Here is a 114,265-nt window from a genome sequence, read left to right as displayed (position 1 = left end):
TTTCAGCCGGTCACCGATGCGGGGATCGTTGTTCACCACCTCCGCCACCCGGTTAATCGCGTAGATAATGTTTTTCGCCAGGTAGTAACCCGGTGCGGCTTTTGCCCCGAACAGGAAGACCCGCGGCGTGAAGGTGACATCCTCCGGGTTATTACAGAGCTGCTGATAGCAGTAGAGGATATGCAGCAGGCTGAGGTGCTGGCGCTTGTACTCATGCAGTCGCTTGATCTGCACATCGAACAGGGCCGCCGGGTTGACGATAATCCCGGTGTGCCGGGCGATATAGTCGGTCAGCTGCACTTTGTTCTGCTGCTTGATGCTGCGATAGCGCTGACGAAACGCCGGGTCATCGGCGTAAGGTTCCAGGCCGATCAGCGCGTCGAGATTGCTGGCCCATTCGGTTTTCAGGGTCTCATCAATCAGCCCGGCCAGCGCCGGATTGCACTGCTTCAGCCAGCGGCGCGGGGTAATGCCGTTGGTGACGTTATGGAATTTTTGCGGCCACAGCTGGTGATATTCCGGGAAGAGATCGCTGACCACCAGCCGGGAGTGCAGCGCCGCGACGCCATTGACCGCAAACCCACTGACAACGCAGAGATTCGCCATCCGCACCTGACCGTCCGCAATCACCGCCAGCTTATGCCACAGCGCTTTGTCATCCGGCCAGCGCTGCTTCACCACCTTTTTCAGCCGCTGATTGATCGTTTTGATGATCAGCAGATGACGCGGCAGCAGCGAGCGCATCAGCTTCTCATCCCAGCGCTCCAGCGCCTCCGGCATCAGGGTGTGGTTGGTGTAAGCAAACAACCGGCTGGTGATCTGCCACGCCTCATCCCAGCCGAGCTGGTGCTCATCCAGCAGCACGCGCAGCATCTCCGGGATGGCGATGGTGGGATGGGTATCGTTGAGCTGAATCACTTCGAAATCGGGCAGGCTGTGAATGCTGCGTCCCGCCTGATGGTGGCGGCGCAGAATATCGGCCACCGCACAGGCGCACTGAAAATATTGCTGCATCAGGCGCAGCCGCTTGCCCGCCTGATGATTGTCGTTGGGATAGAGCACTTTGGTCAGCTTTGCCGCCTCGATGCCGGGCTGCTCCGCCTGCAGGAAGTGACCGTCATTAAACGCCGTCAGGTCAAAAGGGTGCGCACTCACCGCCTGCCACAGACGCAGCGGCAGCGTGACACCATTGCGGTAGCCGGTGACCGGCAAATCCCAGGCTTCACCGCGCAGCGTAAACCCGGGCTGCCAGCGCACCTCGCCGTTCTCCTGCTTTTCGACCCGACCGCCCATCGCCACCTCCACATCAAGCGCCGCGTTGTGGCGGAACCAGGGATAGTGCTCGCGCTGCCAGTCGTCGGGCGCCTCCTTCTGCTGGCCCGCCTGAAAAGACTGGCGGAACAGGCCGTACTGGTAGTTAAGTCCGTGACCGGTTGCAGACTGACCGACCGTGGCCATCGAATCCATGTAGCAGGCAGCCAGTCGCCCCAGCCCGCCGTTGCCGAGTGCCGGATCGACCTCCTGCTCCAGCAGCGCCGTTAAATCGAACTGCTGCTCTGCCAGCGCCGCCTGCACCTCGTCATACCAGCCGAGATTAAGCAGATTGTTGCCGGTCAGCCGGCCAATCAGAAACTCCATCGAGAGATAGTTAACGTGACGCTGCTGCTGCGCCGGACGCGGGGCCGGTTGCGCAGCCAGCAGTTCCGCCAGGGCCGCACTGACCGCCTGCCACGCCTGGTGCGGGGTCATCTGCTGAGCGGAAGAGAGGCCGAGGTGTTGCCACTGGCGGGTAAAGGCGGCGTTAAAACGGGCTTTATTGAATTTCTGCTGCGGCATATCACTCCCTTCTGTTACGCAATGAGGTGAAGCAAAAATGGCAAGCGCACGGGCTGGCAGGCGGAGCCAGCAATCGTTAAGTAAAGACGGGAGTGGGGAAAAAAGCGACAGCAATCAAATAAAAACGCCAGCCCGGAGGCTGGCGTGGCAGGAATCAGCAGAGTTCGAGGTGCACCTCATGCTGTTCAATCACCTTCATGACGCTGGCGGGCGGCATCTTGTCGGTGTAGATGTAATCCAGCAGACTCATATTGCCGAGGTTAACCATGGCGTTGCGGCCAAACTTCGAGTGGTCCACGACCAGCAGCGCACAGCGGGAGTTTTCGATAATCGCGCGCTTGGTCCGCACTTCGTGATAGTCAAACTCCAGCAGCGAGCCATCCATATCGATGCCGCTGATGCCGAGAATGCCGTAATCCAGCCGGAACTGCGAAATGAAGTCGAGCGTCGCTTCTCCCATTACCGCCCCATCGCGGGTGCGCACTTCGCCCCCAGCAATAATCACCCGAAAATCGGGCTTGCCCATCAGCAGCATCGCCACGTTGAGGTTGTTCGTCACCACACGCAGATCGCTGTGGTTGAGCAGCGCATGCGCCACCGCTTCCGGCGTGGTGCCGATGTCGATAAACAGCGTGGCCCCATCCGGGATCTGGCTGGCGACCCGCTGAGCAATGCGCGCTTTCTCCGCCGACCACATCATTTTACGATCGTGCCAGGCGGTGTTCTCAGAGCTGGAGGGGAGCGCCGCGCCGCCGTGGTGGCGCTGAATTTTATTCTGATCGGCCAGATCGTTGAGATCGCGACGGATGGTCTGCGGGCTGACCTCAAAATGATCCACCAGCTCCTCAGTACTGACATATCCCTGACGACGGACCAAATCGATAATCGCGTCATGACGTTGCGTCTGCTTCACATTCCTCTCCTGTTAACCCGCAAAATCTCTTTACCGACGCGTAACGTTACGCGTATCCACCAGCGCCATCGCCAGCCCGACCAGCAGACCGGCGACGTGCGCTGCGTTGGCAATGGCCAGGCCAAAGACGCCGAACCAGCCAATCACCAGCCAGACCAGCGCAAAACCGATCAGGCCACGTTCAAGATAGACGCCGCTGTCGGGATCGCGCTCGCCGCGCAGCCAGCAGTAGCCCATCAGGGCATACACCACGCCCGACAGGCCGCCAAACCAGATGCCGCTGAATTTCGCCTGCAGCCAGCCGCTGAGCAGCGCGGAAATCAGCATAATGACAAAGAGTTTGCCGCTGCCGAGCCGCTTCTCAACCGCCCCGCCCAGATACCACCACCACATCAGGTTAAACAGAATGTGCAGCAGCGAGAAGTGCAGCAGCGCATGGCTGAACCAGCGCCAGACCTGAAAATGCTGGTCATCGTCCGGCCAGGCGAGCCAGGCCATCACGGTCTGATCGCCCATCACCTGCATCAGGATAAAGACGGCGATACAGAGCACCATCACTGTCATCGTCAGCGGCCCGGCACGCTCACGAATGTTTGCCCAGATGTTACTACGCTCATAGCGCAGCCCGCTGTCGGTTTTGCCGCTGTGCCAGCTGGCCGCCTGATAGCGTGGGTGATTAGGGTCATGCAGAAACTGCTGAAGTTCGTTTTCGACCACAGAAAACTGGCTCTCATCATCCAGCATGATGACATAGTGCTGGTCATGCTCAATACGCAGCGTCACGCCGCGCGTTGCCATGTAGTCCACAAACGCCTGCGCCATGCGCGGCTGATTAAATTGGGTAATGCGCATCAGTAACTCTCCGTGTGACAGGCGGCCACTTACTCACTGCCCAGGGCAACCTGCTGCGGAAAGGCCGCGCGCCAGGCATCGAAACCGCCATCAATACTGTAGGCCGCACTGAAGCCCTGCCCCAGCAGATATTGTGCTGCACTTTTACTGCTGTTGCCGTGATAACACATCACCAGCACCGGCAGGCTGTGGTCTGCACGACTGATAAAGTCGCTGAGGTTGGTGTTGGTCAGATGCAGCGCACCCGCCGCATGCCCCATCGCAAAGCTTTGCGGATCGCGGATGTCGACCAGCAGTGCCCCCTGCGCCAGACGCGCCTGCGCCTGCTGCACATCAATACATTCGAACGTTTCCATGGGATCTCTCAAAGTCGTCACAATAGCGCGTAGTGTAACCCGAGAAGCCACGCTGATAACCTGACAATCGTTACGGGTATCTGTTTTTTTGGTGGACATAATGTTAGCTATATCACGCAAAAATGTTTTTAGCGGGTTAAAAGCTGGCGCTAATGTTGGTTTGCGACTATGATAATGCTCGAAAACGAACATTAGTGAACTATTCCGAACATCGGAGGAGATGACGTGGAAACCAAAGACCTGATCGTGATCGGCGGCGGCATCAACGGTGCCGGCATTGCAGCAGACGCTGCAGGACGCGGACTGTCGGTGTTAATGCTGGAGGCGCGGGATCTGGCTTGCGCGACCTCCTCTGCCAGCTCGAAACTGATTCACGGCGGCCTGCGCTACCTTGAACATTATGAATTCCGCCTGGTCAGCGAAGCGCTGGCTGAGCGTGAAGTCCTGCTGAAGATGGCGCCGCACCTGGCCTTCCCGATGCGCTTCCGTCTGCCGCACCGTCCGCACCTGCGTCCGGCGTGGATGATCCGCACCGGCCTGTTTATGTATGACCATCTGGGCAAACGCACCAGCCTGCCAGGCAGTAAAAGTCTGCGCTTTGGCGCGGATTCGGCCCTGAAGCCGGAGATCACGCGCGGATTCGAATATTCTGACTGCTGGGTCGATGACGCCCGTATGGTCGTGCTCAACGCGCAGGAAGTGGTGAAGCGCGGCGGCGAAGTGCGGACCCGCACCCGCGTGACCCGCGCCTGGCGTGAAGGCGGTCTGTGGAAGGTGGAAGCGGAAGATGTCGACAGCGGCAAAACCTACACCTGGCAGGCGAAAGGCCTGGTCAACGCTGCAGGCCCGTGGGTTAAGCAGCTGTTTGACGACAGCCTGAAGCTCAAATCCCCTTACGGTATCCGCCTGATCAAAGGCAGCCACATCGTGGTGCCGCGCGTCCACACCGAAAAGCAGGCTTACATCCTGCAGAACGAAGATAACCGCATCGTGTTTGTGATTCCGTGGATGGATGAGTTCTCCATCATCGGCACCACCGACGTGGAGTACAAAGGCGATCCGAAAAACGTCAACATTGATGACAGCGAAACCGACTACCTGCTGAAAGTGTTCAACGCCCACTTCAAAAAGCAGCTGACCGCTGACGACATCGTCTGGTCTTACTCCGGTGTCCGTCCTCTGTGTGATGATGAATCGGACTCACCGCAGGCGATTACCCGCGATTACACGCTGGATGTCCGTGATGACAACGGCCAGGCGCCACTGCTGTCGGTATTTGGCGGCAAGCTGACCACCTATCGCAAGCTGGCCGAGCACGCGCTGGAAAAACTGGCGAAGTACTATCCAAACGCCGGTCCGGCCTGGACGAAGAACTGCGTGTTGCCGGGCGGGAACATCTCCGGCACCCGTGAGGATTATGCGGCCAGCCTGCGTCGTCGCTATCCGTTCATCAGTGAAAACATGGCGCGTCACTTCTCACGCACCTACGGCAGCAGCACCGAAACCCTGTTAGCCGGGGCAAAAAGCCTGAACGATCTGGGTGAGAACTTCGGTCACGAGTTTTACGAGGCGGAACTGCGCTACCTGGTGCAGCATGAGTGGGTTCGCGAGCTGGATGATGCTATCTGGCGTCGTACCAAACAGGGTATGTGGCTGACGAAAGAGCAGCAGGCCCGCGTGGCAGAGTGGCTGGCCGCGAAAGCAAAACCGGCACTCTCGCTGGCCTCTTAAGCAGGCCGCAGTAAGCAGAAAGCAGGCTCCGGCCTGCTTTTTTATGGGTGGCTGACCGCGAACTGAACCGGTTAAACCGTGCCGCAGCCCTTCCCCTCGCACGCTCTCCCCCAGTCACCCTGCCGTTTCTCCCTCCCCGCCTGCCTGCAGCGCCTCGGGTTTCGCCTGCCGCCGGGCCGCTCACCATCGTTACCTTAAATCTAACGTTTCGCTTTTTTGCTTAATTGAACGCCGTATGCAGAACGCGCAGACTTTCTTCAGCAAAAACGTCAGTACCGCGATTCTAATCAGGAGGTTGAAATGAACACAGGCCAAACGCCTGCCCGGGAGTGGAACACACGCCGCAGTGAAAAAGCGCGTCGTATGGCCGCCTTCCCCCTTGATGGCAAAGTCATTCCTGTTGAACGAGCCACAGAAGCCCTCGAACACTTAATTGCCCCAGGCGATCGCGTGGTGCTGGAGGGGAATAACCAGAAACAGGCTGACTTCTTATCCCGCACCCTGGCGCAGGTGAATCCGGCAAAGATTCACGACCTGCACATGATTATGCCCAGCGTCGGCCGCAGTGAGCATCTCGATATTTTTGAAAAAGGCATTGCCCGCAAACTCGACTTCTCTTTTTCCGGCCCGCAGAGTCTGCGCATGTCGCAGCTGCTGCAGGATGGCCAGCTGGAAATCGGCGCTATCCACACCTATATCGAACTCTACTCCCGCCTTTATGTTGACCTCTGCCCGAATGTGGCGCTGATTGCCGGTTACAAAGCTGACCGCAAAGGCAACCTCTACACCGGTCCGGGCACCGAAGATACCCCGGCGCTGGTGGAAGCCGCCGCATTCCGTGACGGTATCGTGATAGCCCAGGTCAATGAACTGGTCGATGACGAAACCGACCTGCCGCGCGTCGATATTCCCGGCTCCTGGATCGACTACATCGTGGTGGCTGACAAACCGTTCTTTATCGAACCGCTGTTTACCCGTGATCCGCGCCTGATTAAGCAGGAACATATCCTGATGGCGATGATGGCGATTAAAGGCATCTACGCCGAACACCAGGTGCAGTCACTCAACCACGGCATCGGATTTAACACCGCCGCGATTGAGCTGCTGCTGCCCACCTACGGCGAACAGCTCGGCCTGAAAGGCAAAATCTGTAAACACTGGGCGCTGAACCCGCATCCGACGCTGATCCCGGCAATTGAGAGTGGCTGGGTGGAGAGCGTGCACTGCTTCGGCGGCGAGCTGGGGATGGAAGAGTATATCCGCGCCCGTCCCGACATCTTCTTTACCGGCAGCGACGGCTCAATGCGCTCTAACCGCGCCTTCTGTCAGCTGGCCGGCCAGTACGCAGTCGACATGTTTATCGGGGCCACCCTGCAGGTTGACGGGCTGGCCAACTCCTCGACCGTGACCCGTGGCCGCCTCTCCGGCTTTGGTGGCGCGCCGAATATGGGCCACGATCCGCACGGCCGCCGTCACGCGACCCCCGCCTGGCTGAACATGATCACCGAGCCAGACCCGATGCAGCGCGGGAAAAAACTGGTGGTACAGATGGTCGAGACCTTCCAGGCCGGCGCAAAACCCACCTTCGTTGAAACCCTTGATGCGGTTGACGTCGCGAAATCAGCCGGGATGCCGCTGGCTCCGGTGATGATCTACGGCGATGACGTCACCCACGTGCTGACCGAGGAGGGCATCGCCTATCTCTATCGCGCAGAGACCCTGGAAGAGCGCCGCGCTATGGTCGCCGCCGTGGCGGGCATTACCGACATCGGTCTGGGTGTGGATGCGGCGCGCGTCGCGGCCCTGCGTAAAAGCGGCAAAGTGGTCTACCCGGAAGATATGGGCATCCGCCGTTCCGACGCCACCCGTTCACTATTGGCCGCGGGCAGCGTGGCTGACCTGGTCGAATGGTCAGGTGGTCTGTACAACCCGCCTGCTAAATTCCGGAGCTGGTAAATGAAACTCCTGTCCCAGACTCAAGCCGAGGCGCAGTCCAGCCAGCTGGCGACGATGGCGCGCGATTGCCTGATCGATGAAGCACGTCTGAGCCCCAAACCGGGTCTGGTCGACAGTCGGGGAAACGGCGCGCATCACGATTTAACCCTGGCACTGATGGAGCGCTCCGCTCACAGCCTGGCACCGACCTTTCTGGCGCTGGCCCGTCACAGCTGGCAGCGTCCCGCCGATATCGCCCTGCGCGAAACGGTCGGGCGTCTGGGCCGCGACGGCGAGCAGCAGATGATGGCGGCCACCGGTGGCGTGAATACCCATCGGGGAGCGATCTGGGCGCTGGGCTTACTGGTGAGTGCTGCGGCCATGCATGGCGGCGCTGCCAGTGCCGACCCGCTGACCCGCACCGCCGCCGCCCTGGCCAGCCTGCCCGACCGGGCAGCGCCAAAACTGTTCAGCAAAGGGTTAAAAGCGACGCACCGCTATCGGGTGCCCGGCGCACGCGAAGAGGCGCAACAGGCGTTTCCTCACGTGATGAAGCTGGCGCTGCCGCAGCTGCTGATCAGCCGGGCGGTGGGGGCCAGCGAAAGCGAAGCCCGCCTGGATGCGCTGATGGCGATCATGACCTCACTCAGCGATACCTGCGTGCTGTCACGGGCAGGGATGGCGGGGCTGAAAGCGATGCAGCACGGGGCACAGGCCGTACTGCTGGCGGGCGGCTGCCGCACCGCAGGCGGAAAGCTGGCGCTGGCGCAGCTTGATCGCCGGATGCTGGCGCTCAACGCCTCGCCGGGCGGGGCCGCCGATTTGCTCGCGGCGACGCTGTTTATCGATCGGGTCTGTTCGCCTGAACACACATATTTTTAGAGGCCATTATGGAACACATCACATTATCTTTACCCGCTAACCGCCTGCTCAGTGGCAGAGCGCTGGCCGGGGTCGTGGGTTCCGGTGATATGGAAGTACTGTACACCGCAACCCAGGGCGACACGCTGAACGTTGATATCACCACCTCACTCGATAACAGCGACGCCCGCTGGAAGGCGCTGTTTGACCGCCTGAATTTGATCAACGGCCTGCCGGCCGGCGAACTGATTATTCACGATTTCGGTGCCACACCCGGTGTGGCTCGTATCCGTCTTGAACAGGTTTTTGAAGAGGTGAGCCATGCGTAACGACGCCAGCTTTATTGAATTACGGGCGCGTGAACGCGCCCGTACGCTGCTGGATGCCGGCAGCTATCGCGAACTGCTGGATCCCTTTGAGGGCATCATGTCGCCATGGCTGGCCCCGCAGGGCGTGGTGCCGCAGTCCGATGACGGCATGGTCGTGGCACGTGGCACGCTGAACGGTCAGCCTGCGGTGGTTATCGCCATCGAAGGCACCTTCCAGGGCGGCAGCATGGGCGAAGTCTCCGGGGCGAAAATGGCGGCGGCGCTGGAGCTGGCGGCGGAAGACAACCGCAACGGCATTCCGACGCAGGCGGTGCTCTGCCTGGAAACCGGTGGCGTGCGCTTACAGGAAGCGAATCTTGGCCTGGCAGCGATTGCCGATATTCACGCAGCGATTGTCGATCTGCGTCGCTACACCCCGGTGATCGGCATCATCAGCGGCACCGTTGGCTGCTTCGGCGGAATGTCGATTGCCGCCGCGCTCTGCAGCTACCTGATCGTGACACGGGAAGCGCGCCTGGGCCTGAACGGCCCGCAGGTCATTGAGCAGGAGGCGGGCATTGAAGAGTATGACTCGCGCGATCGGCCCTTTATCTGGAGCATGACCGGCGGCGAAATCCGCTACGCCAGCGGACTGGTGGATGCGCTGGTGAATGACGGCATCAACGCGGTAAAAACCGCCATGAATGACTTCATTGCCAGAGGTGTACCAGCGCAGCACCGCAGCGACAATTATGCCGACTTCCTGTCACGTCTGACGCAGTTCGACACCCGCCAGCAGGCGGACACCGCGCAGATCAAACAGCTTTTCGCCCGGGAGGAGAAATAATGACCCAGACAAGCAGCCGCGGTGCAACCTGGCTGGAAAAACTCGCACCTCATGCACAGCGTCTCAGTGGCCTGTGTGCCTCTGTTCAGGTGGCTGATGGCCAGCTGAATGGCGAAAACGTCCGCTTCATCGCCGTGGTGCCCGATGCTCAGAACCACTATCCGCGCGCCGCGCAGGGGGAAGTGGGTCTGCTGGAGGGCTGGACGCTGGCGAAAGTGGTGAATGAAACGCGGGAAGAGGATAAAAACAGCGCCGTGAAACGCCCGATTGTGGCGGTCATCGATGTGCCGAGTCAGGCCTATGGTCGCCGTGAAGAGGCATTTGGTATTCATCAGGCGCTGGCGGGCGCAGCGGGAGCCTATGCTAATGCGCGCCTGGCCGGCCATCCGGTCATCGGGCTGATTGTCGGCAAGGCGATGTCCGGTGCGTTCCTGGCACACGGCTATCAGGCTAACCGCCTGATTGCGCTTAACGATCAGGGCGTGCTGGTTCACGCCATGGGCAAAGCATCGGCGGCGCGTATCACGCTGCGTTCGGTGGAGTCGCTGGAGAAACTGGCCGCCACCATCCCCCCCATGGCCTATGACGTGAGCAACTTCGCCACGCTGGGTCTGCTCTCCGATCTGCTGAACGTGGGCAATCCCGATGCGCCGTCTGACGCCGACGTGGCGATGGTGGAAATCGCGCTGCACAAGGCGATCGGCGATGCCCGTCAGGACCCGAGCCTGAAAAACCGTCTGGGTGCCTCCAACCGTCACAGCTCTTCCCTGGTGCGCGAGCGTATGCGCGCGACCTGGTAAACCGATAAAAAAAATAAACCTGCCGAATCCGGTCTGACGGGGCGTGTCACAGCGCCCCGGTGCAGTGGCCGTGTTCAGAATTATAAACATCGCTGTTTTTTGGAAAATTCTTTCTTAATAACAGGTGATTTATGATTTATATAATTGTGCATGCCCTTGCGCCTATCTTTGTCATTATGCTGCTGGGTTTCTGGGCCGGTAAGTGCGGAATGGTCAATAACAAAGACGTTTCGCTGCTGAATATTTTCGTGATGGATTTTGCGCTGCCCGCCGCGCTGTTCAGCGCCACGGTGCAGACACCCTGGTCGGGGATTGTGGCGCAGTCGCCGCTGATTGTGGTCCTGACCGGAGCGATGTGGATTACCTATGCAGCGATCTATTTCCTGGCCACCGGCGTATTTAAAAAGTCGCCACAGGATGCGGCGGTGCTGACGCTGACCGTCGCCTTACCCAATTACGCGGCGCTGGGCCTGCCGATTCTGGGCAGCGTGCTGGGCGAAGGCTCATCCACCTCGCTCTCGGTCGCTGTCTCTATCGCCTGCGGTTCGGTGCTGATGACGCCCTTCTGCCTGCTGATTCTGGAGCGGGAAAAAGCGCGCAGTGCGGGTGAGAATGTGGGGTCGACGCTGACCATGCTGCCGGTGCTCATGTGGCGCTCCGTTAAAAAACCGATCGTCTGGGGTCCGCTGCTGGGCGTGGTGCTCTCTGCGCTGGGCGTCAGAATGCCGGAGCTGGTACTTTCGGCTATTAAGCCGCTGGGCCTGGCCGCCACCGCGGCGGCGCTGTTCCTGACCGGTGTGATCCTTTCTGCCCGTCAGCTGAAACTCAACGCCGTCGTGGGCGTCGGCACGGTGGCGAAACTGCTGATTCAGCCCGTGATTGCCTGGGGTCTGGTGCTGGCGCTGGGGCTGAACGGCCCGGTGGCGATCACCGCGATCCTGATGATTGCGCTGTCGGCCGGTTTCTTTGGTGTGGTGTTCGGCAACCGCTTTGGCGTTCAGTCGCCGGATGCTGAAGCCGTGCTGCTGTTAAGTTCGGTGCTCTCTGTTCTGTCGTTGCCCCTGTTCATTACGCTGACATCAGGAATGTAATATGACCGCGCCCTGCCCCCACGATCTGCTCTGGCTGCGTGACCGCAGCGCATTAGCCACGATCTCAGCGTGCTGGGTCGGGACGTTCTGGCATCCCGGCCTGCCGGTGGTGGTGCGGCGCGATCATCACGAATCCGGCCTGATCCCGATTGGGGTGCGCGGTGAACGGCGGGAGCAGCGTGCCGCCGGATGGGTTCATCCGGACGATATTGTCCGGGTGATAACGCCGGAGAGGCTGGCCGATCGCCCCCTGCTGCAGGCTTCCCCTTTCAGCGCCTTTGCCCCGGTTCGCGCGGCGATCGTGCTGAGTGAGGCGGAGTGGCCGTGGCGCTGGGGGATCACCGGCAGCACCGGTTATGCGCTGGCGACGCAGCAGCCCACGCTGCACGCCGCCAGCGATCTCGATCTGGTGATCCGCGCCCCGCACCCTCTGGACCGGGCTGCGCTGCAACGGTGGCAGAATCAGACCGACGCGCTGGCGTGCCGGGTGGATACCCAGGTGGAAACGCCTGCCGGTGCGTTTGCCCTTAACGAGTGGCTGCGCGAGGAACAGGTGCTGCTGAAAACCGACACCGGCCCCCTGCTGACCGCTTCACCCTGGAGCAGAGAAACCTCATGAAAATACTCTTTACCTTTCCCGGCCAGGGCACCCAGCGAGCCGGCATGCTGCAGCATCTGCCTGACGGCGAGGCGCTGTTAGCCCGCGTGCGGGCGGTACTGGGCGACGAAACTGACAGGCTCGACAGCGACGAGGCGCTGCAGCACACCCGCGCTGTCCAGCTCAGCCTGCTGATCAGTGGGGTCGCGTGGGCGCGCGAACTGATACGTCGCGGGGTGAAGCCGGATATCGTCAGCGGTCTGTCGATTGGCGCATTTCCGGCGGCAGTGGTGTCAGGTGCGCTCGATTTCAGCGACGCCCTGCGGCTGGTGGCATTGCGCGGCGACCTGATGGAGCAGGCTTATCCGCAGGGATATGGCCTGACGGCGATCACCGGCCTGACGCTGACGCATCTGGAAACGCTGCTGCCCGGCAGCCACACTTACATTGCCAATCTGAATGCCGAAACGCAGATAGTGATTGCCGGTCGTGATGAGGATATGGCACGGGTGGCGCAGAAGGCGCTGGAGGCAGGCGCCAGTAAGGCGATCAGGCTGGCGGTGAGCGTGCCGTCGCACTGCGCGCTGCTGGACAAACCGGCGGCAGAACTGGCGCATGCGTTTGAATCCGTGCGCCTCTCCCGTCCCGATTGTGCTTACCTCAGCGGCTCAACCGCACGGGTGATCCACGACCCGGAGAAGATCGCCGAGGATCTGGCGTTCAATATGGCGCGGACCGTGCAGTGGTATGACACCATGGTCTCGGCTAACCAGCGCGATGCCCGTCTGGCGATTGAGATGCCGCCAGGCAATGTGCTGACCGGCCTGACCCTGCAGGCGGGCTGGCAGGGCGATGCAATCAGCCTGGAACGCAACGGCGTCGATGTGGCAGGTCATCTGGCTAAACGGCTGGAACGGTAAGGTTACGGGCGTACATGCGCCCTTCTGCCGCCAGGGCCAGCAGGTCATTGTCGCGTTCGCGGCGATGCGAATAGACAATCGCAACCTGCTGCCGCATCTGGTAAGGCGCTGCGAGCGTCAGCAGCTGGATATTGTTTTCATAGACTTTCCGCATCCTTCCCGGGATCAGCGCCAGGCCGACGCCCGCCTGCACCAGACTGATCATGGAGAAGATGTCATTCACCTTCGTCACCATGCGTGGTTCAAATCCCGCGATCTGAAACGCCTCCTGCGAACCGGCATAGGTGGCAAACCCCTCGGCCAGTGAGACAAAATCGCGGTCGGCATAGTCACGCAGATCGACCGGCGCGTCGCCGCTGCCCGTTTCGCCAGCCGGCGCCGCCAGACAGATCGTGTCCTCGAACAGCGGGATCACATCAAACCGGGCCTCACTGAGTTCGCCCTCATGGGTGGCAATCAGGATCGCGTCCAGCGCATCATCTTCCAGCATATTCAGCAGCATCTGGTTAGAGCCCATGGTCAGATCCAGCTCCAGCGTCGGCCGGCGCAGTTTCATGCCCATAATCAGCCGGGGAATGGTCTCCAGGGTCAGCGAGTAGAGTGTGCCAAGCCGCAGCCGTCCTCCACCGATACCCGCCACTTTGCGGGCCTCCTCAATGCCTTTGCCCATCAGGGCCGTGACGTCGCGACAATAGTCCAGCAGCGTCCAGGCGGCGGGCAGCGGCACCAGATTGCGCCCTTTGTGGATAAACAGCGGGCAGTCGATGCCCTCTTCCAGCGTGTGCAGCGCGCGGTGCACGCTGACGCTGCTCAGCTCCAGCGCTTCCGCCGTGCGGGCGATATTGCCTTTCGTCATAAACATCATGAAGACGCTGAGCTTCCGGAAGGTAATTTCCTGATTGATATTGTCACTCATGGGCTGCTGTTGCCTGTAAGGTCATTTTGCTTTTCCGCATAGTAGCGATTCTCCGCCAGCCTGTAATGATCTGGCTCGCAGCCGGATGATTTACTGCGGCTGAAGGCGGAATCTGCGGATGTCAGGGAGGAGCGGAACGGGCAGAAAAAAGTGCGGCCGGTTTCCCGGCCGCAGAGCAGATGAATTGACGGCGCGCGCCTTACAGCCTTATCGGTGAAATGTTCCAGATCTCATCGGCATACTCCTGAATCGTCCGGTCAGACGAGAAGTAACCCATGCCGGCGATATTTTTCGCCGCACGGCGCTGCCACTCTTCCGGCTTACGGTAGAGCGCATCCACCTTGTCCTGGGTATCCACATAGCTGCGATAATCGGCCAGTAACTGGTAGTGGTCGCCGAAGTTCACCAGCGAATCGAACAGATTGCGGTAGCGACCCGGATCCTGCGGGCTGAAGACGCCCGACGCGATCTGCGTCAGGACCTGATGCAGCTCTTCATCGCCTTCATAATAGTCACGCGGGTTGTAGCCACCCTGTCGCAGGGCTTCTACCTGCGGCGTGGTATTGCCGAAGATGAAGATGTTCTCTTCACCGACGTGATCCAGCATCTCCACGTTGGCACCATCCAGCGTACCGATCGTCAACGCGCCATTCAGGGCAAACTTCATGTTACTGGTGCCGGACGCTTCCGTTCCGGCGGTCGAGATCTGCTCAGAGAGATCGGCGGCCGGAATGATGATCTGCGCCAGACTCACGCTGTAGTTCGGGATGAAGACCACTTTCAGTTTGTTCTTCACCTGCGGATCGTTGTTGATGATGTTGGCGACATCGTTGATCAGATGGATAATGTGTTTGGCAACGTAGTAGGCGGAGGCCGCTTTACCGGCAAAGATATTGACGCGCGGCACCCAGTCCGCCTGCGGATCGGCCTTGATACGGTTGTATCGGGTGATCACATGCAGCACGTTGAGCAGCTGACGCTTGTACTCGTGAATACGCTTGATCTGCACATCAAACAGCGCGTTCGGGTCGAGCACCACGTCCAGGTTTTTTGCCACCCACTCGGCCAGCCGGCGCTTGTTCTGATGCTTGGCAATCGCCACTTTCTCGATAAACGCCGGGTAGTCGATCTGCGCTTTCAGCTCATCCAGCTGGCTGAGGTCGGTGCGCCAGTTGCGGCCAATCTCCTCATCCAGCACCTCTGACAGCGCCGGGTTAGCCAGCGCCAGCCAGCGACGCGGAGTGACGCCGTTGGTTTTGTTGCAGAAGCGGCCCGGGAACAGGCGGGAGAAGTCTGCAAACAGCGACTGCACCATCAGGTTGGAGTGCAGCTCTGAAACGCCATTCACTTTATGGCTGACCACCACCGCCAGCCAGGCCATGCGTACCCGGCGGCCGTCGTTCTCGTCGATGATCGAAATACGCGACAGCAGATCCAGATCGTCAGGATAGTGATCCTGAATCGTCTTGAGGAAGAAGTCGTTAATTTCAAAAATAATGCTGAGATGACGCGGCAGGATCTTGCCGATCATATCCACCGGCCAGGTCTCCAGCGCTTCGGTCATCAGCGTATGATTGGTATAGGAGAAGACCTGACAGCAGACGTCAAAGGCGCTGTCCCAGCTGAATTTATGCTCGTCGATCAGCAGGCGCATCAGTTCGGGGATCGCCAGCACCGGGTGCGTGTCATTCAGGTGGATGGCGATCTTATCCGCCAGGTTGTCCCAGGTCTGATGCATGCGCCAGTGACGATTCAGAATGTCCTGCACCGTGGCAGATACCAGGAAATACTCCTGACGCAGACGCAACTCGCGCCCGGAATAGGTGGAGTCATCGGGATAAAGGACGCGTGAGACGTTTTCGGAGTGGTTTTTATCTTCCACCGCCGCAAAGTAGTCGCCCTGGTTGAACTTACCGAGGTTGATTTCGTTACTGGCCTGCGCGCCCCAGAGGCGCAGCGTATTGGTGGCGTCGGTGTCGAAGCCCGGGATGATCTGGTCATAGGCCATCGCCAGGATCTCTTCGGTCTCCAGCCAGCGCACTTTCGCCCCTTCGTGCTGGACGCGGCCGCCGAAACGCACCTTGTAGCGGGTGTTGAATCGCTGAAATTCCCACGGATTGCCATACTCAAGCCAGTAATCGGGCGACTCTTTCTGCTCACCTTCCACAATGTTCTGTTTGAACATGCCGTAATCGTAACGGATGCCATAGCCGCGGCCCGGCATACCCAGCGTCGCCAGCGAATCGAGGAAACAGGCCGCCAGACGGCCCAGACCGCCGTTGCCCAGGCCCGGATCGTTCTCCTCCTCCATCAGCTCGGCCAGATCCAGCCCCATTTCGTCGAGGGCCTGGTTGAGATCGTCATAGATCCCCATCGCCAGCAGCGCATTCCCCAGAGTGCGCCCCATCAGGAACTCCATCGACAGGTAGTAAACCTGCCGCACATCCTGCGACAGCTGAGCGCGGCTGGAGCGCAGCCAGCGCTCCACCATCCGATCGCGAACCGCCAGCAGCGCGGCGTTCAGCCACTCATGCTTGTTGGCAATAGAGGGATCTTTGCCGATGGTAAACATCAGTTTGTACGCAATCGAATGCTTTAAAGCATCCACCGTCAGCGTGGGTGAAGCGTAAGTGAAAGGTGCATTCATATCCGGTTTTCCCCATCCGTTACATCAGACGCTGGTAGAGATCGCGGTAGGCTTGTGCGGCCACCTGCCAGCTGAAATCCATGCCCATCGCCTGTCGCTGAACATAACGCCACAGTGAAGGGCGAGACCACAACACAAACGCGCGGCGAATCGCCCGCAACAGCGACCAGGCGTTAGCATCTTCAAAGCTGAAGCCACTGGCAATCCCATCCGCCAGGTTTTCCAGTGAGCTGTCGTTAACCGTATCCGCCAGTCCGCCGGTGCGGCGCACCAGCGGCAGCGTGCCATATTTCAGGCCATACAGCTGCGTCAGGCCGCAGGGCTCAAAGCGGCTCGGCACCACGATCACATCGGCACCACCGACGATGCGGTGTGAAAACGCCTCGTGATAGCCAATCTGCACACCCACGCTGCCCGGATGCTCTGCTGCCGCGGCCAGGAAGCCCTGCTGCAGTTCGGCATCGCCCTGTCCCAGCAGCACCAGCTGACCGCCCTGCGCCAGCAGGCCAGGGAGCGCCTCCAGCACCAGGTCCAGGCCTTTCTGTTTGGTCAGGCGGCTGATCACGCAGAACACCGGCGCTTTGTCATCAACCTTCAGCCCCATCGCCACCTGCAGCTGCCGTTTGTTTTCCGCTTTGGCTTCCAGCGTGTCGCGGTTGTAGCGCGCGCTGAGCAGCAGGTCGTGGGCCGGGTCCCAGATGGTCGGGTCGACACCGTTGAGGATCCCGCTCAGCCGCCCTTCCCGCATCCGCTGCGCCAGCAGCGTTTCCATGCCGTAACCAAATTCAGCAGAGGTAATCTCATGGGCGTAGGTCGGGCTGACCGCCGTCACGTGATCGGCGTAGAAGAGTCCCGCCTTCAGGAAGGAGATCTGCCCGTAAAACTCCAGCCCATGCATGTTAAAGAACGACCACGGCAGGCCAATCTGATCCATGTGGTGCGCCGAGAACAGTCCCTGATAGGCCAGGTTGTGCACGGTAAACACCGATTTGGCTGGACGGCCGCGCGCTTCCAGATAGGCGCAGGTAAGGCCTGCGTGCCAGTCATGGGCATGGACGATATCGGGACGCCACATCGAATCCATACCGCACGCCAGTTCGCAGCCGACCCAGCCCAGCAGCGCGAAGCGCAGGTAGTTATCGACATAGGCAAACTGCGACTCGTCATGATAAGGGCTACCGGGACGGTCGTAGAGGTCAGGGGCATCGATCAGATAGATGCCCACACCGTTAAATTCACCATATAACAGACGTATATGACCGGCAAATGTCTCTCGCTCTGTCACCATCTGGAGATCAGGTATGCCTTTGCGCAATGCAGGAAACGCTGGCAGCAGCACCCGCGTGTCTGTGCCGCCCGCAATCTGCGCCTGAGGTAATGCCCCGACTACATCAGCCAGTCCGCCCGTTTTAAGCAGCGGGAAAAGTTCTGAACAGACATGTAAAACCTGCATCCTCGACCTCATTAAGTTATCCGGCACGCTCCGCGTGCCGATTGCGTAAGTTCCGCTTATCGCTTACAGCCCCGCTTTGGCCAGCCTGGCCAGCATGGCGCGGGTGACCAGTACGATCCCTTCATCCGAACGGTGAAACCGGCGACTGTCTTCATCCGGATTTTCACCAATCACCATGCCTTCCGGTAACTCACAGGCGCGATCAATCACGCAGCGGCGCAGACGACACGAGCGACCCACCACCACATCCGGCAGCAGAACGGTTGAATCAATATTGCAAAACGAGTTAACCCGAACCCGGGGGAACAGCACCGAGTTGACCACAACCGAACCGGAGATAATGCAGCCGCCCGACACCAGCGAGTTCATCGTCATCCCGTGACTGCCGGAACGATCCTGAACAAATTTCGCGGGTGGCAGCGGCTCCATGTGGGTACGGATAGGCCAGGTGACGTCATACATATCCAGTTCAGGCATCACCGAGGCCAGATCGAGATTGGCGCGCCAGTAAGCTTCCAGCGTTCCGACGTCGCGCCAGTAAGGCGGCGCGTTGTCATCGTTCTGGACGCAGGAGAGCGCAAAGGAGTGCGCATATCCTTCGCCGCTTGCCACCACTTTCGGCAGGATATCTTTGCCAAAGTCGTGGTTAGAGCCTGGCGTCTGCAGATCCGCTTCCAGCAGTTCATAGAGATAATCCGCGTTGAAGACGTAGATCCCCATGCTGGCGAGCGACTGCGTGTCATCACCTGGCATGGTGGGCGGCTTCGCGGGTTTCTCCACGAAGTCGATCACCATGTTCTCTTCATTCACCGCCATCACGCCAAACGCCGTGGCTTCATGCACCGGTACCGGTAAACAGGCGATGGTACATTTCGCCTCGTTCACCACGTGGTCCAGCAGCATGCGTGAATAATCCATCTTATAAATGTGGTCCCCGGCAAGGATCACGATGTACTGCGCCTGATAGCGGCGAATCACATCAAGGTTCTGCGTCACGGCATCGGCCGTGCCGCGATACCACTGTTCGGTCGAAAAGCGCTGCTGCGCTGGCAGCAAATCGACAAACTCATTCATCTCTTCATTGAAGATCGACCAGCCACGCTGGATATGCTGAGTCAGGGTATGGGACTGATACTGCGTAATGACGCCAATCCGCCGGATACCGGAGTTGACGCAGTTGGAGAGGGCAAAGTCGATAATGCGGAACTTGCCGCCGAAATGCACCGCCGGTTTGGCACGTTTGGCCGTTAAATCGACCAGCCGCGTGCCGCGTCCGCCGGCGAGGATCAGAGCAACCGTCTGTGTAGGGAGCTGGCGGGCCAGCATCAGGTGTTCTGTTCTATCTAACTTAACCATGTCTGACTCCTTATGATTGCTTTTGGAACACGCACACCCCGTGTGCGGGACCATGCCAGACAGTTAGCAGGATGGGGTTGTCGTCCCCGGCGAAAGGAGGAAGGGCACGCCATTCTCCGTCTGGTAACACGATGTCATTCACCGTATCCGTGGCGTTTATTGTTATTAACCAGCGGCCAGACAGCAGGATCTGCAATCTGTGCAGCCCCTGTGCCCATTCATCGTGCTGCAGTGGCTGGCCACCGGCATTGAGCCACTGCACATTGCCATCACCCTCCTGCCACCAGCGATCCGCGGTCAGCGCCGGTATGCGCTGGCGCAGACGAATCAGTGCGGCGGTGAATCCGACCAATCCCTTCTCATCCGCCTGCCAGTCAAGCCAGCTGAGGGCGTTGTCCTGACAGTAAGCATTATTATTGCCGCGCTGCGTGTGGCCACGCTCATCGCCCGCCAGCAGCATCGGCGTGCCCTGTGACAGCAGCAGCGTGGTGAGCAGTGCCCGCACGCTACGGCGGCGACGTTCCGTGACGTCAAAACTGACGTTCAGCCCCTCTTTGCCGTGATTGTGGCTGTAGTTATCGCCGTGACCGTCGCGGTTATCTTCCCCGTTGGCTTCGTTGTGTTTGCGTTCGAAGCTCACCACATCCCACAGCGTAAAGCCGTCATGCACGGTGATCAGGTTAACCGTGGCGTGGGGCGGCCGGTCGTCGTGCTGGTAGAGATCGCTGGAGGCGGCAAAGCGACGGACAAACTCGCCGTTGCTGAGTGCGCCATGCAGCCAGTAGCGACGCGCGGTGTCGCGAAACTGATCGTTCCATTCGGCAAAGGGTGGCGGAAAACGGCCAACCTGATAGCCGTCAGGGCCGATATCCCAGGGTTCCGCAATCAGCTTGACCTGAGAGAGCAGCGGACAGGCGCGTATTGCATCGAAAAAAGGGGCATCACGCCGGTAATCGGGCGTGCGGCCCAGCACCGGCGCAAGGTCAAAGCGGAAGCCATCAACGTGACAGACCCGCACCCAGTAGCGCAGCGCCTCTAAGGTCCACGCCATCACCTGCGGATGGTGGATATTCAGCGTGTTGCCGCAGCCGGTCCAGTTCTGATAGCCGTCCTGCTCATTCAGCCAGTAGTAGCTGGCGTTGTCGATGCCGCGCATCGAAATCGTCGGGCCGATCTCATCCAGTTCGGCAGTGTGGTTGAACACCACATCCAGCAGCACTTCGATACCGGCAGCGTGCAAGTTTTTTACCGCCTGCTGAAACTCCTGCAGCGGCGTGACGCCTGGCTGACCAGAGGCGTAACGCGGATCGACCGCCCAGAGCGCAAAGGGGTTGTAGCCCCAGTAGTTACTCAGGCCGAGCTGGAGCAGGCGCGGCTCGCTGGCAAAATGGGCCACCGGCAGCAGTTCCAGCGCCGTAATGCCGAGATCGCGCAGGTAGTTCACCATAACAGGATGACCCAGCGCCGCGTAAGTCCCGCGCAGCGTTTCCGGAATTTCCGGATGCTGCTTCGTCAGCCCGCGTACATGCGCTTCGTAAATCACCGTGTTACCCCACGGCGTGCGCGGGGCGGCATCGTCCTGCCAGTCGAAATCTTCCGCCACCACCCGTGACTTCGGCGCGATGGCCGCGTTGTCATGCGGATCGGGCTGCGCCTCGCCGCCCTGAAACAGCGGGTCATCCGGGACGTCGCCCTCAACCGCGCGGGCGCAGGGATCGACCAGCAGCTTCGCCGGATTAAAGCGGTGTCCCTGCTGCGGCGCCCAGGGGCCATGCACCCGGTAGCCGTAACGCTGCCCCGGCTTCAGCGCCGGAACATAACCATGCCAGATATCCCCGCTGCGGCCTGGCAGATCAAGACGCTGTTCACGCCCCTCGTCATCAAACAGGCAGAGCTCGACGCGCCCGGCATGCTGAGAAAACAGGGTGAAATTGACGCCTTTACCATCGTAACTGGCACCCAGCGGTTCGGGATCCCCGGCAGTAATGGTCATTCCCCCTCCCGCACCAGCCATACCGTTGCCAGCGGTGGCAGATTGAGGCTCAGCGACTGTGGTCGTCCGTGACTCTCCTGCTCATCGGTATGCACCCGGTGATTGCGCACATCACTGCCGTGATACTCATGCTGGTCGGTGTTCAGCACTTCGCGCCAGGTGCCAGGCTGATTGACCCCAAAGCGGTAGCCCGGACGCGGCACCGGCGTAAAGTTACTGACGACGATGATTTCGTTACCTTCGCGATCGCGACGTACAAAGGCGAAGACCGAATGTTCCGCATCGTTGACCACCAGCCACTCAAAACCTGCCGGATCAAAGTCGAGCTGATGCAGCGGCGTGTAGTACTGATAGGTGTGGTTGAGATCGCGCACCAGACGCTGCACGCCGTGATGCCAGTTATCGCCGCCTTCCAGCAGATGCCAGTCCAGGCTGACATCGTGGTTCCACTCGCGGCCCTGAGCAAACTCGTTGCCCATAAACAGCAGTTTCTTGCCGGGGAAGCCCCACATCCAGCCGTAATAGGCGCGCAGATTGGCGAACTTCTGCCAGGCATCGCCCGGCATGCGGTCGAGGATGGAGCGCTTGCCGTGCACCACTTCGTCGTGCGACAGCGGCAGCACAAAGTTTTCGGTGTAGTTGTACATCATGCCGAAGCTCATCAGGTTGTGATGATGCTTGCGGTAGATAGGATCGACCTGCATGTAGTCGAGCGTGTCGTGCATCCAGCCCAGGTTCCATTTGAACCAGAAGCCCAGCCCGCCGCCCTCTGTCGGACGCGTTACGCCAGGGTAGTCCGTCGACTCTTCCGCCATCGTGACCGCGCCGGACGCCACGGTACCGAGCGTGCGGTTGGTGTGTTGCAGGAACTCAATCGCCTCAAGGTTCTCGCGGCCACCATACTGATTCGGCACCCACTGCCCTTCAACGCGGCTGTAGTCGCGGTAGATCATGGAGGCGACGGCATCCACGCGCAGGCCATCGATGCCAAAGCGTTCTGTCCAGTAGAGCGCATTGCCCGACAGGTAGTTACTCACTTCCCGGCGGCCAAAGTTGTAGATCAGGGTGTTCCAGTCCTGATGGTAGCCTTCTCGCGGATCGCTGTGCTCATAGAGCTCGGTGCCGTCAAAGCGCGCCAGCCCGAAGTCATCGTTGGGGAAGTGACCCGGTACCCAGTCGAGCAGGACGTTGAGGCCGGCAGCATGGGCGCTGTCGATAAAGGCGCGGAAGTCGTCACGGGTTCCGAAACGGCGAGTCGGTGCATACATGCCTAGCGGCTGATAGCCCCAGCTGCCGTCAAACGGATGTTCGTTAATCGGCAGCAGTTCGATATGGGTAAAGCCCATCTCTTTGACGTAGGGCACCAGCTGTTCAGCCAGCTCTTTGTAGCTCAGCCAGAAATTGTTGTCGGTATGACGACGCCAGGAGCCCAGATGTACTTCATAGATGGAGATCGGCGCATCGAAACCGTTGGCGGCCTTGCGCTCCGCTTTCATCTCAACGGGCGCAGGCAGGCCGCAGATCATCGAGGCGCTTTCCGGGCGCATCTGCGCTTCGAAGGCGTAAGGGTCCGCTTTGATACGCAGATCGCCATTGGCGTCGATGATTTCATATTTGTAGAGCTGACCGTTGACCGCACCCGGCACAAACAGCTCCCAGATGCCCAGCTCCTGGCGCAGACGCATCGGGTGACGGCGGCCATCCCAGAAATTGAAATCGCCAACGACGGAAACACGACGGGCGTTGGGCGCCCAGACGCAGAAGCGGGTGCCGGTCACGCCATCAATCACGTCACCATGCGCGCCCAGGGTTTCGTATGGACGCAGGTGGGTGCCTTCCGCCAGCAGCCACAGATCCATCTCCTGCAGCAGCGGGCCAAAGCGATAGGCATCGTCGACCAGGTTTTGCTGGCCGTGCCAGTTCACCGCCAGCTGATAGCGGAACGGATTTTTGCGGCGGGGGATCACGCCGCTGAAGAAGCCGCGTGCGTCTTCACACGCCAGTTGAGCCAGCTTGCGCCCGGTAGAGGTCTCAATGACCCACACCTCAAGCGCTTCGGGGAGCAACGCCCTGACTTCAAGGCCTTGTGGCGTTCGGTGCATCCCTAGTAACGAAAAAGGATCGGCATAATTACCCGCAAACAGGGCATTGATCGCCTCGCGATCGGGAAGCTCTGACATGACTTTCTTCCTGTGATAACTGGCAGCCGAGATGCTCGCGACACGGCCTGTCGCGCGTCATCTGCGCTGCTCTTCATTGAGCCATACGTACGACGGCAAAAAAGTGTCAGGCCATTCCATGGAAAAAGTGTTTTGCCGTGTACCACAACCATTTAATCCGGAAAGCAAAAGCGAAACCTGTGGCACATCATGGTTAAATCATAGCTTGGTCGCAGCAGTTGCCATGGCTGAAAGCAAAATATTCTTTGCCGACCGCTAAAAAGGGGAAGCTGATCACTGAGTAAGCGAACCGGCAGGTTGTTTCACGTACTGCAAAGCAAAAAAAAGGCCGGATAAATCCGGCCTTTGGCGATATTTTTCTTAGTCGATTAACAACCGCAGCATGCGACGCAGCGGTTCGGCTGCGCCCCATAACAGCTGGTCGCCTACCGTGAAGGCGGAGAGATACTCCGGCCCCATATTCAGTTTGCGCAGACGGCCAACCGGCGTGGTCAGCGTACCGGTCACGGCCGCGGGGGTCAGTTCACGCATCGTCAGCTCGCGGTCATTCGGCACCACTTTGACCCACTCGTTATGAGAGGCCAGCAGCTGTTCAATTTCAGACAGCGGCAGATCGCGCTTCAGCTTCAGGGTAAACGCCTGGCTGTGGCAGCGCAGTGCACCCACACGCACGCACAAGCCATCAACCGGAATGACGTTGCGGGTCGCGAGGATCTTGTTGGTCTCCGCCTGGCCTTTCCACTCTTCGCGGCTCTGGCCATTCTCCAGCTGTTTGTCGATCCACGGAATCAGACTGCCCGCCAGCGGCACGCCGAAGTTATCGGTCGGCAGGGTGCCGGAACGGGTGAAGTCGGTCACGCTGCGCTCGATGTCGAGAATTGCTGAGGCCGGATTCTGTAGCGCAGGCGCAACGTGGTCGTGCAGCATGCCCATCTGGGTCAGCAGTTCACGCATGTGGCGCGCGCCGCCACCTGACGCCGCCTGATAGGTGGCGACAGAAGCCCACTCCACCAGGTCCTGCGCGAACAGACCGCCCAGCGACATCAGCATCAGGCTGACGGTGCAGTTACCGCCAACGAAGGTTTTGATGCCCTGGTCGATGCCCTGACGGATCACCGCGTGGTTGACCGGATCGAGGATGATGATGGCATCGTCCTGCATGCGCAGCGTCGAGGCCGCATCGATCCAGTAGCCCTGCCAGCCGCTGGCGCGCAGCTTAGGATAGACATCGCTGGTGTAGTCGCCGCCCTGACAGGTGATAATGATGTCCAGCGCACGCAGCGCCTCAAGATCAAAGGCATCCTGCAGTGCGCCCTGCTGCTTGCCCGCAAACGACGGAGCCGCCTGACCATGCTGCGACGTCGAGAAGAAGACCGGATTGATTGCATCAAAATCGCGCTCTTCGCTCATGCGGGACATCAGCACGGAGCCGACCATACCGCGCCAACCAACAAAACCTACATTCTTCATGTCGTGTCCGTCTCAGGCAGATTTCACCTGCTTTCATTTCAGTGGAGAGAGCGGCGTGCTATGTTCACGCCGCTCTGCGTAATAATAGGATTTACCTCTGTCTGCTCACTCTACAAAATGCAGGCCTGGTGGCAAGTGAATTAATTCGATTACGCTAACTTTTTCAGCAGCGTAACTAATAACTCCGCTTTCTGGCGGACGGGATGGCGTTAAACCAATGACTGAAATGATTTCGGCGACAATATTATTGTTGTTAATTATGGATCCGCTGGGCAATCTGCCGATTTTTATGTCGGTTTTAAAGCATCTGGAGCCGAAACGGCGGCGGGTGGTGCTGATCCGCGAAATGCTGATCGCCCTGATTATCATGCTGCTGTTTCTGTTTACCGGCGAGCGCATTCTGGCCTTTTTAAATCTGCGCACCGAGACGGTGTCGATTTCCGGCGGCGTCATCCTGTTTCTTATCGCCATAAAGATGATTTTCCCGTCGGCCGAGAGCAGCAGCTCTGGTTTACCGGCAGGGGAAGAGCCGTTCCTGGTGCCGCTGGCGATTCCGCTGGTCGCCGGGCCGTCGTTGCTGGCGACGCTGATGCTGCTGTCGCATCAGTATCCACATCAGATGTCCCACCTGGTGGGCGCGCTGTTGATTGCCTGGGGCGTGACGGTCGGCATTCTGCTGATGTCAGGTCTGTTCCTGCGTCTGCTGGGTGATAAAGGGGTCAACGCGCTGGAGCGTCTGATGGGGTTGATACTGATTATGCTGGCGACCCAGATGTTCCTGGACGGCATCCGCGCGTATCTGAAGTTGTAAGCGCACCGTTATCCTTTTACCCCGACAGGCCGACCATGCAGCCTGTTCAGGCAGCGATTCCGGTCGGTCGTTTTGGCCATTCAGATGCCCGCCTGGTGGTGTCTGAGGGCGATAAAGGTGACGCGATTGCCACCAGAAAGTACGATGCAAAAAGTAAACAGGGGTGAGGGTGCCCGGAAAAAGCTGCCGCAGCGGATGCAGCATCTGAAAACCCGGAGGGAGATACCATGAGGTTGTTATTACAGTTTTTTTTCGGCGCGCTCTATCTGATAACGGGTTACGTCTCTTTTCAGGCACTCCTGCACTATGCCAGCAGCGGCCATTCAGGGGTGATCACAGAGATGCGCAGTTATCTGGTTGCCCCGCTACTCTGCGCGCTGCTCTGGCTGCTGTTTTATCTGGTCGCCTGGTGGAGCTTCAGGAAAATTGCCTTGCTGTCCGTGGCTAAAGAAACCGCCTTTCAGTCGCTATTCTTTCTGGCAAATAGCGTTTGCTTAGCTGGCCTGACCTTATTCTCTGTCCCGGGCCGGAAAGCGGCGTTAAATACTGTGCAGTTGATGAAGATTGACGTCACTGATTTTGCCTGGATTTACCTGGCTTCCGCCGCCATCACGCTGGTTGTTTTTGCTCTGATAAGAAGAAGGTGGGCATGAACCCGGTTTAATCCCGCTGCTGCTGTTTATATTGCCGGTTTTTTCCTGCGCGGTGAGGAGAATAAATGACGCTGGCTATTCACGCGGCGTCATTCTCCTTCTGCTGGTGGCGCCTTATCTGCTGTTCCCGTTTTTACTCTTCCCCTGCTCGCGGGAAAAAACCTGACGGGCAGAGAGCCCGTCAGGCTGGTCAGGAAAGCAGTGCGAAAGCAATCATACCGACGATAGCCCCGGTCGTGCCGAGAATCGTCTCCATCAGCGTCCATGTCTTCAGCGTTTCCGCTTCGCTGGCCCCGGTGAAGCGGCCAAACAGCCAGAAACCGGCATCGTTCACATGACTGATGATGATGGAGCCGCCGCCGATACAGATCGAGAGCGCCGCCAGCTGCGCGCCGCTGTAGTGCAGCGGTTCAATCACCGGCATGATCAACCCGACCGTGGTCAGACAGGCGACCGTTGCCGACCCCTGAATGACCCGTACCGCACCTGACAGGATAAAGCAGGCCAGCGCAATCGGCAGGCCCGCGCCGGTCAGCGCGTTGCCCAGCACCGGACCCACACCGGAGTCCACCAGCACCTGCTTGAACACGCCGCCCGCGCCAATCACCAGCAGGATAATCCCCGCCGGTTGCAGCGCGCTGCCGCACACCTGCATCACCCGCTCTTTATCCATGCCCTGACGATAAGCCAGACCATAAATCGCCACCAGCAGCGCCAGCAGGATCGCGGTGAAGGGATGGCCGATAAATTCCAGCCACGCATACAGCGAGGTCCCTTCGGTGGTGAAGCGGGCGCCAATGGTTTTCAGGCCGACCAGCACCAGCGGAAACAGGATCAGAGAGAGGCTGAAGCCAAATGAGGGCAGCTGGTTCTCATCGACATCCGGCTGATGATCTTCCGGCGGGGCGCTGAAGGAGACGTGCTTCGCAATGAAATTGCCAAACAGCGGCCCGGCAATCAGCATCCCGGGGATCGCCGCACACAGCCCCAGCAGGATCATCCAGCCAAAGTCAGCGTGCATCTGTGAAGCCAGCAGCATCGGAGCCGGTCCCGGCAGCAGAAACGCGGCGGCAGCAGCCACCCCGGCAAAGAGCGGGATAACCAGCTTCACCAGGTTGCCCCCGGTTCGCCGCGCCACGGCAAAAGCGATGCTGATCAACAGCACGACAGCCACCTCAAAAAAGAGCGGCAGCGCGCAGATCAGACCGGCAATCCCCATGGCGTAGTGGGCGCGGCTCTGACCAAAGGTTTTCAGCATCCGGATAGCAATCTGATCCACGGCCCCGGTTTCATGCAGGATTTTGCCGAACATCGCGCCCAGCGCCACCACGATAGCGAGGAAGCCGAGCGTGCCGCCCATCCCCTTCTGCATGGTGTCCGCAATCTTATCCAGAGGCATGCCGGAGAACAGTCCGGCACCGATTGACACTAACATGAGTGCGACAAAGGCGTGCATTCGCGCCTTCATCACCAGAAAAAGCAGCAGCAGGACGGAGCCTGCTGCGGTCAAAACGAGTGTTGCGGTATTCATCTCTAACCCTGACTGATAGCGTCCCGGATAGTCGCAACCGTAGCCGCCACAACCTCATCCAGTGAATGCGTGATATCCACTTCCAGTACATCCGGCTCGTCGCTGCCTGGCGCTTCCAGCGTTGCAAACTGCGTCACCAGCATCTGCGGCTTGAAGAAGTGCCCTTTGCGCGCTTTCAGGCGGGCTTCAATGGTGTCGAAGTCCCCTTTCAGGTAGATGAAACGCAGGTTGTCATTTCCCTGACGCAGAATGTCGCGATAACGCTTCTTCAGGGCCGAGCAGACAATGATGGAGATCGCCTGGGTACGCTGCATGGCAAAAGCGGCATCGTTCAGGGCCTGTAACCACGGCTGACGATCGTTGTCATCCAGCGGATGACCATCGGCCATCTTCAGAATGTTGGCACGGGGGTGGAGAAAATCGCCGTCAAGAAAGGCTGTATTCAGCTGGTGAGAGACCTGATTGGCGACGGCAGACTTTCCGCTGCCTGAAACGCCCATCAGGATAAAAACGTGATGCGACGGGGATTGCGTTGTCATTTTTCTGCTCCGGCAGGTGAGAATTTGCCAATGTTACCGATAACAATGTCGTTTCTCATTCTCCTGGCCGCTTAACAGCGTGGCAACCTTTTTACCCGGAAAAGCCTCAAAGTGTGAGCTGACTCATAAAAACGTCACAATCAGATGCTGCCGCCTTCACTGATCGCAAAACCGGTGTCGAGCATGCGCGTTTCGCGGCTTTCCCCGGCGATGCGCGCCAGCAGCAGCGCTGCGGCTTCGCGCCCGATGCGATCACGCGGCGTCAGTACCGTAGCCAGCTGAGGCGTCACCACCTGACTGATATCGTGACCATGAAAACCGGCAATCGCCATCTGATCGGGCACCTGCAATCCCTGGCGCTGGCACTCAAACATCGCGCCGACCGCCAGGTCGTCGTTGGTACAGAAGAGGCTGTCGGTTTCAGGATAGAGACGCTGCGCCTCACGCAGCAGATCGCCACCGGCACTGAATGAAGAGGCATCCTCCATCATGACGCTGCGCGGCGTCAGCCCGGCTTCGCGCATCGCGATTTCGTAACCACGCTGTTTCTGCAGGGTACGCTCATCCAGGCGTGCGCCAAGATAAACGGTGTGACGATGTCCTTTGCCGAGGATCGCCTGGGTCATCTGCCGGGCCGCTTCGACGTTATCAAAGCCGACCGCCATATCCAGGCAGGGCGTAACGCTGTCCATCATCTCGATGACCGGGATGCCCGCCACTTCCAGCATGCGCAGCGTGCCCGGGGTATGGGTGCGTTCGGTGAGGATTACCCCATCAATGTTCCAGCCCAGCAGCGAGCGCAGTTGCAGCTCCTCTTTCTGTGGGTTGTAACCAAAGTGGGCGACGAGCGTCTGGTAGTTCGCTTCATCCGTGACGGCTTCAATGCCGCGCAGAACGTCAGCAAAGACCTGGTTGGTCAGTGACGGCAGCAGCACGCCAATCGCACGGCTGGTGGCGTTCGAGAGCATATCGGGGGCGCGATTAGGGATATAACCCAGCTCATCCAGTGCCACCGCGATCTTATCCCGCAGGGCAACAGAAACCTGCTCAGGATTGCGCAGGTAGCGGCTGACGGTCATCTTGGTAATGCCGACGCGATCGGCAACGTCCTGTAATACCGGTCTTTTCTTCTTCATCGTAGCGCCTGGGATCGCCCTGAAAGCTAAAGTACGATGAGTCTATCACTTTTCTGTCACAAAATTGCCAGCGGGGCGCACCGGGGTGCGCCCGTCAGTTTTCTCAGACCGGTGGCAGATCAAACAGCAGAACTTCTGCGGCCGTGCTGGCTTCCAGCGTAAGCGCGCTTTCATCCCAGATGGCGAGGGCATCGCTGGTAGTCACCGCGTTACCGTTTACGCTCACGTTGCCTTTGACGACCTGGATCCAGATGCGACGACCGGGCTCAATCGCCACGTTATCCTGTTCACCGGCACCCAGTACCCAGCGCGACAGAGTCATGTCCTGATAGACTTTCAGCGATCCTTCACGGGCATCCGGGCTAAGCACCAGCTGACGTCCCTGCACATCCGGAAAGCGGCGCTGATCGTAGCGCGGCTCAATGCCGGTACGCTCAGGAATGATCCAGATCTGATAGAGGTGCAACGGTTCGCTTTCGCTGGCGTTGTACTCCGAGTGACGCACGCCAGTACCGGCGCTCATGATCTGAAACTCCCCTGCCGGGATCTGCTCTTTGTTACCCATGCTGTCCTGATGCTCAACCGTTCCGGAGAGCACGTAGGTCAGGATTTCCATATCTTTATGCGGGTGAGTACCAAACCCCTGACCGCCGTCGATCACGTCTTCATTAATTACCCGCAGCGCGGAGAAGCCCATGAAGTTCGCGTCGTAATAGTTGGCGAATGAGAAGGTGTGCCAGCTATCGAGCCAGCCGTGGTTTGCGTGACCGCGTTCTTCAGCTTTGCGTATATAAATCATTTTCAGATCTCCTCAATGTTTTTTCATAGTCTGTGCCTGAGACGATCTGATTGATAGCTGAAAAACTTCACTCCTCTGTTCAAAATAGTTGAACAAGGGTTGCGCAGTGGCTGAAAAAGGCTGAAGGAGAGCGGGCAAAAAAAAAGCCAGCGCCCTGGCTGGCTAAATAATACTGGAAGCAATGTGAGCAATGTCGTGCTTTCTCAGGCTGTCGGGCGACCTCCCGGGAACGCATGACAATAATAATCATTATCATTCGCGTCTGTAAAGCGGTTTTCGCACTTTTTCACTTGATTAACGGATTGAATACCTTGATGTTTAAAAGGTTTTTAACGGCGAAAGGAGCGACCATGAGTGAAATCGTTGTCCGGCACGTTATACCCGAAGATGCCGCTGCACTGCACCGGATTTACAGCCAGCCCGATACCCAGGCCGGCACCCTCCACCTGCCCCATTCATCCCTACAGGGGTGGCATACGCGCCTCGCCACGCCTCCGCCCCATTCATACCTGCTGGCTGCCTGCATTGATGATGAGGTTGTCGGGCAAAGCGCGTTAAAGGTGGAAGAGCGTCCCAGACGCCGTCACGCCGCTTCACTGGGAATGGGGGTGGATGCGCGTTACCGGCAGCGTGGCGTCGGCAGCGCACTGATGCGTGAAATGGTCGCCATGTGCGATAACTGGCTTCAGGTGAGCCGAATGGAGCTGACGGTGTTCGTCGACAACGCGCCGGCCATCGCCCTTTATCAGCGATTTGGTTTTGAGATTGAGGGAACGGCGCGCGGGTTCGCTATACGGGACGGTGAACTCATTGATACGTACTATATGGCGCGGATTAAACCCTGACCTGTGATGATGAAAAAGGGCACCTGCTGGTGCCCTTTGTGCTGAAAACCCTGGCACGTTTCGCTGTCAGTCAGCGCCTGCACAGGAAACGGGGTCAGATCGGAAAGACGCAAAAGCCGTCATCCATGACACGCTCGGCCCGCGCCGTCCTGGCGCGGGACGCTTTCCTCTTCTGACCCCGTTCCCTGCGCGTTAAGCTTATTTATTGCTGTCAGATTCACCGGGGTCAGGTTTGTATCAGTAACCCGCACTTAAATCATCGATGCTGCGCGGGTCAGACGCGCCATACAGCATGCCATCCGGCCCAATCATGATGCTCTGGGTACTGCCCATCGCAGGCAGCACCTTCACATGCTGACCTCTGGCTTCCAGCAGACGCAGTGTGTCCGGACTGAAGCCCTTCTCTACCCGCAACTGATCCGGCAGCCACTGATGGTGGAACCGCGGTGCGTTAGTCGCTTCCGCCACGTTCATGCCAAAATCGATGCTGTTAACCACCATCTGCAGCACGGTGGTGATAATGCGGCTGCCGCCCGGGCTGCCGGTCACCAGCCAGGTTTTGCCCCCTTTGGCCACGATAGTCGGCGACATCGACGACAGCGGGCGTTTCGCTGGCTGCACGGCATTCGCTTCACCGCCCACCAGCCCATAGACATTAGGCGTTCCGGGTTTAGCAGAGAAATCATCCATCTCGTTGTTCATCAGAATGCCGCTCTTGCCTGCCACAATGCCGCTGCCGAAATAGGTGTTCAGCGTATAGGTCACCGCAACCGCATTCCCCTGCTTATCCACCACCGAGAAGTGGGTGGTCTGGTTGCTTTCGTAGGGGTCGAGTTTACCCGGCTTGATCTCGCTAGAGGGGCGCGCTTTCGCCACATCGATCTGCTGCGCCAGCGTCTTAGCGTAGGCTTTACTGGTCAGCGCCTGCCACGGCACCTTCACGAAATCGGGATCGCCGAGATACTCTGAGCGGTCGGCATAGGCATATTTTTCCGCTTCCGCCATTACCTGCATGGCATCAGCACTGCCAAAGCCCATCTTCGCCAGATCGAAATTCTCCAGAATATTGAGGATCTGCACGATGTGAATGCCCCCGGACGACGGTGGTGGCATGGAGAAGACCTCATAGCCACGGTAAGTGCCGCTAATCGGCTTGCGCTCGACGGCACGATAGGCCGCCAGGTCCGCTTTGGTGATCAGCCCGCCGTGCTGTGCCATCTCTCCGGCGATCTCATCCGCAATTTCGCCTTTATAAAAGGCATCCGGCCCCTGACGGGCGATCAGTTGCAGGCTGTGAGCGAGATTTTTCTGCACCAGCCGATCGCCCTTCTGCCACGGTGTGCCGTCTGGCTTGTAGAAGATCGCCTTGCTGTTGGGATGGGTGATCAGCACCTCTTTGCCGTAGGTTTTCAGGTCATCGGCCAGCGCATCGTTAACCGGAATGCCATCCCGCGCCAGCCGGATGGCCGGAGCCAGCAGGGTGCTCAGCGGCAGAGTGCCATATTTGTGTGCGGCCAGCGCCAGACCCGCTACGGTGCCGGGGGTACCGGACGCGAGATGTGAGGTCAGCGACAGCTTGCTGTCGGCATTGCCCTGCTTATCCAGAAACATATCGCGCGACGCCCGTCCCGGTGCCATTTCACGGAAATCGATGGCGGTGGCACGGCCCGAGGCGGTGCGCAGCAGCATAAAGCCGCCTCCGCCAAGGTTGCCCGCCTGCGGATGGGTAACCGCCAGCGCAAAACCCACGGCGACGGCGGCGTCAACGGCATTACCGCCCTGACGCAGAATCTCTACGCCGACCTGGGTTGCCATCGCGTCTACCGACGCCACCATGCCGTGCTGCGCTTTAACCGGGTGAAACGTGTCGCTGTCCACGCCATAGGAGACGGGCGGCGCCTGCGTCGGCGCGGCATTAGCGCCCGCCACAACGGTAAAACTCATCACCAGCGACCAGCTAAGCTGACGCACCGTTTGCTGCATTTTCATCCTGTCACCATCCCGTGTTGTTATTTACATTTTTTTATCATTTCTGCAAGTGCTTACAAATACAGCAAAAGTGTCAGGGTTAAGTCAAATCAGGAATACATCTGAAAGTCAGGTCTGTGATATCGGGTAAACTTATGGGTGCGACCCAGAAGCCGGTGTGCGCCGTTGTGCACCCATAACCCTGTGGCGTTCAGAAAGGAGGAGTGATGAAAAAGTGGATGATTGTTTTAGCCGCCCTGCTGCCTTTCGCCAGTCAGGCGAACACGCTGAACAGCACTAATGACCCGAACCGGCCGGGCTATAATCCCAGCCAGCAGCGGATGCAGTCACAGATGCAGACCCAGCAGCAGCAGCAACAGCTGAAGCTGCGCCAGGATCAGCAGCGTCAGACTCAGGATATGCAGCGTAAAATGCAGGAACAGCGCGACAGCGCCCGGCAGCGGGTAATCACCACGCAGCCGGGGCAGCAGAATCAGAATTCAAATCAGAACTAACCGAAGTCGGGGCCGATGATGTCGATCGCGTCGGTACAGATGGCATCGACGCCCCATTTCAGCAACTCCCGCGCCCGTTCCGGACTGTTCACGGTGTAGACCAGAATCTTCAGGTCCGCGCTTTTCAGCTCTGCAACCCGCTCTGCGGTCAGCACTTTATGGTTGAGGTGGATGGAGACGCACGCCAGCGCCGTGGTCTTTTCCCGCCACTGCGGGTCCCAGCTGTGGGACAGCAGCCCTCGCGGCAGCTGCGGCTCTGTCTGCATGGCGGCTTCCAGTGCCTCAAAAGAGAACGACGAGAGCAGCGGCGCGGTCTGATCCTGCCACAGCATCGCCGCGGCCTGCGCCACAGCACGGCCGGTTTCGGTCTCGCTGCCGGTGGTGGGTTTGATTTCGATGTTGGCCATCATCTGATGCTGACGGCAGCGCGCCGCCACCTCATCCAGCCGCGCCAGCTTTTCGCCCGAGAAGGCGTTGCCAAACCAGCCGCCCGCATCAAGCTGCGATAACTTTTCCCACGGCAGCTGACCCGCCACGCCCCAGCCGTTACTGGTGCGATCCAGCGTGTCGTCGTGCAGCAGAAAAATCTGCGCATCGGCCGAGAGTTTGACATCAAATTCAATCATCTGATGTCCAAACTTCGCGCCAGTGTCGATGGCTGCCAGGGTATTTTCCGGTGCCAGTTTACCGCCGCCGCGGTGGGCGACAATGCGGGGATAGGGCCAGTGTTGTGTACTCATTCCAGACGCTTTCCATGGGTTGAATCGAAGAAGTGTAACGCATCTGACGGCAGATGCAGCCACAGTGTCGTGCCGGGTTCCGGCCGTTCACTGTGGGCTAAGCGTACCACCAGCGGCGTGTCGCCGATGCGGCCATGGGCCAGATTATCGGCACCCAGCATCTCCAGCGTGTCCACCCGCAGCGGGATGCCGCCCTGCTCGCGGCTGCTTTGCCGGATATGCTCTGGCCGGATGCCCAGCACCACCGGCCGGCCGGCCCATTTCGCCTTGCTCTCGCTCAGCGGCAGCGCGTGCGAGGCGTCGAGGTTAAAGCGCGACCCGTCGCTGCTGAACTGCCCTTTCAGCAGGTTCATGGCGGGAGCGCCGATAAACGCGGCGACGAACTGGCTGGCGGGACGCTCATAGATCTCCACCGGGGTGCCAAGCTGCTCAACCACCCCTTTATTCATGACCATCACCCGCTGCGCCAGCGTCATCGCCTCAACCTGGTCGTGCGTCACATAGAGGCTGGTGGTCTGCAGGCGGCGATGCAGCTGCTGCAACTCCAGCCGCATCTGCACCCGCAGACGGGCGTCGAGATTCGACAGCGGCTCATCAAACAGAAAGACCGCCGGTTCGCGCACGATAGCGCGGCCCATCGCCACGCGCTGACGCTGTCCGCCGGAGAGCTCCCGCGGCCGCCGCGTCAGCAAATGATCCAGCTCCAGACTGCGCGCCGCGTCGAGCACCCGCTGACGAATCTGCTCTTTGCCCATGCCGCGAATTTTGAGGCCATACGCCATGTTCTCCTCTACCGACATGTGGGGATAGAGTGCATAGTTCTGGAACACCATCGCGATGCCGCGATCTTTCGGCTCCTCCTGGGTGACGCGCCGGTTATCGATGTAGATATCGCCGGAGCTGACCCGCTCCAGACCAGCCACCATGCGCAGCAGGGTCGATTTTCCGCAGCCGGAAGGGCCGACCATCACCATAAATTCGCCGTCGTGGATGGTGACGTTCAGCGGCTGAATGATCTGATTTTTACCGTCATAGGATTTGGTCACTGCCTGTAGGGTTACGCCTGCCATCTTATTTCTCACTCTCAACCAGACCGCGCACAAAGGCACGCTGCATGACCAATACCACCACCAGCGGTGGGATCAGGGTTAATAACATTGCTGCCATCACTTCGTTCCACTGGGTCGGCGAACCGCTGCTGGAGATCATGCTTTTAATCCCCGCCACCGCCGTGCCGAGGCTGGCGTCATTGATAATCAGCAGCGGCCAGAGATACTGGTTCCAGCCGTAGATAAAGGTGATCACGAATAACGCCGCCAGATTGGTTCTGGAGAGCGGCAGCACGATGTCGATAAAGAAGCGCATCGCGCTGGCCCCATCAATGCGCGCCGCTTCGACCAGCTCATCCGGCAGCGACATAAAAAACTGACGAAACAGGAAGGTGGCGGTTGCTGAAGCCATCAGTGGCAGCGTCAGTCCGCTGTAGCTGTCGAGCAGATTAAGATCGGCAATCACCTGCACCGTCGGGAAAATACGCACCTCCACCGGCAGCATCAGGGTGATAAAGATCAGCCAGAAGAAGAGCGTGCGCAGCGGAAAGCGAAACCAGACCAGCGCAAATGCCGACAGCATCGACACGGTGATTTTGCCGAAGGTGATGCCGAGCGCCATGATCATGCTGTTAAGCAGCATCAGACCAAATGCCGGGCCGTTGTCGTTGACGCCGTGAGTCCAGATGCGTGAGACGTTCTCCCACAGATGGGTGCCGGGCACCAGCGTCATCGGCACCTGATAGACCGCCTCGTTATCCAGCGTTGCGGCGACAAAGGCGACGTAGAGCGGAAACAGGATGGTGAGCACGCCCAGTACCAGCACGAGGTGGCTGAAGAGATCCAGCCCGCGTCGATTCTCAATCATTGGTATTGCACCTTACGTTCAACAAAGCGGAACTGGATGACCGTCAGCCCGATGACCAGCAGCATCAGCACCACCGACTGCGCCGCCGACGAGGAGAGGTCCAGACCGGTGAAGCCTTCGCGGTAGATTTTGTAGATCAGCGTGGTGGTCGCCTGTACCGGCCCGCCGCCGGTAGCCGCGTCGATCACCGGGAAGGTGTCGAAGAAGGCATAGATCAGATTCACCACCAGCAGAAAGAAGCTCACCGGCGCAATCAGCGGCAGGGAAAGGTTGAAGAAGCGTCGCACCGGCCCGGCACCGTCAATCGCGGCGGCTTCCACCAGCGATTTCGGGATCGACTGCAGAGCAGCGAAAAAGAACAGGAAGTTGTAGCTCATCTGCTGCCAGATCGACGCCAGAACAATCAGGAACATCGCCTGACCGCTGTTCTGCGCATAGTTCCACTCATAGCCGATGTGGTGCAGCAGGTAGCTGAAGAGGCCCAGACCGGGATTGAACAGAAACATCCACAGCACCGCGGCCACCACTGGCGCAACGGCGTAGGGCAGCAGCAGCAGGGTCTGATAGAGGCGGCGCAGTCGCACCACATAATCGACCAGCGCCGCCAGCAGCAGCGAAAACAGCATGCCGAACCCCGTGACCATGCCGCTGAATATCAGGGTGGTCCAGATCGAATCGAGATAGTAGGGATCGGCAAACAGGCGTCTGAAGTTTTCCACCCCGACAAAGCGGCTGGAGAGGCCAAAGGGATCGAGGCTTTGCAGCGAGTACCACAGCGCTTCACCGGCAGGCCAGAGAAAGAAGACCGCGGTGATCAGTAACTGCGGCAGCACCAGCAGATAAGGCAGCAGGCTGGTGCGAAAAACCGGGCGAGAAGAAGACATAGCGCACTCTGATTCAGAAAGAGAGAGGGCCAGCCTGCACTGGCCCTGTCGGGCAGATTACTTCACCTGCTGCTGGAAGCGACGCAGCAGTTCGTTGCCGCGTTTGACCGCGTTATCCAGCGCGCTTTGCGGCGACTGTTTACCGGTCCAGACGCTCTCCAGCTCTTCGTCAATCACGGCACGGATCTGCGGCATATTGCCCAGACGTATGCCTTTGGTGAACGGCAGCGGCGGTTTGTTCATCATCTGACGGGTGGCGATATCTGCACCCGGATTTTTGTCGTAGAAGCCCTGCTGTTTCGTCAGCTCATAGGCGGCAGTGGTAATCGGCAGGTAGCCGGTTTTCTGGTGCCATTCCGCCGCGATTTCCGGTTTCGCGAGGAACTGCATGAACTCCGCGACGCCTTTATACGTTGCCGCATCTTTGCCTTTCATCACCCACAGGCTGGCTCCGCCGATCAGGGCGTTCTGCGGCGCGCCTTTTACGGTGTCGTCATAGGGCATCATGCCGACGCCGAAGTTGAATTTTGCGTAGTGGCGGATATCGGCCAGCGAACCGGAGGAGGCGGTTGTGATGCCGCAGTCGCCGTTGTAGAACTTCGCCGTCGGCTCATCTTTGCGGCCAAAGTAGGTGAAGTCCCCTTTTTTGTTCATCGCTTCCAGCATTTCGATGTGACGCACCTGCACCGGTTTATTGAACTCCAGCACCGCATCCAGGCCGTCAAAGCCGTTATTTTCCGTGGCGACCGGCAGCGCATGCCAGGCGCTGAAGTTTTCGATCTGGATCCAGCCCTGCCAGCCGCTGGCGTAGCCGCAGCTCATGCCCGACTTGCGCAGCGCGGCGGCATCCGTGGCCAGCTCCTGCCAGGTTTTCGGAGGCTGATCGGGGTTCAGACCCGCTTTCTTAAAGGCATCTTTGTTGTAGTAGAGCACCGGGGTGGAGCTGTTGAACGGCTGAGAGATCAGCTGGCCTTTGCTGTCGCTGTAGTAGCCCGCGACCGTCGGCACGAACTGCTTTTCATCAAAGGGAATACCAGCATCTTTGAAGACCTGATGCACCGGCACAATCGCCTGTGAAGCCATCATGGTGGCCGTGCCCACTTCATAAACCTGCAGCACCGCAGGCGCTTTGCCGCTGCGCACTGCCGCGATCCCGGCCGCCAGGCTCTGCTCGTAGTTACCTTTGTAGGTCGGAACGATTTTGTAATCGGGATGGGTCTGGTTAAAGCGCTGAGCCAGCGAATCGACTTCTTTGCCTAACTCGCCTTCCATGGAGTGCCAGAAAGGGATCTCGGTGGCGGCGATGGCATGGCCGCTGAGGGTCAGACCGAGCAGCGCGCTCATCAGGCTACGGCGAAAGGTAACGACGGACATAGAATTTTCCTGTGCAGGTAAATACGCGTGAAATCAAGGATTTCTGGTTCGCGGAGTAACATGACACGGGAAAATGACGGATTAATAACAGGCAGATGACAGGCGGGTGACAGGCGAAAGGGAAGAAAGGCGGAGCAGCTAACGACTTTGTTGACACAATCTGGCCAGGTTGCTGTAAGACTGAGCATGCACAAGGAACAAGGTCAGATCGGAAAGACGCTAAATCCGTCATCCATGACACGCTCGGCCCGCGCCGTCCATGGCGCGGGACGCTTTCCTCTTCTGACCATGTTCCCTGCGCGTTGAGTTTATTTGTTGCGGCCAGATTCACACTGATTTGGGTTTGTCAGCAGTCTGAGCAGCTATAACATCATTACTACGTCGGATTGATTACCATAAGCTGCAACGGCCTCTGGCAAAGGCCATCGGAACTACCCTTCACACCAGTGCTCCAGGCCGTCGGCGGCGCAGGCAGGTTGCGGGCGGACAGCGCGCAGCCACCGGAGCGTACACGTAGTACGTGAGGATGGCGAGCACTGCCCAACCGGAACCTGGCAAGCAAGCCAGGCCGTGCCCCATCAGGCACCTAAGTAAGCGCTGCGGACGGCTTCGTTGGAGAGTAATGCTGCACCAGTGTCTTCCAGCACCACATGCCCGTTCTCCAGCACATAGCCCCGGTCCGCCAGCTTCAGCGCCTGATTGGCATTCTGCTCCACCAGGAAGATGGTCATCCCCTCGCTGCGCAGCTGCTCAATGGTGTCGAAGATCTGCTGAATAATGATCGGTGCCAGTCCCAGCGACGGTTCATCCAGCAGCAGCAGGCGCGGCTGGCTCATCAGCGCACGGCCAATGGCCAGCATCTGCTGCTCACCACCGGACATGGTGCCGGCGCGCTGGATTTTACGCTCCGCCAGACGCGGGAAGAGTTCATACACGCGCTTAATCCGCGACAGGTAGTCCGGACGGCTGGCAAAAAAACCGCCCATCGCCAGATTCTCCTCCACCGTCATGCGCGAAAAGACCCGCCGCCCCTCTGGCACGATGGCAATTGCCTCACGCATGATGCGCGCCGTCTGCCAGTCGGTGATGGTTTTGCCATCAAAGGTAATGGTGCCCTGGGTCGCGCGCGGTTCGCCGCACAGCGTGCCGAGCAGCGTGGTTTTTCCGGCGCCGTTGGCACCAATCAGGGTGACGATTTCGCCCTGATTGATGTAAAGACTGACGTTGTGCAGCGCCTGAATTTTGCCGTAATGCGCACTGACGTTCTCAATGGTTAACATCGCATTTGCCATCTCAGGCCTCTCCTAAATAGGCGCGAATGACATCCGGGTTATTACGAATCTCTTCCGGCGTTCCGTTAGCCAGCGGCGTTCCCTGATTGACCACGTAAATGCGGTCAGAGATGCCCATCACCAGCTTCATATCATGTTCGATCAGCAGCACCGAAACCTTGTGTTCGCCACGCAGTTCCGCAATCAGCGCATCCAGCTCGTGGGTCTCTTTGGGGTTGAGGCCCGCTGCCGGCTCATCCAGCATCAGGATCTCCGGGCGCGTCACCATGCAGCGCGCGATCTCCAGCCGGCGCTGCTGACCATAGGCCAGATTGCCCGCCTGACGGTTAGCCAGGTCGAGTAAGCCGACCCGCTCCAGCCAGGTCGCCGCGCGATCCAGCGCTTCGCTCTCACTGCGGCGAAACGCGGGCGTTTTCAGCAGGCCAGAAAACAGGCCGCTCTTCAGGTGCTGATGCTGTGCCACCAGCAGGTTCTCAATCACCGTCATCTCACGGAACAGGCGTACGTGCTGGAAGGTCCGCACAATGCCCATGCGCGCAATCTTCTGACCCGGCAGGCCTTCCAGATGCTGGTCACGCAATGTGATGCTGCCGCCGGTTGGCTTGTAAAAGCCGGTCAGGCAGTTGAACACCGTGGTTTTCCCGGCACCGTTAGGGCCAATCAGCGAAACGATCTCCTGCGGACGCAGCTCCAGCGCCACATTGTTTACGGCTAACAGACCGCCGAAGCGCATCATCAGGCCTTCAACGGCTAATAAAGGCTGACTCATGCCTCTTCTCCTTGTTTACCGGTTCTGAGCTTCAGATGCGGACGCTTCATCGGCAGCAGGCCCTGCGGACGCCAGATCATCATCAGCACCATCAGGCCACCCAGCACCAGCATGCTGTACTCATTGAGATCGCGCATCAGCTCGCGGGAAACCACCAGCAGAATGGCAGCCAGAATCACCGCGAACTGCGATCCCATGCCACCCAGTACCACAATCGCCAGCACAAAGGCGGACTCGACAAAGGTAAAGGATTCCGGGCTGACAAAGCCCTGGCGCGCCGCGAACAGGCTGCCGGCGAATCCGGCAAAGGCGGCACTGATAGTAAAGGCGGTCAGCTTGATGCGGGTCGGGCTGAGGCCCAGAGAGCGACAGGCGATCTCATCTTCACGCAGGGCTTCCCAGGCGCGGCCCAGCGGCATCCGCAGCAGCCGGTTGATCACGAACAGCGTCACCACCACCAGCAGCAGCGCCACCAGATAGAGGAAGATGATACGGTCGCTGGGATCGTACTTCAGGCCAAAGAAGTTGTGGAAGGTATCCCAGCCGCCTTCGCGCGGGGTACGCCCGAACTCCAGGCCAAACAGGGTCGGTTTAGGGATCTGGCTGATGCCGTTGGGTCCGCCGGTCAGCGCGGTATTGTTCAGCAGCAGGATACGCACAATCTCACCGAAGCCCAGCGTCACAATGGCCAGATAATCGCCGCGCAGTCGCAGCACCGGGAAGCCCAGCAGCAGACCAAACAGCGCAGCCACGATGCCGGAGAGCGGCAGACACTGCCAGAAGCCAAGGCCGTAGTAGTGGTTCAGCAGCGCAAAGGTGTAAGCACCGATGGCGTAGAAGCCACCGTAGCCCAGCACCAGCAGGCCCGACAGTCCCACGACCACGTTCAGGCCCAGGCCGAGCATCACGTAGATCAGCGTCATCGTGGCGATATCCACGGTGCCGCGCGACACCAGGAAAGGCCAGGCGACTGCGGCGATAATCAGCACCGCCATCACCAGCTTCTGCTTCGGCGTTGAGCCATCAAAGCCCGGCAACACCAGCGACGGACCGGAGACTTTCTTCAGGCTGCTCTGCCAGACCGGACGCAGCAGCTGGAACAGAAACACCACCGCACAGCCTGCGGCGATCCAGTTCCAGCGCACGCTGCCCGCGTTCTGCACCACCAGATTTGTGCCATCCAGCGTCAGGCGCAGTCCCATAAAGAAGGTGGCCAGCACCAGCAGCATTACCGAGGCGATCAGGGCGTTGATAAACGAGGTCTTCATACTTTCTCAACCTCCGGACGACCCAGAATCCCGGTCGGCATCACCAGCAGCACCACAATCAGCAGGGCAAACGAAACCACATCTTTGTATTCCGTGCTGAGATAGGCTGACGTCAGCGCTTCAGCGATACCCAGCACCAGTCCGCCAATCATTGCGCCCGGAATACTGCCGATCCCGCCCAGCACGGCGGCGGTGAACGCTTTCATCCCTGCCATAAAGCCGATGAAGGGATTGATTGAGCCGTAGAACTGGCCCAGCAGCACGCCTGCTACTGCGGCCATCGCGGCCCCGATCACGAAGGTCAGCGAGATCACGCGGTCGGTGTTAATGCCCAGCAGGCTGGCCATTTTCAGATCTTCAGCGCAGGCGCGACAGGCGCGGCCCATGCGGGAGTAGCGGATAAAGGTGGTCAGCGCCAGCATCGCCAGGAAGGTCACCACCCAGATAACAATCTGCATGGTTGAGATGGTGGCGGCAAACCCGTTGCTCTCCCCCACCGTCCACTGTCCGGTGATCAGGCTCGGCAGCGCCAGGTCGCGTGAGCCCTGGGTCAGGCTGACGTAGTTTTGCAGGAAGATCGACATCCCGATGGCGGAGATGAGCGCAATCAGGCGCTTAGAGGAACGTACGGGCCGGTAGGCCACGCGTTCAATGCTCCAGCCGTAGGCGCTGGAGATAATGACTGCCATCACAAAGCCAGCCGCAATCATCAGCCAGGTGGTGTCGATGCCCATCATCATCAGGGCGGCAATCACGATAAAGGAGACATAGCTACCGATCATGTACACCTCGCCGTGGGCGAAGTTGATCATGCCGATAATGCCGTAAACCATGGTGTAACCGATGGCGATCAGCGCGTAGGTGCTCCCGAGGGTGACACCGTTAAACATCTGCTGAATAAAATAGAGGAACTGCTCGGACATACCTTAACCCTTACTTATCCGATCGCAGGCGATCGGGGTACAAAAAACGCCTGGCAGCGGTGTGCCAGGCGTTCGTGTCGCCGGTCAGTGGAGACCGCTTAGCTGGCCTCCGGCTCACCAGAAAACCGCCTGGTTTACTTCACTGCGGTCGAGGTACCATCGGCATGCCATTTGAAGATGCCGAATTCAAAGCCCTTGAGATCGCCCTTTTCATCCCAGTTCAGGTTGCCCATGACGGTTGGCACCGCAGCCCCTTCTTTGAGGTTCTTCACGATAGCGTCCGGCTCTTCGCTCTTGCTACGTTCCATGCCGGTGGTCAGCGATTGCAGCGCGGCATAGGTGGTCCAGACGAACGGACCGGTCGGATCAAGTTTCTTCGCCTTCAGCGCGTCAACGATCGGTTTGTTGGTTTCAACCTGATCGTAGCGTTTCGGCAGCGTGACCAGCATGCCCTCAGACGCCGCACCGGCAATGTTCGACAGGGAGGCGTTGCCCACCCCTTCTGGTCCCATAAACTGCGTTTTCAGACCGGCCGCCCGCGCCTGACGCAGGATCTGGCCCATCTCCGGGTAGTAGCCGCCGAAATAGACAAAATCGACGTTCTCTTTCTTAAAGCGCGCCACCAGCGTAGAGAAATCTTTGTCGCCTGCGGTGATCCCTTCAAACATGACGATGTTGGCACCCTGCTTTTTCAGGCTCTCCTGTACGGAACGCGCCAGGCCTTCACCATATTGCTGTTTGTCGTGCACCACGGCGATACGCTGCGGCTTCAGCTCGCTCATAATGTATTTGGCTGCGGTCGGCCCCTGGTCAGAGTCCAGACCGGTGGTGCGCATGATCAGTTTATAGCCGCGGGAAGTCAGGTCAGGTGCGGTCGCCGCCGGGGTAATCATCAGCACGCCTTCATCTTCATAGATGTCAGACGCAGGCTGGGTTGAGGAGGAGCAGAGATGGCCGATAACATAACGGATACCGTCGTTAATCACCTTGTTCGCGACCGCAACGGCCTGTTTCGGGTCACAGGCGTCATCATATTTCACCGCAACCAGTTTGTTGCCGTTAACGCCGCCTTTGGCGTTGATATCTTCAATCGCCTGAGTAGCGCCCGCGAACTGCATGTCGCCGTACTGCGCCACCGGACCTGACATTGCGCCAACAATCGCCACTTTAATATCTTCAGCCAGCGCCGCATGGCTCATCGCCAGTGCTACACATCCCGCCAGTAATGCGCGACCTTTCATTTTCATCCTGACTACCCCATCTGTTTTGTCGTGTATGTTGTGAGTGCGTGCATTGCCAGATAAAGTCGAAAACTGATTGATCATGAAGGAGTTAGCGTACTTTTCTGGCATTTTTTAGTAATAAGGCTTTATTTTTCAGGTTATTAAACAGGATGTTTCTTCTGTAAATCAACTGACATATTCAGAATTGACTGAGTGAAACAGCATAATACACTGGAGGCAATGGCCGGTTTTTCACCACTTTGCCAGCGCATTATGCTGGGTTGATCGCAGGCTTAACCTGTTTACACCTATTATCCTGGCACCCAGGCCATCTTTTGACCTGTTTTATTGATGAAAATGTGGTGGCGCTCTGGTTGTATACTTTCGCTGCACTTTCCCCTTTTTTAGAGGTTTTTGTTATGAAGCTGACTATCCAGCGTTTAACCACGCTGACGCCGCAGGACCACATCGATCTGGGCAAGGTCTGGCCCGATCTGAATATTCAGGAACTGGAACAGCGGCTGGATGAGCGCCATCGTCTCTATGCGGCGCGCTTCAACGATCGGCTGCTGGCGGGGTTACAGCTGGAAATCTCCGGTACGCACGGCAAGATCCACCGGCTGGCGGTGCGTGACGTGACGCGGCGACGCGGTGTGGGCCACTATCTGCTGGAAGAGACGATTACGCAGAACGGATCGATAGCGGACTGGTGGATTGCCGATGATGGCAGTGACGATCAGCAGGTGCGGGCGGCATTTATGCAGGCGTGCGGTTTTCGGGCGCAGAGTGACGGCTGGATACGGGCAACAGATGACGCAGAGGGGATGGCGGAAGAGGCGTGACAGTCCGGGGCGACAGAAAGCAACAGGGGCGACATGCTGTCGCCCCTGTGGGTATTACGCTTCGATCGCCATACGCAGTTTTTTCATGGCGTTCTTCTCCAGCTGCCGGACTCGTTCGGCTGAGACGCCATACTGATCGGCCAGCTCCTGCAGCGTGGTTTTGTTATCTTCGTCCAGCCAGCGGGCGCGGATGATGTGCTGACTGCGCTCATCCAGGCCTTCCATCGCATAGCTCAGCTTGTCAGCGGCGTGTGCGTCCCAGTTATCCTCTTCAATGCCATCAGCAAAGTCAGAGGTCTTATCCTGGAGATAGAGCACCGGGGCCATGGAGCGGCCTTCACTGCTCTCATCGTCGGCAGACATATCAAAGGTCATATCCTGCGCAGCCATACGCGATTCCATTTCACGTACGTCTTTGCTGCTTACGCCCAGCTCACGCGCAACCATCTCAACTTCGTCCTGATTGAACCAGCCCAGACGCTGCTTGGTTTTACGCAGGTTAAAGAACAGCTTACGCTGTGCTTTGGTGGTCGCGACTTTCACGATACGCCAGTTACGCAGCACGTACTCGTGAATCTCGGCTTTAATCCAGTGCACGGCGAATGAAACCAGGCGCACGCCAACTTCCGGGTTGAAGCGGCGCACCGCTTTCATCAGGCCGATATTACCTTCCTGAACCAGGTCAGCCTGTGGCAAGCCGTAACCGGAGTAATTACGAGCGATATGAACTACAAAGCGTAGGTGTGACAGGATCAGCGTCTTAGCTGCATCCAGATCGCCCTGGTAATGCAGCCGTTCAGCTAACGCTTTTTCCTCTTCTGCCGACAGCATCGGCCAGGTGTTGGCAGCCCGGACGTAAGAATCCAGGGTACCCGGAGAAGCAATAGCTAAAGTTTGCATTTCTTTGGTCATTCAAACCCTCACAAATTCAATGGAATTGCCGCACATTTCCCTGCGCAGACGATACAGTAAGTCAACGTCGCGCGAAATCCGAAAGCAATCTGTGCTACTTAGAGTGTGAAAGTTATCCACAAGTTCAATTATAGCAGTGAATATTTTACACACAGATGACAGGAAGGGAAGAGGGGAAAAGGTCCTCTGCATACACTGTCGGTAGCAGAGGACCATTATAACAAAAAAATGTTGCACGCGTTTACTGTGGCGTAAATCGGCGTAAATGTTGTACCGTGGCCAGCCAGGCAGCCACCCAGCCGATGATCGCCGCAATCAGCAGCAGCAGCAGCGCTTCATCCCAGGAGAAGCCTTCCAGCGAGAAGGTGGTGCCGAAGACGGTCGCCACGCTGGCAACCACCGACTGCAGGCGCAGCACCAGCACTTCCGACAGCAGCAGCGACAGCACCGCTCCGCTGAAGCCCAGCAGCGCCCCGCCATAGAGGAAAGGCCGCAGGATGAAGCCATCCGTCGCGCCGATCAGCTTCTGAACGTTAATGGTGTCACGCCGGGCGAAAATGCTGAGCCGGACGCTGTTGCCGATCACCAGGAACACCGCCACGATCATCAGTACGCCAATCATTGACGCGATCTGCCCCACCAGCCCGGTCAGTGCGGCCAGTCGTGCAAACCAGCTGTCATCCATCCGGACTTCATCCACGCCCTGCACTTTCGTCACACGATCGCGCAGGCTTTGCATGGTGTCGGAGTTCTGGAAATTGAGCTTCGGCGTGATGATAGCCACTGCCGGCAGCGGATTCTGCTCCAGCATATCCATCGCGCCGCCAAAGCCTGACCAGTTGCGGAACTCGTTCAGCGCCTCTTCGCGCGTCAGGTAGTTGACGTTATCCACCCCTTCCACCTGTTTGAGCTGCGCCACCACATTTTCGGCCGCGCTGTCATCCAGGGTCTTGGAGAGATAGACGGTTAACTGCGGAGCCGGATACCACTGGGTCGCCGCCTGGCTGACGTTTTTCCACACCATGTAGCAGACGCTGGGCAGCGTCAGGGAGATGGCGATCACCATCACCGTCAGCAGCGTAGCCAGCGGCTGACGCCACATATCAGAGAGGGTGCCGCGCAGCGCATAGCGCCACTGCTCCTGCCAGCCGCCCTTCAGCGCTTTACTCTTCGACGGCTGCTTTGCTTTCGGTGCCGCCGGACGTTTAATGCGTTTATTGACCATCGTGGCCTCCGTGCAGGCGTCCCTGATTCAGCGTCATCATCCGATAGTTGCGTCGGGCGATCAGGCCGCTGTCATGCGTTGCCATCAGGACGGTGACGCCGACGCGGTTGAACTCTTCGAACAGGCGCAGAATATCTTCTGACAGCGCGTCGTCGAGGTTACCGGTCGGTTCATCCGCCAGCAGCACCGCCGGTTTGTTCACCACCGCACGGGCGATGCCGACACGCTGCTGTTCACCACCAGAAAGCTGAATCGGATAACTTTTCGCTTTGTCGAGCAGACCCACTTTATCCAGCGCGGCCGACACGCGACGACGGATATCTTCGCCACTGGCGCCCGAGATAATCAGCGGGATCGCCACGTTGTCATAGACCGAGCGATCCATCAGCAGGTGGTGGTCCTGGAAAATCATGCCAATCTGACGACGCAGAAACGGCACTTCACTGTTCCGCAGACGGGAAATGTCATGGCCACTGAACCAGATTTTTCCGGCACTCGGGCGCTCAATGCCACAAATCAGCTTCAGCAGGGTACTCTTACCGGCACCGGAGTGGCCGGTGAGAAACGCCATTTCGCCGGGGCGCAGATGGAAATCTACCCCCTGCAGCGCCTGACGTCCGCCGAGATATGCCTTACTGACCTCTTCAAAGCGAATCATCCTAATTAGTCCTCTCGGGCAAACAGTGCCTCAATAAAATCGTCCGCCTTAAACGGTCGTAAATCTTCAATGCCTTCACCGACACCAATGTAGCGAATCGGAATACCGAACTGATCGGCCACCGAGAAGATCACGCCGCCTTTAGCGGTGCCATCCAGTTTGGTGAGCGCAATACCGGTCAGGCCGACCGCTTCGTTAAACAGCCGGGCCTGACTGACCGCATTCTGTCCGGTGCTCGCGTCCAGCGTCAGCATCACTTCGTGAGGCGCGGACTCATCCAGCTTTTTCATCACGCGGGTGATTTTTTTCAGCTCTTCCATCAGGTGCGATTTGTTCTGCAGACGCCCGGCGGTGTCGGCAATCAGCACATCCACGCCGCGCGATTTCGCCGCCTGAATCGCATCGAAGATCACCGAGGCGGAATCTGCGCCGGTGTGCTGGGCAATCACCGGAATGTTATTGCGCTGGCCCCACACCTGCAGCTGCTCAACCGCTGCCGCACGGAAGGTATCGCCCGCCGCTAACATCACGGATTTGCCTTCGGCCTGATACTGGCGCGCCAGCTTACCGATAGTGGTGGTTTTCCCCACACCATTGACGCCCACCATCAGGATCACAAACGGTGTTTTGCCTGAAACGTCCAGCGGCGCATCGACTTTGGCGAGAATCGACGCCATCTCCGCCTTCAGCAGGCCGTAGAGCGCTTCCGCGTCGCGCAGCTGCTTGCGGTTTGCCTGCTGGGTCAGATGCGTAATGATGCGGCGCGTGGTATCCACACCCACATCCGCAATCAGCAGCTGCTCTTCCAGCTCATCAAACAGATCGTCATCAATCTTTTTGCCCCGGAACAGGCTGATAAAACCGGAACCGAGGTTCTGACGGGTTTTTACCAGGCTGCGTTTCAGGCGGGCAAAGAAGCCCTCTTTGGCGGGACGCTCCTGCTCCTGGGCGATGAATGGCGCAGCGGCCAGCGGCAGATCGCTGACGGTATCAGAGGCGCTCTCGTCCGCCGGTTCCTCAGCGATCACCTCTGCGTCGGCCAGCGCCAGCGCGGTCAGCTCTTCCTCGCTCAGCGGCGCGTCGGCCTCGCCGGGCAGGATTTCCGTATCTGCATCGTCCTCTGCCCGTGCGGCAGAATCCTGCTCGCTGTGCGGGGCATCCGCGTCGCTGTGCGGCGTGTCGATAATCTCTGCGTCACCCAGCGCCAGCGCGGTCAGCTCCGCTTCGCTCAGCGGAGCCTCGGCGTCATCCGGTGTCGTTTCAACGACAGCGGCATCGCCCAGTGCCAGCGCCGTCAACTCCTCGTCACTTAACGGTGCGTCTGAGGGGACGGCATCCTCAACCGGCATGACCACGGCGTCGGCGTCAATAACCGGCGCGTCATCATGTTCAGGTGCAGCAGATTCAGTGATAGCGTCAGATCCGGTAACGACAGATTCAGCGTCATCCAGCGCCGCCGGTGCCGCTTCAGATGGCGCGGCCGCGGTCACGTCCGCCTCATGCTGCTCGCTGGCCACCGTTTCGGTAATGGCAACCGTCTCTTCTGCCTGTGCTTCTGCCTGACTTAAAGCCGGGGCTTCCTGTTCTGGCTGCTGCTGAGCGGGTTCTGCGACCTGTTGTGTCTGCTCTTCCGCTGCAGGTTGTTTCTCTTCCTCTTTGCCAAATCCCAGCCAGGAAAAAAAGCCACGTTTTTTCTCTTTTGCCATTGTGTGACTACACTCCTCGATGGCTTTGTCCCGGTCGCGCAGGGTTTCCAGGGGTAAATCAATGAAAGTTGGTCATCGCCAGACCGGCGTAAACCGCAGAATAATGCATGACTTCAGCAACTCAGTAGTCTAACACTTTCCAGCCAGCTCACCACAGCACCCTTTTTTAACGTTTCTTCTCACCGATTCGCCCGTTAAACTACGCAACAAATTATGACGAGTTGTGAGCAAGATGAATAAAAACCCCCGCAGTACAGGCGGAACCGGGCAGATCCGCATCATTGGCGGCCAGTGGCGCGGACGTAAATTGCCGGTGCCGGACAGTGCCGGACTGCGCCCCACCACCGACCGGGTGCGAGAGACGCTGTTTAACTGGCTGGCCCCGGTGCTGCCCGAGGCGCGCTGCCTCGACTGCTTTGCCGGAAGCGGCGCATTAGGCCTGGAAGCGCTGTCGCGCTATGCAGGATCGGCGACCCTGCTGGAGCTGGAACGTCCGGTGGCGCAGCAGCTGACAAAAAATCTGCAGACCCTGCGCGCCAGCAACGGCACCGTCCTCCAGACCAATACGCTAAACTGGCTGGCGCAGCCGGGCGAACCCTTCGATGTGGTGTTTATCGACCCACCGTTTCGTCAGGGATTGCTGGCCCAGACGCTGCAGTTGCTGGAGCAGAATCACTGGCTGGCCGATCAGGCGCTGATTTATGTCGAGAGCGAAGTGGAAAATGGCGCACCGCCGGTGCCGCCAGCGTGGGATCTTTATCGCGAGAAAATAGCCGGACAGGTGGCTTATCGTTTGTATCAACGTCAACAGGAGACGCAGGATGTTACTTAATTTGGGGCGTCTGTTGATGCTTTGCGTGTGGGGATTTTTACTGGCTAACGTGGTGCATCCCTACCCGAAACCGCTGACTTACTTTATCAACGTGGCGCTGTTCTTCATGATCATGATGCACGGTCTGCAGCTGGTATTGCTGCGCGCCACGCAGACTAAAGACGCGCCGCCTATCGATCGCGTCACCCAGATCAAAGTCTTTCTGTTCGGGGTTTTCGAGCTGGTCGCCTGGCAGAAGAAACATTTCCCGCGCAAAAAATAGTGCCGGGCGGGCGTCACGCCCGCCAGTTACTGCACGGGCGTGAAGCTGATAAAGCGCGTGCCCTGCATCTTCAGTTCGCCCTTCGCCCCTTTATCCAGCTGATGGTACTCCGCCTCTTTAATCTGCACCTTAATATCGCTGGCCCCGTTCAGCGGATGAAACAGGGCTTCATACCGCATCTCTTCGCCGGCGATCACTTCCCGCTGCCGTGAACGGCGATTGGGCGCCGGAAATTCCCGTTTGGTTCTGACTTCAGCCTGCAACGCCCGCACCGGTGACGCGTCATTGACCGCGCCTTCACGGCGTTGCTTGATAAACTGACGCGTGGCCAGCACGGCGATAACCGCCAGGACGATAATAAAAATCAGCGGGGGTTTACTCATGGTGAATCTGTGCCTGAGGAGAAGATGAAACAGGGAGCAAAGGATACAACCAGAGTTGCCTGATTGTCACATCTCTGAGGCGTAACCTAAACTGGAAGGGATATTTTGGGATCTTTCATCATTCTGAATAAAAAAGGGAGAAACAATGCTCTGGTCTTTCCTCGCTGTCCTTTTCTCCGGCTGGCTCTATGTCGATGCCACCTATCGCGGCCCGCAGTGGCAACGCTGGCTGTTTAAACCGGTCACCCTGCTGCTGCTGGTGGGTCTGGCCTGGCAGGCACCGGTGCTGCAGACCACGGACTACCTGATTCTGGCGGGGCTGATCGCAACCCTGATCGGTGATGCGTTAACGCTGCTGCCGCGTCAGCAGATGCTCTATGCCGTAGGGGCCTTTTTCCTGTCGCATCTGCTCTATACGCTCTGCTTCGCCGCCAGCATGACTATGACCTTCTTCTGGCCGATCCCGCTGACGCTGCTGATTATCGGTGTAGCCCTGATAGGCATGCTGTGGAGCCGACTGGAAGATCTGCGCTGGCCCGTCTGCACCTTCATCGGCATGACCCTGGTCATGACCTGGATCGCCACCGAGCAGTACTTCTTCCGTCCGACGGATTACAGCTTCTCCATCATGGTGGGTTCAGCGCTGCTGCTGCTGGCAAACATCATCTGGTTTGTCTCTCACTACCGTCGTCGCTTCACCGCCGACAGCGCCATCGTCGCCGCCTGCTATTTTGCCGGTCACTTTATGATCGTGCGCTCCTTGTGGGTGGTGTGATAAAAGCGGCTTGACTCTGGAGTCCACTCCAGAGTGTAGGATAAGGGATGAGCTGCATGGCTCATCCCGCTCTTCTTACGCTCCGGAGGTCATATGCACCAACATCACGCCTGTGGCTGTGGCAAACCCCGTGCCAGTCACGCTGCAGCAAAACCGCTGTGCCAGGTTCGCCAGGCCCGCCCCCTCTCCCTTTCTGTTCATGCTGCGACACCCGTAACGGCTGATACGGCAGGCTGCTGCTGTGAAAGCAACAGCAGCCCCGGCACAGAGGCCGACGTCGCAGAGGAAAGCGACCGGCGAGACGCCGGTTACCCCTTTAGCTGGCAGGTCAGCGGGATGGATTGCCCCGGCTGCGCCCGCACCATTGAGACGGCCGTGCGCCAGATAAGCGGCGTCACCGACGCCCGCGTCCTGTTCAGCAGTGAGAAACTCGTCGTCAGCGCCAGCCAGGATGTCCGGAACGCCGTCGAACAGGCGGTCAGAAAGGCCGGATTTGAGCTGACGGCCTCATCAGCCTCCTCAGTCACTCCCGCCGCCCGTCCGGGCTGGCAGCAAAACCGGATGCTGCTTTTACTGGCGTTGCTGGTGCTGCTCAGCAGCGTTCTCGGCCAGTTCGCGCTGGCCTGGGGCGATCGGCTGTTTGTGCTGACCACGCTCATCGGGCTGGCGCCGGTGGCACGCGGCGCCTGGCAGCGCCTGCGCAGCGGATCGCCGTTTACCATCGAAACATTAATGACGCTGGCCTCGGCGGGCGCCCTGATTATTAGTGCCCACGCCGAAGCGGCGATGGTGCTGCTGCTGTTTCAGCTGGGTGAACAGCTGGAAGGCTATGCCGCCGCCAGAGCGCGCAGTGGGGTTACCCGCCTGATGGCGTTACGGCCTGAATCCGCGATCCGCCTGCAACAGGGTCAGCGCACGGAAGTTCCCCTCACGGCGCTGCGCCCCGGCGATCGGATTGAAGTGGCGGCGGGCAGCCGACTGCCGGTCGACGGCCGGTTAATCAGCCCGCTCGCCAGCTTCGATGAGAGCGCACTGACTGGTGAGTCACTGCCGGTCACGCGAGCCAGCGGCGAAACGATTCCCGCCGGTGCCACCAGCGTGGATCGCCAGGTGGAGCTGGAAGTGGTGTCGGAACCGGGGGAAAGCGCTATTGACCGTATCCTGCAGCTGATTGAAGAGGCGGAGACACACCGTGCCCCGGTCGAGCGCTTTATCGACCAGTTCAGTCGTCTCTACACGCCGCTGGTAATGCTGCTGTCGCTGCTGGTGATGGTGGTGCCGCCCCTGCTCGGCGCAGGCGACTGGCAGCCGTGGATCTACAAGGGCCTGACCCTGCTGCTGATCGGCTGTCCCTGTGCGCTGGTGATCTCCACCCCCGCGGCCATTACCTCCGGGCTGGCGGCGGCGGCACGGCAGGGTGCACTGATCAAAGGCGGCGCGGCGCTGGAGCGGCTGAGTTCGCTGCGCAAAGTCGCGTTTGATAAAACCGGCACCCTGACGCCGGGCAAACCGCAGCTGACACAGATCCTGCGGTTTGGCGCGGCCAGTGAAGCGGAGATGCTGGCGCTGAGCGCCGCAGCCGAACAGGGGGCGACCCATCCGCTGGCCAGCGCCATTGTGGCGGCCGCCCAGGCGCGTCATCTGCCGATGCCGGATGCACGGGATCAGCAGGTTCTGGCCGGACGCGGCATCCGGGCCCGGGTAGCAGAGCAGCAGATTGAACTGCTGACGCCCGCTCATGCGCCAGGGCTGACCGCACAGCAGCGCAGGCAGATTGCGCAGCAGGAGGAGCAAGGTAACACCCTGGTGGTGCTGATGCGCGACGGTGAGGCGCTGGGTGCGCTGGCATTGCGCGATCGGCTGCGCAGCGATGCAGTGGCGGCCATTCAGGCGCTGAACCGGCTCGGCATTGAGAGCCTGATGCTGACCGGCGATAACCCGCGTGCCGCCGCGACGCTCGCCCGCGAGCTGGCGATCGATTATCGCGCCAGCCTGCTGCCCGCCGATAAAGTGGCCGCTATCCGTGAGCTGAGTCAGCAGCAGCCGCTGGCGATGGTCGGGGATGGCATCAATGATGCACCGGCAATGAAAGCAGCAACCCTGGGCATTGCCATGGGCAGCGGCACCGATGTGGCACTGGAGGCGGCCGATGCGGCGCTGACGCGGAATCAGCTCACGCAGCTGGCCCCGATGATTGCGCTGGCGCGCCGGACACGCCGCATTATCCGTCAGAATATCGGCATTGCGCTGGGGCTGAAGGCGATTTTTCTGGTCACGACCCTGCTGGGGCTGACCGGACTCTGGCTGGCGGTGCTGGCGGATTCCGGTGCGACCGCGCTGGTGACGGCCAACGCGCTGCGCCTGCTGCGCCACCGCGACTGAGCGCGCGGCGCCAGCCAGGGGCGGGGGATAACAGCGGCCGGTGCGGCTGGGGTTATCCCGCCATCCCTTTGCGGATCAGAAACTGATAGGGCAGCGTCTCCGTCTGCTGCGCCAGCAGACCATGTTCCATAAAGCGGCAAAAGCCGGGAATATCGCGGGTTGTGGCGGGATCGTCGGCGATGATCAGCAAGGTCTCACCCTCCTGCAGGCCACGTACGGTTTTGCGCACCATCATCACCGGCTCCGGGCAACGCAGGCCGCGGGCATCCAGCTGATGGTCGGCAGAGGAAAAAAGATCGCTCATATTCAACTCGCTTCAGGTCAGGGGCGCTCATTCTAGCGCGTGCTGACCGTGACGCAAGGCGATAACGATTGCGCTAAAATTAACCATTGCATAAAAAGCACAACGCGGTAATATGCCGCCGCTTTTTGCTCATAAAACTGCCTGGCACCGCCCGAACGGTGTCCCGCAATGGGTTCCCTCACCCCAACATTAAAAAGGTTGACTATGCTCGCATTTTCTTCGCGTCAGCGCATGTATGCGCTTTTCTGGTTGTCGCTGTTTCACCTGCTGGTGATCACATCGAGCAACTATCTGGTTCAGCTGCCTGTTTCTGTCTTTGGCTTCCACACCACGTGGGGCGCGTTCAGCTTCCCGTTTATCTTCCTGGCGACCGATCTCACCGTGCGTATTTTTGGCGCACCGCTGGCCCGTCGTATTATCCTGGCGGTGATGATCCCGGCGCTGTTTATCTCTTACGGCGTTTCGTCGCTGTTTTATCAGGGAGAGTGGCAGGGCTGGCAGGCACTGAAAGAGATGAACCTGTTCGTGGCCCGCATCGCCTGCGCCAGCTTTATGGCCTACGCGCTGGGCCAGATCCTCGACGTTCACGTCTTCAACCGGCTGCGCCGCCTGCCGCAGTGGTGGGTCGCACCGGGCTGTGCCATGTTCCTGGGGAATATCAGCGATACGCTGGCCTTCTTCTTTATCGCCTTCTATAAAAGTCCCGATGCGTTTATGGCGCAGCACTGGGTGGAGATTGCGCTGGTGGATTACAGCTTCAAGGTGCTGATCTGCATGGTCTTCTTCCTGCCCGCTTACGGCGTGCTGCTTAACGCCGCGCTGAAACGTCTGGCTGAACGCCAGACTGCCCGCCAGGTAAATTTCGGCTAATCCGCCATACATTTTTCCGCCATTACCCGCTAAGATCTTCTGACAATCATCAGGTTGCGTTTGCAGCCTGATTCCTGTTGTACTGATGCCTGACCGGAAATTTAAAAAGGGATTCTGATGCGTAACCTGGTGAAATATATAGGAATGGGCTTACTGGTTCTGGGCTTAGCAGCCTGCGATCAGAAGAAAGATGACGCGGCGAATGACAACGGCGTCAGCGCCAGTCAGTCGGCGCAAACCGTGACGCTGATGGATGGCAAACTGAGCTTCTCACTGCCGCCAGGCATGTCAGACAAAAGCGGCAAACTGGGTTCGCAGACAACCAATATGCATGTCTATGCGGATGAAACCGGTGCCCGCGCCATCATCGTGATTGCCGGTGAGCCGACCAGCGAAGCGCTGGATGTGCTGTCGCAGCGTATGGAGCAGCAGCAGCGTAACCGCGACCCGCAGCTGCAGGTGGTGTCGAACAAAGCGGTAACGCTGAAAGATCAGCCTGCTCAGCAGCTGGATACGGTGATCTCTGCCAACAACCAGACCTCCTGGTCTTCGGTGGTGCTGGCGAAGGTCGACGGCAAGCTGGTGACGCTGCAGATTACGCTGCCAGGCGATAATCAGCAGCAGGCGCAGAGCGATGCTGACAACATCGTGAAGAGCATCTCGCTGAAATAAGCCGATCGCTGGCCTCTCTGCATTGCAGGGAGGCCAGCATTCTCAGAGCTGTTTATAACCCCGCATTCTCACGAATATATTTTCGCGCTTTGACCGCATATTCAAATGGATTGGCCAGTGCCGGGTCCTGCTCCGCTTCCACGACCATCCAGCCCTGATAGCCATACTCATCCAGAATTTTAAACACCGGCTTAAAGTCGATTACGCCATCGCCCGGAACGGTGAAGGTGCCCTTTTTCACCCCCTCCAGGAAGGAGAGATGATTCTCGCGAACCGCCGCGACCACCTCATCACGTACATCCTTGAGATGAACATGGAAGATGCGCGGCAGATAGTTCTCCAGCACCGCCAGCATCTGCTGCTGTGACCCCTCGGAGTAGTAGATGTGGCCGGTGTCATAGAGCAGTCCGACCCGATCGTCAGTCATGGCCATAAAGCGGTCAATCTCTTCGGTGGTCTGAATGCCGGTGCCCATATGGTGATGCAGCGTGACGCGCATCCCCTTCTCTGCCGCCAGGCGTGCCAGTTCGTTGTAGCCGTCGGCCGTTAACTGCCACTCCTCATCACTGAAAATGGGTTTCTGCTCAAACACCGCCAGCGGGGTGCCCTGAATACTTTTGCTCTGCTCAGAGCAGCCAATCACCCGCGCCCCCATCGCATGGAGAAAGTTCATGTGATTGATGAACTCATCGATGGTTTTTGCTTTATCGCCGTTGGCGAAGAAGGTACTGAACCAGGCGTTGCAGATTTCGATGCCGCGGATATCGAGCATCGGTTTCAGGATCGCCGGATCGCGCGGGTATTTGCTGCCCACTTCGCTGCCGGTAAAGCCCGCCAGCGCCATCTCACTGACGGTCTGCTGAAAGGTGTTTTCATGGCCGAGATCCGGCATGTCATCGTTGGTCCAGCCAATCGGCGCGATCGCCAGTTTTACATTTTCTTTGTTCATCATCTTATTCCCGGACGGAGCGCGGCGAGGCCGCATACAGGGCTGAATCAGCGATAGAAATCAGGACGTGGCGGCATCTCTACCGGCTCAATCGCCCCGCTGTTCTGCGCTTTGATGCAGGCATCGGCGGCCACCGAGGCGGCAAAACCATCCCAGGCCGAAGGACCGGTCAGCTGGCCCGCTCTGATGTCATTAATAAACGCCTGCAGCTCCACGTCATACGCCTCGATAAAACGATCTTTCCAGTCGACCAGGATCGTGTTCGACAGGCGCGCCTCTTTGCGCAGCTGCACAGAGGAGGGTTCGGGCAGACGCGCAATGCCCTCCTCCCCCACCACTTCACACTGGATGTCATAGCCGTAGGCGCAGTTCACAAAAATCTCGACGTCAATGCGCACCCCTTTCCGGGTTTCGAACAGAACAATCTGTGGATCTTTCAGCTGCCCATGCGTCTTCGATGTGACGCGCGGAAAGATCACCTGCACCGTTTTGTAGTCATCATTTGTCAGCCAGCGCAGCACATCCAGCTCATGGATCAGGGTGTTGGTGATCGCCATCGGCGTGGTGTAGTTCTCCGGCACCGTCGGGTTGCGGTGCGCGCAGTGCAGCATCAGCGGCTCACCAATATCGCCATCGGTGATCACTTTTTTCAGCGCGCGGTAGCCTGCATCGTAAGGCCGCATAAAGCCGACCTGCACCAGCCGTTTTCCCGCCTTCATCTCCGCCTCCACCACCCGGCGGCAGCCTTCGGCACTCATCGCCAGCGGCTTCTCGCAGAACACCGGCTTTCCGGCGGCAATCGCCGCCAGGGTGAACTCTTCATGGGTGGGGTCCCATGAGGTGACCAGCACCGCCTCGACATCCGGTGACTGAATCACGTCGTGACCGTTCTGGAAAACCTCCGCTTCAATGTTCAGGCGCTGCAGGGCGGCACGCGCACCCTCGACATTAATGTCAGAGACCGCCACCACCTGTGCCCCCTGCAGCACATGGCTGCAGCGACGAATATGTTCCTGACCGATTGCACCTGTACCGATGACGCCAAGTTTCAAAGTCATAATTACACCTGTGTAGGGTTCGTACGGAGAAAAGGAAAACGGGCCGCGATACGGCCCTGAAATTAATATTTTCGCGCCTGGTCGAGATGCGTGTTGAGCTTGTCCGCTACCGCCTGGGCGCGTTCGGTCTGCGAAGCCTGCGCTGCCCCGACATGCCACCAGCTGAAATATTTGTGGATCATGGTTTTTGGCAGCACTTTGATGTCGATAAGGGTAGAAATCGTCTGGGTGCGGGCATCTTCCAGCGCCGCCCTGAGCTCTTCAAGCGTGGTAACCCGGTAGGTTTTACAGCCATAGCCTGCGGCAATCGCAGCGAAATCGACCGGGATAAAGCCGCCATCGAGCCTGCCCCCTTCCGGGTTGCGGAAGCGGAACTCGGTGGTGAAGCTGTCCATGCCATGTTCCATCTGCAGGTTATTGATGCAGCCGTTGGTCATGTTATCCAGCAGCACCACGTTGATCTTCGCCCCTTCCTGAATGGAGGTAACCAGTTCGGAGTGCAGCATCATGAAGGAGCCATCCCCGACCAGCGCATAGACCTCACGCTGCGGCTGAGCGAGCTTCACGCCCAGCGCGGCATTGACCTCATAGCCCATGCAGGAGTAGCCATATTCGACGTGGTAGGCGTTGTAATCTTTGGTGCGCCAGACGCGCTGCAGGTCACCCGGCAGGCTGCCCGCCGCCGCCACCACCACCGCCTCTTTGGGCAGCTGTTCATTCAGGGTGCCAAGCACGCTGCTCTGCGTCAGCCAGGAGTGGGTCAGCTGGTTAAACTCAGCAAACACCGCGTCGCGGTCGAGATGATCCGCAATCTCCGGCACAAAGTCGCCATCATGCCAGGCCACCTGATAGACGCGCTGCGTCTCTTTCAGCAGCTGGCTCTGCGCCTCTTCAATCTGGCTGCCCCAGTCGTTACTGTAGTGCTGTGATGCCAGCCCGGCGGTGAGCGCCGTCAGCCCCTCACGGGCATCGGCCAGCAGCTGCACGCCATCCAGCTTGTAGCTGTCGAAGTTGCTGACGTTGATGTTCAGGAAGCTGACATCAGGATGGCGGAAAATCCATTTGGAGGCGGTAGTGAAGTCGGTGTAGCGGGTGCCGATGCCGATCACTAAATCGGCCTCTTTCGCCAGCAGGTTAGCGGCCAGCGAGCCGGTTTCACCGACGCCGCCGACATTCAGCGGATGGTCAGAAACCAGCGTGCCCTTGCCCGCCTGGGTTTCCGCAAAGGGGATCTGATAGCGCTCGGCAAACTGGCGCAGCGCCTCACCCGCCTCAGAATATTTCACCCCGCCGCCGCAGATAATGAGCGGTTTACGCTTGCGGGAAATCAGGGTCAGCGCATCCGCCAGCTGCGCGGCGACGGGCAGGCGGCGATCGAGCCGGTGCACCCGTTTCTGGAAGAAGTAGTCGGGGTAATCCCAGGCTTCGCCCTGCACATCCTGCGGCAGCGACAGGGTAACCGCACCGGTTTCAGCGGGATCGGTCAGCACCCGCATGGCGTTGATACAGGCGGACATCAGCTGCTCCGGGCGGCTGACGCGGTCCCAGTATTTGCTGACTGCGCGGAACGCATCGTTGGTGCTGATGCTGAGGTCGTAGCTCTGTTCAATCTGTTGCAGCACCGGATCGGGCTGGCGCGTGGCGAAGACGTCGCCGGGCAGCAGCAGCAGAGGAATGCGGTTGGCCGTCGCGGTGCCCGCGGCGGTGATCATGTTGGCCGCACCCGGTCCCACTGACGAACTGCAGGCGATAATCTGCCGGCGCAGCGACTGACGGGCAAAGCCCGTAGCGGCATGGGCCATCCCCTGCTCATTACGCCCCTGCCAGACCACCAGATCGCCGCTATCCTGTTCCAGCGCCTGGCCCAGCCCCAGCACGTTGCCATGACCGAAGATGGCGAAGATGCCTTTGACGAATTTCGTCTCAGTGCCATCAACATCGATGAACTGGTTATCCAGAAATTTAACCAGCGCCTGTGCCGTGGTCAGTCTGATTGTGCCCATATGCTTTTCCTTTACATGCTGGCGGACCCCGACTCCCGTAACACCGCGCCAGGCGCTGTCATCGGCGGAAAAGGCGACCGGAATAACTGAAACGTGAGGCGATTATAAACAAATATATTTTTCATAAAACACGCTTACAGAAGAAACATTTCATTTTGCGAGTGAGATCAAATTTAGCCGCTGCGTCAGCCCTGGCGGGCTGTCGCGAGGGTGAAAAGCGGAACGTTTAGCCATGAGCCGGGTACGATAAAAAAATTCATTCCGTTGCCATCGCCTGGCTGAACGGCACGCCAGCAGGTGCGTTCGCCTTCACGCCCCTGCTGCAGCGGGCATCATCCTTTCAGCACGCAGGCGGAGAGGGGAGATTCAGGATTTTTACCTGGTTCACAAATTTGCGATGGATATTTCATTTCGCATTGAATGTGGAATTTTTATTCCTCATACTGCCCTCATCGCCAGTCAGGCTCTTACAGACCCGAACGCAGCGCGCATCTGACGTCGCGCGTTTTGCCCGCCGGCTCTGCCAGTCACAGAAGGAAACCACAGGTATGAATGCACAACAGAAGCCGCTTGATGTGATTTGTATCGGGCGTATTGCCGTTGATTTTTATGGTCAGCAGATTGGAGCACGGCTGGAAGATGTCACCTCCTTTGCGAAGTATCTGGGCGGATCGTCAGGCAACGTCGCCTATGGCACCGCGATTCAGGGGCTGAAATCGGCCATGCTGGCGCGGGTCGGGGATGAGCACAATGGCCGCTTTCTGCGTGAAGAACTGCAGCGCGTCGGCTGTAACACGGATGCGCTGATTACCGATCCGCGGCGCCTGACCGCGCTGGTGATCCTCGGCATCAAAGATGAAGAGACTTTTCCGCTGATTTTCTACCGCGATAACTGCGCCGATATGGGCCTGGTGCCGGATGACGTGGATGAGGCTTTCATTACCTCAGCCCGCGCCGTGGCGGTGACCGGTACCCACCTCTCCCACCCGCAGACCCGTGAAGCGGTGCTGAAAGCGCTGCAGATTGCCCGCCAGAACGGCCTTCGCACCGCACTGGATATCGATTACCGCCCGGTATTGTGGGGGCTGACCTCGCCGGGTGACGGTGAAACGCGTTTCATTGAATCCTCCCAGGTGACGCAGCAGTTGCAGGAAGTGGTGCACTATTTCGATCTGATCGTGGGCACCGAAGAGGAGTTTCACATCGCCGGTGGCAGCACGGACACCCTGACCGCGCTGAAAAATGTGCGTCAGGCGAGTCAGGCGACGCTGGTCTGCAAACGCGGTCCGCTGGGTTGCGTGGTGTTTGAGGGAGCGATCCCGGATAGCTGGGAAGAGACCCGCCTGCACACCGGCGTGCGTGTCGACGTGCTCAACGTGCTGGGTGCAGGTGACGCCTTTATGTCGGGACTGCTGCGCGGCTGGCTGAATGATGAAGGCTGGGAGCAGGCGTGCCGTTACGCCAATGCCTGTGGGGCGCTGGTAGTCTCACGCCACGGTTGTGCACCCGCCATGCCGACCAAAGCCGAACTGGATGATTTCCTGAGCCGCGACGATGCAGTGAAGCGCCCCGATCTCGACAGCCGTCTGAATCATCTGCACCGGGTCACCACCCGCAAACAGCAGTGGCCGGAGCTGAATGTTTTTGCCTTTGACCACCGCAAACAGCTGGCGGAGATGGCACAGGAGGCGGGCGTGGAGGCCAGCCGGATCCCGCCGCTGAAGCTGCTGCTGCTGAAAGCCGCTCAGCAGGCTGCCGAAGAGGCGGGGTTAGAGAATAAAAGCGGGATTCTGGCGGATACCACCTACGGGCAGAAAGCGCTGAATGCGATTACCGGTAAGCAGTGGTGGATTGGCCGTCCGATTGAGCAGCCCGGCTCACGTCCGCTGCGCCTGGAGCATGGCAATATCGGTTCGCAGCTGATCGACTGGCCCGCTGAGCATGTGGTGAAGTGTCTGGTGTTCTACCATCCTCACGACAGTGAAGAACTGCGCAAAGAGCAGGATGATCTGATACTCGACGTCTGGCAGGGCTGTAACAAAAGCGGCCATGAGCTGCTGCTGGAAGTGATCCTGCCTGAGAGCAATCCGGACAGGAATGAAGCCTATTACGTGGACATTCTGCGCCATTTTTACACTCTGGGCATCCAGCCTGACTGGTGGAAACTGCCGCCGCTGTCCGCAGCGTGCTGGGAGGCGATCGGCACGCTGATTGAGCAGCAGGACCCTTACTGTCGCGGCATTCTGTTACTGGGTCTGGATGCGCCCGAAGAGACGCTGAAAGCGGGCTTTGCCGCGGCGGCCAGTGCACCCTGGGTGAAAGGCTTTGCGGTGGGCCGGACTATTTTTGGTCAGCCTTCACGCGAGTGGCTGCAGGGGGAACTGGACGATCAGGCGCTGATTGCGCGCGTCAAAGGTAACTATCTGCGGCTGATTGAATACTGGCGCGCGGCGCGCGCATGATGCTGTTCTGCTAAAAGCCGCTTTGAGAAAGTGCAGGCGCCGGGAACACGGTCAGATCGGAAAGACGCGACACCCGCCATCCATGGCATGCTCGGCCCGCGTCATCCCTGAAGCGGGACGCTTTCCTCTTCTGACCGTGTTCCCTGCTCATCTGGCTGATGCGTTGTTGCCAGAGAGATCCTGACCGCATTTCTCACCCGCCACAGATATTTAACGCCGGTTTTCACCCGCTTATCGCCTGTGAAGAGGCGCGTTCCGGGCTCTCAAGCCAATCTGTGAACCATTTCATAAAGCCATGAAATAAACCGCGCGATTGACGCAAACAAATGAAATTTTCCATCCATCTGATACTATAGCGCTCATTATACAGCCATTATTCTAATTATTCGGGCAGAAGTGATGAACAATAATCCCACCCAACTTTCCCTGTTGCAGGACGATATTCGTCGCCGCTACGAAACGCTGAGCAAACGTCTTAAACAGGTTGCGCGCTACATTCTTGATAACAGTAACAGTATTGCGTTTGATACCGTCGCCTCGATTGCCCAGCAGGCCGATGTGCCCCCCTCCACCCTGATTCGCTTTGCTAATGCTTTTGGCTTCAGCGGTTTCAACGAAATGAAACAGGTTTTTCGTCAGCACCTGATGGAAGAGACGGTCAACTACACTGAGCGTGCACGTCTGTTCCGTCAGACATCCACCGATGACAACGCCAGCGCCCCTGAGAGCCCGTCGGAGATCCTCAACGTCTTTACGATGGTAAACAGCCAGGCGCTGCAGCAGCTGGCGATGCAGGTGAATCCTGAACAGCTGAACAAGGCGGTAAAACTGCTGAGCGAGGCAGAGAACATCTATGTGATTGGCCTGCGCCGCTCCTTCAGCGTCGCCTCCTATCTGGTCTACGCGCTGCGTCATCTGGAGCGGCGCGCGTTTTTGATTGATGGCCTGGGCGGGATGTTTACCGAGCAGCTCAGCCTCGTTAATCCTAAAGATGTGGTGATTGCCATCAGCTATTCACCCTATGCGCGTGAAGCGGTCGAAGTGGTGGAGATGGGCGCCCGACGCGGCGCACATCAGATTGCGATTACCGACAGCCAGGTCAGTCCGCTGGCCGCCTTCAGCGACGTCTGCTTTGTGGTGCGTGAAGCCCAGGTGGATGGCTTCCGTTCACAGGTTGCCTCTCTCTGCCTGGCGCAGACGCTGGCCGTGTCGCTGGCGCTCAACAACGCCGGCACCAGCTGATTTCAGGGCGCAAAAAAGGGCAGCGTGACCCGCTGCCCTTTTGGCTGAGAGGCTGCTTTTCTGACGCCGCCGTGGGCTAGGTGTTACGCGGATAATTCTCGCTGTTCACCCAGGCGTGATCTTTCTCCCAGGTAAACTTCCACAGCCGCACAGGCCCCGCCATCACGTTCAGATAGTAGTTGTTGTATCCCGCCAGCGTCGCAACCGGATGATAGCCGCGCGGCACCATCACCACATCGCGATTGTAAGGTGCCATACAGGCATCCAGTGAGCGATCGTCGGTATAAACGCGCTGCATGGCGAAGCCGGGTTCCGGATCGAAACGGTGATAGTAGGTCTCTTCCAGAAGGGTTTCGTTTTCACTCTCTTCATCATGCTTGTGGCTGGGGTAAGAGCTGGTGTCGCCCTCATTGGTATAAACCTCGACCACCAGCAGGCTGTCAGCCGGTTTGTCATCGGGCAGAATATTGTGCACCAGACGCTGATTGCGCCCTTTGCCGCGATGCTCAACGCCCACGTCTGCGGGCGTAATCAGTCGTGCAGGCAGATGCCCGTGATCGGGCGCGCTGCAGACCGCCAGCTCCAGATCGCTGTCCGCGTAAACCACCACCTCATCATCGTGCGGCACATAAACGGAGTAAGGCGGCACGCGCTCAAAGGGCGACATGCGCTGACCAATCCCGGGAAACGCCGCGTGACGGGTTTTCACCGAGGCGAGTCCGGCCACCAGCACCAGACAGAGCTCTTTATCCCCGCTGGTAAGCTGCAGGGTTTCCCCTTTTTTCAGCAGATAAGCATCAAACCCGACATAGCGCCAGCCGGCGCGTTCAGGCGTCACATGCTGAATACGACCCTGCGCATCAGGGGCCTGGGCTTTCGACAGTAAAGACATCCTGATCCTCCTCTCTGTCACGGTTATCGCTGCAGTTGCCGCGCGGGCGTGACGTGCAGCCCGCCTGCGAACAGAAAGACCGGCAGAGTGATCTGCCGGTCGCGCATCCTGCCAGCGTGGAAATAAATCAGCCTAAGGTCGGCATACTGAATTCAGACACGGTCTGCTGACCGGATGGCCAGCGCACGGTGGCGGTTTTCATGCGGGTGTAGAAGCGCACGCCATCCGGCCCGTGCACGTTGAGCGCGCCAAACACCGAGCGCTTCCAGCCGCCAAAGCTGTGGAATGCCATCGGCACCGGAACCGGCACGTTGACGCCCACCATGCCCGCTTCAACGTTCTGCACAAAATCTCGCGCGGTGTGACCGTTGCTGGTGAAAATGGCGCTGCCGTTGCCAAACTCATGGCTGTTAACCAGCTGCAGCGCACTGTCGTAATCCGCTGCGCGCATGATGCTCAGCACCGGACCAAAAATCTCTTCACGCCAGATCACCATGTCAGAGGTGACGTTATCAAACAGCGTGCCGCCGACGTAGTATCCCTCAGCATGCCCTTCGACCTGGACATGACGCCCATCGACCACCAGCTTCGCGCCTTCCTGTTCGCCTTTGTCGATGTAGCCCAGCACCTTTTTCTGGTGCGCCGCTGAAACCACCGGCCCCATCTCATTCTCCAGAGCCCCCTGATTCATACCGGGGCCGATGCGCAGTGCCTGCACCAGCGGGGTCAGGCGGGCAATCAGCTTGTCGGCGGTATCATCGCCCACGGCGACCACGACCGGCAGCGCCATGCAGCGTTCACCGGCAGAACCAAAGGCACCGCCCATGATGGCGTTGACGGTGGCATCCAGATCGGCATCCGGCATCACGATAGCGTGGTTCTTCGCCGCGCCAAACGCCTGCACCCGTTTGCCATGCGCGCTGGCGGTTTTGTAGATGTGCTCAGCCACGCCGGAGGAACCGACAAAGCTGACGGCGGCGATACGCGGATCTTTGTAGAGCTGCTCCGCGTCTTCATTTGAGCTGTGCACCACGTTGAAGACCCCATCAGGCAGGCCCGCTTCGGTCAGCAGTTCAGCCATCCGCACAGACGCCGAGGGGTCCAGTGCCGGTGGCTTGAGAACAAAGGTGTTGCCGCAGGCCAGGGCGATCGGGAACATCCAGAGCGGCACCATCGCCGGGAAGTTAAACGGCGTAATGCCCGCCACGACGCCGACCGGCTGCATCAGCGAATAGCTGTCAACGCCGCCGCCGACGTTAGGGGAGTATTCGCCTTTCAACAGGTGCGGGATGCCGCAGGCAAACTCGATCACTTCAATGCCACGCGTCAGTTCACCCAGCGCATCAGACCAGACTTTGCCATGCTCAGACACAATCAGCGCCGCCAGCTCGTCACGATGCTGCTCCATCAGGGCCTTAAAATTGAACAGGACACGGGCACGGCGCAGGGGCGAGGTTTTCGACCATTCGGCAAAGGCCGCATGCGCGACGCCAATCGCCTGAGCCACTTCATCGGCGGTACTCTGCGTCAGTTCACGTACCACTTTGCCGGTTGCCGGGTCGTAAACAGGAATGGTTTCGTTGCTGGCGCTGAACGTAATTTTGCCGCCAATAAAGTTACCTGTGATTGTCATGATGTTGCCTCTTTAGATGGTTAAGTTCCCTGCAGACGAACCATGCGACCTGCCGCGCTGCCTGACCAGGCAAAGCTGAAAGCGTGCTATGAAGCTATTGCATTGGAATAAATTTTTCAAATAATTCTTTTTGGAAGATTTGCTTTTAGCGGCACAGATCGCATTTTCTCCGTCGGCTTGCGCCTGGCGCGCTCCTGAACTCCGGAGAGCGCCCATTGCCGCAATCCTCAGCCCGGCAGGCGCGGTTTAGGCCGATCACGGCGCGGTTCTCTGCGGGATAAACCCCGCGAGGCAGCTCCCGGCTGAAACGAAATATGAAATTAATGCGAGGCAGATCCAATAATCTCCATTTCATAATTCACTATTAATGAAATAAATGTTTTCTTTAGTCGCAATCTTCTTCTGTTTCGGGGTAATCACATGGCTATCGATCCGACCCGTTTCTGTATCAACCGCAAAATTGCTCCCCGGCTCTCGCTGGAGGCCTTTTTTCAGCTGGTTCATCGCCTGGGGCTGAGCAAGGTTGAGTTGCGCAATGACATGCCGGGTGGCAGCGTGACAGACGATCTGACGCCCGAGCAGCTGCGCGCCCTGACCGACAGATATCAGATTGATATCGTCACCATTAATGCGCTCTATCCGTTTAACCGTATTGATGACGATCTGCTGACCCGCGCAGAGCTGTTGCTGCAGACCGCACAGCAGACGGGTGCGAAGGCGCTGGTGATGTGTCCACTGAATGAGGGGATTGCCCTGTCGCCTCAGGAGACGCAGGCGGCGATGCAGCAGCTGGCGCCGCGCTTTGAACATTATGGCATTCAGGGGCTGGTGGAGCCGCTGGGATTCCCGGTCAGCTCACTGCGCTCGGCCGCAGAGGCGCAGCGACTCATCGCCGCCGCGGGCGTACCCTTTAAGCTGGTGCTGGATACCTTCCATCACCATCTCTATGAAAAGGCGGAAGAGGAGTTCCTCACGGGTGTCGACGTGCAACAGATTGGGCTGGTTCACCTGTCGGGCGTGGAAGATCGGCGGCCCACCGCTGAGCTGACCGATGAGGAGCGCATTATGCTGAGTGACAGCGATGTGCTGAACAGCGTCGTGCAGGTTAAACGGCTGGAGATGCTGGGCTATAAGGGGATCTACGCCTTTGAGCCCTTCTCAAGCCAGCTCAACAGCTGGACACCGGATGAAACGGAACGGCAGATCCGCCACAGTATCGAACTGCTGCAGGCCTGAAGCCGGTGTTGGCAGGCGCTGAAAACATGGCCCGCCCGGGCGCGTTTTACGGCGCAGTCTCGTCGGCTGCCGGTGACAGCGCCTGACGCCGTTGCAGGCGCAGCGTGCAGACAAAGGCAACGCAGACCAGCAGCGCCGTGAGCAGATACACCTGCGACACGCCTGCATAGTTCATGATAAATCCGGCGATCGGCCCGGTAATGCCCAGCGACAGATCCATAAACGCGGTGTAAGTCGCCAGCGCACTGCCCTGATTCTGCTGCGGCACCACCTTCACCGCCACAACCCCCAGCGCCGGGAAGACCAGCGAAAAACCGGCGCCGGTCAGAAACGCGCCCGCTTTTGCCATCCAGGGGTCGCCCGCCGCTGCAACCAGAAAGAGTCCGGCAGCTTCCGCCGCCAGGCAGAGGCTGGCAACGCGCAGGCCGCCGTGGCGGTTAATGGCATTCGGAAACAGCAGGCGCGTGCCAACAAAGGCGGCACTGAACAGGGAGAGGGCAAAGGCGGCACCCTCCCAGCCTTTATCCTGATAGAACAGCGTAATAAAGGTGGCGATAACCCCGAACCCCGCCGAGCCCATCGCCAGTATCGCGCCAAAGCCGGCAATTTTTCCCAGCACCGCACGAAACGGCAGCGGCCTGGCCCGGCTGGCTTTGACGGCCGGACGCGGTACGGCGCAGACAATGCCCGCCACGCAGATAGCGACAATGACCAGCGACAGCCAGAGCAGACCACCCGCCCGGAAGATCACCACGCCGAGCGGCGCGCCAATCGCCATCGCGCCATAGGTGACGATGCCATTCCAGGAGATGACCCGGCCAATATGCAGCGAACCGACCCGCGCAACGCCCCACAACGAGGTGCCGGTGCCGGTAAAGCTCTGGCCCAGACCCAGAATCACCCGTCCCGCACAGAGCAGCGTCAGGCTTGTCATCGGCGAGTCGCTCAGCGCCGCCAGCAGAATACAGAGACCGCTGATCAGGCAGCCCACCAGCCCGATCACCACGACCTTCTTAGGTCCCCAGAGGTCGGCATAACGCCCGGCGTGGGGGCGGCTCAGCAGCGTCGCCACATACTGCAGGCTGATCACCACACCCGCCCAGAAGGCGCTGAATCCCAGCTGGTCATGTACCCATCCCGGCAGCACCGCCAGCGGCAGACCGATAGTGAGATAGCTGGCAAAGTTATAGGCCACAATAGAGAGGATCAGCAGCGTGAGACGGAAGTTGCCGGTTGGGGTGGCCGGTTCCACTGTGGGCTGTTCAGGCATGAGAGATCCCGCTCGTATTAGACTGAATGATAAGGTTTATCCGTCGACTATACCTGCTTTCACCGCTGACGTATCGGCGCTGCGCCATCAACCGGATGCAGCGTGCCGGACAAAAACCCTGCCGCGAAAGTGGAGTGTGGTGGCGCTGATTAACCCCCCCTTCTGCCGCCGCGCTTTACCGTTTCTCTGATAAATCAGATTGTTAATTTTCTTTCAGCTACACTGTCAACAGCCAATTTACGTCACGGGAGAGGGAATGAGCGAGCTGCAACGGGAAAAGATCGGACAAAATATTCTGATCAAACTGGCAATGCTGGTCATTATCCTCGCCGGGGTACGGGCGGCGTCCGACATTCTGGTCCCGCTGCTGCTGGCGGCTTTCTTTGCCATTGTACTCAACCCGCTGGTGACGATGCTGATGCGGCGTGGCTTCCGCCGCGGGCTGGCGATCGGGCTGGTGATCACGGTGATCTTCTGCGTCATGGTGCTGCTGGGCGCCATCATCGCCAGCTCAATGAGTGAGTTTTCCGATCTCTACCCACAGCTGCGCGCCACCATGGAGCAGAAAATGACGGTGCTGCAGCATCTGGCCGCGGGCTTTCATCTCAACATCTCAACCGACGTTCTGATCAAACATTTCGACCCTAACACCATGATGAATCTGGCCACAGTGGCGCTGAGCGGCTTTTCCGGCGCGATGACTAACACCGTGCTGCTGGTGCTGACGGTCGTCTTTATGCTGTTTGAGGTTCATCACCTGCCCTACAAAATGCGTAACGCGCTGGTGAATCCTAAGATTCGCATCGCCGGGCTGCACAAAGCGCTGAAAGGGGTGACCCACTATCTGGCCCTGAAAACCCTGGTGAGCCTGATCACCGGCGTGGCAGTCTGGCTGACGCTCTTTCTGCTGGATGTGAAGTTCGCGCTGCTGTGGGGTGTGGTAGCGTTTATCCTCAATTTCATTCCCAACATCGGCCCGATCATTGCCGGTATCCCGCCCTTTCTGCAGGCGCTGCTGCTAAACAGCCTGTTTGATGCTGCGATGGTGGCCGCCCTGTTTACGGCCATTCATATGGTGTTTGGCAATATGCTGGAACCGCGCCTGATGGGCCGGGGTCTGGGCCTGTCGACGCTGGTGGTGTTCCTCTCCCTGGTCTTCTGGGGCTGGCTGCTGGGCCCGGTTGGCATGCTGCTGTCGGTGCCGCTTACCAGCATCACGAAAATCCTGATGGAAACCACGCCCGGCGGCAGCCGTCTGGCCATTCTGCTGGGCACCGGACGACCTAAACGGGTGCGGGGCTTAACCAAGTAAGCGCTGCTGGACGTGCCGCAGATGGTTCTCCATGGCCTGACGGGCAGCCGCCTCATCCCCCGCCACGATCGCGCTGGCAATCTGCTGATGGTCAGCGTTCATCTCCAGCGCAAAGCTGTTATCAGCAAAATGGCGCTCCAGCCGCTCGACATGGGGGCTGTGGCGCTTGTTCCAGAGCTGTTCCAGCAGGTCGCGCAGCACATCATTGCCACTCATCTCGCTGATCAGCAGGTGGAAGCGTTTGTCCTTAGCCAGAAAGGCGGCATCGTTTTCCTGATGCTGCTGCAGCTCAGCGGCCAGCGCCAGCAGGGCCGCCCGCTGTGCCGGCGTGCCGTTTCGGGCGGCAAAGCCCGCCAGCATCCCCTCGAAGGCTTCACGGGCCTGCAACAGATCCTGCAGACTGCAGGCCTCACTCTCCTGCGTGTCCCCGGCCTGCGGCAGCGGCTGGGCGACAAACACCCCGGTGCCGGTGCGGATATCGACCCAGCCGGTCATCTCCAGCGCAATCAGCGCTTCACGCACGGATGATCGGCTGACGCCCAGCTGTTTTGCCAGCTCGCGCTCCGGCGGTAGCAGCCCGCCAGCGACAAAGTCACCGCGCGTGATACCGGCCATGATGGCGTTGGCTATCTGACGGTAGAGCCGCTCCGTTTTAATGGCTGCCAAGGTCATTGTCCTCTCCTCCTGTCCTGCTCAATCGGCCCGCTGGCCGATGCAGTTTATGATGCTGCGATCCGGATCACGGCCTTGTTTTGCACACTATCATACTCTTGGTCCAGCGGCCTGACCACTGGGCCACATCACAGTTAAGGAGCAAACATGGAACATACCTGGCGATGGTACGGCCCGAACGATCCGGTTTCACTGGATGATGCGCGTCAGGCAGGCGCGACCGGCATCGTTACCGCACTGCATCACATTCCCAACGGCGAGATCTGGCCGGTTGAGGAGATCAAAGCCCGGCAGGCCCTGCTGGCGGAAAAAGGGCTGGTCTGGTCAGTCGTGGAGAGCATTCCGGTTCATGAGGCGATTAAAACCCAGCGCGGCGACTACCTGCGCTATATCGCCAATTATCAGCAGTCGATCCGCAATCTGGCCGCCTGCGGCATTGATACCGTCTGCTATAACTTCATGCCGGTGCTGGACTGGACGCGGACCGACCTCGCCTGGACGCTGCCCGATGGCGCTAAGGCGCTGCGCTTCGATGCCGACGCGTTCGCCGCGTTTGAACTCTGCCTGTTAAAACGTCCGGGTGCAGAGCAGGACTACAGCGCGGCCGAGCAGCAGGCGGCCAGAGCGCGCTTTGCCGCGATGAGCGAGGAAGAGAAAAACACGCTGGTGCGCAATATCATCGCGGGCCTGCCCGGCGCCGAAGAGGGGTACACACTGGAGCAGTTTCAGGCGCAGCTGGCGCAGTATGACGGCATCGACAAAGCAAAACTGCGTGAACATATGGCGACCTTCCTGCGCGCCATCGTGCCGGTGGCGCAAGAGGCTGGCGTAAAACTGGCGGTGCACCCGGACGATCCACCGCGTCCTATCCTGGGCCTGCCGCGCATTATCTCCACGCAGGAAGATATGCAGTGGCTGAAGGAAACCGTCGACAGCCTGCACAACGGATTCTGTTTCTGCACCGGCTCCTACGGCGTGCGGGCCGACAATGCGCTGGTTGAGATGGCGGAAACCTATGCCGACCGCATCAACTTTGTCCATCTGCGCGCCACGAAGCGTGAAGAGAATCCCGCCAGTTTCCATGAGGCGGCGCATCTGGCGGGGGATGTCGATATGGTGGGGGTGATCAGGGTCATTCTGGCCGAAGAGCAGCGCCGTCGTCGGGCAGGCAACCTGCGGGCCATTCCTATGCGCCCTGACCACGGCCATCAGATGCTGGATGACCTGCATAAACGCACCAACCCCGGCTATTCCGCCATTGGCCGCCTGAAAGGACTGGCTGAACTGCGCGGGGTGGAAGTGGCGCTGAAGCAGATCTTTTTTACTGATTAATTCTTCATTCACGCGCCCGCCCTGCGACCGTCCCGTGACGGCGCAGGGCCTTTCGCCCACCGCTGCGCATCGCCCGTTATCCCCCGCGTCCTGCCTGCTGAATTTGTGTCGCTTAATCGCAATAAAGACAAAACAAACGTCACATAAATGACACGCACTGTTCGATAATTGACCTGAGTCAGTCTGATTGATTGCAAAAACGCTAATCTGCTCCGCCCGGAGAGATGTTATTCTGCGCAGCGGATTAGCGCCTCCTGATAACACCAATAATATTCAGAGGATTTTGCGGTGCCGCTACTGAAACGAAAACGCGACTACGCCAGGCTGGTGATTATTATCTCCGGCCTGCTGCCTCTGGTTATTGGCCTGTTTTTTACCGCACTGGATGCGCGCCACACCGTTCATCAGCAGCAGATGAGCGCGGCAGAAACCCTGCTATCCCAGGCGGAGAGAATGAGCGACAGCGCCTGGAATATGATTACCGAGCTGCGCCAGTTTGATCAGGTGCCCTGCAGCCAGATTGAAAACCAGCTGCAGCGCATCGGCTCGCTTAATCCCTATTTTCGCGCTATCGGTAAAATGGAGCAGGGAAAAATTGCCTGTTCATCGGTGTATGGTTCACGTCCTGCCCCGCTGAAAGCGATGATCCTGCGTGATGCCCCCGTCACTGGCAAAGCCTGGTGGAGCCTGTCGATTGCCGGTACCGCCGGTGTGCCGACGCGTCCCGCCGTGATTTTTGTGCGCGACCTGCCTGATGGCGAAAGTTTCTGGGCGGTGATCGATGGGCAGTATCTGATCGATTTTATGCGCGCCATCAGCAGCACCCATCGCTACCATTTCAGCATGGATTTCAGTGATGGTGCGCCCATCTCCTATGGCGATCCGCAAATTGCCGCCGACAGCTGGTTCAAACCGTCGATTTATCAGGCATCCTCCCAGCGCTATCCGCTGACGGTCACGCTGATAGCCTCGCCCACGGAGCTGATTTCGGCCTGGCGTCAGGTGATGTTTATCATTATGCCGATGGCGGCAATCTTCTCTATTCTGCTGATGATGATAATGGCGAACTGGCTGCAGCGACGTATTTCCTGGCGCGATGAGATCCGGCGCGCTATCGCCAGCGGCCAGTTCAGGGCGCACTATCAGCCGGTCTATGACAACCGGCTGCAGCGCTGCGTCGGTGTTGAGGCGCTGCTGCGCTGGACAACCCCGGACGGCAACGGCGTGCGGCCGGATATTTTTATCGGTGCCGCAGAAGCGGAAGGCATGATTGTGCCGCTGACCCGCCATCTGCTGGCGTTGGTCGCAGAAGATGTCCGGAGCTGGCAGGTAGAGCCCCATTTCCACCTGGGAATTAACGTGGCGGCGGAGCACCTGCAGCATCCTGACTTTGTCGACGATATGCTGCACTTCGCTGAACAGGTCAGGGATAAGCAGTTCCTGATCACGCTGGAGCTGACCGAGCGCAGCCTGATCAAAGAGGGCGCGGCAGTGGCACGCAAACTGGAACACCTGCGTCACTGCGGCATGAAAGTCGCGATTGACGATTTTGGCACGGGTCACTGTTCGCTGAGCTATTTACAGACCTTCACGCTGGATTATCTCAAGATTGATCGGGGCTTTATCAACACCATCGAGTCGCTTGAGGGCAGAACACCCGTTCTGGATGCCATTATCCAGCTCAGTCATGAGCTGGAGCTGGAAGTCCTGGGCGAAGGGGTCGAAACCGCCTTGCAGTTCCGTTATCTGCAACAGCGCGGCGTGGTCTTTATTCAGGGCTACTATTACGCGCGCCCGCTGGACAATGCGGGACTGATCGCCTGGCTGGCCGAACAGGGCGACCAGCCCGTGGAGCCGGACCTGGCCCTTACGACCTGACCGGCTACCGGCGTCTGACGACAGAACGCCGATAGCCGATTGGCCCGTCGCGATTATCTCTTTTGTCAGGGTCATCTCCTTCGCGCTCCCTCCCTCCTCCAGCCCGTCATTTCTCCCGTCCGGAAAAGCGTGAGGACCGCCGCTCAAGTGCTGAAAAAAGCGGCGATTGTCACGCAGAGTGATAATTTTTTTGCGGAGATAAATAGCCTTATCAGTGGCAAAAAGAGGCTACATGTAGCCCAAACATGACAGATATCACACAAAAACGGTATACTCTGTCGCTGTTCGCAATAATCACAACAGTAATTATTGTGTTAACGGGCGCTAAAACAGCGCGTATTTACGGCTATGCTTAAATTTCTCAACGTGGCGGTCTGTACGATTCATCCGGCTCGCGCCGTTGAGAACTTTCGTGTTCCATTACAGGGTAATTCTATGAAATTGCGTAGGAAGCGTGTAAAACCAATTGGGATCAATGATGTCACCATCATTGATGATGCCCGTTTACGTAAAGCCATCACGGCGGCCTCTCTGGGTAACGCGATGGAGTGGTTTGACTTCGGCGTTTACGGCTTTGTGGCCTATGCGCTGGGTAAAGTCTTCTTCCCGGATGCGTCGCCAGGCGTTCAGATGATCGCGGCGCTGGGTACCTTCTCTGTGCCCTTCCTGATCCGACCGCTGGGTGGTCTGTTCTTCGGTATGCTGGGCGACAAATATGGTCGTCAGAAAATCCTTTCCATCACCATTATCATCATGTCGGTCAGTACCTTCTGTATCGGCCTGATTCCTTCCTATGCCTCCATCGGCATCTGGGCGCCGATTCTGCTGCTGTTAGCGAAGATGGCACAGGGCTTCTCAGTGGGTGGTGAATATACCGGTGCCTCGATCTTCGTGGCCGAATATTCGCCTGACCGCAAACGCGGCTTCATGGGAAGCTGGCTCGACTTTGGCTCCATTGCCGGCTTCGTGCTGGGTGCGGGTCTGGTCGTGCTGATCTCTTCCATTATCGGGGAAGCGAACTTCCTTGAGTGGGGCTGGCGTCTGCCGTTCTTCGTTGCGCTGCCGCTGGGCATCATCGGTCTTTACCTGCGTCATGCGCTGGAAGAGACCCCGGCATTCCAGCAGCACGTGGACAAGCTGGAACAGGGTGACCGCGAAGGTCTGCAGGATGGCCCGAAAGTCTCCTTCAAAGAGATTGCGACCAAACACTGGCGCAGCCTGCTCTCCTGTATCGGTCTGGTCATCGCCACAAACGTCACCTACTACATGTTGCTGACATACATGCCGAGCTACCTGTCGCATAACCTGCACTACAGCGAAGATCACGGTGTGATGATCATCATCGCCATCATGATCGGGATGCTGTTTGTTCAGCCGATGATCGGCATGATGAGTGACCGTTTTGGCCGCCGCCCGTTTGTTATCATCGGCAGTCTCGCCCTGATGGTCTTCTCGATCCCTGCCTTCATGATGATCAACAGTGGCGTGCTGGGCATGATTTTTGGTGGTCTGCTGCTGATGGCGGTGATCCTGAACTCCTTCACCGGTGTGATGGCTTCGTCACTGCCTGCCATGTTCCCGACCCACATCCGCTACAGTGCGCTGGCCAGTGCCTTTAACATCTCGGTACTGGTTGCCGGTCTGACCCCTACGCTGGCCGCCTGGCTGGTTGAGTCAACCGACAACCTCTACATGCCTGCCTACTATCTGATGGTCGTGGCCGTGATTGGTCTGATTACCGGTCTGTTCATGAAAGAGACCGCGAACAAGCCGCTGAAAGGGGCCACACCGGCCGCGTCGGATATGGAAGAAGCGCGCGAGATTCTGCAGGAGCATCACGATAACATCGAGAATAAAATCGAAGATATCGACGCAGAGATCGCCCGTCTGGAAGCGAAACGTAAAAATCTGGTGCAGCAGCATCCGGATATCAACGAGTAATCGTTCTGCTCTCCCGCCGCCCGGCGGGAGAGCATTTTTCCCCCTCCCTACCGCACACAATCCTTCATGCCCTGCGGGCAAAGGGAGTAAACTGTTGTCACTTTTTTCACCTGCGTAAGAATGAAAATGTCTGATTATTCCCTTATCCAGCGCCCAAGAAGATTGCGCGCCAGCGCGTCAATGCGTGAAATGTTCCAGGAGTCATCCCTGAGCCTGAACGATCTGGCTCTGCCCATTTTTGTTGAAGAAGAGGTCGACGACTACAAACCGATTCAGGCGATGCCTGGCGTGATGCGTATTCCGGAAAAACGTCTCGCTTATGAGATTGAGCGTATCGCCAAAGCCGGTATCCGCTCGGTCATGACCTTTGGTATTTCGCACCACACCGATGCCACCGGCAGCGATGCGTGGAACGAAAACGGTCTGGTGGCCCGCATGTCGCGCATCTGCAAAGAGACCGTGCCGGAGATGATCGTCATGTCTGACACCTGCTTCTGCGAATACACCAGCCACGGTCACTGTGGCGTGCTCTGCGATCACGGTGTCGACAACGATGCCACCCTGGAAAACCTGGGTAAGCAGGCGGTCGTTGCTGCCGCAGCCGGAGCCGATTTTATCGCCCCGTCGGCGGCGATGGATGGGCAGGTTGAGGCGATTCGTCGCGCGCTGGACGCGGCGGGCTTCACTCAGACCGCAATCATGTCCTACTCCACCAAGTTTGCCTCCTCCTTCTACGGCCCGTTCCGTGAAGCCGCGGGCACGGCGTTGAAAGGCGACCGTAAAACGTATCAGATGAACCCGATGAACCGCCGTGAAGCGATTCGTGAATCACTGCTCGACGCGGCTCAGGGCGCAGATTCACTGATGGTGAAACCGGCAGGTGCCTATCTGGATATCCTGCGTGACATCCGTGAGCGCACCGAACTGCCTCTGGCGGCTTATCAGGTGAGTGGCGAATACGCGATGATCAAGTTTGCCGCTGCGGCCGGTGCCATTGACGAGCGTAACGTGGTGCTGGAAAGCCTCGGGGCGATCAAACGTGCCGGTGCAGACCTGATTTTCAGCTATTTCGCTCTTGATCTCGCCGAACAAAAGGTGCTCTGATCCCCTCCTCATAAAGAGCGTGATCGCGATGTCACGCTCTTCTTCTCCGCCAAAAGGCAAACACCAGAACCTGGCTTCGGCTAAACCAACAAAGGTCTCTGTGATGAAAGCACCTGACATTCCTGCCGACGAGGCACAACGTTTATCGCAGCTGCGTGCGCTGAACATCATGAACACCACCGCGGAGGAACGTTTTGATCGTTTAACCCGTCTGGCCCGCCGCCTGTTTGACGTGCCTATCGCGCTAGTCAGCCTGCTGGAAGCTGACCATCAATGGTTTAAATCGGCTCAGGGCTTTGCACCGCCGGGATCGCCGCGCAATATCTCCTTCTGCGGACACGCTATCCTGCAGGATGAGATCATGATTGTTGAAGATGCGCACAAAGATGAGCGTTTTCACGACAACCCGCTCGTCACCGGCGATCCACACATCCGTTTTTATGCCGGCTGTTCGCTGCGTGCACCAGGCGGCGCCAAACTGGGCACGCTCTGCATCATTGGACGCGAGCCGCGCCAGTTTGATGAAGAGGATCAGGCGACCATGCGTGACCTGGCCGCGATGGCTGAAGCGGAGCTGATCGCCTTTCAGACCGCCACCTGCGACGAACTGACGCAGATAACCAATCGCCGCGGCTTTATGACCCTGGGACAGATGGTGCTGAACGAATGCCGGATGAAAAACCGGCCAGCCTCACTGACGTTTCTCGACCTCGACAAGTTCAAGCAGATCAACGACTCGCTGGGCCATCGCGAAGGCGACCGTGCGCTGATGGACTTTGCCGACGCGATGAAGGTGGTGTTTAAACACTCCGATCTCTTTGCCCGACTGGGCGGCGACGAGTTTGTGGTGCTGCTCAATGGCATGTCGCAGCAGCAGAGCGAAGCGCTGTTACAGCAGTTTGCCTGCTATCTGCGCCAGCAGTCGATCAGCCTGAATCGTCGTTACCACCTGCAGTTCTCTTCCGGCATCGTCGAATTCGATCCGGCGCAGCCGCAGTCGCTGGAACAGCTGCTGCACGACAGCGATGAGCGGATGTACCAGCGTAAAAAGCAGAAGCGTGTCGCGGTGTAACCTCAGCCGCCGCCGCGGCTGAAAGGTCAGGGACGCGCCAGATCGTCGAGCAGGGTCTGATTAAACTTTGCAGGCTCTTCCATTTGCGGCGCGTGCCCCAGGCCCGGAAACTCAATCAGCCGCGCCCCCGGAATGCGTTTTGCGACCGCTTTACCGAGCACCCTGTAATCGCCCAGCCGGGCTTTCACCGCCGGCGGAGCGATATCGCTGCCGATAGCCGTGGTGTCAGACGTGCCGATCATCAGCGTGGCCGGCACCTTCAGATCGCCGAACTCATAAAACACCGGCTGCGTGAAAATCATGTCGTAGATTAAGGCGGAGTTCCACGCCACCTTCTCATGCCCCGGCCCGCTGTTGAGTCCGGCCAGCATATCGACCCATTTGTCATATTCAGGTTTCCAGCGGCCCGCGTAGTAGGTCTGCTGCTCATACTTCTTAATGCCCTCTGCGCTGAGCCTGAGTTCCCGCTGATACCACTGATCGACGGAACGCCACGGCGCCCCTTTCGCTTTCCAGTCTTCCAGCCCTATCGGATTAACCAGCACCAGCTTCTGCGTCTGCTGCGGGTACATCAGCGCATAGCGCGTCGCCAGCATCCCGCCGGTGGAGTGACCCACAATTACCGCCTTCTCCACACCCAGCCGGGCAAGCAGCTGATGCGTATTGTCAGCCAGCTGCTGAAAGCTGTACTGATAGCGGGCGGGTTTGGTGGCGCTGCAGAAGCCAATCTGATCGGGCGCGATAACGCGGTATCCCTGCTGACTGAGGGCGCGGATGGTCTCTTCCCAGGTGGCACCACAGAAGTTTTTTCCGTGCATCAGCACCACGGTTTTCCCGTTGGCACGCGCGACGGGTTTCACATCCATATAGCCCATGCTGAGCGACTGCTGCTGCGATAAAAAATCAAAATGGTGCAGAGGATAAGGGTAGTGAAAGCCTTCCAGCTGTTCGCCATAGGTTGTGGCGGCACGGGTGGGGAGAGAGGTCAGCAAGGCCAGCGAGGTCAGCAGCACAGCAAGCGGTTTCTTCAGCAGAAATGTCGGGCCCATCCGGGATTCTCCAGGTTAAAGGTGAGTCGTAAGCCTGGCAGGTCGCGGAAAAAAATCTATTGATGCGCTGTGCGGTGGCGAAGTACTCACCCGGGCTGGCGCTGCATCCGCACCAGTTGCCGCCTTATTCCGCCAAAAAAACCCAACAGATTAATTACATCTCATCTTATTTATTAATAAGCACCGTTTAAATGAACCTCATGAGAGGTTGCGATTCAAATCCTGAAGAATCTTTACGCAAAGAATAAGCACATTAAGATAAATAATTCAGAATGCCCGCACGTTAAACGGGGGGTGCCTATGAAAAACAATAAATATAATGAAAGCGTAATTGTCTCCATCACTGAGTGGATTAATCACAATCTCGATCAGCGTTTAAGTATTGATGATATTTCGGAAAAGGCGGGTTATTCCAAATGGTATCTGCAGAAACTCTTTGCCCGCTATCATAATGAAACGCTGGCGCGCTATATCCGCAGAAAAAAGCTTAACGCCTGTATTCATGATTTAAAAAACAGCCGTACGCCCATTATCAGCCTGGCGCTGAAATACCATTTTGAAAGCCAGCAATCCTTTACCCGCTCATTCAAACAGATGATGGGCTGCACGCCGAGCGCCTGCCGCAAGCGTCCGCTGAGTAATGGGAGCAGCGCAGCGCTGGCAGACGCGCAGAATCCCTGTGCCCTGTGCGGCTACGCGCGGCCCGACGCGGAGATTCAGCCGCGCTGTGCCGTCACGGTGCGCCCCGTTACGCGCCCGGCACGCGGTTATGCGCAGGCCGACACTTTCCGCGATGCCGGTTAATCACTCATCCGGCTGATAATACTGCACACCAATCTGAATCCGCTCACGTCCCTGAGCAACGCGATGACGATTGGTATCGCGCAGTGAATAGACACAGCCGCAATATTCCTGCTGATAGAAACTTTCGCGCTTGCTGATTTCGATCATGCGCGCCGACCCGCCACCTTTACGCCAGTTAAATTCCCAGTAGAGCAGATCGGGATAAGCGGCCGCTGCACGGACACCGCAGCTGTTAATCTGCTTCATATCCTTCCAGCGTGAAATCCCCAGACAGCTGGTCATGACGGGAAAGCCATTCTCATGGGCATAAAGCGCGGTTCGCTCAAAGCGCATATCAAAGCACATGGTGCAGCGTTCACCGCGCTCCGGTGACCACTCCAGGCCGCGCGCCCGCTCAAACCAGTTGTCCCGGTCGTAGTCAGCATCCACAAACGGCACGCCAAATTTTTCAGCAAAACGAATATTCTCCTCTTTGCGCAGCTCATACTCTTTGAGCGGATGAATATTCGGGTTGTAGAAATAGATTGTGTAATCAATGCCGGATGCCAGCATCGCTTCCATCACTTCACCCGAACAGGGGGCGCAGCAGGAGTGCAGCAGGACTTTATTATGACCGCCCGGCAGAGGCAGCGGCTGACGCTGGAAAGGTTCAGACATAAACACCTTCAATCAATAGCAGGAAAGCGGCAGTGTAATGCCGCCAGTGACGAGTTGCAAAATCTGCGCGGCTTTGTGTAATCGTGCCCCTGCCCCTGTTTTGCCTTCGTCGCCACCCCGTTGATATCTCATGCTTTATTTTGCAGCTCTGTCTGACTGAGCGGTAACAGTGGTCGGAAGTGTGATCGGCAACACACTGGCGTCGACTATGTTTACATAACATTAACAATGTTGACACTGGACTACCGCAAGGAGACTCGCATGGGCGCGGCAAAAAAATCGGGAAGTACGCAGAACCGCTTTACCTGGTTCGTCTGTTTTATGGCTGCGCTGTCCGGCCTGCTGTTTGGCCTGGATATTGGCGTCATCGCCGGTGCCCTTCCGTTTCTGGCGAAGGATTTGCAGATCACCAACCATCAGCAGGAGTGGGTGGTCAGTTCGATGATGTTTGGCGCGGCGCTGGGTGCGCTGGCGGCGGGCTGGATGTCATCAAAGCTGGGACGCAAGAAAAGTATGCTGGCAGGCGCGACGCTGTTTGTGATTGGCTCGCTCTGGTCAGCCTTCTCACCGGATGTGACCTCGCTGGTCTGCGCGCGCGTGATTCTGGGCCTGGCGGTAGGCATCGCCTCCTACACCGCGCCGCTCTATCTGGCCGAAATTGCGCCTGAGCGTATTCGCGGCTCAATGATCTCCATGTATCAGCTGATGCTGACCACCGGCATCGTGGTGGCCTATCTCTCCGACACGGCTTTCAGCTACAGCGGTAACTGGCGCGGCATGCTCGGGGTCATCGCGATTCCGGCGGTGATCCTGTTTATCGGCGTGCTGTTTCTGCCCAACAGCCCGCGCTGGCTGGCGGCACACGGTCGGTTTAATGAGGCGCAGCGGGTTCTGGACCGGCTGCGTAACAGCAGCGAGCAGGCTCGTGAGGAGCTGGAGGAGATCCGGGAAAGCCTGCAGGTTAAGCAGCGCGGCTGGTCACTGTTCCGCTCGAATGGCAATTTCCGCCGCGCGGTGTGGCTCGGCATGCTGCTGCAGGTGATGCAGCAGTTTACCGGCATGAACGTCGTGATGTATTACGCCCCTAAAATCTTCAACATCGCCGGGTTCTCCAGCACCAGTGAGCAGATGTGGGGCACGGTGATTGTCGGGCTGGTCAACATGCTGGCGACGCTGATTGCCATCTTCTTTGTGGATCGCTGGGGCCGCAAACCCATGCTTACCACCAGCTTTCTGGTGATGGCCGTGGGAATGGGGGTGCTGGGCACGCTGCTGCACATCGGCGTTGAGACCGACTTCCGCAAATATTTTGCGGTGGCGATGCTGCTGATGTTTATCGTGGGCTTTGCGATGGCAGCCGGTCCGGTTGTCTGGCTGCTCTGTTCCGAGATCCAGCCGCTGAAAGGGCGTGACTTCGGGATTACCGCCTCCACGACCACCAACTGGGTCGGCAATATGATTGTAGGGGCAACCTTCCTCACCCTGCTCGATCAGCTGGGGAATGCCAACACCTTCTGGTTCTACGGCGCGCTGAATCTGGTGTTTATCGTGCTGACGATGATGCTGGTGCCGGAGACCAAACATGTGACGCTGGAGCACATCGAACGCAATCTGATGAAGGGCAAAGCGCTGCGTGATATCGGGGCGTAACCGTCCCGAAGCGGCTTACCACTGCAATGACTGGCCGGCGTAATCGACGTAGTGATGTCCTCCACGACCGCGCCAGTGGGTCAGCTGCCGGACGATACCTTCCGCGCTCTCTTCTGCCGTCAGGGGCGCGCTTTCGCCCCCCATGTCGGTTTTTACCCAGCCGGGGTGCAGCGTCAGCAGCGTTCCGCCCTGCGCGTCCACAGCAGCGGTCAGGGTGCGGCTTAACATGTTCAGTGCCGCTTTGCTGGCAGCATAAATCGGCATCTGCGCATCCGGGTTTTCATTCAGGCTGCCGAGCTGGGAGGAGGTCAGTGCCAGCACACCACTCGGCTTCAGCAGGGGCAGCAATATTTCTGCGCTGCGTACCGGCGCGATGGCATTGGTCAGGAAGAGCTGCGCCAGTTCCTGATCGTCACTCTGCGACAGGGTCTGGTGCGACGGCCCGGAAATGCCGGCATTAATCAGAATGGCATCGAACCCCTCACCGGTGAGCTGGCCAGCCAGCTCTTCCACCGCTGACGCCTGGGTCATATCCAGCGCGTGCCAGCGGATTTCGGGCCGGTTGCCCTGCACCGGGATGCCGCTGCGATGGGTGGCCGTAACCTGCCAGCCCTGCCCGGCGAACGCCTGCGCCACCGCCAGGCCGATACCGCGTGAGGCGCCGATAATCAGTACCTTATTTTGCTGAGCCATATTCACTCCTCGTTAGTGGTCTCATCACAAGCTTAACGACAAATCGGCGCAGAGCGCGTCCCGCCGTGCTTTTTCGCCGGGCCACCGCACGTCAGGTAACTTTTCGCTGCTGGCAGAGGGGATGAAGGCAGGTTTCAGGCGCCTGATGAGCGCGCCTGATGAAGGGATAGGAGCGGGTTTTGATTATCCCTGCGTGTCCCGGCTTTTATCATCCGGACTGTCGCCGTTCTCGTTCCCCTGGCTCTTCTCCACTTCCTGGGGATGGCCCATTGAGAGCGCCGTGGCGCTGGCCGGATCGAACAGTGACAGGCTTTCAATCTGGTCAACCATGATCACCTTACGAAACGACATCGCATCTTTCGGTGTCGAGTCGAGCGTAATGCCATGCTCAGCATACCATTTGCTGTAGTTGTGCTCCACCGCCAGCTTCAGCGTCTTGCTGTCGCGATAGCCGCTCAGCATCGGAATCAGCACAATGTTTTTGGTGCTCTCATATTCGAACGTGGAGGCGTGAACCATGCCGATGTAGATGCGGCGGGACTTCAGCGTGATCCACGCCAGTTCACCCTCTTCCATGCACTGAAACAGCAGTTGCTCCACGCCGTTAGATCGGGAGAGCCGCTGATAGAGATCTTTACGGCCTGAAACGTTCAGCCGTGCGCTGCCCGCCCAGTTGGAGCGGTAGAGACAGAGCAGGATCGCGAAGGCCAGCATAATGACGACCGGAGCCTGGATGCCGAGAAAGCTCCAGTTCATGAACTCCACCTGCCACTTCAGATGGGCGCCCGGTATAACCTGAACAGCATTTGCCAGCGCGGAGATGCCCAGCAGCAGCAGCCAGACAAGGCCGGTGGCAAAGACCCCCTGCAGGACAAAAATACAGCCATACAGCGCGACCAGGAAATAGACGTCCCAGCCTGATGAGCGGCGGATTTTAAAACGGCTGTTGAGATCGCGGCTGGTGTACCAGTAACCACTCACCATCAGGACCATGAATATTGCGGTACCCACCTCAGACTCCCTTTAACGCGTTCACATGGCGGGAAAAATCTTCGTGGACTTCCTCGCTCAGCGTGTTGACCGAGATATTGCCGTTCTCATCAATGATGATGCGTTCACCTTCGGCAATCGAGTCGTTGATATCCTGGCGGGTCATGATCTGCAGAAATTTCTCGGGACTGGCAAAGACCGACTTAATAAACCTGAACATAGCGATCCACTTGTGAGTCAAAAAAAGAAGTATGTGACTGAATCCACACTCTCGCCCAATTAATTTCAGGGGAAATTTCTTAAAATCAGCTAATTAGCGAAGCGGTAAGGCGTTGTTTCCGGCGATTTTTTCCTGAAAACCTCAACGTTACCAGCGGCCTGGCGACGCAGACGCCTCCTGTTCTGTTGGATTGAGCTGCGGGGACGCGGCTCTCTCTCCCGGCCAGGAAAGACTAAGCTCAAGGGTCATCCGCCTACTCTTACCCTGTCTGAAACGCATCGAGGAAAGTTTGCATGAAACTACGAACACTGGGCCGTACCGGTCAGCGCGTCTCTGAAATTGGCTTTGGCGCCTGGGCTATCGGCGGAACCTGGGGAGAGGTCAGCCTGGAGGATGCCAGAGCCGCACTGCATGCCGCGCTGGATGCGGGCGTCACCTTTATCGATACCGCCGACGTCTATGGCGATGGCCGCTCCGAAAAAATCATTGCCGAAGTGCTGAAACAGCGCGGCGGCGAACGCCCTTTCGTGGCTACCAAACTGGGGCGGCGCCTCTCTCCCCATGTGGCTGAAGGCTACAATGCGAAAAACCTCAACGATTTCATTGACCGCTCGCGGGATAATCTGCAAACCGACACGCTGGATCTGGTCCAGCTGCACTGCCCGCCCACCGAGGTCTATTACAGCCCGGAGGTGTTTGCGGTGATGGATGAAATGGTGGCCGCCGGAAAAATCCGTCACTACGGCGTATCCGTTGAGAAAGTCGAAGAGGGTCTGAAGGCGCTGGAGTTTCCCAACGTCGCGTCCATTCAGCTGATTTACAACATTTTCCGCCAGCGTCCGGCTGAACGGCTTTTGCATGAGGCGAAAAGCCGTGATGTGGCTATCATCGCCCGTGTGCCGCTGGCATCAGGCCTGCTGACCGGCAAAATGCATGCCGACAGCGTATTTGCCGCTGACGATCACCGCACCTTTAACCGTCATGGCGAAGCGTTCGATAAAGGAGAGACCTTTTCCGGCGTGCCTTATGAGGTGGCGCTGGAGGCAGTTGAGGAGATTCGCCGCTTTGTTCCGGGCGACATCACGATGGCCCTGTTCGCGCTGCGCTGGATCCTGATGAACGACGATGTCAGCGTGGTCATTCCCGGTGCGAAAAACCGCGAGCAGGCGGAAGCAAATGCGCGTGCCAGCGGCGTCGACGCGCTCTCTGCGGAAACGATGACGGCGCTGAAGCAGCTCTATCAGGAGAAGATCGCGCCCCACGTGCATCAGCGCTGGTAAACGGGCGTTACAACGCCTGGGCGCAGGCCCAGGCGGAACTCCAGGCCCACTGGAAGTTATATCCCCCCAGCCAGCCGGTCACGTCCGCCACTTCACCAATAAAGTAGAGTCCCGGCACCGCGCGCGCCTCCATGGTTTTTGAGGAGAGCTGCGTGGTATCCACGCCGCCCAGCGTCACTTCGGCGGTGCGATACCCCTCGGTGCCGTTTGGCTGGATGCGCCAGGCGTGCAGGGTCTGCGCCAGTTCCGTTTGCTGTCGGCTGTTGAGCTGCTTCAGCGTGACATCCGGCACCACGTTCAGCGCCTGCAGCACTTCCACCAGCCGTTTCGGCAGGATTTTGGCCAGACTGTTTTTCAGGCTGAGGTTAGGATGGGCGTCGCGCTGCGCCGTCAGAAACGGTGCCAGCGGGGTGGCGGGCGACAGATCGACCGTCACGAACTCACCCGGCTGCCAGTAGCTGGAGATCTGCAACACCGCCGGGCCGGATAGCCCGCGATGGGTGAAGAGCATCGCCTCTTTAAAGCGGGTACCATCCCCGGCATCGATGGTGGTGTCCAGCGCGACGCCAGAGAGCGTCTGCAACTGCTCCAGCAACGGTTTATGCAGGGTAAAGGGCACCAGTGCGGCCCGCGTCGGGAAGACGCTCAGCCCGAACTGCTCCGCAATTTTGTAGCCAAACGGCGAGGCACCCAGACCCGGCATCGACAGGCCGCCGCTGGCGATCACCAGCTTTTCAGCCTGCACCGTGCTGCCGTTGAGTTGCAGCGTATAACCGCGCTCATCGCGCGTGACGCTGAGCACTTCACTGCGCAGCCGCAGAGTGACATTGCCCCTGTCACACTCGGCCATCAGCAGATCGACAATCTGCTGCGCAGAGTCGTCGCAGAAGAGCTGGCCCAGGGTTTTCTCGTGCCAGGCGATGCCGTGGCGATTAACCAGATCGATGAAATCCCACTGGGTATATCTGGCCAGCGCCGACTTGCAGAAGTGGGGATTGTGCGACAGATAAGCCGCCGGTTCTGTGTAGAGATTGGTAAAGTTGCAGCGCCCGCCGCCAGACATCAGAATTTTGCGGCCCGGCTTCTTGCCATTATCCAGCAGTAATACGCGGCGTCCCCGCTGTCCGGCCTGGGCGGCACAGAACAGGCCTGCGGCCCCGGCACCAATGATGATAACGTCAAACTGTTCCACTGCAGCTCACTCATATAACAGGAAAGGCGCAGATTGTAGTGATCTGCTCACTGAGACGCCAGCGTCAAAAAATTGCCGTAAATGTGTCATAATGTATCTGCTTAATATCTAACCCTTTTTCGCTGACTTACGCGTCAGGCTTACAACGAAAGGTCAAATTAGGGCTATATTTTCCTTTCCCATACAGCACGTTGTCGCGGATAATGCGCCGCGTTCATGTCCTCCAAAAATGGCGTAACGTTTATGCTACATCTGTTTGCTGGTCTAGACCTCAGTACGAGTCTGTTATTGGTTCTTGCCCTGCTGTTTGTATTGTTTTACGAAGCGATCAACGGTTTCCACGATACGGCCAACGCGGTTGCGACGGTCATCTATACCCGTGCCATGCGTGCCCAGCTTGCTGTGGTCATGGCAGGCGTATTCAACTTCCTTGGCGTGCTGCTCGGTGGATTGAGTGTCGCTTACGCTATTGTTCATATGCTTCCCACCGACCTGCTGTTAAATGTGGGATCGGCACACGGTCTCGCCATGGTGTTTTCTATGCTGCTGGCGGCGATTATCTGGAACCTCGGCACCTGGTATCTCGGTCTGCCGGCCTCCAGCTCCCATACGCTGATCGGCGCCATTATCGGTATCGGTCTGACCAACGCCCTGATGAGCGGTACCTCGGTCGTTGATGCCCTCAACATCCCGAAAGTGCTGAATATCTTCCTTTCTCTGATCCTGTCGCCGATCATCGGCCTGGTGATTGCGGGTGGCTTAATCTTTATTCTGCGCCGCTACTGGAGCAGCACCAAAAAGCGTGCGCGTATTCATATGACGCCTGCTGACCGTGAGAAGATCGACGGCAAGAAGAAGCCGCCGTTCTGGACCCGTATTGCCCTGATTGTATCGGCAATCGGTGTCAGCTACTCGCACGGGGCAAACGACGGCCAGAAAGGCATTGGTCTGATCATGCTGGTCCTGATTGGCGTGGCTCCGGCGGGATTCGTGGTCAACATGAATGCCTCCGGTTACGACATTACGCGCACCCGCGATGCGGTCAATCACCTGGAGCAATATTATCAGCAGCATAGCGCCTCGCTGACGCATATCATCCAGATGGCACCGCCAAAGCTGCCGACCCCGGAAGAAGTGCCGGCCACCAGCCCGCAGGAGTTCCACTGTGACAGCGCCCGCGCGCTGCAGGCGGTTCAGCGTGCTCAGGGACTGCTGAATAACCTGCAGAGCTACGATCAGCTGACGGTTGAACAGCGCGGTCAGATGCGTCGTCTGCTGCTCTGCATCTCCGACACCGCCGACAAGGCGGCGAAACTGCCGGAGACCACGCCCGATGACAAACGCTTCCTCGGTAAGCTGAAAAGCGACCTGCTCGGCACCATCGAGTATGCGCCGGTCTGGATCATTATGGCTGTGGCGCTGGCGCTGGGCACCGGCACCATGATTGGCTGGCGTCGTGTCGCCACCACCATTGGTGAAAAAATCGGTAAAAAAGGCATGACCTATGCGCAGGGCATGTCAGCTCAGGTGACGGCCGCGCTGTCGATTGGCGTCGCCAGCTACACCGGTATGCCGGTTTCGACCACGCACATCCTCTCCTCATCCGTTGCCGGTACCATGCTGGTTGACGGTGGCGGATTGCAGAGCCGGACCATCAAGAACATCGCGATGGCGTGGGTCTTCACCCTGCCGGTCTGTATTGTGCTGTCAGGTTCGCTCTACTGGATTGCGCTAAAACTGGTGTAATGCAACTGGTGTAATACCAGCTAAAAAGGGCGACTCCGGTCGCCCTTTTTTAATGCCAGATCGCCAGCGCCACCAGGCTGATAATGACCAGTCCGCACAGCGCGCTGGTCAGAATAAACTGCCCCCGCACCCGCTCGCAGCGCCGGATAAACTCATCGTCATGATGGTCGAGATAGCGCTTAGCCCAGATATAGGTCACCAGCCTCACCTGCTTGCTCGGCTGACCGTGAGAGGTAAAAAAGCCCGCGCCGTCGACATACTGATAGAGCAGTGGATCGCACCCCCGTAATACCGCCAGCAGTGCGCGCAGAGATGAAAAATAGCGCGCCATATTCACGATGCATACCACACAAAGCGCCCAGAAAAGCGCAACCGTGCTGATCATATTCTCCCCCTCCCGACTGGCGGCGCAGTCGCTGACCCAGCGATAAATCCCTGAGCAAACCTGCCGTCATCACCAGCCACTGAATCACCGGACTGCGAAAGTTTTCGACCCCCTGAGCGGCTGCGAATCGGACCGCCTTTTTTCAGTGTAGGAGAAATCTTTACGTTTTTTCCAACGATGATTTTCGTTCAGCGCGAGTAAATCCGGCACAGCCTTGATCTTATTCACAAGCCAGACGGCAACCACAGCATTTACGGTGAGAGAAGACTATACTCAGGGCATAACTACATCACCTGCAACGCAGGCAGACACTTTGGTGGCGCTCATCGCCCGCTCGCGCAAGGGATTTCGCTCAGCTGTGACGCGGCAGGAACACCGGATGCCATCCTTAATCTCGCGAAAGGAGTTTTATCATGGCTTATAAACATATCCTGATTGCAGTAGACCTTTCCCCCGAAAGTCAGTTACTGGTGGATAAGGCCGTTTCGCTGGCTCGCCCGTACGATGCCCGCATTTCCCTGATTCACGTCGACGTGAACTACTCCGACCTTTACACTGGTCTGATCGACGTTAACCTGGGGGATATGCAGAAGCGTATCTCGGAAGAGACGCACACTGCCCTGAAAGGGTTATCAGAGGCGGCCGGTTATCCGATCAGTGAAACCCTGAGCGGCAGCGGCGACCTGGGTCAGGTTCTGGTCGATGCCATTAAGAAGTATGACGTCGACCTGGTGGTCTGCGGTCATCATCAGGATTTCTGGAGCAAGCTGATGTCTTCGGCCCGTCAGCTGATTAACACGGTGCATATCGATATGCTGATTGTGCCGCTGCGCGATGCCGACGACGAATAAATCCTTTTCTGAAAGCCGGCGTCAGCCGGCTTTTCTCTGCCGTCTCTTTCAGGTTCGGCCCGGCCCCCGCATTTATCCGCTTCATTTCGCTTATCTGAACATCATATTAAAACCGGCGTTACATTAATGAATTATTGATTCGCTAATGCGAATCGTTTTATTACAGGCAGCGCGCTGTTTATCACAATTTTACTATGGGCAACCTTTTTCCCATTCGCTATCTTTCGCCTGCTCTCCGATCTGTTTACATCAGAGAGAGCAGGAAAAAGATAAGCCGATCTATTTAATCAATAAGGACATTAACAATGAGAGAAATTAACGAGAAAGAAATTGCGGCGGTAAGCGGTGCTGGCCTGCCTGAATTTCTGGGTGACGTGAACAGCGCACTGACGGACGTTTCGGGCTTACTGGATAGCACCCTGACGTCGCTGAAGGAAAGCACCACATTCGGAGAGCGACTGAGTCTGACCTTCAGAGCCCTCGGCCTGAACGTGGCCAAAAGCTTTCTGAGCGCCTTTTCCGGCTTCCTGACGACAATATCGGCCTGATTTATTTACCCTGTTTGTACGATTGCGCAAACAGGAGAGGCTGAAGCATGCCTGAAACGTTATCAGGCATGCTCTTTAAGCAAAAACAGAAAACGAAAAAGCCACTCGCGCTGACATGCGTTATTCGCTGAGCGGAGGATAAATATCAAAGCGATGACTTTTAGTCACTACGGCGGCCTGCGTCACCACACCCGCCAGCGGCGGCGCATAGTCTGGCCGTTTTACCACAATGCGTTTTCTGGCCAGCCGGCGGGCAGGCTCCAGTAACGCATCCGCATCCTCATCCGGCCCCACCAGCGACTGAAAGACCCGCATCTCTTTTTTCACCAGCGCACTTTTCTGGCGATGGGGATACATCGGATCGAGATAAACGACGTCAGGTGGTGGCGTGATATCACCCAGTGCCTGGGCACTGGCCGCATGAATCAGCGTCAGCCGCTCGCGCAGCCAGGGACCGATTTCCGCATCCTGATAGCCACGCTGCAGACCATCTTCCAGCAGTGCTGCCACCACCGGATGGCGCTCCAGCATCCGTACCCGGCAGCCCAGCGCCGCCAGCACAAACGCATCGCGTCCCAGACCGGCGGTCGCATCGACCACATCCGGCAGATAACTGCCTTTGATGCCGACCGCTTTGGCAACGGCTTCACCGCGTCCTCCGCCGAAACGACGGCGATGGGCCATGGCGCCGGTGACGAAATCAACAAAAATACCGCCCAGCTTTGGCTCATCCCGCTTACGCAGTTCAAGGTGGGTCGCAGTCTGCACCAGCGCCAGCAGCGCGGTGTCATCCTGCTCCAGCTGCCAGCGCTGCGCTAAACGTGACAAGGCGCCGTCTCCGGCGCCTGATTCATCGAGCAAACAGATTTTCACGAACCGACTTATCCCTGAATGCCGTAATGTTCCAGCATCGCATCGAGCTGCGGCTCACGGCCACGGAAGCGTTTAAACAGCTCCATCGGCTCTTCCGAACCGCCGCGCGTCAGGATGTTATCCAGGAACGACTGGCCGGTTTCGCGGTTGAAGATCCCCTCCTCTTCAAAACGGGAATAGGCATCCGCCGCCAGCACGTCCGCCCACAGATAGCTGTAGTAACCTGCCGCATAGCCGCCCGCAAAGATGTGGCTGAAGGCGTGCGGAAAACGGCCCCATTCCGGCCCCGGCACCACCGCCACACGGCTTTTCACTTCACGCAGGGTTTCCAGAATCTGCGCGCCTTTTTCCGGGTTGAATTCGGTGTGCAGACGGAAATCGAACAGGCCGAACTCCAGCTGACGCAGGATAAACAGCGCGGCCTGATAGTTCTTCGCCGCCAGCATTTTATCCAGCAGGGCTTTTGGCAGCGGTTCGCCAGTCTCATAGTGTCCGGAGATAAACGCCAGCGCATCCGGCTCCCAGCACCAGTTTTCCATAAACTGGCTTGGCAGTTCGACCGCATCCCATGGCACACCGCTGATACCGGAAACGCCAGGCGCTTCGATGCGGGTCAGCATGTGGTGCAGACCGTGACCGAACTCATGGAACAGGGTAATCACTTCGTCATGGGTGAAGAGCGCAGGTTTCCCCTTCACCGGACGGTTAAAGTTACAGGTCAGATAGGCGACCGGCTTCTGCAGGGTGCCATCGGCTTTACGCATCTGACCCACGCAGTCATCCATCCAGGCGCCGCCACGTTTGTGTTCGCGGGCATAGAGGTCGAGATAGAAGCTGCCGCGCAGTTCGCCGGTTTCATCGAACAGATCGTAGAACTTCACGTCAGGATGATAGACCTCAACGTCGTTACGCTGCTTCGCACTGATGCCGTAGATGCGTTTAACCACTTCAAACAGGCCAGCGACCGCACGCGCTTCCGGGAAGTATGGGCGCAGCTGCTCATCGCTGATGGTATAGAGATGCTGCTTCTGCTTTTCCCCGTAATAGGTGAGATCCCACGGATTCAGCTCTTCAACGCCATGCTCTTTTTTCGCGAAGGCGCGCAGCTGCTCCAGCTCTTTTTCTCCCTGCGGACGGGCGCGTTCGGCCAGGTCATTCAGGAAGTCGATCACCTGAGACGGGCTCTGGGCCATCTTGGTCGCCAGCGATTTGTCGGCGTAAGAGTCAAAGCCCAGCAGCTGTGCCAGCTCGTGACGCAGCGCCAGCTCTTCCGCCATGATCGGGCCGTTATCCCATTTACCGGCGTTTGGCCCCTGATCGGAGGCGCGTGTCGCATAGGCGCGATACATCTCTTCACGCAGCGCCGCGTTGTCGCAGTAAGTCATCACTGGCAGATAGCTTGGGATATCCAGCGTCAGCAGCCAGCCCTCCTGCTCTTTGGCTTCGGCCTGCGCTTTCGCCGCCGCCAGCGCACTTTCTGGCATACCGGCCAGCTCACTTTCGTCGGTGATCAGTTTGCTCCAGCCCATGGTGGCATCCAGCACGTTGTTGCTGTACGCCGAGCCCAGCTCGGAGAGACGCGCGGCGATTTCGCCATAGCGCTGCTGCTTCTCTTTCGGCAGACCGATACCGGAAAGCTCAAAATCGCGCAGGGCGTTATCTACCGCTTTCTTCTGCGCCAGATCCAGGGTCGCGTACTGATCGCCCTCTTTCAGATCGCGATACGCCTGATACAGTCCCTCATGCTGACCCACCCAGGTGCTGTACTCCGACAGCAGCGGCAGCGTCTGCTCATAGGCTTCGCGCAGCTCCGGGCTGTTCTTCACGGCATTGAGATGGCTGACCGGCGAGAAAATACGGCTCAGGCGGTCATCCGTTTCAGCCAGCGGCTGAACCAGGTTATCCCAGGTGTAAGGCGCACCGTGCGCCACAACTTTTTCAACTTCTGCGCGACACTGACTGAGCACTTCAGTCACGGCAGGCACCACATGTTCAGGCTGGATGGCAGAAAAAGGGGGAAGCGTAAAAGATGTCAGTAGCGGATTGGTCATAGCGCAGTCCTTTATGGATGTATGGGGCGCAGCGGGTCGCGCAACGCAATCTCAATAACATGCGGCTTAGTGTAGCGAAAATCAATGGCAGGCAGGATGAGGTGAGGAAGAAACCGCCGGATGGCGCGCCCCGATTTGTTGTCACGCTTCTGGCACATCGCCCGCTCATCCCTGATATAATCGCGGATTCTCATGCTTTTCCTGCGTCGGGTGCTGTGCGTCGTTCTGTGGGTAATACGTGAGGTAATAATTGGTACAAATTGATTTCCCATCGATTAAAACCTTATACATTCAACAGGATAAACAATGCTGAGTTATCGCCATAGCTTCCATGCTGGCAACCACGCCGACGTACTGAAGCACACCGTGCTGAGTCTGATCATTACGGCGCTGAAAGAGAAAGAGAAACCGTTCTTCTACCTGGATACCCACGCAGGCGCGGGCCGCTATCAGCTCAGCGGTGAACACGCCGAGCGTACCGGCGAATATCTTGAAGGCATCTCCCGCATCTGGCAGCAGCCCGATGCGCCTGAACTGCTGCAACCCTACTTTGATGCGATTGCTGCGCTGAACCGCAGTGGCACGCTGCGCTACTATCCCGGCTCGCCGCTGATTGCCCGTCACCTGCTGCGTGAAGATGACAAACTGCAGCTTACGGAACTGCACTCCAGCGACTACCCGCTGCTGCGTAACGAGTTCAGCAAAGATAAGCGCGCGCGCGTCGATCGTGCCGACGGCTATCAGCAGCTGAAAGCGAAGCTGCCCCCGCTGTCGCGTCGTGGTCTGGTGCTGATCGACCCGCCGTACGAGATGAAAAGCGATTATCAGGCGGTGGTGAAAGGCATTCAGGAAGGCCATAAGCGTTTCAGCACCGGCGTTTTTGCGCTGTGGTATCCGGTGGTGTTACGTCAGCAGATCAAACACATGCTGCGCGATCTGGAAGCCACCGGTATCCGCAATATCCTGCAGATTGAACTGGCGACCCGTCCTGACAGCGATCAGCGCGGCATGACCGCTTCCGGCATGATCGTGATTAACCCGCCGTGGAAGCTGGCGCAACAGATGGAAACCCTGCTGCCGTGGCTGCATCAGAAGCTGGTGCCCGCCGGAACCGGCCACGCGGTCGTGAACCAGATCGTGCCTGAATAAGTGCGTCCGGCCTGATGTGGCTCCTGCTGGCCGGTGCGCTGGCCGCGTTGCAACCCGCCCGACGGCTGGCTCTCCTGCTGTTAGCGTTCGCCGTCGGAGTGGGGTTCTATCAGCATGTTCTGACGTGGCCGGTGCTGCCGCTGCTGGCCGGCACCGGGGTGCTGGCCGCGCTGCGTCTCTGGCATCCGGCCCCTTCCCGGCGGCACCGCCTCAGCGAAGCCCTGCTGGTTGTGATTGCCGTGGGGTTATTTCTCCATCTGTTCCCCGGCTTTGATAATCCCCGCCAGGTGGATGAGGTGCGTGCTGGCGCGCAGAGCGTGCCTTTCAGTTTTTCCTTTAACTTCGATAAAGCCCTGGTTCCCTTTGTCCTGCTGGCCGCGCTGCCCACCCTCTTCCGCGCCCCTGCCCACCCGCCGCGCTTTCGCTGGCTCAGTGCGCTGGCGTTAATCGCCGCAGTTCCGCTGCTGCTCGGTAGCGCCGTGCTTCCGGGCGGCCTGGCGATTGAGCCCCACTTTCCGCCGTGGCTGGGGGCGTTTGTGCTGGCGAATCTCTTCTTTGTTTCGCTGGCCGAAGAGGCGCTGTTCCGGGGTTATCTGCAACAGCGGCTGAGAGAGGCGCTGGGGGGGATGCCCGCGCTGCTGCTAAGCGCACTGCTGTTCGGACTGGCGCACGCCCCCGGCGGCGTGCTGCTGGTGATTTTTGCCACCCTGGCGGGAGGATTGTACGGCCTGGCGTGGCAATGGAGCGGCCGCTTATGGCTGGCGACCCTCCTGCACTTTGCCCTGAATCTTACCCATCTGCTGCTGTTCACCTATCCCGCGCTGCAACATTAAACGGTGAAGACCGCCAGGTCGCTCGCCAGCTCGGTGCGGGGGAAAATCGTCTGGCACTCGGCCAGCAGGCGGCTCATATCCTTTGCCAGATAGCGGGAGCTGAAGTGAGTGGCGATCAGCCGTTTGGCTCCGGCGCGCTTTGCCACGTCGGCCGCCTGCAGGGTAGTGGAGTGTCCGCGTCCGTTGGCTTTCTCCTCCATCGCCGCCTCCAGCGTGGTTTCATGCACCATCAGGTCAACATCCGCCGCCAGCTGCAACGCGACATCGGTCGGCGCCGTATCGCCAAAGATGGCCAGCTTTTTGCCCGGCGTCGACGGGCCGAGATAATCCGCGCCATTGACCACCCGCCCATCTTCCAGCGTCACGCATTCCCCCTGTTTCAGCTGCTGAAACCATGGCCCGCGCGGAACCCCTTCCGCTTTCAGCCGCGCGGCATCCAGCAGGCCGGGTTTGTCGTGCTGCTCAATGCGATAACCAAAACACGCAACCGGATGGTTCAGCGGCCAGGCACTGATCCGGAACTCGCCATCATCCAGCGTCCAGCCCGCCTCAATCTCAACAATGTTCAGCGGATAGTCGGTGTAGGAGCCGCTGATCGCCAGCGCCGTTTCAACAAAGGTCTTTAAGCCTTTCGGGCCATAGACCGTCATCGGGGTGGTTAACCCGGCCATTGAGCGGCTGGTGAGCAGCCCCGGCAGACCAAAAATATGGTCGCCATGTAGATGGGTGATAAAAATCTTATCCAGCTTGCCCGGTTTCAGGCTGGAGCGCATAAACTGTAACTGCGTGCCCTCGCCGCAGTCGAACAGCCAGGTTTCCCCGCTCAGTGCGCGGGTGAAGGCGATGGCGGTGACGTTGCGTTGCAGGCTGGGCGCACCGCCGCCGGTGCCGAGAAAAGTAAGGTGCATGGTATGCTTCCCTGAAAGCGATGAAAAAACAGAACCCTATTACAATCATAGGCGCAATCTTTGCGTCATTTCGACCGACAGCGTTACACTCAACCCCAAATTTTTATGCAACCGGATGGATACTTCAATGACCCGACATTTCGACTATCTCGCCATTGGCGGCGGCAGCGGCGGCATCGCCTCAATTAACCGTGCGGCCATGTATGGCCAGAAATGTGCCCTGATTGAAGCCAAAGAGCTGGGCGGCACCTGCGTGAACGTAGGTTGTGTGCCGAAGAAAATCATGTGGCACGCCGCGCAAATCGCCGAAGCTATCCATCTGTACGGGCCGGATTATGGCTTCGACACCACCGTGAATCGTTTCGACTGGGCCACGCTGGTCAAAAACCGCAGCGCCTATATCGACCGTATCCACAACTCCTATGACAACGTGCTGGGTAAAAATAAAGTCGAAGTGATCAAAGGCTTTGCCCGGTTTGTCGATGCGCACAGCGTGGAAGTCAACGGCGAGATTATCACAGCCAGCCATATTCTGATCGCCACGGGCGGCCGCCCGGTTCATCCTTCGATTCCGGGTGCGGAGTACGGTATTGATTCTGACGGCTTCTTCGAGCTGGACGCCCTGCCAAAGCGCACCGCGGTGATCGGTGCGGGCTACATCGCGGTGGAGCTGGCCGGTGTGGTGAACGCGCTGGGATCGGAAACCCATCTGTTCGTGCGTAAACACGCGCCGCTGCGCAGCTTTGATCCCCTGCTCAGCGAGACGCTGGTAGAAGTGATGAACAGCGAAGGGCCGATGCTGCATACCGAAGCCGTTCCGAAAGCCGTGATTAAAAACGAAGATGGCAGCCTGACGCTGCAGCTGGAAAACGGCAGCGACTACACCGTGGACTGCCTGGTCTGGGCGATTGGCCGTGAGCCTGAAACAGATAATCTCAATATTCAGGCCGCGGGCGTGGCGCTGGATGAGAAAGGCTACATCCGTGTCGATAAGTTCCAGAACACCAATGTGTCAGGCGTTTACGCCGTGGGCGATAACACCGGTGCGGTTGAACTGACCCCGGTAGCGGTGGCAGCGGGCCGTCGCCTCTCTGAGCGCCTGTTTAACAACAAGCCGGACGAGCATCTCGACTACAGCAATGTCCCGACCGTGGTGTTCAGCCATCCGCCGATTGGCACCGTCGGTCTGACAGAGCCGCAGGCGCGTGAACAGTATGGCGACGATCAGGTGAAGGTCTACAAATCGTCGTTTACGGCGATGTACACCGCCGTGACGCAGCATCGTCAGCCGTGCCGCATGAAGCTGGTCTGTGTGGGTGCCGATGAGAAAATTGTCGGGATTCACGGTATCGGATTCGGCATGGATGAGATGCTGCAGGGCTTCGCCGTGGCGCTGAAAATGGGTGCGACGAAGAAAGACTTCGACAACACCGTGGCGATCCACCCGACCGCAGCGGAAGAGTTTGTGACCATGCGCTAGCCACCTCCCCCCTGCGCATGACTGACCGTTACCCGCTGACACGTTGCTCTGCGGGTAGCGGTTTCAATTAAAATAGGTTTCCCGCAACGGCGTCAATGCCGCACCCAGTGCCGAGCTGTCCCCCTCAATGGCGCTGAGCAGAATATCCGGATATTCCGCAGAAATGCCCCAGCGTTCACCCGAGCTCGTGCGCGGCATGGCTAAAAACATCTCCCCCAGCTGACGGGGAATTTCACCCCCTAATATGATGGCGCCGGGATCGATCACCGCATTCATGGCATCCATTGCCCGATGCAGATTTGGCGTTACGTCTTCTACCCACTGTTGCGCAATCGGCCAGGCCGGATCGAATTTATCATTGAGATCGCGTATATCTTTGATTTCAATACCGCCATCACGTAAGCGATCGATCAGGATCCCCAGGGCCGGGCGTAGCTTGCCCTCTTCCGGCGTAAAAATACGGCTGATCTCCCCCGCATTCCCGAATGCCCCCTGGAACGGTTTGCCGTTAATCACGATGCCACCGCCAAAACCATAATTAAAAGAGAGATAGCCAAACGTATCATATTTCAGCCCGGCGCCTAAAAAGGCTTCAGCGTGCGCCGCCGTTGTGGCGTTATTTTCAATCCATACCGGTCGATCAAATAACATGGTAATTTCACGATGCAGATCGATGCCCATCCACGCTTTTAAAGGTTCAGGCGGATTAAAATACTTTCGTGATTCATAAAGAAAGCCCGCCATGCTGTATCCCACCCCACAGACTTTTTCTGGCGAAATACCATATTGTTTTAAGGTATCCAGATAGTGATGTCTGATATTAAGTAAGGTCCGGGCAGGATCGCGCGGGTGCGTATCCAGTACGCAGTATTCTGTAATGCCGCCCCGGAAATTAATCAGGCTGGCGGCCACGCTGTCTGAGTTAATCGAGATGCCGTAACCATAACGCGCATTCGCATTGAGGGATAACGACGGGCTGGGCTTGCCTCTTCCCTGGGATGGCGATTCCCCCAGGCTGAGAAAGCCGTTTTCGGTCAGCGTATCAACAATGCGGTGAACAGATGACTGATTCAGAATGGTTTGCGAAACCAGCGAGGAGCGGGAAATGCCATCGTTGCGGCGGACAAGCTCAAGAATGAGTTTTTCACTGCGATTAAGTTCGACTTCATGACCAGCGGAATATCCATAAACCACAGCGTTCTCCTCACCCTGTTTAATCATGCCTTCTGTTAACAACCTAGCATGCTTTTATGCATAGCGAATAGTTAAAGACCCTGCCCTGGCATTTTCGTTAAATGTGCCGATATTCAGCCTCTCCTGCCCTGCCTTACACGATCATAAAAGCGTCATAATAGTGAAACATTACGAGGGGAGACTCTAATATCATGCAATGAGCATGATATTAAAAACGTGCCTTATGTACGGACTGGCACTTTCACCGTGCACAGGGCTCTGCCTTCATTCACACACTTTTTTTGTGCATCAGGTGAACAATGGAAACGCGCTTAAAGGTTGCTGAACGCATCGCGCAGGAGGCCTCGCTTTTGGCTCTTGACTATTTCAGACGGCTAAGTGAGTCAGAGATCGGCGAAAAAAGGCCGCAGGATCTCTTCAGTGAAGCCAAGCGGGAAGTGGAAAATCTGATTCGGCAGCGCCTGGAACATCACTTCCCACAGGATGCCATTATCGGGGAAGAGCATGGTGGTGAGCCCAGCGCCAGCTACTGGTCTGTTGATCCGATTGATGGTACGAGTCACTTCCTGCGCGGCTCATCCCTGTGGGGGATTTCTGTTGGCTATGTGATCGGTGGCGAGCCGGTGATGGGCGTGATCGTCCATCCGGTGTTAAACCTCATGCTGAGCGGCGGCAAAGAGACAGGGGTTTATCTGAATGGCGAACCCTTTCAACGTCCTGTGGTCGCTGAAGCGCTGAAAACCGTGGCGATTGGCGACAGTCCATCATGGGATTTCACCCATCAGCTCTGTATTGAAAAGGCGTATCGGGACGACGGCTGGAATGTGGTGCGCTATCGCTGTACCACCGCAGGTTTAAGCTTTAGCGTGCTGGGTTACGTCGACGGTTATCAGGAATGTTTTAGCAGCATGTGGGACGTTTCTGCGGGTTATGCGCTCTGTAAGGCAGCGGGACTGGATGCACATCTTGCCGGTTCAGAGGAAAAGAGCAGAACACATGTTAGTGTCGGGACAGCCGAAATGAATCGCCTTTCCGCCCGGTTTATCCCTTACCCACGTTTTACGCCCGCCTGACCACGCATTGCCGTCGGCTTACCTCATCACGGCATTTCAGGACAGCCTTTCCCCGCTGTCCTGCCCGCTATGCATGTTCACCCGGCACTCTGTCCCGAATATTAATTACAATGCATGAAAATGGTTAGCGTGTTAAACGTATGACTCTCAAGTAAACGCCCACTCCACTGTTATATATAGGTTTTAAAAAGTTAATAAATTCTTAACCTGCCTGAAATTGCTTAACTCTGATACGCCAAATTATTATGCGCCTCGCATTAATTAAAAAGTCCCTGGCACTCTATGACGGAGCCGCTCAACGTGAACACGCTAGAAATTCACAATGCCATGCTGACGTTCGACGATTTTGTCGCGCTGAACGGCATTTCACTGCAGGCCAGAAAAGGGCAATTTGTTTCTCTGCTTGGCCCCTCTGGCTGTGGCAAAACCACGCTGCTTAAAGTTATTGCCGGCTTCTACACGCTTGATAGTGGCAACGTCCTGATCCACCAGCAGGACATGCATCATGTCAAACCTGAACATCGCGATACGGCGATGTGCTTCCAGTCCTATGCGCTGTTTCCTCACATCTCCGTTGCTGAAAATATCGGGTTCGGCCTCAGGCAACGGAAGATGGAAAAAACAGACATTCACGTTCGCGTCGCGCAGACCGCCGCGCAGGTTTCGCTGAATGCCCATTTGTCTAAACTGCCAGCGCAGTTATCCGGCGGCCAGCAGCAGCGTGTCGCACTGGCCAGAGCGCTGGCCGTGCGTCCGGAAATCGTGTTGTTTGATGAGCCGCTGTCAAATCTGGATGCCAGATTACGCGACAAGGTACGACTGGAGATCAGACAGCTTCAGCGCGTCCACGGGTTCACCGCCATTTATGTTACCCACGACCGTGCAGAAGCCTTGTCGATGTCTGACATTGTGGTGGTCATGAATGCCGGAAAGATTGAGCAAACCGGAACGCCGGATGAGATCTACTATTCCCCGGTAAACCGCTTTGTCGCCGGTTTCGTCGGTCAGGCTAACGTCATGAAAGCCCGCGTACTGGAGAGCGACAGCAGCACCGGTATTTATCGCATTGCGTGCGTACTGGGCGAAATGGAAATCCATAGCCCTGTACCGCCCGTATCGGACGAGGTCTATACCTTCTGGCGCCCTGAGGATGCCGTACTCAGCGAACAGCGTGCCGAAAAAAATACGCGGGCCTTTGAGATCGGTGCGGTGAGTTTTCTGGGCAACCTTTCTGAACTCCAGGTTCATCCGCTGGGCCATAAAGAAACGGAATATCAGTGGTGCATCCAGCTGGTCGGTAAAAGCGCCATCCGCGAAGGGGACACCGTTAATTTCTCTCTTCCGCCAGACAAGATCCGCTTCTTACGGGAAAGCTATTCATGAAAACGCGCACCCGGAACAGGCTCTGCTGGTTGCTGGTTCTGCCTGCGGTCGCGCCGGTCATCATCACGCTGATGCTGATTGTGATCATGGCACTGGCGCAATCCGTTGGCCTGTTTAATTTTGGCGCCCCGGCGCGCTTTACGCTTCATTACTGGCAAACCATTCTGAATGACAGCCAGCTGTGGCGCGCGACAGGCTACTCGCTCAGAATCGGCGTGATCAGTGCGGTGCTGTCCGTTGCCCTAGCGCTTCCGCTGGCACTCTGGCTGAGAAAGCCTTTCCCCGGCTCAATGCTGATGAGCGGCTTACTCAAAGCCCCGCTGATGGTACACGGGCTGGTGGCTGCGCTGCTGTTTATCAACCTGATTTCCTGGCAGGGCTTTATCAACCTGGGCCTGGTCCGGCTGGGGATCCTCTCTCACCCCATCAGAATGCAGAATGACCGCTGGGGCATTGGCGTGATTATTTTGCAGGTCTGGAAACAGCTTCCCTATGCGCTGCTGATCATGACCGGCAGCCTGCGCGCGATTGGCGATGAAATTTTCAATGCTGCGCGGGATTTAGGTGCCGGCAAGCGTGCCCGGTTGTTACAGATCATCCTGCCCTTATCTGTCAGGTCCGTTCAGGTATCGCTGGTGCTGATCTTCATCGGCGCCCTGGGTGACTTTTCCTTCCAGGTCGTTGCGGGGCCAACCAGCGTATTCTCTCTTTCGCAATACATGCTGCGCTTACCTGAAATCAGCGCACAGGGCTGGAATCTTGCGGCCGTTGTCGCGGTGATTTTAATGCTGGCGGCTTTTGTCGGTGCAGTCGTGCTTGCCGCCCTGGCGAAGTGGCTGCAACAAGCCGGAGAACAGAGATAATGAGAGCTAGAGAGACCTTATCCCCGCTGCGTATCGTCATGATGACCCTTATCGCCGCCCTGTTTATGCTGTGGCTGGTTATTCCCTTTATGCTGACCGTGCTGTGGTCCCTGGTCGATAAAACCCATCCGTGGGCATGGCCAGATGCCCTGCCGCCGGTTCTCTCACTGGGACGCTGGGTGGAGGTCTGGACTACGACCGCGTTACCGCAGGCGCTCAGGAACAGCTATTTACTGGCGGCAGCCGTCTCCGTCTGCACGCTGATGTTGTCTCTGCCTGCCGCGTGGGCGTTTGGCAGAATGTCGTTTACGGGCAAACACCTTTTACAGAATGCGATCTTATTGCCGCTTATCGTTCCGGGATTTGTCGTCGCGCTGTTTTTTTCCATGTTGCTCAACGTGGTGGGCATTCACAGCCGGTTTGGCGGCATTTTACTGGGGCATATGATTATCCTGATGCCTTATGCCGTGCGCATTCTGACCCTGTCGTTTTCGCAGATACGCCAGGACACGCTCGATGCGGCACGAGATATGGGCGCTTCGGCGCTGAACCGGTTTTTAGTGGCCTGCCTGCCCACCCTCAGACCAGGAATATTTGCCGCATTAATTATTGTCTTTACGTTATCCATAGAGGAGTTCGCCATAAGTTTTATTGTGGGCTCACCCGATTTTATTACCGTCCCTGCCATTCTCTATTCTTATCTGGGTTATAACTTTATCCGACCCAATGCGGCGGTCATTTCTTTAATGCTGGTTGTACCGAATGTCATTTTAATGTTGATTGCAGAAAAATTACTGACAAAAAATCCTGTCGCCTCCTTTGCGGGAAAAGGCTGACACTCTTTAATACGCGTTATTGGGGAAAAATATGTTCAGACTCGCTGCTGCAATATTATTGCTGGCCGGGGCTTTCTGTAGCCCGGCTCAGGATTTAAACACAATGAACTTGGAACAGATTGTCGGACAGGCGAAAAAGGAGGGGAAACTGACCTGGTATCAATGGTATTACCAGGATCGGTTAAAAGAGCAGGTCAGCCTGTTTGAAAAACAGTACGGCATTAACGTTACCCTGTCTGAAGGCACACTTCAGGGCAATATTAATAAGCTCATGGCTGACCGCGGACGGGAAACGGGCGATATCGATCTGTTTTCGATTGGCGGGGGCGCATTCGGAACCGTCTCGCCTGAGCAGACGTTTTTTGGCCCGATTAACAGACTGCTGCCGGAAGGCAAAACCCTGAACTACACCATTGAGGGAACGGACAGTAAAGGCTATGGCGTGGCATTCTGGGGCAACCAGACCGGTCTGGCCTACGATTCGCGCCGCCTGAAAGAAAGTGAGTTGCCGCGAACTTTGCCGCAGCTCACGGCCTTCCTGCAGGCTCATCCTCAGGAATTTGGCTTTAACGTTGAAAACGGCGGTTCCGGCCCGGCCTTTATTGAATCGGTGACGCGCACGCAGGTGCCGGGTTTTGATTTCACCAAAGGCGACGCGGATGTAAAAAGCCTGACGGCTCTGCAGCCCGCCTGGAACTGGTTCAGACAGCAGCGTCCCAACTACATCATTACGGCCTCCAACGCCGACAGCGTCACCCGACTGGTCAGCGGTGAGTTCCTGCTGGTTCCCGCCTGGGAAGATTACCTGGTGGGATTAGAAAATCACGGTGAAGTCCCGAAAACCATCCGGCTCTATGTCCCCGATTTCGGCATGCCCGGCGGCGGAAATATGGTGGCGATACCGCAAAATGCCCCCCATAAAGCGGCAGCGTTGCTGTTTATCCACTGGCTGACGCTGCCCACCACCCAGCGGCTGTTCCAGCAGGTCTATGGCATTACGCCGCAGAACAGAGAAGTGAATCGTGATGCCGGGCTGATCGACAGCAAAGAGCGCGTTCATGGCACCCAGTTCATGCCTAAACCGCTGGGTGATGAAGTCAGAACCGAATTCTCTAATCAGGTTTTGCTCAGGTAAACCTGCGATAAAACCCTAACAGAAGGTAAAGCCAGGAATGTCGACAAAAAAAACCCCTGCACGCGTAGTGAATGCCCGCCTGATTGCCCATCGGGGAGCACCGCTGCTGGCACCGGAAAACACGCTGCCTTCGTTTCAGGCGGCTGTTGAACATGGAGCGACGTGGATAGAGGTGGATGTCAAACTCACCAAAGACAGACACCCGGTCATTATTCATGACGATTCCGTGGACCGGACAACAAATGGCAAAGGCTATGTGGCGAACTTAACCCTGGATGAGATCCGATCGCTGGAGGCGGGCGTGTGTTATGGCCACCTTTTCAGAGGCGTAAAAGTGCCGACGCTGGCTGAAACAGTGGCGTTTGTTCTGGATAAAGGCGTCGGGCTGCAACTGGAGATCAAACCCACCTCCGGACAGGAAGTGGAAACGGCGGAGATTGCTATCGCTCAGCTGAAGTCACTGTGGCCTGCAGATGAGAAGAAGCTCTTTATCAGCAGCTTCTCGGAGATTTCGCTGCAGGTTGCCGCACAGCTTATGCCTGACGTCCCGCGCGGCCTGGCAGTTTGCGTCCCGCCCAAAGACCCCGAGGCGCTCCTCGCCAGAACGGGTTGCCAGATCCTGCATTTCCTGGGTGACTTCGCGACGGACGAAGACCTGACGCGACTGGCTCGTTCAGGTATTGAATTTGCGATTGCCACGATCAATGACCCGGTTCTTGCCAGAAAATATATTGATGCGGGTGCGCAAACGGTATTAAGCGATATACCCGACTTAGCATTCTGAATAAAAAATTGTTGAGGATGTTCTCAGCCAGAAACCAGTAACACCAGGGAAATTCATTATAAAAATGGCCATAACCTTTATGGCCGCTATAACGCCTTTATTATTTAGCCATTCTGGAAGACGAAAGTCATAGTGAAATAAATGCCGCTCTGCGCGGTTACCTCCTCATGCTTAAGTTAACGGATAAGGGTAGATGATATGCACAATAAAATAAAAGCCGCCGCGCCGTATGCAATCTGTTTTCTGGCCTCATTTTCTGCATACTCCGCTGAGATTTATAATAAAGATGGAAATAAGCTCGACCTGTACGGTAAAGTCGATGCGCGCCATGTTTTCTCAGATAATATTGCAGAAGATGGCGACAACTCTTACGCACGCCTGGGTTTTAAAGGTGAGACGCAAATTAACGATCAGCTTAGCGGTTATGGTCAATGGGAATATAACTTCCCGCTGAATCACAGTGAAGGCGGTAGCGACGCGCAAACGGGTAATGCCACACGTTTAGGGTTTGCCGGTCTGAAACTGGCCGACTTCGGCTCGTTCGATTATGGCCGTAGCTTTGGGGTGCTGTACGTTGCCTCTGCCTATACGGACATGGCACCGGTCTACGGTTCCGGCACTATGACTACCAACGATAACTTCCTGTCAAAACGCTCAACCGGCCTCGCGACCTGGCACTCTCCGGCGTGGGGTGGGTTAAAGCTGACCCTGCAGTATCAGGGAAAAAATGACCGCGCCACCGCTAAAGTGGCTAACGGGGATGGCTACGGTGCTGGCGTGACTTACAGCATTACCGATGGGCTGAGCATTGCGGCGGCAGGGATGAAAGCAAAACGGACGCTGATTCAGCAAGCTGACGGCCAGGGAGACGATGCCACCGCCTGGGTCACCTCTGCAAAATATGATGCCAGCCAGCTCTATCTGGCCGCCATGTATGGCGAAGCCAGTGACGTTACGCCTTATGGACAGCTGGCACAGGTCGCCGACAAAACCCATAACGTTGAGGCGATTGCGCAGTACCAGTTCCTGAACGGTTTGCGCCCTTCTGTCGGTTTTGTTATGCAGCGTGGCGAAAACCTGCAGGGCGCAGGGAATTTTGCCGGAGGCAGCCAGACGATGCAGAAATATATTGCGGTGGGCACCTATTACTATTTCAACAAGAACATGCTGACCTACGTGGACTACCGCATTAACCTGCTGAAGGACAACGACTTTACGCGGGCCACCGGCATTACGACGAAAAACAGTATCGGTCTGGGCCTGACCTATCAGTTCTGACCCGGCTGCTCCTGTTTTGTGCAGCATGGCTTCATATCTGACAACGCGCACTTAGCGAGGCTGGCTCATGCCAGCTTTTTTTACGTCAGCCGCAGGGGGAATCATTACAGGACCGGGGACGCAGCCTGATGAGGAGTTTCCAGCCACTTAACATAGGCCTGATCCCACAACGCCGCGGGCGTTCCCGCTTTGCCCAGACCAAACCCATGCCCGCCTTTGCTGATCTGAATCAGCTCAACCGGCACGCGATTACGCCGACAGGTGTCGCGCATCAGCTCGGTGTTAAACGGGTTGGAGGTGTGATCGTCTTCCGCCTGCGCCAGGAAGGTGGGCGGATAGCGCCGGGTCACAAAGTTCTGCACTGACCAGTTTGCCTCATCCTGTGGGGTGGCATTTTTGCCGACCATCATCAGATGCGTGCTGGTGTGCTGATAGGGCGCTTCCAGGGTAATGACCGGATAGATCAGGCCCACGCTGTCGACGGCGGGCACCACTTCATCCAGCGGGTCGATGGCCGGATAGGATTCAAAGTCCGGGCGCGCCGCCGCCAGCCCCAGCAGATGGCCACCGGCCGAGAAGCCCAGCACATGCACCCTGCGCTCAAACGATCGCACCAGCCGGATAGCACGCTGCGCATCCTGCAGCGGAGCCAGCCGCCCCGCCTGCCACTTCTCATGCGGCAGCCGGTAGCTGAGCACGTAGGCGGTGTAGCCATTGGCGTTCAGCCAGCGCGCCACCGGCCAGGCTTCGCGCCCCATGCCGATCCAGCGATAGCCGCCGCCTGCGGCGATCAGCACCGCTTCGCCGTTGGGATTTTCCGGTTTGAAACGCTGGATCGCCGGGCTGACGATATTGGACCACGAACCGCTGCTGTTAATGTGCAGCTGGCCCGACGGGCCACCGCCGCCGGGCGGGTCGTCCGGCCAGAGGGGAATAATGTCATCGCGGGCAAATAATTTGCCGGTGGTCATGGAGAGCCCAAGCGCTCCCGTGCCGAGAATAAAGCGTCGACGCGTAATCATAGTGCCTGTTAAGTGATGCCAGTAAGAGAGCAGACCGTTGCGGTGTGCTGCAAAAGAATCAACAGATGCAAGTCTGGTGCCAGACGCTGGCGATTATGTACGCAATGCCGGGTGAAAAGCCATAAAAAAACGCGCCCCGCAGGCGCGTTTTATACCGTGCGGCCCGGTTAATCTTCCTGCTGGAACTGCGCCATCACAGCCTGCTCACACTGCTGTTCGTTGACGCGCAGTTTGGCGCGTTCATCGTCACCCAGCTGCAGCCAGGCACTGGCAACTTCCCGCGCCGATTCTTCATCAAATTCGGGCTGATTCATCGCCGATGAGGATTTACTGCGCGCCACGTCAGATTTCATCTGCTCCACATACTGATCCGCGCTGGCGACCTTTTTTTCACTGCTGACGATGTGACACAGCTGACTGGCGTAGACATTCTGTTCGGTGTCAGCGTCGTCCGCCGCCAGCGCGCTGCCGGAGGCGAGCAGGCTCAGCAGGATAATCTGGGTTACTTTCATTCTTCACTCCTGTTTGTTCGGATTAAACTTTGCGCTGAAGGGCTTCGATGCGCTTCTGACGCCAGTTCAGCAGCGGCGACACGGTGGTGCCGTGGACAACCACGCTACAGACCACCAGCGTTAACGCCATATTCGTCATGATTTCCATCTGCGGGCCTTCCATGCCGTGCGTCCAGGCATAGGCAATATAGTTCAGGCTGCCGATTCCGCGGATGCCCAGCCAGCCAATCAGCAGACGCTGACCCAGCGGCAGCCCGGCGCGCAGCGTGACCAGCCAGACGGCCAGCGGGCGCACCACCACAAACAGCACCAGGCCCAGCAGCACGCCGTAGATATTCCAGTGCTGTGCCAGCGTCACGCCCAGCACCACCATCATGCCAGCCGCCAGCAGACGTTCAATAGTATCGCCAAAAGAGAGGGCGTCGCCTACTACAAACCCAATCGACTTCACCATATTGTTATTGCCCTGGTGCGCCAGCCGCTTATTGGGATTGACCAGCGCCTCAGAGGGGAGAACACGTTCATCATCAGAGAGATCCTCCGGCTGATGACGACGAAACACCCCCAGCTCGGCGCGGCGTAGCCCCAGTCCGGCGGCAAAGGCGGCCAGGAAGCCGGAGGCGCCCAGCCACTCCACCAGCGAATAACTCAGCGCGATCAGCGCCAGCGCGAGGAAATCATTGGGGGCCACATCGCCGTTGGCATTGCGCAGCCGGGTCGTCAGCACGCCGATCATCTGCCCCATGACAAAGCCGATAAGCAGGCCGGCGCCAATCGCCCAGATCACCTCGACCGCGCCCCAGTGAGCCAGCATCCCCCCGCTCAGGCTCTCGCCATTGAACAGCAGCAGCGCCAGCACCAGCAGCGGCAGCGCGGAGCCGTCGTTCATGCCCGCTTCGCTGGAGATTGCCACCCGCAGCGAGTCATCATCCTGCGCATCGTTTACCGAGATGAGGCTGGCCAGCACCGGGTCCGTCGGTGCGACAATGGCACCAAACGCCAGCGCAACCGGCCAGTCTAATCCCACCAGGAAATGGGCCAGCAGGGTCATTGCCGCCACGGTCAGCAGCATGGCGGGAAAGGCGAGTTTCAGCCCGGTGTGCCAGCAGTTATTCTGTAACGGCAGACGCAGCTTAAGTCCAGTGATAAACAGCGAGGCGGCCATGGTGATTTCGGTAATGTGGGCCACGGCTTCGGAATGGGTGACGATATCGATGTGGACCACATCAAACGCCCACGGGCCGCACAGTATGCCCGCGATAAGAAACAGACCAAATGAGGTGACTGGCCCCCGGTGAATCCAACCGGAAGCCAGCGACATCAGCAGCAGAAGGCCGCCCGTCGCTGCTGTCCAGGCTAAAAAGTTCATAATGCTCCAGCTTATTTCGGGTTTATCAATAAGCCTGGCACATTTTTTGAAGGGCGAGACGATCAGTTTTTCAGGTGGCGACTGGCGAAGCGCACCGCCAGCGCGGCCGCCCCGGCTAAGGTAGAGAGCGCAACCACCCCATTCCAGCCCCAGTGCGCCAGCGCCAGGCTGCCCAGTGCCGCCCCGCTGGCCATACCGATAAACACCACGGTGAACAGCAGCGCATTGAGGCGACTGCGTGCTTCAGGTGCCAGGCCATAGACCAGCGTCTGGTGCGCGACCAGCGTGGCCTGCACGCCCAGATCAAAGCCAATGGTACAGATCACAATCAGCGCCAGCTGCGCCGGGACAGGCAGCACGGGCAGCAGAAACATCAGCGCAAAAGAGAGCGTCACCAGGGCGGCACCGGCCTGGGTGACCCGCGCCGGGCCGATGCGATCGGCAAAGCTGCCCGCCAGCGGGGCCGCCATCGCCCCCGCCGCCCCGGCTAAGCCAAAGGCCCCGGCCACGGCGCTGTCCAGATGAAAGCGATCGCTGAGCATTAACGCCAGCGTCGACCAGAAGGCGCTGAACCCTACCGACAGCAGTCCCTGAGCCAGGGCGGCGCGGCGCAGCGTCTGGTGGTGACGCCACAGATGCACCAGCGACAGCAACAGGCGCGGATAGCTTACGGTGGTGCCCGGCGTAAAGCGTGGCAGCACCCGCCTGAGCGTCAGCGTAATCAGCAGCACCGACAGCGCCGCAATCAGATACATGGTGCGCCAGCCGAGATACTCCGCCACCACGCCACTGACGACCCGCGACAGCAGAATCCCCACCAGCAGGCCGGTCATCACCGTGCCGACGGTTTTACCCCGGCTGCGTTCCGGAGCCAGCGCCGCCGACGCCGGGACAATATCCTGCGCCACGGTGGCGGTCAGGCCGGTCACAAAGCTGGCGATCAGCAGCGCGCTGAGCCCCGCGGAAAAGCCACACAGCAGCAGTGCGGCGACCAGCAGCAGGCCCTTGATAAAGATAATCGTGCGCCGGTCATGGCGGTCGCCCAGCGGGGCCAGCAGCAGGATGCCCAGCGCATAGCCCGCCTGCGTCAGCATCGGCACCATGCCGACCGCGCCGATGCCCGCACTGAACTGTTTACTGATGATATCCAGCATCGGCTGACTGTAGTAAATCGACGCCACGCTGAGCCCGGCCCCGGCGGCCAGGGTGAAGACCAGCGGAGCAGAGAGCGGTTCGTTTCGGGTTGGGTTTTCTATTGCTGACATGGTGTCATCCTCATCATTTCGTGCCGCTATTTAAGCGCATTGCGGTTATACGCGGTAGACTGACGTCAGGCAAAACCGTTATGCGTGGAGCGTATGAATCATTCCAGTGGCAGCGACCGCATCGAACTGATGCAGACTTTTATCCGTATTGTTGAGAGCGGCAGCCTCTCCGCCGCTGCGGCACAGCTCGGCACCACCCAGCCTACTGTCAGCCGGCGGCTGCAAATCCTGGAGCAGCGGCTCGGCCTGAAGCTCATTCTGCGCACGACCCATGCGCTGAAGCTCACCGATGATGGCGAACGCTGCTACGCCCAGGCGCGGCAGCTGCTGGCCACGTGGCATGCGCTGGAAGATGAGCTGACCGGGGCCAGTGACGATCCCATCGGCACGCTGCGGGTTCGCGCCCCGCACGCCTTTGGTCAGGATCAGCTGATCGATCCCCTGGTGGACTATCTGCACCGCTATCCCCGACTCAATATAGAGTGGATGCTGAATGACCGCACACCCGACTTCATCGCGGAGAATGTGGACTGTGCCATTCAGGTCGGCGCGCCCAGCGATCCGTCGGTCGTGGCGGTTCTGCTGGCAGAAGTGCCGCGTTTCGTGGTGGCGGCGCCGCGCCTGCTGGACCAGTTTCCGCCGATTGAGCGGGTGGAACAGCTGGGCGATCTGCCGTGGCTGGCGCTCACCAGCTTCTACCGTAATGAAGTGGCGTTGCAGAAAATAGATGACGGCCAGCCGCTGAACCTGCCGATTATGCCGCGGCTGAGCAGCGACAGCCTTTACGCCGTGCGTAAAGCGGCACTGGCCGGCATGGGGGCGGCGATTGTCTCATCGTGGGCGGTGCAGGACGATCTGGCGGAGGGCAAACTGATTCAGCTGATGCCCGCGTGGCAGGCCCCCCCGCTGCCGGTGTGGCTGACCTATCCGTGGGCGAGTTACTACCCGGCCAGGCTGCAACACTTCTTTGCCATGATCAAAGAGGTGATGCCGCAGCTGACCGGCACCCGTCCGGCCTCACAACCGGCCCGCTCAGACAGGGCGGAGTAACAGCGGACACAGCTAGCGGATTTGGGCAGGGAGACGCGGGAGGAGGAGGCAGAGCAGGCGCCCGCATCAGCGGCGCGCCGGAAAGGGAATGCGTTACTTTTTATCGTAGCGTGACAGCTTATCGAGCCAGCCCATGACAAAGGCGGAGAGCACGAAGGTCAGGTGGATAATCACGTACCACATCAGCTTATCATTATCGACGTTGCGCGCTTCCATAAACACCCGCAGCAGGTGAATCGAAGAGATGGCGACAATAGAGGCGGCCACTTTGTTCTTCAGTGAGCCGGAGTCCATCTTGCCCAGCCAGCTCAGCTTCTCTTTGTCTTCGTCGATATCGAGCTTCGAGATAAAGTTCTCATAGCCTGACAGCATCACCATCACCAGCAGACCGCCAACCAGCGTCATATCGACCAGCGACAACAGCAGCAGGATCAGATCGTTTTCCGCAATGCTGAAAATGTTGGGCAGCAGGTGGACTATTTCCTGGAAAAATTTAATCGTCAGCGCCAGCAATCCCAGCGAAAGTCCAATGTAAACCGGGGCCAGCAACCAGCGCGATGCATACATCAGGTTTTCGGTAAAACGTTCCATACAATCCCACACGTAATCAGACAGGTCCGGGAGTATAACCGATTCACTGTGAAGTTATTTCAGCTCGTCGTCAGAAATTTCCGGAACCGGCGGCAGGGGGAGCGAGAGACGAAAGGCCGCGCCGCCTTCGGTCCGATTCTCTGCCCAGATCTGGCCGCCGTGGCTCTCAATGATGGTTTTACAGATCGCCAGCCCCAGCCCGACGCCCGGTACGGCAGACTCCTTATCACCGCGCGAAAACTTATCGAATATCCGGCTTAAGTCCCCTTCAGCGATGCCCGGCCCGCCATCCCAGACCGAGATCTCCAGCCGGTTTGCGGCACGCCACGCCCGGATGCCGCGCGGCGCACAGTTACCGGCATACTTCAGGCTGTTTTCAATCAGATTAGTGAAGACCCGCTCCAGCAGTGTGCTGTCGCCTTTGATCAGCACGATATCGTCCGGCAGGTCGAGCTGCACCTCATGCCCTTTCAGCGACGGCGCCATGCTGCTCAGCGCCCCGCCAATCACCTCCTCCAGCGCCAGCCACTCTTCACGCAGATTGAGGCCGCCCGACTGAATGCGCGCCATATCCAGCATATTGCTGACCAGCCGGATGGTACTCAGCGTCTGCTCGCGGATCTGGCTGGCCTGCGGCACATATTTTGAGTTGTCGCTGGCCAGGTCGAGCATCAGCATTTCCGCCTGACCAAACAGCACGGTCAGCGGGGTGCGCAGATCGTGTGACAGGGCGGACAGCAGCGCATTACGCAGCTGTTCCCGCTCCGCCGAGAGCCGCGATGCCGCCTCGCTGTGCGACAGCGCCATCCGCTCCAGCGCGTTAGCAATCAGCACCGTGAAGGTTTCCACCAGCCGCTGCTGTTCAGGGATCATCAGCTGACGCAGATTCTGCGGCTCCACCACCAGCAGGCCCCGGCAGTGCCCGCCGCTTTTCAGCGGCAGGATCTGATAAGGCACCGCCGGTAACGTATCGGTGCCCGCCCCCGCCGGCTGGCCTTTGCTGTAGCTCCACTTCGCGATAGCGCGGTCCGGTTCGCTGGCCGGTAACGCCTCACCGACCGGCTGCAGTTCGCCCTGCTCATCCGGCAGCAGCAGCAGGCAGCGCGCCTGCAGGGTGGCATCCAGCACCCGCTGGCTGGTCGCCGCGATATCCTGCGGCGTTAAGGCGCTGCCCAGCGATTTCGCCATCTCATAGAGCTGTCGCGCACGCTGTTCGCGGTAGCGTGCCACCCGCGCCTGATAGCGGACGCCCGCCGTGAGATTGCCGACGATGACCCCGACCGCCAGCATCACACCAAAGGTGACCAGATATTGCAGGTCGGAGACCGCCACCGTGCCGGTGGGGGCCACAAAGAAGAGGTCGAAGGCGACGATATTCATCACCGTGGCGATCACCGACGGCCAGCGCCCGTAGCGCAGCGCCACGATCACCACCGCCAGCAGGTAGATCATCACGCAGTTGGCGGGATCGAAGTTGATCAGCACCGACTGCCCGGCGGCGGTGACGGCGATGCAGAGCACCAGCGCCATCATCACGCCACGCAGCTGAATCCGCCATTTATCGCTGGTCGGGCGGCCATCCGGCAGCGGATGCGGCGCATCCTTCAGCGGTTCATCCAGCGCCACCACCAGCAGGTCGAGATCCGGCCCCAGCTGGCCGAGCCGCTCGGCAAAACTGTCACGCCGCCAGCGCCGCAGCGGACGGCGGCCGGTGACGATTTTGCCCAGATTATGTTCGCGCGCGTAGCCCAGCACCGCTTCGGCTTCATCCGGCTCGGAGAGGGTGGCGGTTTCCGCCCCCAGCTCCTGCGCCAGCTGCAGCGTGCGCAGAATCGCCCGCCGCCGTCCTTCCGGCAGCCGGTGAAGACGGGGCGTTTCAACATAGACCGCATGCCATTCACTGCCGAGCCGCGCCGCCAGCCGGGCGGCCGTGCGCACCAGCTTCTCACTGCCGCTGTCGTCGCCGATGCAGAGCAGAATGGCGTCGCGGGTGTGCCAGACGCGATCCCGCCCCTGCTGATCGCGCCAGGCGCGCATCTGGTCATCCACCCGATCGGCGGTGCGGCGCAGGGCCAGCTCACGCAGCGCGAACAGGTTACCTTTGCGGAAAAAGTTTTCGATGGCGCGCTCTGCCCGGTCACCGATGTAGACTTTGCCCTCTTTCAGCCGCTGACGCAGATCGTCGGGCGGCAGATCGACCAGCACCACCTCATCGGCGCTGTCGAAAAAGGGATCGGGCACGGTTTCGCGCACCTGAATGCCGGTGACGCCCCCGACCACATCGTTGAGGCTCTCAAGATGCTGCACGTTGACGGTGGTCAGCACGTCAATGCCCGCTTCAAGCAGCTCTTCGATGTCCTGCCAGCGCTTGGGATGGCGCGAGCCCTGCACGTTGGTGTGCGCCAGCTCATCCATCAGGATC

105 protein-coding genes (2 of these 105 only partly in view) are annotated in these 114,265 nt (G+C 58.4%); 48 read left to right on the top strand and 57 right to left on the bottom strand.

Features of this window, described 5'->3' with window-relative positions:
• The 4 genes from malP to glpE form a co-directional block, all read right to left on the bottom strand.
• A protein-coding gene (malP, locus tag F3I47_RS18185) for a maltodextrin phosphorylase (protein ID WP_150030092.1) crosses the window boundary here: on the bottom strand, window positions 1-1,836 show its 5' portion. Its footprint begins 570 nt before the window's first position; 1,836 of the gene's 2,406 nt are visible here — the first part of the coding sequence; its start codon is at window positions 1,834-1,836; the stop codon falls past the left edge of the window.
• Between the two features lie 154 nt (window positions 1,837-1,990).
• Window positions 1,991-2,749, bottom strand: coding sequence for a DeoR/GlpR family transcriptional regulator (locus F3I47_RS18180; RefSeq protein WP_009087722.1), 759 nt, complete (start codon window positions 2,747-2,749; stop codon window positions 1,991-1,993).
• A 30-nt stretch (window positions 2,750-2,779) separates the two neighbouring features.
• Window positions 2,780-3,601: a rhomboid family intramembrane serine protease GlpG gene (glpG, locus tag F3I47_RS18175; protein ID WP_009087724.1), complete on the bottom strand. Its 822-nt coding sequence runs from the start codon at window positions 3,599-3,601 to the stop codon at window positions 2,780-2,782.
• A gap of 29 nt (window positions 3,602-3,630) precedes the next feature.
• The gene (gene glpE / locus F3I47_RS18170; RefSeq protein ID WP_009087726.1) at window positions 3,631-3,957 is read right to left on the bottom strand and encodes a thiosulfate sulfurtransferase GlpE; all 327 of its coding nucleotides are present in this window, start codon (window positions 3,955-3,957) and stop codon (window positions 3,631-3,633) included.
• A gap of 225 nt (window positions 3,958-4,182) precedes the next feature.
• On the opposite strand from glpE, the gene glpD reads away from it, so the two are divergent.
• The 9 genes from glpD (at window position 4,183) to mdcH (ending at window position 13,048) form a co-directional block, all read left to right on the top strand.
• Window positions 4,183-5,688, top strand: coding sequence for a glycerol-3-phosphate dehydrogenase (gene glpD / locus F3I47_RS18165; RefSeq protein WP_009087728.1), 1,506 nt, complete (start codon window positions 4,183-4,185; stop codon window positions 5,686-5,688).
• A 300-nt stretch (window positions 5,689-5,988) separates the two neighbouring features.
• The gene (gene mdcA / locus F3I47_RS18160; protein WP_150030093.1) at window positions 5,989-7,644 is read left to right on the top strand and encodes a malonate decarboxylase subunit alpha; all 1,656 of its coding nucleotides are present in this window, start codon (window positions 5,989-5,991) and stop codon (window positions 7,642-7,644) included.
• A complete protein-coding gene (locus tag F3I47_RS18155) occupies window positions 7,645-8,505 on the top strand; it encodes a triphosphoribosyl-dephospho-CoA synthase (protein ID WP_150030094.1) in 861 nt (286 codons plus the stop codon).
• A gap of 8 nt (window positions 8,506-8,513) precedes the next feature.
• A complete protein-coding gene (gene mdcC / locus F3I47_RS18150; RefSeq protein ID WP_009087734.1) occupies window positions 8,514-8,813 on the top strand; it encodes a malonate decarboxylase acyl carrier protein in 300 nt (99 codons plus the stop codon).
• Window positions 8,806-9,639: a biotin-independent malonate decarboxylase subunit beta gene (locus F3I47_RS18145; RefSeq protein WP_009087736.1), complete on the top strand. Its 834-nt coding sequence runs from the start codon at window positions 8,806-8,808 to the stop codon at window positions 9,637-9,639. The genes mdcC and F3I47_RS18145 overlap by 8 nt, the downstream gene beginning before the upstream one ends.
• Entirely contained in the window at window positions 9,639-10,439 is an 801-nt protein-coding gene (gene mdcE / locus F3I47_RS18140; RefSeq protein ID WP_009087737.1) for a biotin-independent malonate decarboxylase subunit gamma, read from the top strand. Before F3I47_RS18145 ends, mdcE begins: the two co-directional genes overlap by 1 nt.
• A 131-nt stretch (window positions 10,440-10,570) precedes the next feature.
• Window positions 10,571-11,530 carry an AEC family transporter gene (locus F3I47_RS18135; protein ID WP_150030095.1) on the top strand — a complete coding sequence of 320 codons (960 nt, stop codon included), beginning with the start codon at window positions 10,571-10,573 and terminating at the stop codon, window positions 11,528-11,530.
• Between the two features lies 1 nt (window position 11,531).
• Window positions 11,532-12,149 carry a malonate decarboxylase holo-ACP synthase gene (locus F3I47_RS18130; RefSeq protein WP_150030096.1) on the top strand — a complete coding sequence of 206 codons (618 nt, stop codon included), beginning with the start codon at window positions 11,532-11,534 and terminating at the stop codon, window positions 12,147-12,149.
• On the top strand, window positions 12,146-13,048 hold the full coding sequence (gene mdcH / locus F3I47_RS18125) for a malonate decarboxylase subunit epsilon (protein ID WP_150030097.1): 903 nt from the start codon (window positions 12,146-12,148) through the stop codon (window positions 13,046-13,048). Before F3I47_RS18130 ends, mdcH begins: the two co-directional genes overlap by 4 nt.
• On the opposite strand, the gene F3I47_RS18120 is transcribed toward mdcH, so the two are convergent.
• The 6 genes from F3I47_RS18120 to glgB form a co-directional block, all read right to left on the bottom strand.
• Window positions 13,029-13,964, bottom strand: a complete 936-nt coding sequence (locus F3I47_RS18120) for a LysR family transcriptional regulator (RefSeq protein ID WP_009087744.1) — start codon at window positions 13,962-13,964, stop codon at window positions 13,029-13,031. The genes mdcH and F3I47_RS18120 overlap by 20 nt on opposite strands.
• 199 nt (window positions 13,965-14,163) lie before the next feature.
• Window positions 14,164-16,611: a glycogen phosphorylase gene (gene glgP / locus F3I47_RS18115; protein WP_009087747.1), complete on the bottom strand. Its 2,448-nt coding sequence runs from the start codon at window positions 16,609-16,611 to the stop codon at window positions 14,164-14,166.
• 19 nt (window positions 16,612-16,630) lie between these two features.
• Window positions 16,631-18,064 carry a glycogen synthase GlgA gene (gene glgA, locus F3I47_RS18110; protein ID WP_009087749.1) on the bottom strand — a complete coding sequence of 478 codons (1,434 nt, stop codon included), beginning with the start codon at window positions 18,062-18,064 and terminating at the stop codon, window positions 16,631-16,633.
• Between the two features lie 63 nt (window positions 18,065-18,127).
• Window positions 18,128-19,420 carry a glucose-1-phosphate adenylyltransferase gene (gene glgC, locus F3I47_RS18105; protein ID WP_009087751.1) on the bottom strand — a complete coding sequence of 431 codons (1,293 nt, stop codon included), beginning with the start codon at window positions 19,418-19,420 and terminating at the stop codon, window positions 18,128-18,130.
• Between the two features lie 10 nt (window positions 19,421-19,430).
• A complete protein-coding gene (gene glgX, locus F3I47_RS18100; protein WP_150030098.1) occupies window positions 19,431-21,413 on the bottom strand; it encodes a glycogen debranching protein GlgX in 1,983 nt (660 codons plus the stop codon).
• On the bottom strand, window positions 21,410-23,593 hold the full coding sequence (glgB, locus tag F3I47_RS18095; RefSeq protein ID WP_009087753.1) for a 1,4-alpha-glucan branching enzyme: 2,184 nt from the start codon (window positions 23,591-23,593) through the stop codon (window positions 21,410-21,412). The genes glgX and glgB overlap by 4 nt, the downstream gene beginning before the upstream one ends.
• Before the next feature lie 118 nt (window positions 23,594-23,711).
• Here glgB and F3I47_RS22380 point away from each other — a divergent pair, with 118 nt between their 5' ends.
• Entirely contained in the window at window positions 23,712-23,852 is a 141-nt protein-coding gene (locus tag F3I47_RS22380; protein ID WP_167429069.1) for a hypothetical protein, read from the top strand.
• Window positions 23,853-23,953: 101 nt separating this feature from the next.
• Here F3I47_RS22380 and asd read toward each other — a convergent pair whose 3' ends face one another.
• The gene (asd, locus tag F3I47_RS18090) at window positions 23,954-25,063 is read right to left on the bottom strand and encodes an aspartate-semialdehyde dehydrogenase (RefSeq protein ID WP_009087755.1); all 1,110 of its coding nucleotides are present in this window, start codon (window positions 25,061-25,063) and stop codon (window positions 23,954-23,956) included.
• A 217-nt stretch (window positions 25,064-25,280) separates the two neighbouring features.
• Between asd and F3I47_RS18085 the strand changes: the two genes are divergently transcribed.
• The 3 genes from F3I47_RS18085 to F3I47_RS18080 are packed head-to-tail and all read left to right on the top strand — an operon-like array spanning window position 25,281 to window position 26,527.
• Window positions 25,281-25,874: a YhgN family NAAT transporter gene (locus tag F3I47_RS18085; protein ID WP_009087757.1), complete on the top strand. Its 594-nt coding sequence runs from the start codon at window positions 25,281-25,283 to the stop codon at window positions 25,872-25,874.
• A gap of 35 nt (window positions 25,875-25,909) precedes the next feature.
• Window positions 25,910-26,041 carry a hypothetical protein gene (locus F3I47_RS22630; protein WP_255470412.1) on the top strand — a complete coding sequence of 44 codons (132 nt, stop codon included), beginning with the start codon at window positions 25,910-25,912 and terminating at the stop codon, window positions 26,039-26,041.
• Window positions 26,042-26,101: 60 nt separating this feature from the next.
• Window positions 26,102-26,527: a hypothetical protein gene (locus F3I47_RS18080; RefSeq protein ID WP_150030099.1), complete on the top strand. Its 426-nt coding sequence runs from the start codon at window positions 26,102-26,104 to the stop codon at window positions 26,525-26,527.
• A gap of 190 nt (window positions 26,528-26,717) precedes the next feature.
• Here F3I47_RS18080 and gntU read toward each other — a convergent pair whose 3' ends face one another.
• The 4 genes from gntU to F3I47_RS18055 form a co-directional block, all read right to left on the bottom strand.
• Window positions 26,718-28,058 carry a gluconate transporter gene (gene gntU, locus F3I47_RS18070; protein WP_058956969.1) on the bottom strand — a complete coding sequence of 447 codons (1,341 nt, stop codon included), beginning with the start codon at window positions 28,056-28,058 and terminating at the stop codon, window positions 26,718-26,720.
• A 2-nt stretch (window positions 28,059-28,060) separates the two neighbouring features.
• A complete protein-coding gene (gntK, locus tag F3I47_RS18065; protein WP_009087761.1) occupies window positions 28,061-28,597 on the bottom strand; it encodes a gluconokinase in 537 nt (178 codons plus the stop codon).
• 140 nt (window positions 28,598-28,737) lie between these two features.
• On the bottom strand, window positions 28,738-29,733 hold the full coding sequence (gene gntR, locus F3I47_RS18060; RefSeq protein ID WP_150030100.1) for a gluconate operon transcriptional repressor GntR: 996 nt from the start codon (window positions 29,731-29,733) through the stop codon (window positions 28,738-28,740).
• A gap of 103 nt (window positions 29,734-29,836) precedes the next feature.
• Entirely contained in the window at window positions 29,837-30,532 is a 696-nt protein-coding gene (locus F3I47_RS18055; protein ID WP_150030101.1) for a pirin family protein, read from the bottom strand.
• Window positions 30,533-30,882: 350 nt separating this feature from the next.
• Here F3I47_RS18055 and F3I47_RS18050 point away from each other — a divergent pair, with 350 nt between their 5' ends.
• Complete coding sequence (locus F3I47_RS18050; RefSeq protein ID WP_111207904.1) at window positions 30,883-31,377, top strand: GNAT family N-acetyltransferase; 495 nt, start codon at window positions 30,883-30,885, stop codon at window positions 31,375-31,377.
• A 237-nt stretch (window positions 31,378-31,614) separates the two neighbouring features.
• Here the strand turns inward: F3I47_RS18050 and ggt are convergent, their stop codons facing one another.
• Window positions 31,615-33,366, bottom strand: coding sequence for a gamma-glutamyltransferase (gene ggt / locus F3I47_RS18045; protein WP_033736081.1), 1,752 nt, complete (start codon window positions 33,364-33,366; stop codon window positions 31,615-31,617).
• A 206-nt stretch (window positions 33,367-33,572) separates the two neighbouring features.
• On the opposite strand from ggt, the gene F3I47_RS18040 reads away from it, so the two are divergent.
• A complete protein-coding gene (locus F3I47_RS18040; RefSeq protein ID WP_009087771.1) occupies window positions 33,573-33,860 on the top strand; it encodes a DUF2756 domain-containing protein in 288 nt (95 codons plus the stop codon).
• Here the strand turns inward: F3I47_RS18040 and ugpQ are convergent.
• The 10 genes from ugpQ to F3I47_RS17985 all read right to left on the bottom strand — a co-directional run bounded on the left by ugpQ (window position 33,857) and on the right by F3I47_RS17985 (window position 44,274).
• Window positions 33,857-34,600 carry a glycerophosphodiester phosphodiesterase gene (gene ugpQ / locus F3I47_RS18035; protein ID WP_150030102.1) on the bottom strand — a complete coding sequence of 248 codons (744 nt, stop codon included), beginning with the start codon at window positions 34,598-34,600 and terminating at the stop codon, window positions 33,857-33,859. The two genes, F3I47_RS18040 and ugpQ, sit on opposite strands and share 4 nt — an antisense overlap.
• The gene (locus tag F3I47_RS18030) at window positions 34,597-35,670 is read right to left on the bottom strand and encodes a sn-glycerol-3-phosphate import ATP-binding protein UgpC (protein WP_046100747.1); all 1,074 of its coding nucleotides are present in this window, start codon (window positions 35,668-35,670) and stop codon (window positions 34,597-34,599) included. Before F3I47_RS18030 ends, ugpQ begins: the two co-directional genes overlap by 4 nt.
• A 1-nt stretch (window position 35,671) precedes the next feature.
• Window positions 35,672-36,517 carry a sn-glycerol-3-phosphate ABC transporter permease UgpE gene (gene ugpE / locus F3I47_RS18025; RefSeq protein WP_009087776.1) on the bottom strand — a complete coding sequence of 282 codons (846 nt, stop codon included), beginning with the start codon at window positions 36,515-36,517 and terminating at the stop codon, window positions 35,672-35,674.
• Window positions 36,514-37,401: a sn-glycerol-3-phosphate ABC transporter permease UgpA gene (ugpA, locus tag F3I47_RS18020; protein ID WP_150030103.1), complete on the bottom strand. Its 888-nt coding sequence runs from the start codon at window positions 37,399-37,401 to the stop codon at window positions 36,514-36,516. The genes ugpE and ugpA overlap by 4 nt, the downstream gene beginning before the upstream one ends.
• A 57-nt stretch (window positions 37,402-37,458) precedes the next feature.
• Window positions 37,459-38,775, bottom strand: a complete 1,317-nt coding sequence (ugpB, locus tag F3I47_RS18015) for a sn-glycerol-3-phosphate ABC transporter substrate-binding protein UgpB (RefSeq protein ID WP_009087781.1) — start codon at window positions 38,773-38,775, stop codon at window positions 37,459-37,461.
• Window positions 38,776-39,353: 578 nt separating this feature from the next.
• Complete coding sequence (gene livF / locus F3I47_RS18005) at window positions 39,354-40,067, bottom strand: high-affinity branched-chain amino acid ABC transporter ATP-binding protein LivF (protein ID WP_033736083.1); 714 nt, start codon at window positions 40,065-40,067, stop codon at window positions 39,354-39,356.
• A gap of 1 nt (window position 40,068) precedes the next feature.
• Window positions 40,069-40,836: a high-affinity branched-chain amino acid ABC transporter ATP-binding protein LivG gene (gene livG / locus F3I47_RS18000; protein WP_009087785.1), complete on the bottom strand. Its 768-nt coding sequence runs from the start codon at window positions 40,834-40,836 to the stop codon at window positions 40,069-40,071.
• Complete coding sequence (locus F3I47_RS17995; protein WP_009087787.1) at window positions 40,833-42,104, bottom strand: high-affinity branched-chain amino acid ABC transporter permease LivM; 1,272 nt, start codon at window positions 42,102-42,104, stop codon at window positions 40,833-40,835. The genes livG and F3I47_RS17995 overlap by 4 nt, the downstream gene beginning before the upstream one ends.
• Window positions 42,101-43,027 carry a high-affinity branched-chain amino acid ABC transporter permease LivH gene (livH, locus tag F3I47_RS17990; RefSeq protein ID WP_009087789.1) on the bottom strand — a complete coding sequence of 309 codons (927 nt, stop codon included), beginning with the start codon at window positions 43,025-43,027 and terminating at the stop codon, window positions 42,101-42,103. The genes F3I47_RS17995 and livH overlap by 4 nt, the downstream gene beginning before the upstream one ends.
• A 134-nt stretch (window positions 43,028-43,161) precedes the next feature.
• Window positions 43,162-44,274, bottom strand: coding sequence for a branched-chain amino acid ABC transporter substrate-binding protein (locus F3I47_RS17985; protein WP_009087791.1), 1,113 nt, complete (start codon window positions 44,272-44,274; stop codon window positions 43,162-43,164).
• 395 nt (window positions 44,275-44,669) lie between these two features.
• On the opposite strand from F3I47_RS17985, the gene panM reads away from it, so the two are divergent.
• Window positions 44,670-45,092: an aspartate 1-decarboxylase autocleavage activator PanM gene (gene panM, locus F3I47_RS17980; protein WP_150030105.1), complete on the top strand. Its 423-nt coding sequence runs from the start codon at window positions 44,670-44,672 to the stop codon at window positions 45,090-45,092.
• A 54-nt stretch (window positions 45,093-45,146) separates the two neighbouring features.
• Here the strand turns inward: panM and rpoH are convergent, their stop codons facing one another.
• The 4 genes from rpoH to ftsY form a co-directional block, all read right to left on the bottom strand.
• Window positions 45,147-46,004 (bottom strand): RNA polymerase sigma factor RpoH, encoded by an 858-nt coding sequence (gene rpoH / locus F3I47_RS17975; protein ID WP_009087795.1) that lies wholly within the window; start codon window positions 46,002-46,004, stop codon window positions 45,147-45,149.
• A 241-nt stretch (window positions 46,005-46,245) separates the two neighbouring features.
• Window positions 46,246-47,229, bottom strand: coding sequence for a permease-like cell division protein FtsX (gene ftsX, locus F3I47_RS17970; RefSeq protein WP_009087796.1), 984 nt, complete (start codon window positions 47,227-47,229; stop codon window positions 46,246-46,248).
• Window positions 47,219-47,887: a cell division ATP-binding protein FtsE gene (gene ftsE, locus F3I47_RS17965; protein ID WP_013359348.1), complete on the bottom strand. Its 669-nt coding sequence runs from the start codon at window positions 47,885-47,887 to the stop codon at window positions 47,219-47,221. The genes ftsX and ftsE overlap by 11 nt, the downstream gene beginning before the upstream one ends.
• A gap of 5 nt (window positions 47,888-47,892) precedes the next feature.
• Window positions 47,893-49,593, bottom strand: coding sequence for a signal recognition particle-docking protein FtsY (gene ftsY / locus F3I47_RS17960; RefSeq protein ID WP_150030106.1), 1,701 nt, complete (start codon window positions 49,591-49,593; stop codon window positions 47,893-47,895).
• Window positions 49,594-49,825: 232 nt separating this feature from the next.
• Between ftsY and rsmD the strand changes: the two genes are divergently transcribed.
• Entirely contained in the window at window positions 49,826-50,425 is a 600-nt protein-coding gene (gene rsmD / locus F3I47_RS17955) for a 16S rRNA (guanine(966)-N(2))-methyltransferase (RefSeq protein WP_150030107.1), read from the top strand.
• Window positions 50,415-50,687: a DUF1145 family protein gene (locus F3I47_RS17950; RefSeq protein WP_009087803.1), complete on the top strand. Its 273-nt coding sequence runs from the start codon at window positions 50,415-50,417 to the stop codon at window positions 50,685-50,687. Before rsmD ends, F3I47_RS17950 begins: the two co-directional genes overlap by 11 nt.
• A 26-nt stretch (window positions 50,688-50,713) precedes the next feature.
• Here F3I47_RS17950 and F3I47_RS17945 read toward each other — a convergent pair whose 3' ends face one another.
• Window positions 50,714-51,070: a DUF2500 domain-containing protein gene (locus F3I47_RS17945; RefSeq protein WP_058956962.1), complete on the bottom strand. Its 357-nt coding sequence runs from the start codon at window positions 51,068-51,070 to the stop codon at window positions 50,714-50,716.
• 145 nt (window positions 51,071-51,215) lie between these two features.
• Between F3I47_RS17945 and F3I47_RS17940 the strand changes: the two genes are divergently transcribed.
• Window positions 51,216-51,845: a lysoplasmalogenase gene (locus F3I47_RS17940; RefSeq protein WP_150030108.1), complete on the top strand. Its 630-nt coding sequence runs from the start codon at window positions 51,216-51,218 to the stop codon at window positions 51,843-51,845.
• 93 nt (window positions 51,846-51,938) lie between these two features.
• Entirely contained in the window at window positions 51,939-54,227 is a 2,289-nt protein-coding gene (locus tag F3I47_RS17935) for a zinc/cadmium/mercury/lead-transporting ATPase (RefSeq protein WP_150030109.1), read from the top strand.
• A gap of 52 nt (window positions 54,228-54,279) precedes the next feature.
• On the opposite strand, the gene tusA is transcribed toward F3I47_RS17935, so the two are convergent.
• On the bottom strand, window positions 54,280-54,531 hold the full coding sequence (gene tusA, locus F3I47_RS17930; protein ID WP_009087811.1) for a sulfurtransferase TusA: 252 nt from the start codon (window positions 54,529-54,531) through the stop codon (window positions 54,280-54,282).
• A 204-nt stretch (window positions 54,532-54,735) separates the two neighbouring features.
• On the opposite strand from tusA, the gene F3I47_RS17925 reads away from it, so the two are divergent.
• Together F3I47_RS17925 and F3I47_RS17920 are read left to right on the top strand one after the other, a co-directional pair.
• Window positions 54,736-55,401 (top strand): 7-cyano-7-deazaguanine/7-aminomethyl-7-deazaguanine transporter, encoded by a 666-nt coding sequence (locus tag F3I47_RS17925; protein WP_009087813.1) that lies wholly within the window; start codon window positions 54,736-54,738, stop codon window positions 55,399-55,401.
• Between the two features lie 117 nt (window positions 55,402-55,518).
• Entirely contained in the window at window positions 55,519-56,073 is a 555-nt protein-coding gene (locus F3I47_RS17920) for a DcrB family lipoprotein (RefSeq protein WP_150030110.1), read from the top strand.
• Window positions 56,074-56,125: 52 nt separating this feature from the next.
• Here the strand turns inward: F3I47_RS17920 and iolE are convergent, their stop codons facing one another.
• The 3 genes from iolE to iolD form a co-directional block, all read right to left on the bottom strand.
• On the bottom strand, window positions 56,126-57,022 hold the full coding sequence (gene iolE, locus F3I47_RS17915) for a myo-inosose-2 dehydratase (protein ID WP_009087817.1): 897 nt from the start codon (window positions 57,020-57,022) through the stop codon (window positions 56,126-56,128).
• Window positions 57,023-57,069: 47 nt separating this feature from the next.
• Window positions 57,070-58,080 (bottom strand): Gfo/Idh/MocA family protein, encoded by a 1,011-nt coding sequence (locus F3I47_RS17910; protein ID WP_150030111.1) that lies wholly within the window; start codon window positions 58,078-58,080, stop codon window positions 57,070-57,072.
• Window positions 58,081-58,142: 62 nt separating this feature from the next.
• Window positions 58,143-60,083, bottom strand: coding sequence for a 3D-(3,5/4)-trihydroxycyclohexane-1,2-dione acylhydrolase (decyclizing) (gene iolD, locus F3I47_RS17905; protein ID WP_150030112.1), 1,941 nt, complete (start codon window positions 60,081-60,083; stop codon window positions 58,143-58,145).
• A gap of 548 nt (window positions 60,084-60,631) precedes the next feature.
• Between iolD and iolC the strand changes: the two genes are divergently transcribed.
• Together iolC and F3I47_RS17895 are read left to right on the top strand one after the other, a co-directional pair.
• A complete protein-coding gene (gene iolC / locus F3I47_RS17900; protein WP_150030113.1) occupies window positions 60,632-62,545 on the top strand; it encodes a 5-dehydro-2-deoxygluconokinase in 1,914 nt (637 codons plus the stop codon).
• A 399-nt stretch (window positions 62,546-62,944) separates the two neighbouring features.
• Complete coding sequence (locus F3I47_RS17895; RefSeq protein ID WP_009087824.1) at window positions 62,945-63,787, top strand: MurR/RpiR family transcriptional regulator; 843 nt, start codon at window positions 62,945-62,947, stop codon at window positions 63,785-63,787.
• Between the two features lie 76 nt (window positions 63,788-63,863).
• Here the strand turns inward: F3I47_RS17895 and iolB are convergent, their stop codons facing one another.
• Window positions 63,864-64,679 carry a 5-deoxy-glucuronate isomerase gene (gene iolB / locus F3I47_RS17890; protein WP_150030114.1) on the bottom strand — a complete coding sequence of 272 codons (816 nt, stop codon included), beginning with the start codon at window positions 64,677-64,679 and terminating at the stop codon, window positions 63,864-63,866.
• A gap of 127 nt (window positions 64,680-64,806) precedes the next feature.
• Window positions 64,807-66,312 (bottom strand): CoA-acylating methylmalonate-semialdehyde dehydrogenase, encoded by a 1,506-nt coding sequence (locus F3I47_RS17885; RefSeq protein ID WP_009087827.1) that lies wholly within the window; start codon window positions 66,310-66,312, stop codon window positions 64,807-64,809.
• Between the two features lie 420 nt (window positions 66,313-66,732).
• Between F3I47_RS17885 and F3I47_RS17880 the strand changes: the two genes are divergently transcribed.
• The gene (locus tag F3I47_RS17880; RefSeq protein WP_140925624.1) at window positions 66,733-67,548 is read left to right on the top strand and encodes a TIM barrel protein; all 816 of its coding nucleotides are present in this window, start codon (window positions 66,733-66,735) and stop codon (window positions 67,546-67,548) included.
• Window positions 67,549-67,594: 46 nt separating this feature from the next.
• Here the strand turns inward: F3I47_RS17880 and F3I47_RS17875 are convergent, their stop codons facing one another.
• On the bottom strand, window positions 67,595-68,818 hold the full coding sequence (locus tag F3I47_RS17875; RefSeq protein ID WP_046100760.1) for an MFS transporter: 1,224 nt from the start codon (window positions 68,816-68,818) through the stop codon (window positions 67,595-67,597).
• 256 nt (window positions 68,819-69,074) lie between these two features.
• On the opposite strand from F3I47_RS17875, the gene F3I47_RS17870 reads away from it, so the two are divergent.
• Window positions 69,075-70,130: an AI-2E family transporter gene (locus F3I47_RS17870; RefSeq protein WP_009087834.1), complete on the top strand. Its 1,056-nt coding sequence runs from the start codon at window positions 69,075-69,077 to the stop codon at window positions 70,128-70,130.
• Here the strand turns inward: F3I47_RS17870 and F3I47_RS17865 are convergent.
• Window positions 70,119-70,802 carry a FadR/GntR family transcriptional regulator gene (locus F3I47_RS17865; protein ID WP_058956954.1) on the bottom strand — a complete coding sequence of 228 codons (684 nt, stop codon included), beginning with the start codon at window positions 70,800-70,802 and terminating at the stop codon, window positions 70,119-70,121. The genes F3I47_RS17870 and F3I47_RS17865 overlap by 12 nt on opposite strands.
• Before the next feature lie 147 nt (window positions 70,803-70,949).
• Between F3I47_RS17865 and uxuA the strand changes: the two genes are divergently transcribed.
• The 5 genes from uxuA (at window position 70,950) to F3I47_RS17840 (ending at window position 78,129) form a co-directional block, all read left to right on the top strand.
• Window positions 70,950-72,134, top strand: coding sequence for a mannonate dehydratase (gene uxuA / locus F3I47_RS17860; protein ID WP_150030115.1), 1,185 nt, complete (start codon window positions 70,950-70,952; stop codon window positions 72,132-72,134).
• A 288-nt stretch (window positions 72,135-72,422) separates the two neighbouring features.
• Window positions 72,423-74,012, top strand: coding sequence for an EAL domain-containing protein (locus tag F3I47_RS17855; RefSeq protein ID WP_140925620.1), 1,590 nt, complete (start codon window positions 72,423-72,425; stop codon window positions 74,010-74,012).
• Between the two features lie 435 nt (window positions 74,013-74,447).
• A complete protein-coding gene (proP, locus tag F3I47_RS17850) occupies window positions 74,448-75,953 on the top strand; it encodes a glycine betaine/L-proline transporter ProP (RefSeq protein WP_009087842.1) in 1,506 nt (501 codons plus the stop codon).
• Window positions 75,954-76,079: 126 nt separating this feature from the next.
• On the top strand, window positions 76,080-77,057 hold the full coding sequence (hemB, locus tag F3I47_RS17845; RefSeq protein WP_009087843.1) for a porphobilinogen synthase: 978 nt from the start codon (window positions 76,080-76,082) through the stop codon (window positions 77,055-77,057).
• 103 nt (window positions 77,058-77,160) lie between these two features.
• Entirely contained in the window at window positions 77,161-78,129 is a 969-nt protein-coding gene (locus tag F3I47_RS17840) for a diguanylate cyclase (protein ID WP_150030116.1), read from the top strand.
• A 26-nt stretch (window positions 78,130-78,155) separates the two neighbouring features.
• On the opposite strand, the gene F3I47_RS17835 is transcribed toward F3I47_RS17840, so the two are convergent.
• Window positions 78,156-79,178 carry an alpha/beta fold hydrolase gene (locus tag F3I47_RS17835; RefSeq protein ID WP_150030117.1) on the bottom strand — a complete coding sequence of 341 codons (1,023 nt, stop codon included), beginning with the start codon at window positions 79,176-79,178 and terminating at the stop codon, window positions 78,156-78,158.
• Between the two features lie 300 nt (window positions 79,179-79,478).
• Between F3I47_RS17835 and F3I47_RS17830 the strand changes: the two genes are divergently transcribed.
• Window positions 79,479-79,982 (top strand): helix-turn-helix domain-containing protein, encoded by a 504-nt coding sequence (locus tag F3I47_RS17830; RefSeq protein ID WP_150030118.1) that lies wholly within the window; start codon window positions 79,479-79,481, stop codon window positions 79,980-79,982.
• On the opposite strand, the gene F3I47_RS17825 is transcribed toward F3I47_RS17830, so the two are convergent.
• Window positions 79,983-80,639 (bottom strand): epoxyqueuosine reductase QueH, encoded by a 657-nt coding sequence (locus F3I47_RS17825; RefSeq protein ID WP_009087852.1) that lies wholly within the window; start codon window positions 80,637-80,639, stop codon window positions 79,983-79,985. It lies immediately after the preceding gene.
• Between the two features lie 261 nt (window positions 80,640-80,900).
• Between F3I47_RS17825 and F3I47_RS17820 the strand changes: the two genes are divergently transcribed.
• The gene (locus F3I47_RS17820) at window positions 80,901-82,289 is read left to right on the top strand and encodes a sugar porter family MFS transporter (protein WP_046100768.1); all 1,389 of its coding nucleotides are present in this window, start codon (window positions 80,901-80,903) and stop codon (window positions 82,287-82,289) included.
• A gap of 15 nt (window positions 82,290-82,304) precedes the next feature.
• Here the strand turns inward: F3I47_RS17820 and F3I47_RS17815 are convergent, their stop codons facing one another.
• The 3 genes from F3I47_RS17815 to F3I47_RS17805 all read right to left on the bottom strand — a co-directional run bounded on the left by F3I47_RS17815 (window position 82,305) and on the right by F3I47_RS17805 (window position 84,192).
• Window positions 82,305-82,982, bottom strand: a complete 678-nt coding sequence (locus F3I47_RS17815) for an SDR family oxidoreductase (RefSeq protein WP_150030119.1) — start codon at window positions 82,980-82,982, stop codon at window positions 82,305-82,307.
• 183 nt (window positions 82,983-83,165) lie between these two features.
• Entirely contained in the window at window positions 83,166-83,993 is an 828-nt protein-coding gene (locus tag F3I47_RS17810; protein WP_033736088.1) for a hypothetical protein, read from the bottom strand.
• A gap of 1 nt (window position 83,994) precedes the next feature.
• Complete coding sequence (locus F3I47_RS17805) at window positions 83,995-84,192, bottom strand: hypothetical protein (protein WP_033736089.1); 198 nt, start codon at window positions 84,190-84,192, stop codon at window positions 83,995-83,997.
• A 293-nt stretch (window positions 84,193-84,485) separates the two neighbouring features.
• Here F3I47_RS17805 and F3I47_RS17800 point away from each other — a divergent pair, with 293 nt between their 5' ends.
• On the top strand, window positions 84,486-85,472 hold the full coding sequence (locus tag F3I47_RS17800) for an aldo/keto reductase (RefSeq protein WP_111207847.1): 987 nt from the start codon (window positions 84,486-84,488) through the stop codon (window positions 85,470-85,472).
• A 7-nt stretch (window positions 85,473-85,479) separates the two neighbouring features.
• Here the strand turns inward: F3I47_RS17800 and F3I47_RS17795 are convergent, their stop codons facing one another.
• Complete coding sequence (locus F3I47_RS17795; RefSeq protein ID WP_150030120.1) at window positions 85,480-86,664, bottom strand: NAD(P)/FAD-dependent oxidoreductase; 1,185 nt, start codon at window positions 86,662-86,664, stop codon at window positions 85,480-85,482.
• Between the two features lie 243 nt (window positions 86,665-86,907).
• Between F3I47_RS17795 and pitA the strand changes: the two genes are divergently transcribed.
• Window positions 86,908-88,410 carry an inorganic phosphate transporter PitA gene (pitA, locus tag F3I47_RS17790; RefSeq protein ID WP_146239924.1) on the top strand — a complete coding sequence of 501 codons (1,503 nt, stop codon included), beginning with the start codon at window positions 86,908-86,910 and terminating at the stop codon, window positions 88,408-88,410.
• A 49-nt stretch (window positions 88,411-88,459) separates the two neighbouring features.
• On the opposite strand, the gene uspB is transcribed toward pitA, so the two are convergent.
• The gene (gene uspB / locus F3I47_RS17785) at window positions 88,460-88,795 is read right to left on the bottom strand and encodes a universal stress protein UspB (RefSeq protein ID WP_009087864.1); all 336 of its coding nucleotides are present in this window, start codon (window positions 88,793-88,795) and stop codon (window positions 88,460-88,462) included.
• 413 nt (window positions 88,796-89,208) lie between these two features.
• Between uspB and uspA the strand changes: the two genes are divergently transcribed.
• Entirely contained in the window at window positions 89,209-89,646 is a 438-nt protein-coding gene (gene uspA / locus F3I47_RS17780) for a universal stress protein UspA (RefSeq protein WP_009087866.1), read from the top strand.
• A 305-nt stretch (window positions 89,647-89,951) separates the two neighbouring features.
• Complete coding sequence (locus F3I47_RS17775) at window positions 89,952-90,194, top strand: hypothetical protein (protein ID WP_140029787.1); 243 nt, start codon at window positions 89,952-89,954, stop codon at window positions 90,192-90,194.
• 120 nt (window positions 90,195-90,314) lie between these two features.
• Here F3I47_RS17775 and rsmJ read toward each other — a convergent pair whose 3' ends face one another.
• The 3 genes from rsmJ to F3I47_RS17760 are packed head-to-tail and all read right to left on the bottom strand — an operon-like array spanning window position 90,315 to window position 93,312.
• Complete coding sequence (rsmJ, locus tag F3I47_RS17770) at window positions 90,315-91,067, bottom strand: 16S rRNA (guanine(1516)-N(2))-methyltransferase RsmJ (RefSeq protein ID WP_046100774.1); 753 nt, start codon at window positions 91,065-91,067, stop codon at window positions 90,315-90,317.
• An 8-nt stretch (window positions 91,068-91,075) separates the two neighbouring features.
• Window positions 91,076-93,118 carry an oligopeptidase A gene (gene prlC / locus F3I47_RS17765; protein WP_111207843.1) on the bottom strand — a complete coding sequence of 681 codons (2,043 nt, stop codon included), beginning with the start codon at window positions 93,116-93,118 and terminating at the stop codon, window positions 91,076-91,078.
• A gap of 11 nt (window positions 93,119-93,129) precedes the next feature.
• Entirely contained in the window at window positions 93,130-93,312 is a 183-nt protein-coding gene (locus tag F3I47_RS17760) for a hypothetical protein (protein ID WP_150030121.1), read from the bottom strand.
• A gap of 112 nt (window positions 93,313-93,424) precedes the next feature.
• Here F3I47_RS17760 and F3I47_RS17755 point away from each other — a divergent pair, with 112 nt between their 5' ends.
• Together F3I47_RS17755 and F3I47_RS17750 are read left to right on the top strand one after the other, a co-directional pair.
• Window positions 93,425-94,267 (top strand): 23S rRNA (adenine(2030)-N(6))-methyltransferase RlmJ, encoded by an 843-nt coding sequence (locus F3I47_RS17755; protein WP_009087873.1) that lies wholly within the window; start codon window positions 93,425-93,427, stop codon window positions 94,265-94,267.
• 14 nt (window positions 94,268-94,281) lie between these two features.
• On the top strand, window positions 94,282-95,100 hold the full coding sequence (locus tag F3I47_RS17750) for a CPBP family intramembrane glutamic endopeptidase (RefSeq protein WP_150030122.1): 819 nt from the start codon (window positions 94,282-94,284) through the stop codon (window positions 95,098-95,100).
• Here F3I47_RS17750 and rnz read toward each other — a convergent pair.
• Complete coding sequence (rnz, locus tag F3I47_RS17745) at window positions 95,097-96,008, bottom strand: ribonuclease Z (RefSeq protein WP_058956939.1); 912 nt, start codon at window positions 96,006-96,008, stop codon at window positions 95,097-95,099. The two genes, F3I47_RS17750 and rnz, sit on opposite strands and share 4 nt — an antisense overlap.
• 127 nt (window positions 96,009-96,135) lie before the next feature.
• Between rnz and gorA the strand changes: the two genes are divergently transcribed.
• Entirely contained in the window at window positions 96,136-97,488 is a 1,353-nt protein-coding gene (gene gorA, locus F3I47_RS17740; RefSeq protein WP_009087879.1) for a glutathione-disulfide reductase, read from the top strand.
• Between the two features lie 63 nt (window positions 97,489-97,551).
• On the opposite strand, the gene F3I47_RS17735 is transcribed toward gorA, so the two are convergent.
• On the bottom strand, window positions 97,552-98,682 hold the full coding sequence (locus F3I47_RS17735; protein WP_046100819.1) for an ROK family transcriptional regulator: 1,131 nt from the start codon (window positions 98,680-98,682) through the stop codon (window positions 97,552-97,554).
• A 299-nt stretch (window positions 98,683-98,981) separates the two neighbouring features.
• On the opposite strand from F3I47_RS17735, the gene F3I47_RS17730 reads away from it, so the two are divergent.
• The 7 genes from F3I47_RS17730 to F3I47_RS17700 all read left to right on the top strand — a co-directional run bounded on the left by F3I47_RS17730 (window position 98,982) and on the right by F3I47_RS17700 (window position 106,034).
• Entirely contained in the window at window positions 98,982-99,755 is a 774-nt protein-coding gene (locus tag F3I47_RS17730; RefSeq protein WP_150030123.1) for an inositol monophosphatase family protein, read from the top strand.
• 282 nt (window positions 99,756-100,037) lie between these two features.
• Window positions 100,038-101,138: an ABC transporter ATP-binding protein gene (locus F3I47_RS17725; protein ID WP_150030124.1), complete on the top strand. Its 1,101-nt coding sequence runs from the start codon at window positions 100,038-100,040 to the stop codon at window positions 101,136-101,138.
• The gene (locus F3I47_RS17720; protein WP_150030125.1) at window positions 101,135-102,001 is read left to right on the top strand and encodes an ABC transporter permease; all 867 of its coding nucleotides are present in this window, start codon (window positions 101,135-101,137) and stop codon (window positions 101,999-102,001) included. The genes F3I47_RS17725 and F3I47_RS17720 overlap by 4 nt, the downstream gene beginning before the upstream one ends.
• Window positions 102,001-102,837, top strand: coding sequence for an ABC transporter permease (locus F3I47_RS17715; protein WP_150030126.1), 837 nt, complete (start codon window positions 102,001-102,003; stop codon window positions 102,835-102,837). Before F3I47_RS17720 ends, F3I47_RS17715 begins: the two co-directional genes overlap by 1 nt.
• Window positions 102,838-102,868: 31 nt before the next feature.
• Window positions 102,869-103,972, top strand: a complete 1,104-nt coding sequence (locus F3I47_RS17710; protein WP_150030127.1) for an extracellular solute-binding protein — start codon at window positions 102,869-102,871, stop codon at window positions 103,970-103,972.
• 37 nt (window positions 103,973-104,009) lie between these two features.
• Window positions 104,010-104,756, top strand: coding sequence for a glycerophosphodiester phosphodiesterase family protein (locus F3I47_RS17705; protein WP_150030128.1), 747 nt, complete (start codon window positions 104,010-104,012; stop codon window positions 104,754-104,756).
• A gap of 198 nt (window positions 104,757-104,954) precedes the next feature.
• Entirely contained in the window at window positions 104,955-106,034 is a 1,080-nt protein-coding gene (locus F3I47_RS17700; protein ID WP_150030129.1) for a porin, read from the top strand.
• A gap of 104 nt (window positions 106,035-106,138) precedes the next feature.
• Here the strand turns inward: F3I47_RS17700 and F3I47_RS17695 are convergent, their stop codons facing one another.
• From F3I47_RS17695 to F3I47_RS17680, 4 genes are all read right to left on the bottom strand, one after another.
• Window positions 106,139-107,056: an alpha/beta hydrolase gene (locus tag F3I47_RS17695; RefSeq protein WP_150030130.1), complete on the bottom strand. Its 918-nt coding sequence runs from the start codon at window positions 107,054-107,056 to the stop codon at window positions 106,139-106,141.
• Window positions 107,057-107,223: 167 nt separating this feature from the next.
• Complete coding sequence (locus tag F3I47_RS17690) at window positions 107,224-107,568, bottom strand: hypothetical protein (protein ID WP_009087900.1); 345 nt, start codon at window positions 107,566-107,568, stop codon at window positions 107,224-107,226.
• 22 nt (window positions 107,569-107,590) lie between these two features.
• Window positions 107,591-108,937, bottom strand: a complete 1,347-nt coding sequence (locus tag F3I47_RS17685) for a sodium:proton antiporter (RefSeq protein WP_009087902.1) — start codon at window positions 108,935-108,937, stop codon at window positions 107,591-107,593.
• A 62-nt stretch (window positions 108,938-108,999) separates the two neighbouring features.
• Window positions 109,000-110,202, bottom strand: coding sequence for an MFS transporter (locus tag F3I47_RS17680; protein WP_150030131.1), 1,203 nt, complete (start codon window positions 110,200-110,202; stop codon window positions 109,000-109,002).
• 93 nt (window positions 110,203-110,295) lie between these two features.
• Between F3I47_RS17680 and F3I47_RS17675 the strand changes: the two genes are divergently transcribed.
• On the top strand, window positions 110,296-111,252 hold the full coding sequence (locus F3I47_RS17675) for a LysR family transcriptional regulator (protein ID WP_150030132.1): 957 nt from the start codon (window positions 110,296-110,298) through the stop codon (window positions 111,250-111,252).
• A gap of 93 nt (window positions 111,253-111,345) precedes the next feature.
• On the opposite strand, the gene F3I47_RS17670 is transcribed toward F3I47_RS17675, so the two are convergent.
• The gene (locus F3I47_RS17670) at window positions 111,346-111,843 is read right to left on the bottom strand and encodes a TIGR00645 family protein (protein WP_009087908.1); all 498 of its coding nucleotides are present in this window, start codon (window positions 111,841-111,843) and stop codon (window positions 111,346-111,348) included.
• A gap of 54 nt (window positions 111,844-111,897) precedes the next feature.
• Window positions 111,898-114,265: the 3' portion of a two-component system sensor histidine kinase KdpD gene (gene kdpD, locus F3I47_RS17665; RefSeq protein ID WP_111207838.1), read on the bottom strand. 308 nt of this gene lie beyond the right edge of the window; the window shows 2,368 of its 2,676 coding nt (coding positions 309-2,676); its start codon lies beyond the right edge, outside the window; the stop codon is at window positions 111,898-111,900.

Source organism: Pantoea sp. M_10, from assembly GCF_008631515.1.
Taxonomy (GTDB): Bacteria; Pseudomonadota; Gammaproteobacteria; order Enterobacterales; family Enterobacteriaceae; genus Pantoea; species Pantoea anthophila.
This window is presented reverse-complemented; position numbering and strand designations above follow the sequence as displayed.

Bases quoted from the DNA above. Each gene is read 5' to 3' on its own strand.
- F3I47_RS17865 (WP_058956954.1), bottom strand. From the start codon at position 70,802: ATGACCTTGGCAGCCATTAAAACGGAGCGGCTCTACCGTCAGATAGCC.
- glgA (WP_009087749.1), bottom strand. From the start codon at position 18,064: ATGCAGGTTTTACATGTCTGTTCAGAACTTTTCCCGCTGCTTAAAACG.
- livF (WP_033736083.1), bottom strand. From the start codon at position 40,067: ATGGCAAATGCGATGTTAACCATTGAGAACGTCAGTGCGCATTACGGC.
- glgP (WP_009087747.1), bottom strand. From the start codon at position 16,611: ATGAATGCACCTTTCACTTACGCTTCACCCACGCTGACGGTGGATGCT.
- F3I47_RS17995 (WP_009087787.1), bottom strand. From the start codon at position 42,104: ATGAAGACCTCGTTTATCAACGCCCTGATCGCCTCGGTAATGCTGCTG.
- F3I47_RS17755 (WP_009087873.1), top strand. From the start codon at position 93,425: ATGCTGAGTTATCGCCATAGCTTCCATGCTGGCAACCACGCCGACGTA.
- panM (WP_150030105.1), top strand. From the start codon at position 44,670: ATGAAGCTGACTATCCAGCGTTTAACCACGCTGACGCCGCAGGACCAC.
- F3I47_RS18050 (WP_111207904.1), top strand. From the start codon at position 30,883: ATGAGTGAAATCGTTGTCCGGCACGTTATACCCGAAGATGCCGCTGCA.
- prlC (WP_111207843.1), bottom strand. From the start codon at position 93,118: ATGACCAATCCGCTACTGACATCTTTTACGCTTCCCCCTTTTTCTGCC.
- F3I47_RS17700 (WP_150030129.1), top strand. From the start codon at position 104,955: ATGCACAATAAAATAAAAGCCGCCGCGCCGTATGCAATCTGTTTTCTG.
- tusA (WP_009087811.1), bottom strand. From the start codon at position 54,531: ATGAGCGATCTTTTTTCCTCTGCCGACCATCAGCTGGATGCCCGCGGC.
- F3I47_RS18030 (WP_046100747.1), bottom strand. From the start codon at position 35,670: ATGGCAGGCGTAACCCTACAGGCAGTGACCAAATCCTATGACGGTAAA.
- F3I47_RS17885 (WP_009087827.1), bottom strand. From the start codon at position 66,312: ATGACAATCACAGGTAACTTTATTGGCGGCAAAATTACGTTCAGCGCC.
- F3I47_RS17895 (WP_009087824.1), top strand. From the start codon at position 62,945: ATGAACAATAATCCCACCCAACTTTCCCTGTTGCAGGACGATATTCGT.
- F3I47_RS17775 (WP_140029787.1), top strand. From the start codon at position 89,952: ATGAGAGAAATTAACGAGAAAGAAATTGCGGCGGTAAGCGGTGCTGGC.
- F3I47_RS22380 (WP_167429069.1), top strand. From the start codon at position 23,712: ATGGAAAAAGTGTTTTGCCGTGTACCACAACCATTTAATCCGGAAAGC.
- F3I47_RS17705 (WP_150030128.1), top strand. From the start codon at position 104,010: ATGTCGACAAAAAAAACCCCTGCACGCGTAGTGAATGCCCGCCTGATT.
- F3I47_RS17680 (WP_150030131.1), bottom strand. From the start codon at position 110,202: ATGTCAGCAATAGAAAACCCAACCCGAAACGAACCGCTCTCTGCTCCG.
- gorA (WP_009087879.1), top strand. From the start codon at position 96,136: ATGACCCGACATTTCGACTATCTCGCCATTGGCGGCGGCAGCGGCGGC.
- iolC (WP_150030113.1), top strand. From the start codon at position 60,632: ATGAATGCACAACAGAAGCCGCTTGATGTGATTTGTATCGGGCGTATT.
- F3I47_RS18135 (WP_150030095.1), top strand. From the start codon at position 10,571: ATGATTTATATAATTGTGCATGCCCTTGCGCCTATCTTTGTCATTATG.
- F3I47_RS17925 (WP_009087813.1), top strand. From the start codon at position 54,736: ATGCTCGCATTTTCTTCGCGTCAGCGCATGTATGCGCTTTTCTGGTTG.
- uxuA (WP_150030115.1), top strand. From the start codon at position 70,950: ATGGAACATACCTGGCGATGGTACGGCCCGAACGATCCGGTTTCACTG.
- hemB (WP_009087843.1), top strand. From the start codon at position 76,080: ATGTCTGATTATTCCCTTATCCAGCGCCCAAGAAGATTGCGCGCCAGC.
- F3I47_RS17800 (WP_111207847.1), top strand. From the start codon at position 84,486: ATGAAACTACGAACACTGGGCCGTACCGGTCAGCGCGTCTCTGAAATT.
- mdcC (WP_009087734.1), top strand. From the start codon at position 8,514: ATGGAACACATCACATTATCTTTACCCGCTAACCGCCTGCTCAGTGGC.
- F3I47_RS17710 (WP_150030127.1), top strand. From the start codon at position 102,869: ATGTTCAGACTCGCTGCTGCAATATTATTGCTGGCCGGGGCTTTCTGT.
- rnz (WP_058956939.1), bottom strand. From the start codon at position 96,008: ATGCACCTTACTTTTCTCGGCACCGGCGGCGGTGCGCCCAGCCTGCAA.
- rpoH (WP_009087795.1), bottom strand. From the start codon at position 46,004: ATGACCAAAGAAATGCAAACTTTAGCTATTGCTTCTCCGGGTACCCTG.
- F3I47_RS18085 (WP_009087757.1), top strand. From the start codon at position 25,281: ATGACTGAAATGATTTCGGCGACAATATTATTGTTGTTAATTATGGAT.
- F3I47_RS18120 (WP_009087744.1), bottom strand. From the start codon at position 13,964: ATGAGTGACAATATCAATCAGGAAATTACCTTCCGGAAGCTCAGCGTC.
- F3I47_RS17750 (WP_150030122.1), top strand. From the start codon at position 94,282: ATGTGGCTCCTGCTGGCCGGTGCGCTGGCCGCGTTGCAACCCGCCCGA.
- F3I47_RS17835 (WP_150030117.1), bottom strand. From the start codon at position 79,178: ATGGGCCCGACATTTCTGCTGAAGAAACCGCTTGCTGTGCTGCTGACC.
- F3I47_RS17670 (WP_009087908.1), bottom strand. From the start codon at position 111,843: ATGGAACGTTTTACCGAAAACCTGATGTATGCATCGCGCTGGTTGCTG.
- ugpE (WP_009087776.1), bottom strand. From the start codon at position 36,517: ATGATTGAGAATCGACGCGGGCTGGATCTCTTCAGCCACCTCGTGCTG.
- rsmD (WP_150030107.1), top strand. From the start codon at position 49,826: ATGAATAAAAACCCCCGCAGTACAGGCGGAACCGGGCAGATCCGCATC.
- ugpA (WP_150030103.1), bottom strand. From the start codon at position 37,401: ATGTCTTCTTCTCGCCCGGTTTTTCGCACCAGCCTGCTGCCTTATCTG.
- F3I47_RS17820 (WP_046100768.1), top strand. From the start codon at position 80,901: ATGGGCGCGGCAAAAAAATCGGGAAGTACGCAGAACCGCTTTACCTGG.
- iolB (WP_150030114.1), bottom strand. From the start codon at position 64,679: ATGTCTTTACTGTCGAAAGCCCAGGCCCCTGATGCGCAGGGTCGTATT.
- mdcH (WP_150030097.1), top strand. From the start codon at position 12,146: ATGAAAATACTCTTTACCTTTCCCGGCCAGGGCACCCAGCGAGCCGGC.
- mdcE (WP_009087737.1), top strand. From the start codon at position 9,639: ATGACCCAGACAAGCAGCCGCGGTGCAACCTGGCTGGAAAAACTCGCA.
- F3I47_RS17695 (WP_150030130.1), bottom strand. From the start codon at position 107,056: ATGATTACGCGTCGACGCTTTATTCTCGGCACGGGAGCGCTTGGGCTC.
- F3I47_RS22630 (WP_255470412.1), top strand. From the start codon at position 25,910: ATGCAGCCTGTTCAGGCAGCGATTCCGGTCGGTCGTTTTGGCCATTCA.
- livH (WP_009087789.1), bottom strand. From the start codon at position 43,027: ATGTCCGAGCAGTTCCTCTATTTTATTCAGCAGATGTTTAACGGTGTC.
- F3I47_RS17830 (WP_150030118.1), top strand. From the start codon at position 79,479: ATGAAAAACAATAAATATAATGAAAGCGTAATTGTCTCCATCACTGAG.
- asd (WP_009087755.1), bottom strand. From the start codon at position 25,063: ATGAAGAATGTAGGTTTTGTTGGTTGGCGCGGTATGGTCGGCTCCGTG.
- F3I47_RS17935 (WP_150030109.1), top strand. From the start codon at position 51,939: ATGCACCAACATCACGCCTGTGGCTGTGGCAAACCCCGTGCCAGTCAC.
- F3I47_RS17760 (WP_150030121.1), bottom strand. From the start codon at position 93,312: ATGAGAATCCGCGATTATATCAGGGATGAGCGGGCGATGTGCCAGAAG.
- F3I47_RS17940 (WP_150030108.1), top strand. From the start codon at position 51,216: ATGCTCTGGTCTTTCCTCGCTGTCCTTTTCTCCGGCTGGCTCTATGTC.
- glgX (WP_150030098.1), bottom strand. From the start codon at position 21,413: ATGACCATTACTGCCGGGGATCCCGAACCGCTGGGTGCCAGTTACGAT.
- F3I47_RS17870 (WP_009087834.1), top strand. From the start codon at position 69,075: ATGAGCGAGCTGCAACGGGAAAAGATCGGACAAAATATTCTGATCAAA.
- F3I47_RS17825 (WP_009087852.1), bottom strand. From the start codon at position 80,639: ATGTCTGAACCTTTCCAGCGTCAGCCGCTGCCTCTGCCGGGCGGTCAT.
- F3I47_RS17725 (WP_150030124.1), top strand. From the start codon at position 100,038: ATGACGGAGCCGCTCAACGTGAACACGCTAGAAATTCACAATGCCATG.
- glgB (WP_009087753.1), bottom strand. From the start codon at position 23,593: ATGTCAGAGCTTCCCGATCGCGAGGCGATCAATGCCCTGTTTGCGGGT.
- gntK (WP_009087761.1), bottom strand. From the start codon at position 28,597: ATGACAACGCAATCCCCGTCGCATCACGTTTTTATCCTGATGGGCGTT.
- F3I47_RS17815 (WP_150030119.1), bottom strand. From the start codon at position 82,982: ATGGCTCAGCAAAATAAGGTACTGATTATCGGCGCCTCACGCGGTATC.
- glpE (WP_009087726.1), bottom strand. From the start codon at position 3,957: ATGGAAACGTTCGAATGTATTGATGTGCAGCAGGCGCAGGCGCGTCTG.
- F3I47_RS17910 (WP_150030111.1), bottom strand. From the start codon at position 58,080: ATGACTTTGAAACTTGGCGTCATCGGTACAGGTGCAATCGGTCAGGAA.
- livG (WP_009087785.1), bottom strand. From the start codon at position 40,836: ATGAGTCAGCCTTTATTAGCCGTTGAAGGCCTGATGATGCGCTTCGGC.
- glgC (WP_009087751.1), bottom strand. From the start codon at position 19,420: ATGGTTAAGTTAGATAGAACAGAACACCTGATGCTGGCCCGCCAGCTC.
- iolD (WP_150030112.1), bottom strand. From the start codon at position 60,083: ATGGGCACAATCAGACTGACCACGGCACAGGCGCTGGTTAAATTTCTG.
- F3I47_RS18055 (WP_150030101.1), bottom strand. From the start codon at position 30,532: ATGATTTATATACGCAAAGCTGAAGAACGCGGTCACGCAAACCACGGC.
- ugpB (WP_009087781.1), bottom strand. From the start codon at position 38,775: ATGTCCGTCGTTACCTTTCGCCGTAGCCTGATGAGCGCGCTGCTCGGT.
- F3I47_RS17920 (WP_150030110.1), top strand. From the start codon at position 55,519: ATGCGTAACCTGGTGAAATATATAGGAATGGGCTTACTGGTTCTGGGC.
- glpG (WP_009087724.1), bottom strand. From the start codon at position 3,601: ATGCGCATTACCCAATTTAATCAGCCGCGCATGGCGCAGGCGTTTGTG.
- gntR (WP_150030100.1), bottom strand. From the start codon at position 29,733: ATGAAGAAGAAAAGACCGGTATTACAGGACGTTGCCGATCGCGTCGGC.
- F3I47_RS18130 (WP_150030096.1), top strand. From the start codon at position 11,532: ATGACCGCGCCCTGCCCCCACGATCTGCTCTGGCTGCGTGACCGCAGC.
- F3I47_RS17985 (WP_009087791.1), bottom strand. From the start codon at position 44,274: ATGAAAATGAAAGGTCGCGCATTACTGGCGGGATGTGTAGCACTGGCG.
- iolE (WP_009087817.1), bottom strand. From the start codon at position 57,022: ATGAACAAAGAAAATGTAAAACTGGCGATCGCGCCGATTGGCTGGACC.
- proP (WP_009087842.1), top strand. From the start codon at position 74,448: ATGAAATTGCGTAGGAAGCGTGTAAAACCAATTGGGATCAATGATGTC.
- ugpQ (WP_150030102.1), bottom strand. From the start codon at position 34,600: ATGAGTACACAACACTGGCCCTATCCCCGCATTGTCGCCCACCGCGGC.
- F3I47_RS17720 (WP_150030125.1), top strand. From the start codon at position 101,135: ATGAAAACGCGCACCCGGAACAGGCTCTGCTGGTTGCTGGTTCTGCCT.
- gntU (WP_058956969.1), bottom strand. From the start codon at position 28,058: ATGAATACCGCAACACTCGTTTTGACCGCAGCAGGCTCCGTCCTGCTG.
- F3I47_RS17805 (WP_033736089.1), bottom strand. From the start codon at position 84,192: ATGTTCAGGTTTATTAAGTCGGTCTTTGCCAGTCCCGAGAAATTTCTG.
- F3I47_RS18040 (WP_009087771.1), top strand. From the start codon at position 33,573: ATGAAAAAGTGGATGATTGTTTTAGCCGCCCTGCTGCCTTTCGCCAGT.
- uspB (WP_009087864.1), bottom strand. From the start codon at position 88,795: ATGATCAGCACGGTTGCGCTTTTCTGGGCGCTTTGTGTGGTATGCATC.
- mdcA (WP_150030093.1), top strand. From the start codon at position 5,989: ATGAACACAGGCCAAACGCCTGCCCGGGAGTGGAACACACGCCGCAGT.
- F3I47_RS17685 (WP_009087902.1), bottom strand. From the start codon at position 108,937: ATGAACTTTTTAGCCTGGACAGCAGCGACGGGCGGCCTTCTGCTGCTG.
- F3I47_RS17875 (WP_046100760.1), bottom strand. From the start codon at position 68,818: ATGCCTGAACAGCCCACAGTGGAACCGGCCACCCCAACCGGCAACTTC.
- F3I47_RS17730 (WP_150030123.1), top strand. From the start codon at position 98,982: ATGGAAACGCGCTTAAAGGTTGCTGAACGCATCGCGCAGGAGGCCTCG.
- F3I47_RS17880 (WP_140925624.1), top strand. From the start codon at position 66,733: ATGGCTATCGATCCGACCCGTTTCTGTATCAACCGCAAAATTGCTCCC.
- F3I47_RS17840 (WP_150030116.1), top strand. From the start codon at position 77,161: ATGAAAGCACCTGACATTCCTGCCGACGAGGCACAACGTTTATCGCAG.
- F3I47_RS18155 (WP_150030094.1), top strand. From the start codon at position 7,645: ATGAAACTCCTGTCCCAGACTCAAGCCGAGGCGCAGTCCAGCCAGCTG.
- F3I47_RS17690 (WP_009087900.1), bottom strand. From the start codon at position 107,568: ATGAAAGTAACCCAGATTATCCTGCTGAGCCTGCTCGCCTCCGGCAGC.
- F3I47_RS17715 (WP_150030126.1), top strand. From the start codon at position 102,001: ATGAGAGCTAGAGAGACCTTATCCCCGCTGCGTATCGTCATGATGACC.
- F3I47_RS17945 (WP_058956962.1), bottom strand. From the start codon at position 51,070: ATGAGTAAACCCCCGCTGATTTTTATTATCGTCCTGGCGGTTATCGCC.
- F3I47_RS18080 (WP_150030099.1), top strand. From the start codon at position 26,102: ATGAGGTTGTTATTACAGTTTTTTTTCGGCGCGCTCTATCTGATAACG.
- F3I47_RS17675 (WP_150030132.1), top strand. From the start codon at position 110,296: ATGAATCATTCCAGTGGCAGCGACCGCATCGAACTGATGCAGACTTTT.
- F3I47_RS18145 (WP_009087736.1), top strand. From the start codon at position 8,806: ATGCGTAACGACGCCAGCTTTATTGAATTACGGGCGCGTGAACGCGCC.
- pitA (WP_146239924.1), top strand. From the start codon at position 86,908: ATGCTACATCTGTTTGCTGGTCTAGACCTCAGTACGAGTCTGTTATTG.
- F3I47_RS17950 (WP_009087803.1), top strand. From the start codon at position 50,415: ATGTTACTTAATTTGGGGCGTCTGTTGATGCTTTGCGTGTGGGGATTT.
- ggt (WP_033736081.1), bottom strand. From the start codon at position 33,366: ATGAAAATGCAGCAAACGGTGCGTCAGCTTAGCTGGTCGCTGGTGATG.
- uspA (WP_009087866.1), top strand. From the start codon at position 89,209: ATGGCTTATAAACATATCCTGATTGCAGTAGACCTTTCCCCCGAAAGT.
- ftsE (WP_013359348.1), bottom strand. From the start codon at position 47,887: ATGATTCGCTTTGAAGAGGTCAGTAAGGCATATCTCGGCGGACGTCAG.
- ftsX (WP_009087796.1), bottom strand. From the start codon at position 47,229: ATGGTCAATAAACGCATTAAACGTCCGGCGGCACCGAAAGCAAAGCAG.
- ftsY (WP_150030106.1), bottom strand. From the start codon at position 49,593: ATGGCAAAAGAGAAAAAACGTGGCTTTTTTTCCTGGCTGGGATTTGGC.